Origin of the sequence: Citrobacter sp. NCU1 (assembly GCF_010231475.1) — a bacterium.
Taxonomy (GTDB): domain Bacteria; phylum Pseudomonadota; class Gammaproteobacteria; order Enterobacterales; family Enterobacteriaceae; genus Citrobacter_D.
Genome location: NZ_NRDO01000046.1, coordinates 1 through 115343, shown reverse-complemented (window position 1 = coordinate 115343; position 115343 = coordinate 1). Strand labels below are relative to the sequence as shown.

The 115343-nt window shown below is 51.0% G+C and carries 115 protein-coding genes, 1 tRNA gene, 4 pseudogenes and 1 other annotated feature (1 of these 121 running past the window's edge); of the genes and pseudogenes, 51 read left to right on the top strand and 69 right to left on the bottom strand.

The window, feature by feature from the left end:
* Together CJP72_RS16245 and rfaQ are read right to left on the bottom strand one after the other, a co-directional pair.
* Positions 1–682, bottom strand: partial view of a glycosyltransferase family 4 protein gene (locus tag CJP72_RS16245; RefSeq protein WP_162382383.1) — the 5' portion only. It extends 443 nt beyond the left edge of the window; the window shows 682 of its 1125 coding nt (coding positions 1–682); its start codon is at positions 680–682; its stop codon lies off the left edge, out of view.
* A complete protein-coding gene (rfaQ, locus tag CJP72_RS16240; protein WP_162382443.1) occupies positions 679–1749 on the bottom strand; it encodes a lipopolysaccharide core heptosyltransferase RfaQ in 1071 nt (356 codons plus the stop codon). The genes CJP72_RS16245 and rfaQ overlap by 4 nt, the downstream gene beginning before the upstream one ends.
* A gap of 402 nt (positions 1750–2151) precedes the next feature.
* On the opposite strand from rfaQ, the gene waaA reads away from it, so the two are divergent.
* Both waaA and coaD read left to right on the top strand, forming a co-directional pair.
* Positions 2152–3429 carry a lipid IV(A) 3-deoxy-D-manno-octulosonic acid transferase gene (gene waaA, locus CJP72_RS16235; RefSeq protein WP_162382382.1) on the top strand — a complete coding sequence of 426 codons (1278 nt, stop codon included), beginning with the start codon at positions 2152–2154 and terminating at the stop codon, positions 3427–3429.
* An 8-nt stretch (positions 3430–3437) separates the two neighbouring features.
* On the top strand, positions 3438–3917 hold the full coding sequence (gene coaD, locus CJP72_RS16230; RefSeq protein WP_162382381.1) for a pantetheine-phosphate adenylyltransferase: 480 nt from the start codon (positions 3438–3440) through the stop codon (positions 3915–3917).
* 56 nt (positions 3918–3973) lie between these two features.
* On the opposite strand, the gene mutM is transcribed toward coaD, so the two are convergent.
* The 4 genes from mutM to radC all read right to left on the bottom strand — a co-directional run bounded on the left by mutM (position 3974) and on the right by radC (position 6188).
* A complete protein-coding gene (gene mutM, locus CJP72_RS16225) occupies positions 3974–4783 on the bottom strand; it encodes a bifunctional DNA-formamidopyrimidine glycosylase/DNA-(apurinic or apyrimidinic site) lyase (RefSeq protein WP_162382380.1) in 810 nt (269 codons plus the stop codon).
* Positions 4784–4881: 98 nt separating this feature from the next.
* A complete protein-coding gene (gene rpmG / locus CJP72_RS16220) occupies positions 4882–5049 on the bottom strand; it encodes a 50S ribosomal protein L33 (protein WP_003024094.1) in 168 nt (55 codons plus the stop codon).
* 20 nt (positions 5050–5069) lie between these two features.
* Positions 5070–5306 (bottom strand): 50S ribosomal protein L28, encoded by a 237-nt coding sequence (gene rpmB, locus CJP72_RS16215; RefSeq protein WP_003024071.1) that lies wholly within the window; start codon positions 5304–5306, stop codon positions 5070–5072.
* 216 nt (positions 5307–5522) lie between these two features.
* Positions 5523–6188, bottom strand: coding sequence for a RadC family protein (gene radC / locus CJP72_RS16210; RefSeq protein WP_162382379.1), 666 nt, complete (start codon positions 6186–6188; stop codon positions 5523–5525).
* Positions 6189–6368: 180 nt separating this feature from the next.
* Between radC and coaBC the strand changes: the two genes are divergently transcribed.
* The 3 genes from coaBC to slmA all read left to right on the top strand — a co-directional run bounded on the left by coaBC (position 6369) and on the right by slmA (position 8737).
* A complete protein-coding gene (gene coaBC, locus CJP72_RS16205) occupies positions 6369–7589 on the top strand; it encodes a bifunctional phosphopantothenoylcysteine decarboxylase/phosphopantothenate--cysteine ligase CoaBC (RefSeq protein WP_162382442.1) in 1221 nt (406 codons plus the stop codon).
* Positions 7567–8025 carry a dUTP diphosphatase gene (dut, locus tag CJP72_RS16200; protein WP_162382378.1) on the top strand — a complete coding sequence of 153 codons (459 nt, stop codon included), beginning with the start codon at positions 7567–7569 and terminating at the stop codon, positions 8023–8025. Before coaBC ends, dut begins: the two co-directional genes overlap by 23 nt.
* Before the next feature lie 115 nt (positions 8026–8140).
* Entirely contained in the window at positions 8141–8737 is a 597-nt protein-coding gene (gene slmA / locus CJP72_RS16195; RefSeq protein ID WP_162382377.1) for a nucleoid occlusion factor SlmA, read from the top strand.
* Between the two features lie 47 nt (positions 8738–8784).
* Here slmA and pyrE read toward each other — a convergent pair whose 3' ends face one another.
* On the bottom strand, positions 8785–9426 hold the full coding sequence (pyrE, locus tag CJP72_RS16190) for an orotate phosphoribosyltransferase (protein ID WP_162382376.1): 642 nt from the start codon (positions 9424–9426) through the stop codon (positions 8785–8787).
* Between the two features lie 65 nt (positions 9427–9491).
* Positions 9492–10208 (bottom strand): ribonuclease PH, encoded by a 717-nt coding sequence (gene rph / locus CJP72_RS16185; RefSeq protein WP_162382375.1) that lies wholly within the window; start codon positions 10206–10208, stop codon positions 9492–9494.
* 125 nt (positions 10209–10333) lie between these two features.
* Here rph and CJP72_RS16180 point away from each other — a divergent pair, with 125 nt between their 5' ends.
* Together CJP72_RS16180 and CJP72_RS16175 are read left to right on the top strand one after the other, a co-directional pair.
* A complete protein-coding gene (locus CJP72_RS16180; protein ID WP_162382374.1) occupies positions 10334–11197 on the top strand; it encodes a YicC/YloC family endoribonuclease in 864 nt (287 codons plus the stop codon).
* Positions 11198–11391: 194 nt separating this feature from the next.
* Positions 11392–12654, top strand: coding sequence for a tyrosine-type recombinase/integrase (locus CJP72_RS16175; protein ID WP_162382373.1), 1263 nt, complete (start codon positions 11392–11394; stop codon positions 12652–12654).
* Positions 12655–12711: 57 nt separating this feature from the next.
* On the opposite strand, the gene CJP72_RS16170 is transcribed toward CJP72_RS16175, so the two are convergent.
* Entirely contained in the window at positions 12712–13065 is a 354-nt protein-coding gene (locus tag CJP72_RS16170; RefSeq protein ID WP_072185419.1) for a hypothetical protein, read from the bottom strand.
* A gap of 20 nt (positions 13066–13085) precedes the next feature.
* Positions 13086–13631 carry a hypothetical protein gene (locus CJP72_RS16165; protein WP_162382372.1) on the bottom strand — a complete coding sequence of 182 codons (546 nt, stop codon included), beginning with the start codon at positions 13629–13631 and terminating at the stop codon, positions 13086–13088.
* 241 nt (positions 13632–13872) lie between these two features.
* On the opposite strand from CJP72_RS16165, the gene CJP72_RS16160 reads away from it, so the two are divergent.
* From CJP72_RS16160 to CJP72_RS16150, 3 genes are all read left to right on the top strand, one after another.
* Positions 13873–14247, top strand: a complete 375-nt coding sequence (locus CJP72_RS16160; RefSeq protein WP_054177222.1) for a helix-turn-helix domain-containing protein — start codon at positions 13873–13875, stop codon at positions 14245–14247.
* A gap of 474 nt (positions 14248–14721) precedes the next feature.
* The gene (locus CJP72_RS16155; protein WP_072185420.1) at positions 14722–14916 is read left to right on the top strand and encodes a helix-turn-helix transcriptional regulator; all 195 of its coding nucleotides are present in this window, start codon (positions 14722–14724) and stop codon (positions 14914–14916) included.
* 154 nt (positions 14917–15070) lie between these two features.
* Positions 15071–16093 (top strand): hypothetical protein, encoded by a 1023-nt coding sequence (locus tag CJP72_RS16150; RefSeq protein WP_162382371.1) that lies wholly within the window; start codon positions 15071–15073, stop codon positions 16091–16093.
* A gap of 228 nt (positions 16094–16321) precedes the next feature.
* On the opposite strand, the gene CJP72_RS16145 is transcribed toward CJP72_RS16150, so the two are convergent.
* The 4 genes from CJP72_RS16145 to CJP72_RS25585 form a co-directional block, all read right to left on the bottom strand.
* The gene (locus tag CJP72_RS16145) at positions 16322–17896 is read right to left on the bottom strand and encodes an anti-phage dCTP deaminase (protein ID WP_054177224.1); all 1575 of its coding nucleotides are present in this window, start codon (positions 17894–17896) and stop codon (positions 16322–16324) included.
* An 8-nt stretch (positions 17897–17904) separates the two neighbouring features.
* Complete coding sequence (locus tag CJP72_RS16140; RefSeq protein WP_024906639.1) at positions 17905–18093, bottom strand: hypothetical protein; 189 nt, start codon at positions 18091–18093, stop codon at positions 17905–17907.
* Positions 18094–18792: 699 nt separating this feature from the next.
* Positions 18793–19920 carry a helix-turn-helix domain-containing protein gene (locus tag CJP72_RS16135; RefSeq protein WP_162382370.1) on the bottom strand — a complete coding sequence of 376 codons (1128 nt, stop codon included), beginning with the start codon at positions 19918–19920 and terminating at the stop codon, positions 18793–18795.
* 3 nt (positions 19921–19923) lie between these two features.
* Positions 19924–20538, bottom strand: coding sequence for a hypothetical protein (locus CJP72_RS25585; RefSeq protein ID WP_228467180.1), 615 nt, complete (start codon positions 20536–20538; stop codon positions 19924–19926).
* A gap of 504 nt (positions 20539–21042) precedes the next feature.
* Between CJP72_RS25585 and CJP72_RS16125 the strand changes: the two genes are divergently transcribed.
* Positions 21043–21660, top strand: a complete 618-nt coding sequence (locus CJP72_RS16125) for a trimeric intracellular cation channel family protein (RefSeq protein WP_162382369.1) — start codon at positions 21043–21045, stop codon at positions 21658–21660.
* Here CJP72_RS16125 and ligB read toward each other — a convergent pair.
* A complete protein-coding gene (gene ligB, locus CJP72_RS16120; protein WP_162382368.1) occupies positions 21657–23342 on the bottom strand; it encodes an NAD-dependent DNA ligase LigB in 1686 nt (561 codons plus the stop codon). The two genes, CJP72_RS16125 and ligB, sit on opposite strands and share 4 nt — an antisense overlap.
* Positions 23343–23598: 256 nt before the next feature.
* On the opposite strand from ligB, the gene gmk reads away from it, so the two are divergent.
* The 5 genes and pseudogenes from gmk (at position 23599) to recG (ending at position 29581) form a co-directional block, all read left to right on the top strand.
* On the top strand, positions 23599–24222 hold the full coding sequence (gene gmk / locus CJP72_RS16115; protein WP_162382367.1) for a guanylate kinase: 624 nt from the start codon (positions 23599–23601) through the stop codon (positions 24220–24222).
* Positions 24223–24276: 54 nt separating this feature from the next.
* Positions 24277–24552 carry a DNA-directed RNA polymerase subunit omega gene (gene rpoZ / locus CJP72_RS16110; RefSeq protein WP_000135058.1) on the top strand — a complete coding sequence of 92 codons (276 nt, stop codon included), beginning with the start codon at positions 24277–24279 and terminating at the stop codon, positions 24550–24552.
* An 18-nt stretch (positions 24553–24570) separates the two neighbouring features.
* Positions 24571–26682, top strand: coding sequence for a bifunctional GTP diphosphokinase/guanosine-3',5'-bis pyrophosphate 3'-pyrophosphohydrolase (gene spoT, locus CJP72_RS16105; protein ID WP_162382366.1), 2112 nt, complete (start codon positions 24571–24573; stop codon positions 26680–26682).
* Positions 26683–26686: 4 nt separating this feature from the next.
* A pseudogene (trmH, locus tag CJP72_RS16100) lies at positions 26687–27370 on the top strand (tRNA (guanosine(18)-2'-O)-methyltransferase TrmH); the annotation flags it as partial.
* A 129-nt stretch (positions 27371–27499) separates the two neighbouring features.
* Positions 27500–29581, top strand: a complete 2082-nt coding sequence (gene recG, locus CJP72_RS16095; RefSeq protein WP_162382365.1) for an ATP-dependent DNA helicase RecG — start codon at positions 27500–27502, stop codon at positions 29579–29581.
* 41 nt (positions 29582–29622) lie between these two features.
* On the opposite strand, the gene gltS is transcribed toward recG, so the two are convergent.
* Entirely contained in the window at positions 29623–30828 is a 1206-nt protein-coding gene (gltS, locus tag CJP72_RS16090; protein WP_162382364.1) for a sodium/glutamate symporter, read from the bottom strand.
* 226 nt (positions 30829–31054) lie between these two features.
* On the opposite strand from gltS, the gene xanP reads away from it, so the two are divergent.
* A complete protein-coding gene (xanP, locus tag CJP72_RS16085; RefSeq protein ID WP_162382363.1) occupies positions 31055–32446 on the top strand; it encodes a xanthine/proton symporter XanP in 1392 nt (463 codons plus the stop codon).
* A gap of 121 nt (positions 32447–32567) precedes the next feature.
* Complete coding sequence (locus CJP72_RS16080) at positions 32568–34292, top strand: AsmA family protein (RefSeq protein ID WP_162382362.1); 1725 nt, start codon at positions 32568–32570, stop codon at positions 34290–34292.
* A gap of 152 nt (positions 34293–34444) precedes the next feature.
* Here the strand turns inward: CJP72_RS16080 and yicI are convergent, their stop codons facing one another.
* Positions 34445–36763, bottom strand: a complete 2319-nt coding sequence (gene yicI / locus CJP72_RS16075; protein ID WP_162382361.1) for an alpha-xylosidase — start codon at positions 36761–36763, stop codon at positions 34445–34447.
* A gap of 12 nt (positions 36764–36775) precedes the next feature.
* Entirely contained in the window at positions 36776–38170 is a 1395-nt protein-coding gene (locus tag CJP72_RS16070; protein WP_162382360.1) for a glycoside-pentoside-hexuronide family transporter, read from the bottom strand.
* 278 nt (positions 38171–38448) lie between these two features.
* Here CJP72_RS16070 and CJP72_RS16065 point away from each other — a divergent pair.
* The 4 genes from CJP72_RS16065 to CJP72_RS16055 all read left to right on the top strand — a co-directional run bounded on the left by CJP72_RS16065 (position 38449) and on the right by CJP72_RS16055 (position 39866).
* Positions 38449–38543: transfer RNA gene (locus CJP72_RS16065), tRNA-Sec, on the top strand.
* Between the two features lie 88 nt (positions 38544–38631).
* Positions 38632–38754: a hypothetical protein gene (locus CJP72_RS25870; protein WP_255498351.1), complete on the top strand. Its 123-nt coding sequence runs from the start codon at positions 38632–38634 to the stop codon at positions 38752–38754.
* Positions 38747–39472: a hypothetical protein gene (locus CJP72_RS16060; protein ID WP_162382359.1), complete on the top strand. Its 726-nt coding sequence runs from the start codon at positions 38747–38749 to the stop codon at positions 39470–39472. Before CJP72_RS25870 ends, CJP72_RS16060 begins: the two co-directional genes overlap by 8 nt.
* Positions 39459–39866 carry a hypothetical protein gene (locus CJP72_RS16055; RefSeq protein WP_162382358.1) on the top strand — a complete coding sequence of 136 codons (408 nt, stop codon included), beginning with the start codon at positions 39459–39461 and terminating at the stop codon, positions 39864–39866. The genes CJP72_RS16060 and CJP72_RS16055 overlap by 14 nt, the downstream gene beginning before the upstream one ends.
* Positions 39867–39873: 7 nt before the next feature.
* On the opposite strand, the gene CJP72_RS16050 is transcribed toward CJP72_RS16055, so the two are convergent.
* Complete coding sequence (locus tag CJP72_RS16050) at positions 39874–40038, bottom strand: YlcI/YnfO family protein (RefSeq protein WP_162382357.1); 165 nt, start codon at positions 40036–40038, stop codon at positions 39874–39876.
* A gap of 128 nt (positions 40039–40166) precedes the next feature.
* Here CJP72_RS16050 and CJP72_RS16045 point away from each other — a divergent pair, with 128 nt between their 5' ends.
* Both CJP72_RS16045 and CJP72_RS16040 read left to right on the top strand, forming a co-directional pair.
* Positions 40167–40457 carry a SymE family type I addiction module toxin gene (locus CJP72_RS16045; protein WP_162382356.1) on the top strand — a complete coding sequence of 97 codons (291 nt, stop codon included), beginning with the start codon at positions 40167–40169 and terminating at the stop codon, positions 40455–40457.
* A gap of 270 nt (positions 40458–40727) precedes the next feature.
* Positions 40728–42434 (top strand): SulP family inorganic anion transporter, encoded by a 1707-nt coding sequence (locus tag CJP72_RS16040; protein ID WP_162382355.1) that lies wholly within the window; start codon positions 40728–40730, stop codon positions 42432–42434.
* 97 nt (positions 42435–42531) lie between these two features.
* Here the strand turns inward: CJP72_RS16040 and CJP72_RS16035 are convergent, their stop codons facing one another.
* Positions 42532–43440: a LysR family transcriptional regulator gene (locus CJP72_RS16035; RefSeq protein WP_162382354.1), complete on the bottom strand. Its 909-nt coding sequence runs from the start codon at positions 43438–43440 to the stop codon at positions 42532–42534.
* 175 nt (positions 43441–43615) lie between these two features.
* Here CJP72_RS16035 and CJP72_RS16030 point away from each other — a divergent pair, with 175 nt between their 5' ends.
* Positions 43616–44518: a carboxylate/amino acid/amine transporter gene (locus CJP72_RS16030; RefSeq protein WP_162382353.1), complete on the top strand. Its 903-nt coding sequence runs from the start codon at positions 43616–43618 to the stop codon at positions 44516–44518.
* 28 nt (positions 44519–44546) lie between these two features.
* On the opposite strand, the gene nlpA is transcribed toward CJP72_RS16030, so the two are convergent.
* Both nlpA and CJP72_RS16020 read right to left on the bottom strand, forming a co-directional pair.
* The gene (gene nlpA, locus CJP72_RS16025; protein WP_162382352.1) at positions 44547–45365 is read right to left on the bottom strand and encodes a lipoprotein NlpA; all 819 of its coding nucleotides are present in this window, start codon (positions 45363–45365) and stop codon (positions 44547–44549) included.
* 165 nt (positions 45366–45530) lie between these two features.
* Entirely contained in the window at positions 45531–45947 is a 417-nt protein-coding gene (locus CJP72_RS16020; protein WP_162382351.1) for a GNAT family N-acetyltransferase, read from the bottom strand.
* 128 nt (positions 45948–46075) lie between these two features.
* Here CJP72_RS16020 and CJP72_RS16015 point away from each other — a divergent pair, with 128 nt between their 5' ends.
* Both CJP72_RS16015 and CJP72_RS16010 read left to right on the top strand, forming a co-directional pair.
* Entirely contained in the window at positions 46076–46369 is a 294-nt protein-coding gene (locus CJP72_RS16015; RefSeq protein ID WP_162382350.1) for a YicS family protein, read from the top strand.
* A gap of 128 nt (positions 46370–46497) precedes the next feature.
* The gene (locus CJP72_RS16010; protein ID WP_162382349.1) at positions 46498–47880 is read left to right on the top strand and encodes a glycoside hydrolase family 1 protein; all 1383 of its coding nucleotides are present in this window, start codon (positions 46498–46500) and stop codon (positions 47878–47880) included.
* A gap of 33 nt (positions 47881–47913) precedes the next feature.
* Here CJP72_RS16010 and nepI read toward each other — a convergent pair whose 3' ends face one another.
* The 5 genes and pseudogenes from nepI to CJP72_RS15985 all read right to left on the bottom strand — a co-directional run bounded on the left by nepI (position 47914) and on the right by CJP72_RS15985 (position 50653).
* Entirely contained in the window at positions 47914–49110 is a 1197-nt protein-coding gene (nepI, locus tag CJP72_RS16005; protein WP_162382348.1) for a purine ribonucleoside efflux pump NepI, read from the bottom strand.
* Positions 49111–49231: 121 nt separating this feature from the next.
* Positions 49232–49531, bottom strand: coding sequence for a helix-turn-helix domain-containing protein (locus CJP72_RS16000; RefSeq protein ID WP_162382347.1), 300 nt, complete (start codon positions 49529–49531; stop codon positions 49232–49234).
* 9 nt (positions 49532–49540) lie between these two features.
* On the bottom strand, positions 49541–49882 hold the full coding sequence (locus CJP72_RS15995) for a type II toxin-antitoxin system RelE/ParE family toxin (protein WP_162382346.1): 342 nt from the start codon (positions 49880–49882) through the stop codon (positions 49541–49543).
* Between the two features lie 97 nt (positions 49883–49979).
* Positions 49980–50078: pseudogene (locus CJP72_RS15990) on the bottom strand (SRPBCC domain-containing protein); the annotation flags it as partial.
* Positions 50079–50200: 122 nt separating this feature from the next.
* A complete protein-coding gene (locus CJP72_RS15985; protein ID WP_162382345.1) occupies positions 50201–50653 on the bottom strand; it encodes a DUF1198 domain-containing protein in 453 nt (150 codons plus the stop codon).
* 191 nt (positions 50654–50844) lie between these two features.
* On the opposite strand from CJP72_RS15985, the pseudogene CJP72_RS15980 reads away from it, so the two are divergent.
* Positions 50845–51273: pseudogene (locus CJP72_RS15980) on the top strand (LysR substrate-binding domain-containing protein); the annotation flags it as partial.
* Between the two features lie 28 nt (positions 51274–51301).
* Here CJP72_RS15980 and uhpT read toward each other — a convergent pair.
* The 7 genes from uhpT to ivbL all read right to left on the bottom strand — a co-directional run bounded on the left by uhpT (position 51302) and on the right by ivbL (position 58606).
* Positions 51302–52693: a hexose-6-phosphate:phosphate antiporter gene (gene uhpT / locus CJP72_RS15975; RefSeq protein ID WP_162382344.1), complete on the bottom strand. Its 1392-nt coding sequence runs from the start codon at positions 52691–52693 to the stop codon at positions 51302–51304.
* Between the two features lie 143 nt (positions 52694–52836).
* A complete protein-coding gene (gene uhpC, locus CJP72_RS15970) occupies positions 52837–54165 on the bottom strand; it encodes an MFS transporter (protein ID WP_162382343.1) in 1329 nt (442 codons plus the stop codon).
* A 9-nt stretch (positions 54166–54174) separates the two neighbouring features.
* A complete protein-coding gene (gene uhpB, locus CJP72_RS15965; protein WP_162382342.1) occupies positions 54175–55677 on the bottom strand; it encodes a signal transduction histidine-protein kinase/phosphatase UhpB in 1503 nt (500 codons plus the stop codon).
* Positions 55677–56267, bottom strand: coding sequence for a transcriptional regulator UhpA (gene uhpA, locus CJP72_RS15960; protein ID WP_162382341.1), 591 nt, complete (start codon positions 56265–56267; stop codon positions 55677–55679). Before uhpA ends, uhpB begins: the two co-directional genes overlap by 1 nt.
* Before the next feature lie 73 nt (positions 56268–56340).
* On the bottom strand, positions 56341–56631 hold the full coding sequence (gene ilvN, locus CJP72_RS15955) for an acetolactate synthase small subunit (protein WP_162382340.1): 291 nt from the start codon (positions 56629–56631) through the stop codon (positions 56341–56343).
* A gap of 3 nt (positions 56632–56634) precedes the next feature.
* On the bottom strand, positions 56635–58323 hold the full coding sequence (gene ilvB, locus CJP72_RS15950) for an acetolactate synthase large subunit (protein ID WP_162382339.1): 1689 nt from the start codon (positions 58321–58323) through the stop codon (positions 56635–56637).
* Between the two features lie 184 nt (positions 58324–58507).
* Positions 58508–58606 carry an ilvB operon leader peptide IvbL gene (gene ivbL / locus CJP72_RS15945; protein WP_047460165.1) on the bottom strand — a complete coding sequence of 33 codons (99 nt, stop codon included), beginning with the start codon at positions 58604–58606 and terminating at the stop codon, positions 58508–58510.
* 451 nt (positions 58607–59057) lie between these two features.
* On the opposite strand from ivbL, the pseudogene CJP72_RS25250 reads away from it, so the two are divergent.
* The 4 genes and pseudogenes from CJP72_RS25250 to emrD all read left to right on the top strand — a co-directional run.
* Positions 59058–59168: pseudogene (locus CJP72_RS25250) on the top strand (hypothetical protein); the annotation flags it as partial.
* Positions 59165–59254: a type I toxin-antitoxin system toxin TisB gene (tisB, locus tag CJP72_RS15940; RefSeq protein ID WP_097734737.1), complete on the top strand. Its 90-nt coding sequence runs from the start codon at positions 59165–59167 to the stop codon at positions 59252–59254. The pseudogene CJP72_RS25250 and the gene tisB, both read left to right, overlap by 4 nt.
* Before the next feature lie 119 nt (positions 59255–59373).
* A complete protein-coding gene (locus CJP72_RS15935; protein WP_162382338.1) occupies positions 59374–60207 on the top strand; it encodes a DMT family transporter in 834 nt (277 codons plus the stop codon).
* 176 nt (positions 60208–60383) lie between these two features.
* Positions 60384–61568, top strand: a complete 1185-nt coding sequence (emrD, locus tag CJP72_RS15930) for a multidrug efflux MFS transporter EmrD (RefSeq protein WP_162382337.1) — start codon at positions 60384–60386, stop codon at positions 61566–61568.
* On the opposite strand, the gene CJP72_RS15925 is transcribed toward emrD, so the two are convergent.
* Complete coding sequence (locus CJP72_RS15925; RefSeq protein ID WP_162382336.1) at positions 61495–62556, bottom strand: cellulase family glycosylhydrolase; 1062 nt, start codon at positions 62554–62556, stop codon at positions 61495–61497. The genes emrD and CJP72_RS15925 overlap by 74 nt on opposite strands.
* Positions 62557–62643: 87 nt before the next feature.
* Positions 62644–63570, bottom strand: a complete 927-nt coding sequence (gene dsdC / locus CJP72_RS15920; RefSeq protein WP_162382335.1) for a DNA-binding transcriptional regulator DsdC — start codon at positions 63568–63570, stop codon at positions 62644–62646.
* Positions 63571–63798: 228 nt separating this feature from the next.
* On the opposite strand from dsdC, the gene dsdX reads away from it, so the two are divergent.
* Complete coding sequence (dsdX, locus tag CJP72_RS15915) at positions 63799–65136, top strand: D-serine transporter DsdX (RefSeq protein ID WP_162382334.1); 1338 nt, start codon at positions 63799–63801, stop codon at positions 65134–65136.
* A gap of 17 nt (positions 65137–65153) precedes the next feature.
* Positions 65154–66476 carry a D-serine ammonia-lyase gene (dsdA, locus tag CJP72_RS15910; protein ID WP_162382333.1) on the top strand — a complete coding sequence of 441 codons (1323 nt, stop codon included), beginning with the start codon at positions 65154–65156 and terminating at the stop codon, positions 66474–66476.
* Here dsdA and CJP72_RS15905 read toward each other — a convergent pair.
* The 3 genes from CJP72_RS15905 to CJP72_RS15895 are packed head-to-tail and all read right to left on the bottom strand — an operon-like array spanning position 66473 to position 67705.
* Positions 66473–67009, bottom strand: a complete 537-nt coding sequence (locus CJP72_RS15905; RefSeq protein WP_162382332.1) for a radical SAM protein — start codon at positions 67007–67009, stop codon at positions 66473–66475. The genes dsdA and CJP72_RS15905 overlap by 4 nt on opposite strands.
* Entirely contained in the window at positions 67006–67368 is a 363-nt protein-coding gene (locus tag CJP72_RS15900; RefSeq protein WP_162382331.1) for a DUF202 domain-containing protein, read from the bottom strand. Before CJP72_RS15900 ends, CJP72_RS15905 begins: the two co-directional genes overlap by 4 nt.
* A complete protein-coding gene (locus CJP72_RS15895; protein WP_162382330.1) occupies positions 67358–67705 on the bottom strand; it encodes a YidH family protein in 348 nt (115 codons plus the stop codon). The genes CJP72_RS15900 and CJP72_RS15895 overlap by 11 nt, the downstream gene beginning before the upstream one ends.
* Positions 67706–67811: 106 nt before the next feature.
* Here CJP72_RS15895 and CJP72_RS15890 point away from each other — a divergent pair, with 106 nt between their 5' ends.
* Positions 67812–68267, top strand: coding sequence for a hypothetical protein (locus tag CJP72_RS15890; RefSeq protein WP_162382329.1), 456 nt, complete (start codon positions 67812–67814; stop codon positions 68265–68267).
* Between the two features lie 63 nt (positions 68268–68330).
* On the opposite strand, the gene CJP72_RS15885 is transcribed toward CJP72_RS15890, so the two are convergent.
* From CJP72_RS15885 to ibpA, 3 genes are all read right to left on the bottom strand, one after another.
* Entirely contained in the window at positions 68331–69992 is a 1662-nt protein-coding gene (locus CJP72_RS15885; RefSeq protein WP_162382328.1) for a putative transporter, read from the bottom strand.
* A gap of 124 nt (positions 69993–70116) precedes the next feature.
* Positions 70117–70545: a small heat shock chaperone IbpB gene (gene ibpB / locus CJP72_RS15880; protein WP_162382440.1), complete on the bottom strand. Its 429-nt coding sequence runs from the start codon at positions 70543–70545 to the stop codon at positions 70117–70119.
* A 112-nt stretch (positions 70546–70657) separates the two neighbouring features.
* Positions 70658–71071 carry a small heat shock chaperone IbpA gene (gene ibpA / locus CJP72_RS15875; protein WP_040231504.1) on the bottom strand — a complete coding sequence of 138 codons (414 nt, stop codon included), beginning with the start codon at positions 71069–71071 and terminating at the stop codon, positions 70658–70660.
* Positions 71065–71137, bottom strand: a sequence feature (ROSE (Repression Of Heat Shock gene Expression) occurs in the 5'-region of heat shock genes and acts as an RNA thermometer to modulate expression.). Its footprint overlaps the gene before it by 7 nt.
* A 239-nt stretch (positions 71138–71376) precedes the next feature.
* Here ibpA and CJP72_RS15870 point away from each other — a divergent pair.
* A complete protein-coding gene (locus CJP72_RS15870; protein ID WP_162382327.1) occupies positions 71377–71709 on the top strand; it encodes a YceK/YidQ family lipoprotein in 333 nt (110 codons plus the stop codon).
* Between the two features lies 1 nt (position 71710).
* Here the strand turns inward: CJP72_RS15870 and CJP72_RS15865 are convergent, their stop codons facing one another.
* Complete coding sequence (locus CJP72_RS15865; protein WP_162382326.1) at positions 71711–72937, bottom strand: DUF3748 domain-containing protein; 1227 nt, start codon at positions 72935–72937, stop codon at positions 71711–71713.
* A gap of 101 nt (positions 72938–73038) precedes the next feature.
* Between CJP72_RS15865 and cbrA the strand changes: the two genes are divergently transcribed.
* Entirely contained in the window at positions 73039–74157 is a 1119-nt protein-coding gene (cbrA, locus tag CJP72_RS15860) for a colicin M resistance lipid reductase CbrA (RefSeq protein ID WP_162382325.1), read from the top strand.
* A gap of 68 nt (positions 74158–74225) precedes the next feature.
* Here the strand turns inward: cbrA and yidA are convergent, their stop codons facing one another.
* From yidA to dnaA, 5 genes are all read right to left on the bottom strand, one after another.
* Positions 74226–75038 (bottom strand): sugar-phosphatase, encoded by an 813-nt coding sequence (yidA, locus tag CJP72_RS15855; RefSeq protein ID WP_162382324.1) that lies wholly within the window; start codon positions 75036–75038, stop codon positions 74226–74228.
* Positions 75039–75250: 212 nt separating this feature from the next.
* Positions 75251–77665 (bottom strand): DNA topoisomerase (ATP-hydrolyzing) subunit B, encoded by a 2415-nt coding sequence (gyrB, locus tag CJP72_RS15850; RefSeq protein WP_162382323.1) that lies wholly within the window; start codon positions 77663–77665, stop codon positions 75251–75253.
* A 28-nt stretch (positions 77666–77693) separates the two neighbouring features.
* Entirely contained in the window at positions 77694–78767 is a 1074-nt protein-coding gene (gene recF, locus CJP72_RS15845; RefSeq protein WP_162382322.1) for a DNA replication/repair protein RecF, read from the bottom strand.
* 140 nt (positions 78768–78907) lie between these two features.
* Entirely contained in the window at positions 78908–80008 is a 1101-nt protein-coding gene (gene dnaN, locus CJP72_RS15840) for a DNA polymerase III subunit beta (RefSeq protein ID WP_162382321.1), read from the bottom strand.
* Positions 80009–80012: 4 nt separating this feature from the next.
* Positions 80013–81413, bottom strand: a complete 1401-nt coding sequence (gene dnaA / locus CJP72_RS15835; RefSeq protein WP_162382320.1) for a chromosomal replication initiator protein DnaA — start codon at positions 81411–81413, stop codon at positions 80013–80015.
* 273 nt (positions 81414–81686) lie between these two features.
* On the opposite strand from dnaA, the gene CJP72_RS26345 reads away from it, so the two are divergent.
* The 13 genes from CJP72_RS26345 to CJP72_RS15775 all read left to right on the top strand — a co-directional run bounded on the left by CJP72_RS26345 (position 81687) and on the right by CJP72_RS15775 (position 92970).
* On the top strand, positions 81687–81842 hold the full coding sequence (locus tag CJP72_RS26345; protein WP_446714974.1) for a hypothetical protein: 156 nt from the start codon (positions 81687–81689) through the stop codon (positions 81840–81842).
* Positions 81843–82071: 229 nt separating this feature from the next.
* Positions 82072–82212, top strand: coding sequence for a 50S ribosomal protein L34 (gene rpmH, locus CJP72_RS15830; RefSeq protein WP_003849659.1), 141 nt, complete (start codon positions 82072–82074; stop codon positions 82210–82212).
* Between the two features lie 16 nt (positions 82213–82228).
* Positions 82229–82588, top strand: a complete 360-nt coding sequence (gene rnpA / locus CJP72_RS15825; protein WP_042287256.1) for a ribonuclease P protein component — start codon at positions 82229–82231, stop codon at positions 82586–82588.
* Positions 82552–82809 (top strand): membrane protein insertion efficiency factor YidD, encoded by a 258-nt coding sequence (yidD, locus tag CJP72_RS15820; protein WP_162382319.1) that lies wholly within the window; start codon positions 82552–82554, stop codon positions 82807–82809. Before rnpA ends, yidD begins: the two co-directional genes overlap by 37 nt.
* Before the next feature lie 2 nt (positions 82810–82811).
* Positions 82812–84458 carry a membrane protein insertase YidC gene (gene yidC, locus CJP72_RS15815; RefSeq protein ID WP_162382318.1) on the top strand — a complete coding sequence of 549 codons (1647 nt, stop codon included), beginning with the start codon at positions 82812–82814 and terminating at the stop codon, positions 84456–84458.
* A gap of 70 nt (positions 84459–84528) precedes the next feature.
* Positions 84529–85893, top strand: coding sequence for a tRNA uridine-5-carboxymethylaminomethyl(34) synthesis GTPase MnmE (mnmE, locus tag CJP72_RS15810; RefSeq protein ID WP_162382317.1), 1365 nt, complete (start codon positions 84529–84531; stop codon positions 85891–85893).
* A 220-nt stretch (positions 85894–86113) separates the two neighbouring features.
* Entirely contained in the window at positions 86114–86188 is a 75-nt protein-coding gene (gene tnaC / locus CJP72_RS26340) for a tryptophanase leader peptide (RefSeq protein WP_162382439.1), read from the top strand.
* A gap of 262 nt (positions 86189–86450) precedes the next feature.
* Positions 86451–87866 carry a tryptophanase gene (gene tnaA / locus CJP72_RS15800; protein WP_162382316.1) on the top strand — a complete coding sequence of 472 codons (1416 nt, stop codon included), beginning with the start codon at positions 86451–86453 and terminating at the stop codon, positions 87864–87866.
* A 69-nt stretch (positions 87867–87935) separates the two neighbouring features.
* Positions 87936–89186: a low affinity tryptophan permease TnaB gene (gene tnaB, locus CJP72_RS15795; protein ID WP_162382315.1), complete on the top strand. Its 1251-nt coding sequence runs from the start codon at positions 87936–87938 to the stop codon at positions 89184–89186.
* A gap of 169 nt (positions 89187–89355) precedes the next feature.
* Positions 89356–90537 carry an MFS transporter gene (locus tag CJP72_RS15790; protein WP_162382314.1) on the top strand — a complete coding sequence of 394 codons (1182 nt, stop codon included), beginning with the start codon at positions 89356–89358 and terminating at the stop codon, positions 90535–90537.
* Positions 90506–91465 (top strand): HTH-type transcriptional regulator YidZ, encoded by a 960-nt coding sequence (yidZ, locus tag CJP72_RS15785; protein ID WP_162382313.1) that lies wholly within the window; start codon positions 90506–90508, stop codon positions 91463–91465. The genes CJP72_RS15790 and yidZ overlap by 32 nt, the downstream gene beginning before the upstream one ends.
* A 147-nt stretch (positions 91466–91612) precedes the next feature.
* Positions 91613–92362 (top strand): 4'-phosphopantetheinyl transferase family protein, encoded by a 750-nt coding sequence (locus tag CJP72_RS15780; protein WP_162382312.1) that lies wholly within the window; start codon positions 91613–91615, stop codon positions 92360–92362.
* A gap of 41 nt (positions 92363–92403) precedes the next feature.
* Positions 92404–92970 carry an NADPH-dependent FMN reductase gene (locus CJP72_RS15775; RefSeq protein WP_162382311.1) on the top strand — a complete coding sequence of 189 codons (567 nt, stop codon included), beginning with the start codon at positions 92404–92406 and terminating at the stop codon, positions 92968–92970.
* Positions 92971–93109: 139 nt separating this feature from the next.
* Here the strand turns inward: CJP72_RS15775 and adeP are convergent, their stop codons facing one another.
* Positions 93110–94447, bottom strand: a complete 1338-nt coding sequence (gene adeP, locus CJP72_RS15770) for an adenine permease AdeP (protein WP_162382310.1) — start codon at positions 94445–94447, stop codon at positions 93110–93112.
* 166 nt (positions 94448–94613) lie between these two features.
* On the opposite strand from adeP, the gene yieH reads away from it, so the two are divergent.
* Complete coding sequence (gene yieH, locus CJP72_RS15765; protein ID WP_162382309.1) at positions 94614–95279, top strand: 6-phosphogluconate phosphatase; 666 nt, start codon at positions 94614–94616, stop codon at positions 95277–95279.
* A gap of 62 nt (positions 95280–95341) precedes the next feature.
* On the opposite strand, the gene phoU is transcribed toward yieH, so the two are convergent.
* From phoU to asnC, 20 genes are all read right to left on the bottom strand, one after another.
* On the bottom strand, positions 95342–96067 hold the full coding sequence (gene phoU / locus CJP72_RS15760; RefSeq protein ID WP_162382308.1) for a phosphate signaling complex protein PhoU: 726 nt from the start codon (positions 96065–96067) through the stop codon (positions 95342–95344).
* A 14-nt stretch (positions 96068–96081) separates the two neighbouring features.
* On the bottom strand, positions 96082–96855 hold the full coding sequence (gene pstB, locus CJP72_RS15755; protein WP_162382307.1) for a phosphate ABC transporter ATP-binding protein PstB: 774 nt from the start codon (positions 96853–96855) through the stop codon (positions 96082–96084).
* A gap of 46 nt (positions 96856–96901) precedes the next feature.
* A complete protein-coding gene (gene pstA, locus CJP72_RS15750) occupies positions 96902–97792 on the bottom strand; it encodes a phosphate ABC transporter permease PstA (protein ID WP_162382306.1) in 891 nt (296 codons plus the stop codon).
* The gene (gene pstC, locus CJP72_RS15745) at positions 97792–98751 is read right to left on the bottom strand and encodes a phosphate ABC transporter permease PstC (protein ID WP_162382305.1); all 960 of its coding nucleotides are present in this window, start codon (positions 98749–98751) and stop codon (positions 97792–97794) included. The genes pstA and pstC overlap by 1 nt, the downstream gene beginning before the upstream one ends.
* Before the next feature lie 145 nt (positions 98752–98896).
* Positions 98897–99937 (bottom strand): phosphate ABC transporter substrate-binding protein PstS, encoded by a 1041-nt coding sequence (gene pstS / locus CJP72_RS15740; RefSeq protein WP_162382304.1) that lies wholly within the window; start codon positions 99935–99937, stop codon positions 98897–98899.
* A gap of 312 nt (positions 99938–100249) precedes the next feature.
* Entirely contained in the window at positions 100250–102079 is a 1830-nt protein-coding gene (gene glmS, locus CJP72_RS15735) for a glutamine--fructose-6-phosphate transaminase (isomerizing) (protein ID WP_162382303.1), read from the bottom strand.
* A 200-nt stretch (positions 102080–102279) separates the two neighbouring features.
* On the bottom strand, positions 102280–103650 hold the full coding sequence (gene glmU, locus CJP72_RS15730; RefSeq protein ID WP_162382302.1) for a bifunctional UDP-N-acetylglucosamine diphosphorylase/glucosamine-1-phosphate N-acetyltransferase GlmU: 1371 nt from the start codon (positions 103648–103650) through the stop codon (positions 102280–102282).
* Positions 103651–103974: 324 nt separating this feature from the next.
* Positions 103975–104394 carry a F0F1 ATP synthase subunit epsilon gene (locus tag CJP72_RS15725; protein ID WP_162382301.1) on the bottom strand — a complete coding sequence of 140 codons (420 nt, stop codon included), beginning with the start codon at positions 104392–104394 and terminating at the stop codon, positions 103975–103977.
* Between the two features lie 20 nt (positions 104395–104414).
* Positions 104415–105797: a F0F1 ATP synthase subunit beta gene (gene atpD, locus CJP72_RS15720; protein ID WP_162382300.1), complete on the bottom strand. Its 1383-nt coding sequence runs from the start codon at positions 105795–105797 to the stop codon at positions 104415–104417.
* Positions 105798–105823: 26 nt separating this feature from the next.
* The gene (gene atpG, locus CJP72_RS15715) at positions 105824–106687 is read right to left on the bottom strand and encodes a F0F1 ATP synthase subunit gamma (RefSeq protein WP_162382299.1); all 864 of its coding nucleotides are present in this window, start codon (positions 106685–106687) and stop codon (positions 105824–105826) included.
* A gap of 50 nt (positions 106688–106737) precedes the next feature.
* A complete protein-coding gene (gene atpA, locus CJP72_RS15710; RefSeq protein WP_162382298.1) occupies positions 106738–108279 on the bottom strand; it encodes a F0F1 ATP synthase subunit alpha in 1542 nt (513 codons plus the stop codon).
* Between the two features lie 12 nt (positions 108280–108291).
* Entirely contained in the window at positions 108292–108825 is a 534-nt protein-coding gene (atpH, locus tag CJP72_RS15705; RefSeq protein ID WP_162382297.1) for a F0F1 ATP synthase subunit delta, read from the bottom strand.
* 14 nt (positions 108826–108839) lie between these two features.
* A complete protein-coding gene (gene atpF, locus CJP72_RS15700) occupies positions 108840–109310 on the bottom strand; it encodes a F0F1 ATP synthase subunit B (protein WP_073511767.1) in 471 nt (156 codons plus the stop codon).
* Between the two features lie 59 nt (positions 109311–109369).
* On the bottom strand, positions 109370–109609 hold the full coding sequence (gene atpE, locus CJP72_RS15695; RefSeq protein ID WP_003023794.1) for a F0F1 ATP synthase subunit C: 240 nt from the start codon (positions 109607–109609) through the stop codon (positions 109370–109372).
* Positions 109610–109655: 46 nt separating this feature from the next.
* A complete protein-coding gene (gene atpB / locus CJP72_RS15690) occupies positions 109656–110471 on the bottom strand; it encodes a F0F1 ATP synthase subunit A (protein ID WP_162382296.1) in 816 nt (271 codons plus the stop codon).
* A gap of 8 nt (positions 110472–110479) precedes the next feature.
* Complete coding sequence (gene atpI / locus CJP72_RS15685) at positions 110480–110860, bottom strand: F0F1 ATP synthase subunit I (protein ID WP_162382295.1); 381 nt, start codon at positions 110858–110860, stop codon at positions 110480–110482.
* Positions 110861–111475: 615 nt separating this feature from the next.
* Positions 111476–112099 carry a 16S rRNA (guanine(527)-N(7))-methyltransferase RsmG gene (gene rsmG / locus CJP72_RS15680; protein ID WP_162382294.1) on the bottom strand — a complete coding sequence of 208 codons (624 nt, stop codon included), beginning with the start codon at positions 112097–112099 and terminating at the stop codon, positions 111476–111478.
* Between the two features lie 104 nt (positions 112100–112203).
* Entirely contained in the window at positions 112204–114093 is a 1890-nt protein-coding gene (mnmG, locus tag CJP72_RS15675; protein WP_162382293.1) for a tRNA uridine-5-carboxymethylaminomethyl(34) synthesis enzyme MnmG, read from the bottom strand.
* 373 nt (positions 114094–114466) lie between these two features.
* Positions 114467–114916, bottom strand: coding sequence for an FMN-binding protein MioC (mioC, locus tag CJP72_RS15670; protein ID WP_162382292.1), 450 nt, complete (start codon positions 114914–114916; stop codon positions 114467–114469).
* Positions 114917–115004: 88 nt separating this feature from the next.
* The coding region (asnC, locus tag CJP72_RS15665; protein ID WP_162382291.1) for a transcriptional regulator AsnC at positions 115005–115343 on the bottom strand (339 nt) is incomplete at its 5' end.

Genomic DNA, 115343 nt, shown 5'->3' with positions numbered 1-115343 from the left:
TTTGTCGTAGAGCCTCGGGTAATGAGGCAAGCGCCTTGAGTGATCGATCGACGCCTTTACGCGTGAAATCAGAACCGACCTGCAACAGTAAATTCTGTTGCTCTGTGATACCGTTCTTCCGACGGTAAATTTCCCGGCTATCTGGAATTTGCTGGCTGTATTTTCTGTCCGGGTAAATCCCCGGAGGGAGAATGTGAAAGCGATCGGTTTCAGTCTGATAATGTTTCTGAAAATCGGCTATCTGCTTATCCGTTAACATCAGCAATTTCGTTGGCTTACCTTGTTCAAAGGTTGCGCGTTCGAAGGCTGTATAATGGCGATACCGTGACGTCAGCCGGTAAAAAAAACCTTTTTCCTGTGCGACTTTCTCGGCATAACACACATCGGCAGCGTAGTAGACATCCAGTCCCGGCATTTTATTAAACCCGACGACCCGGTCAACCGGGTGTTCACGCATATGCGTCTGCACCCAAGAATAGTACTCAGCGTTACGACCATGATTAGTGCGCGATTTCACTGGAACCCGGATCAGTTCAAAAACATCAGGGCACTCGCCTTCCCAGGACTGGGTATAAACCCGAACATGATGACCACGTGAGGCAACGGTCTGCGCAATGCGCATAAAATCACGTTGTAAACCGCCGAAAGGAAAATATTTGTACAGGCAAAATGCGACGATCATAATGGCGCATCCATTTCGATAATTTGCGCGTTCTGCGGCAACATTTTTTCCGTTGCTGCAATCACATCCTCAGCGGGAATAACGGACATATATTTTTTGTCACGGTCCAGTTCAGACCGTTTAGGCATGGGCGTATAATCCCCTGCCCAGAACTGAATAATATTGTCAGTCCAGGGCCGCCAGAAGACGTGGTCTGTCGGGCCAAACAGACATATCACCGGCGTCTTGACCGCCGCAGCAATATGCCCAGGGGCTGAATCGACACCAATAAAAAGGGCGGCATGATCAATCAGCGCTCCTAATTCTGGGAATCGGGTTTTGCCTGCCAGCCCGGTGATTGGTTTGGTTTCGCACCCCAGCGCAATCTCTTCCACACAGGCTAAATCGTCAGCAGAAGGACCGGACGTCAACACCACTTGGTATCCACGACGTTCAAGAGCATCAATAACGTGGGAAAATTTGTCATTATCCCAGCACTTAAATAACTGCCTTGCCGTGGGTTGAATCACCACGTATTGATGCATCACGCCGAGTTGGCGCAGCTGCCGACGCATATTCTCCCAGTGTTCAGGCCGATAGCTCATGGTCGTTTCAGTAACAACATGCTCCAGCCCCAGAGGTTTGAGTGCAGACAGCGTGCGTTCGACAACATGCTCACCGGAATAAGAAACGAGATGGGTAAAACTCTGTTTCCAGAATGCAGACTGCCGGTTGGCGAAATCCTGGGATATTTTTACTCTTGCACGCAAAAAACGAACAATCAGCGCCACAATCCACTGATCGGTCAGGTTGATGACCAGATCATATTGGTTGTTGCGTAAGGTCTTAATCAGCGAAAGCGTATTTTGAATTTTCTCTGTCGCTCCCGCTCCCTTGTTACTGATGCCATAGAGGGCATTAATCTCGGGATTTTCAGACAAAATGGGCATTGTGTCCTGGTAAAGCAGCACATCTATTTTTGCATCAGGGTAATTCTGCTTTAGCGTACTAATAACAGGAGTAGTGAGTAACATATCTCCATGAAAACGCATCTTTACGACCAGGATTTTTCTAAATGGCTTATCCACAAGCGACTCTTTTGTTGTGATTTTCCGGTAAAGGTAAGCAGAAAAAAGCACGCTACCGCCCCAGGCTCAACAGCTACCTGAATACTGATACGCGCACCTACTTTGTGCATGTTAGTGTAACACTTCTTTCGCCGTGATCCGATATGAATAAATTTTAAGCGCGTCTCGTTTTTTTTCTTTTATAATCAGTGAAATAAAAAACAGCACACCGAGCTAATAAGGTCATTCAGGATTGCGCTATAGGGAGAATTCAATGAATCGCATAAAAATACAAAAAAACTGTGGCCTTCAGCGTTCTTTATACACGTTTCAGGCAATTTGATTCAAAAACAGGAAAAGTAATGGTAAAGCCTGTGCTAAATACTTAGAATCCCCAGCACATTCCAAAGTCAGCTATTTATTATGCTCGAATTGCTTTACACCGCCCTTCTCTACCTTATTCAGCCATTGATCTGGATACGGCTTTGGTTGCGCGGAAGTAAGGCGCCTGCCTATCGAAAACGTTGGGGTGAACGCTACGGATTTTACCGCCGTCCATTAAAACCTGGCGGGATCATGCTGCATTCCGTTTCCGTGGGTGAAACACTGGCCGCAATACCTTTAGTCCGCGCCCTGCGTCACCGTTATCCGGATCTTCCGATCACGGTGACCACCATGACGCCTACAGGTTCAGAGCGCGTGCAGTCCGCTTTTGGTAGCGATGTTCAGCACGTCTATCTGCCTTACGATTTGCCTGATGCACTCAATCGTTTCCTCAATAAAGTCGACCCCAAACTGGTGTTGATCATGGAAACTGAGCTGTGGCCAAACTTAATCGCTGCATTGCACAAACGCCATATTCCGTTAGTGATTGCCAACGCGCGCCTTTCTGCACGATCCGCAGCAGGTTACGCAAAGCTGGGCAAATTTGTCCGCAGGTTGCTGCGCCGTATTACGCTCATTGCGGCGCAAAATGGCGAAGATGGCGAACGCTTCGTAACACTGGGGGCGAGAAACAATCAAGTTACCGTCACTGGTAGCCTGAAGTTTGATATTTCTGTCACCCCACAGCTTGCCGCTAAAGCCGTCACCTTGCGTCGTCAGTGGGCGCCGCATCGTCCCGTGTGGATTGCCACCAGTACTCATGACGGCGAAGAAAGCGTGATTATCGCTGCGCATCAGGCATTGTTACACCAGTTCCCCAATCTGCTGCTGATTCTGGTTCCCCGACATCCTGAACGTTTTCCAGATGCGATTAACCTCGTACGTCAGGCTGGACTAAGCTTTACCACACGCTCCTCAGGAGAAGTGCCCTCTGCCAGCACTCAGGTGGTCATTGGCGACACCATGGGCGAGTTGATGTTGCTCTACGGTATTGCGGATCTCGCTTTCGTCGGCGGTTCACTGGTTGAACGGGGCGGACATAATCCGCTGGAAGCCGCTGCGCACGCGATTCCAGTTTTAATGGGACCACATACCTTTAATTTTAAAGATATTTGTGCCCGACTGGAGCAGGCAAGTGGTCTTATCACTGTCACTGATGACACAACACTGGCAAAAGAAGTCTCTTCTTTGCTGACCGATGCCGATTACCGTAATTTCTATGGTCGCCATGCTGTTGAAGTGCTGTATCAAAACCAGGGCGCGCTTCAGCGTCTGCTCCAACTGCTGGAACCCTACCTGCCACCTAAAACGCATTGAGGGCTGTCATGCCAAAACGGGCCATTTATCCGGGTACCTTCGATCCGATTACTAACGGTCATATCGATATCGTGACACGTGCGACACAGATGTTTGATCACGTGATTTTGGCCATTGCTGCCAGCCCCAGTAAAAAACCGATGTTCACGCTTGAAGAACGTGTAGCGCTGGCGCAACAGGCAACGGCACATCTCAGTAACATCGAAGTGATGGGGTTTAGCGACTTAATGGCGAACTTCGCTCGTGAGCAACAGGCGAGCATTCTGATTCGTGGCCTGCGTGCGGTCGCAGATTTTGAGTATGAAATGCAGTTGGCGCACATGAATCGCCATCTGATGCCAGAACTGGAAAGCGTCTTCCTGATGCCCTCCAAAGAGTGGTCATTTATCTCTTCTTCGTTGGTCAAAGAGGTAGCGCGTCATCAGGGCGATGTTACCCATTTCCTGCCAGACAACGTTCATCAGGCGCTGATGGATAAGCTGAAGTAACGACGATGCCGGATGGCGGTAGCGCTAATCCGGCCAGAAGCCGCTCGCCCCTTCATTCATTTCTGACACTGTCGACAATAAAACGTCGCTCGCTGAGCGTGTTTGGTGGCGATAATCGGTGTGCCGCAGACCCGACAAGGTTCACCTTTACGCCCGTATACCTGCAATTCCTGCGCAAAATATCCTGGTTTACCGTCGCTTTGCAGGAAATCCTTCAACGTTGTCCCACCCTGTTCGATAGAACGCTGTAAAACCGCCTTAATCACGCCTGCAAGCTGCGCATACTCATCCTGTGACAATGACGACGCCAGACGGTCAGGATGGATGCCTGCCGCAAACAGCGACTCGCTGGCGTAGATATTACCGACACCCACCACCAACCTGTTGTCCATCAACCATGGCTTTATGGCCGTTTTCTTCTTTGCACACTTCTGTTGCAGATACTCACCGTTAAAATCGTCGCTCAGCGGCTCCGGGCCAAGATGTGCCAGGACATTATGCCCTTCCAGCTCTTTCGTCCAAAGCCAGGCGCCAAAGCGGCGCGGATCAGTGTAGCGGAGAATTTTTCCGTTGCTCATCACCAAATCAACATGGTCGTGCTTTTCTGCGGGGAATTCTTCAGGGAGGATCCGTAAGCTGCCTGACATTCCCAAATGAATGATAATCCAGCCATCCGGTAACTCCAGCAGCAGATATTTGGCACGCCGTTGCACGCTCAGTACGGGTTTATCACTCAGGCGGTAGATTTCTTCTGACACAGGCCATCGTAAACGCCCATTGCGCACAATGGCGTGCAAAATAGTTGCCCCGACCAGATGGGGTTCGATCCCACGGCGACTGGTTTCTACTTCAGGTAATTCAGGCATAGCGTCTCCGGCACGGTTTCAGATGTTTTTATTATGGGGACAGCCAGAAAACAAAAAACCCCGCCGAGGCAGGGTTTTTCTTTACATCAAAACGAAAATTATTTGATTTTCGCTTCTTTGTATAAAACGTGCTGACGAACAACTGGATCGAACTTTTTCAGTTCCAGTTTTTCCGGCTTAGTACGTTTGTTCTTCGTTGTGGTATAGAAGTGACCAGTACCAGCAGAAGAAACCAGCTTGATTTTCTCACGAATACCTTTAGCCATGATTTATTTCCTCTTAGTACTTAGTACTTTTCGCCACGGGCACGCAGTTCAGACAGAACTGTTTCGATGCCTTTCTTATCAATTACACGCATACCTTTAGCAGATACACGCAGGGTGACAAAACGCTTCTCGCTCTCAACCCAGAAACGGTGAGAGTGCAGGTTAGGCAGGAAACGGCGTTTAGTCGCGTTCAGTGCGTGGGAACGGTTGTTACCGGTCACCGGACGCTTGCCAGTAACTTGGCAGACTCGGGACATGTCTATTCTCCAAAAATCAAATTAGCTCGAGCTTCGTATGGGGTATTGGCGCCTCGTCAGGCTTCTCAGCCCGGTTATCGCAGTTCTAAGCGAACTCTCGATTGCCAGGCCCAAATGCCAAACCCGAGATTCTCAAAGGTGGCGTAGTATACGCTGTGTAAGCGATGTGCTCAAGTCCCGAACAGACAAAGATCCCACTGGATCGCGCAAAGTGCGCTAAATCCAGCCACGTTCGGCAAAAGAAACGTACTCTCCGCGCCCAATCACGAGGTGATCAAGCACTCTGATATCCATGATCTGGCAGCATTTTACCACACGCTCGGTGATGAGTTTATCCGCTTTACTCGGCTCTGCACACCCCGAAGGGTGATTATGTGCAAGGATCACCGCCGACGCATTTAATTTTATCGCCTCGCGGATGATTTCACGCGGATGCACCTCAACATGGCTGAGCGTTCCGGCAAACAGACGGCTGTGGGTAATGACACGATGCTGGGCATCAAGAAAGATCACCAGAAAGATCTCCCGTTCCTCTTCCATGAGCTGACTTTGCAAAAACTCCCGTGTCATTTGCGGACTCAGCAGCGAGTTTTCCTCCATCATCCGCACGTTGTAGTAACGCCGGGCCAGTTCTGCAATCCCTTTTAACTGCGCATATTTAGCAATACCTACCCCAGAAATGGAGCGGAACTGTATAAAATCAGCCGTCAGCAGGCCGTAGAGAGAACCGAAATGGCAGAGCATCTCTCCCGCCAGTGTCATCACATCTTTTCCCGGCGTTCCCGTGCGCAAAAAGAGGGCCAGAAGCTCCACATCGCTGAGGGAACCAATTCCTGACTGCAGCATTTTTTCCCGAGGCATCAAACTTTCTGCGGTATCCATACGCCCTCTCCCCTTAGTCACGCCATATGTTGGCACAGCCTCTCAGGGGATTCGACGCCCTGTTATCACTCCTGCGTACTGCTTCGCAAAGTGAATAGCGGGCAAAAACACGACGCACTACGGATTGTGATAAAATATCCGCCTTCTGGTGAAACCCAACACCCAACAGGAAAGATCATGATGAGCCTGGCCGGTAAAAAAATCGTTCTCGGTGTCAGCGGCGGCATTGCGGCCTATAAAACCCCGGAACTGGTACGTCGTTTGCGCGAACGCGGCGCCGATGTCCGCGTAGCAATGACTGAAGCGGCAAAAGCCTTTATTACCCCTCTGAGTTTACAGGCGGTTTCGGGTTATCCCGTTTCCGACAGCCTGCTGGATCCCGCAGCCGAAGCGGCAATGGGTCATATTGAGCTGGGGAAATGGGCCGATCTGGTTATCCTCGCGCCAGCGACGGCCGACCTGATTGCCCGCATCGCTGCCGGTATGGCGAATGATCTGGTTTCGACGATTTGTCTGGCCACACCGTCACCTGTTGCCGTGCTCCCGGCGATGAACCAGCAAATGTACCGCGCCACAGCAACACAGCATAATTTGAGCATTCTCGCCTCCCGTGGTTTGCTGATTTGGGGCCCGGACAGCGGAAGCCAGGCTTGCGGAGACGTGGGGCCAGGCCGAATGCTCGACCCATTAACGATTGTGGAGATGGCCGCAGCACATTTTTCGCCTGTCAACGATTTGCAACACCTCAACATCATGATTACGGCGGGTCCAACGCGCGAACCGCTCGACCCGGTGCGCTATATCTCTAACCATAGCTCCGGTAAAATGGGATTCGCGATTGCCGCCGCAGCCGCACGGCGCGGTGCTAACGTGACGCTGGTTTCCGGGCCGGTTTCACTGCCGACGCCTCCTTTTGTTCAGCGTGTTGATGTGATGACTGCGCTGGAAATGGAAGCGGCTGTCCAGGCAGCAGTGCAACAGCAGCATATTTTTATCGGTTGTGCCGCAGTGGCTGACTATCGGGCTGCCTCTGTCGCGAATGAAAAAATCAAGAAACAAGCCACTCAGGGTGATGAATTAACAATAAAAATGGTCAAAAACCCTGATATTGTCGCCGGGGTCGCCGCACTTGATGCTAATCGCCCCTTTGTCGTTGGGTTTGCCGCCGAAACGAATAATGTGGAAGAATATGCCCGGCAAAAACGTATCCGCAAAAACCTTGATATGATCTGTGCGAATGATGTTTCGATTACAACTCAAGGCTTTAATAGCGACAGCAACGCTTTGCACCTTTTCTGGCAGGATGGAGATAAAGTCTTACCGCTTGAGCGTAAAGAACTCCTCGGCCAATTATTACTCGACGAGATCGTGACCCGTTATGATGAAAAAAATCGACGTTAAGATTCTGGACCCGCGCGTTGGACAGCAGTTCCCGCTTCCGACATATGCCACCTCCGGTTCCGCCGGACTTGACCTGCGAGCCTGTCTCGACGCCGCCGTCGAACTGGCGCCCGGCGCGACGACGTTACTGCCGACAGGATTGGCTATTCATATCGCCGATTCCTCTCTGGCAGCCGTTATTCTGCCGCGCTCCGGCCTGGGTCACAAACATGGTATCGTGCTGGGCAACCTGGTCGGTTTGATCGACTCAGATTACCAGGGCCAGTTGATGGTTTCTGTCTGGAACCGTGGTCAGGACAGCTTCACCATTGAACCTGGCGAGCGTATCGCACAGATGGTTTTTGTTCCTGTTGTGCAGGCCGAATTTAATCTGGTGGAAGATTTTGATACCACCGATCGTGGTGAAGGCGGCTTCGGCCATTCAGGACGTAAGTAATACGTCACGTATCCCACTACGCAATAACGTCATAACATCACCGCAAACCCTGAGTTTGCGGTCGTAGTGTGGGTGCCAGCCTGGCAAGTGCTTATTTTCAGGGGTATTTTGTAACATGGCAGAAAAACAAACTGCGAAACGGAATCGTCGCGAAGAAATACTTCAGTCTCTGGCGCTGATGCTGGAATCCAGCGATGGGAGCCAGCGTATCACAACGGCAAAACTGGCTGCTTCCGTCGGCGTTTCTGAAGCCGCACTATATCGCCATTTTCCCAGCAAGACGCGCATGTTCGATAGCCTGATCGAGTTTATCGAAGATAGTCTGATTACCCGTATCAATTTAATTTTGAAAGATGAGAAAGACACTGGCACACGCTTGCGTTTGATTGTGTTGCTGATTTTGGGATTTGGCGAACGCAATCCCGGTCTGACGCGTATTCTCACCGGGCATGCGTTAATGTTTGAGCAAGACCGCTTGCAAGGGCGAATCAACCAGCTCTTCGAACGTATCGAAGCGCAGTTGCGTCAGGTTTTGCGGGAAAAGAGAATGCGTGAAGGCGAAGGTTACGCCACGGAAGAAACGCTGCTGGCGAGCCAGATTCTGGCGTTCTGTGAAGGCATGCTGTCGCGTTTTGTTCGCAGCGAATTCAAATACCGACCGACGGACGATTTCGACGCACGCTGGCCGCTGGTTGCCGCACAGTTACAGTAAATTTTATTGCCCGGTAAGCGAAATGCTACCGGGCATTTCAGGTGAAATTACACCCCAAATTCTTCCTGGTACGCACGAACAGAAGCCAGATGCTCAGCCATCTCTGGTTTCTCTCCCAGGTACTCAATCAGGTCTTTCAGCGTAATAATAGAGATAACCTGACAGCGATAGTCACGCTCCACTTCCTGAATCGCTGAAATCTCTCCGCGTCCGCGTTCCTGGCGATCCAATGAAATCAGCACCCCCGCAAGTGTTGCCCCATTCGCCTGAATAATCTCCATCGATTCGCGGATAGCGGTACCGGCAGTAATCACGTCGTCTACCAGCATCACACGTCCCTGAAGCGCACTCCCCACCAGATTGCCACCTTCGCCATGGTCTTTGGCTTCTTTACGGTTAAAGCAGTATGGAAGGTCTTTGTCGTGATGTTCCGCCAGCGCAACGGCCGTTGTGGTGGCAATCGGAATCCCTTTGTATGCGGGACCGAACAACAGATCGAAATCAATGCCGGAATCCACCAGCGCTTCAGCATAGAAACGACCTAACAGAGCCAGGTCGCGCCCGGTATTAAACAGTCCGGCATTGAAGAAATAGGGGCTCTTGCGCCCGGATTTCAGCGTAAATTCGCCAAACTTTAGTACCTGCTTGTTAAGCGCAAACTCAATAAACTGGCGCTGATACGGTTTCATGAATTCGTTCCTCATCTCACTTTATTTCAGACAAAAAAAAGGCGACTTCTCAGTCGCCTTAAAAATCAATTTTCTAACGCCGCCTTCTGCGTCGCTACAATAGATTCGATTCCCCCTCGGGCTAGCGCCAGCAAGGAGAGAAGTTCTTCGTGGCTGAACGGTTCGCCTTCTGCCGTGCCCTGAACTTCAATGATGCGGCCATCCTCAGTCATCACCACATTCATATCCGTTTCTGCAGCAGAGTCTTCAACATACTCTAAATCACACAGCGCTTCGCCATTTACGATACCAACGGATACCGCAGCAACCATTCCTTTCATCGGGTTGGTTTTCAACTTACCGTTCTCGACCAGCTTTTTCAGCGCATCGGCCAAAGCAACACAAGCACCGGTGATAGACGCCGTACGGGTACCACCGTCAGCCTGAATAACGTCGCAGTCCAGCGTGATAGTAAATTCACCCAGCGTCTTGAGATCAACCGCGGCACGCAGTGCACGCGCGATCAGACGCTGAATTTCCATGGTACGGCCGCCCTGCTTGCCTTTCGCCGCTTCACGCGCATTACGAGTATGCGTAGCGCGTGGCAGCATACCGTATTCAGCAGTAATCCAACCCTGCCCTTGCCCTTTCAGAAAACGCGGTACGCCTTCTTCAATAGAGGCAGTACACAGCACTTTGGTATCTCCAAATTCGACCAGCACCGAGCCTTCAGCATGTTTTGTATAATTACGGGTCAGGGTTACGGGACGCACCTGATTAGCGCTACGGCCTGCTGGACGCATATTGAGATCTCCGGCTTGAAACGAATGTGGCTGCGCATTATACGGACTTCCGTCTGTTATTCCTATCCTGATAGGGCATGCATAGCTATAATCCCCCCATCTCTCCTTTAAAAACAGGAACGTCTATGATCCGCAGTATGACCGCCTACGCCCGGCGTGAAATCAAGGGTGAATGGGGTAGCGCTACCTGGGAAATGCGCTCGGTAAACCAGCGTTATCTGGAAACTTATTTTCGTCTGCCGGAACAGTTCCGTAGTCTCGAGCCTGTTGTTCGCGAACGCATTCGCACACGTCTGACGCGCGGTAAAGTCGAATGTACGCTGCGTTTTGAACCCGATGCCAGCGCACAAGGTGAACTCATTCTGAATGAGAAGCTCGCAAAACAACTCGTCACCGCCGCTAACTGGGTCAAAATGCAGAGTGATGAAGGGGAAATCAATCCGGTTGATATTCTGCGCTGGCCGGGAGTCATGGCCGCTCAGGAGCAAGATCTGGACGCCATTGCGGCTGAAATCCTGAACGCCCTTGACGGTACGCTGGACGACTTCATCATCGCCCGCGAAACTGAAGGCCAGGCCCTGAAAGCCCTGATTGAGCAACGTCTTGAAGGCGTCAGCGCTGAAGTCATCAAAGTACGCGCGCACATGCCGGAGATCTTACAATGGCAACGCGAACGCCTGGTCGCCAAGCTGGAAGATGCACAGGTTCAACTGGAAAATAACCGCCTGGAACAAGAACTGGTGCTGATGGCGCAACGCATCGACGTCGCAGAAGAGCTGGATCGTCTGGAAGCGCACGTGAAAGAAACCTACAACATCCTGAAGAAAAAAGAGGCGGTTGGTCGTCGTCTGGACTTCATGATGCAGGAATTCAACCGTGAGTCGAACACGCTGGCGTCTAAGTCTATCAATGCAGAAGTCACTAATTCCGCCATTGAACTGAAAGTATTGATCGAGCAAATGCGCGAACAAATTCAGAACATTGAGTAATATCTCAGACGATCTCACTTTGTCTCACCCAAGTTAAAACCTCCTCTAAGAGCCCGTATTAAAGGGCTCTTTCTTTATCACCTTGTCTCATGGTGTATCACTACAGCGCATGTTTAGCGTGTACTTATCTATGTACATAATGACTTTTATGGCATCATGAATATGTACACACAGCACATAAGCAAGAGTCATACATGGCAAAAATGACAGACATACAAATCAAGGCATGGATCAGAGCTGACGAACGCTTCGAAGCAAAGTCGGATGGTAACGGCTTATATCTTTGTTTTCCGAAGAAGTATGCAGCTCCATTCTGGCGCTTTCGCTATCGTTTCTCTGGAAAACAGCGGGTAATGGGTATCGGTTCCTATGCTGAACTCTCACTAGCAAGGGCGCGAGAGACCGCCAAAGAGCTCTCAGCACGTGTAGCATTGGGTTATGACGTAGCCGGAGAGAAGCAAGAGCGCAAAGCTGATGCTCTCAAAAAAATCGAGTCTGAAAAACACGCACTGAGGGTTTCCCAATTAGCCAGCGAATATTTTGAACGCCAGATACTTAAACGCTGGAAGCACCCCGACATACTGCGCCGACGAATCGAAAAAGATATAAATCCTAATTTAGGCAATCTACGAATAGAAGACGTTCGCCCATATCATATTGATGATATGTTGCAAAAGATCCTTCTACGAGGAGCCCCTACCGTTGCCAATGACGTCCTGAGGTGGACTCGACGGATCTTTGATTATGGAATCAAGCGGCACATGCTAGCTTCGAATCCAGCAAGTGCATTTGATATATCTGATGCAGGAGGACAAGAACAAAGCCGCGAGCGCTGGTTAAGTCGGGATGAACTGGTACAGCTCTTTCAGGTAATGCCTTTAACCAAAGGTTTTTCTCGTCAGAATGAACTAACAATGAAACTCATTTTAGCCCTCTGCTGTCGAAAGATGGAATTGTGTGGTGCCAGGTGGTCAGAAATTGATCTGGACGAAGGCGTCTGGCATTTGCCAGCTGAGCGCGTTAAAAATGGCGATGGTATCGATATCCCACTAGCGGCACCCGTTGTTGGCTGGTTTAAAGAATTACAAACCATGTCCGGCAACAGTGAATGGGTTCTCCCGGCAAGAAAAATGCAGCACCGCATGATTCCTCATATTCAGGAAAGTACCTTGCCCGTCGCGCTAGCTAAAATAAGGTCAAATATGCCAGATGTGCCAAATTTCACAATACATGATTTTCGGCGAACTGCCCGCTCCCATTTAGCTGCACTGGGGGTAGATCCGGTGATAGCAGAACGCTGTTTAAATCATAAAATCAAAGGTGTTGAAGGTATATATAATCGCTATCAATATTTTGAAGAACGTAAGCAAGCTCTAACTATATGGGCTGAGCTACTTACAACATTGGAAAAAGGTAATAATTACAACGTTGAACCAATAAGAAAAGAAATAGCGTAACATTGCACACTATTAACATTTACTTTAGCCTGAAAACAATCAGGCTAAAGTAATCATTCATTTATTATATGTGCCGTCTATAGAACCTATAGATGTTACACCACAATGTTGATCACAATCCTTAGAAATAACCTGCATGGCACCATTTTCTAATTCACTTATCAACACGACACACATGCTTGACTGGTCACTATAAATCCAACGGTTACGTTGCCCTTTACGAGCGTCAATAGGTGTTAATTCACCTCCTATCTCGCATACTCCCGATGTAGTTCCATATGAAGAATTAATACCGAAATGGGTGTGGTTTTCGCTCTGATACAAAGAGAGTATTCCATTTGTTTTTTTAAAATCACTCGCTTGAACTGAAAAACATAAAATCATCAATGGTAGGGTAGTCAAATATTTCATATCTATACCTATATATAAAGTTAATATTTAACACCATTCTTATTAAATACGACAAAAGCAACTGAATAATATGAGTTAAATACCAAGCCTTCTTCTTCGATATTCTCAGCAGCAATGAGTCCTTTATCATTTATAACACCCTTCAAGAAATATTCATTATCCTCTTGATAGAGTGCAAATCCTGTTGCAGGACGCCCAGCAAGTTTTACTTTGAAACCTATATAATTATTATACTTAACAAGTTTAACTGACTGAAGGTTTGGAAGGTCGAAAAAAACAGAGAGAAACTGTTTCAGATTTGAGAAAAATACAAAGTTATCATTCAAACTTGCACGAACATAAATATTAGAATTGAGTTGCTCCTCTGTAAGTCCTAAACTTGATATTTCATTACTATATTTTTCAGACAAATATTTTAATACATCTTCGTTTGTCACTCCATCTTGCTGAGTTGACGTTGAGCTTACTGTTTCTTGTAAATGGATATTATTCGGAGATGAATAAACAACATTACAAGAAAAAAACAACGAGATACTTAATATTTTAGCGATAGATGAATTTTTCATATTTCACTCATTTGCGATTGGTATTAGGAAAAAATATTACTTGCTAGTCTAATAAAGTAAGAACAAATTTAAGTTAAGTCATTTTATGACGGTTTAAAGTTAGAAAAATGGACTTTTTTGAAGCCAAATCATCCATAAAGGAGTAAAAATTAATTTATAATCCATTATCGATGTTCATGCAAGAGTAAAACACCCGCAAAATGTCTTTTATAGACATATACGTTGGAAACAAGGCGGGGAAATGGCGAAGCTTGCATCCGAAGTCACTGATAAGATGGTTGGTCAGCGTATCCAGATGCGCAGAAAAGAACTTGGTATGACTGCACAGCAATTAGCCGAGTATGCGGATATTTCCCAGCAACAACTTTCACGTTATGAAAGAGGAGCCAATAAAATTAATGTCGCACATCTTGTAAATATTGCCATAAAAATGAATACGCCAATTGGTTGGTTTTTCATTGATTGCTTTGATGAGAACTCCTCTGATAAGAACGAACAACCAGAATTTGTTCCAGTGAAAGATGTAGATCTAAAGAACAGATTTGAACAAATTTGGCCTCGTTTAACACATGAACAACGCAGGGTATTAATCATTTTCCTAGATGAATACACATAATTAAGCTATCTTTCAACAAGCTTTTTAGACATAAATATGTCTATGCCATGAAAGCTCCTTATTTTAATTGCATGATATCTATATCATTTCGAGTTAATTGATTAAAAATCCCTCCTTAAAATCCAATCTAATGTCGTAATACTAGTCATTTTTTTATCTTAGTATTCGTTAAAAGCAGCAAAAAAAGGCTGCTCTCAAGATCTACCAAACTCACCTTTTTCGCTCAGTAGGCGCGAAACTTTTCACATAGAAAACCTGAAATTTTCCGCCGCTGAACTTTTTTTGAAACCCAGAAATTCTAGAATTTTCGGCGTTCGAAACTTTCGAAACTTTCAAATGACTCGAAAACACATACCATTGAAAATAAATAAAAACCATTAAATTCAACATGTTACAAGCTTTTCGCTCATTCAATCTGCAAAACTGTAAATCGTAGAGGTATCAATCCGATGCGCTTTATTGTGGATTCAAACAATGCCGAATCAACGTCTAATCAAGGTGAAAACGGTCCTGGAACTATGCGCAATTTCTCGTGCAACGCTCTATCGACAAATCGAAGCAGGTGCGTTTCCTCGACAAGTTAGCCTAACCGGAGCACGCGCAGTTGCATGGCGAGAAGAGGAGGTTTTGGAATGGATAGCAAGTCGTCAGTTAGTAGAAGCAATATGAACTAATCCTTACAGAGTTCTCTTAGCTTTATCTAGTTCCCTCTAATAGCACGCTATATACCACCTATATCCCACCTATATAAAATCCTATGTATAGAGGTGCACTCAAATTCACGATCCATTTATAAATGGAAAGGCATTGTACGGAAAATTATATGCTTTTAAACATGAAAAACATTGAAACAAGGCTTTCTATTAGTGCAGGAAAGAGTTTTCACAATCATGAATTAAAGATAAGAATAGACAAAGCCACTCTTGTAAGTAGTTTTTCTACTGAGGATGAAAAAATTAAAATATACTCTGCACTCAAAAACTGCAATAAACTCCCAAACGATAAATACGCCATAACTCACACAAAACTAAAGGAAGGTCATCCATATAAGAAAGCAATCAACATATTTAGTAGAGAAGAGATTCCAAGTTTGATATTGCACATCGCATATGTTCCTGTAAATAATAACACTGGAAGTATAAGATTTGATTTTCGGCCACAACATGTTAGTGATAATGAATTTAAAGAATTTATAAAATTGATGAAATCACAATTCGGAAAGGCCATTATTAAAACCATACGCAGATCTTGGATTACACAAATAGATGTGGCATTGGACATTTATGATTGTAAACTTAAAGACTATTTATGGTCATTAAAAAATTCAGGTACATCTCAATACTTTCATCACAAAAATGGATTGCCCGGATTAAGGTTAGGAAGTACAAGGTCAAAAATAAGTATACTTTGTTATGAAAAAATATACATGCAAAGGAATCTTTTTAATTCCTTTAAAACAGAAAGTGAGTATTTGGAGCTTAACAAGGATTACAGAAATCTATTAAGAATTGAAGCTCGCGTCAAACCAAAGAAAAAATTAAGAAGTAAAAAAGAAAAAGCACTTTTTCTAAAAGAAATATCATCTATGGAGAACCCATTCTTACGATTAATGATTTATAACAATCAGATGCAAGAAGAACTCATAAAAAAGAACTATCTTAAATATAAATTGAAGACTCAAAATGTAACTATCATTAAAAATAAAATGAAAAAAAGCGTAAAACTTTCTCGCCATTGTCTCGCAGTGATTGAGAAAAACGCAATTGACTTGATCGATCGAGATAAGTTATGGGAAAAATGGCTATTATGTATCAGCAAATTAAAATATATCATAAATAAAAAATAACGTATATCAACTTACTTTTGGCCTGCGGGACTTATTAGCTTTATTATAATCACAATTTACAATGTGGTTTGAACGTTAAGATCATACTTGCCTCAAAAGGATTATTTAAAAACTCTAATTTTCAATCTTTATTAAAAAGAAAAACTAATAGTAGTTCTTTCTGGATACATCCAGAAAGAACTACTTTATAGTATATCCTGATAATAATATATCTTCTAGCTGCAAAACTTAAGGTGTAGCATCTTGTTTCGCGACCTCTGATAAGAATTTCTTAGCGACCATATCTTCATATTTCCTATGGCTATCAAGGTATTGTACATCAATATGATTTTTATATTTAGTATTAAACTTAAATGCTTCACCAGTGATTTCATCTTTTCTTTCATCTGTAGGCATGAAGAATTTATTATATCTTCTTGGGGCAACACCTTCGAAGTCTGAAAAAATTACTTTCGAGTGATCCTCAGATTTTGTAATCGAGTCATCGTGAAGATCTAATGCAAGACTTTTATCGAATGGTTCGATATATATAACTTTCTTAATACCAGAAGATACAATATGCCTTGCACAGTTATGACAAGGATAAGTTGTGGTAAAAAGAATTTTACCTTTTGCCCCTTCGGTCGACTTTCTTGCCATTGTTGTAATGACATCCATCTCTGCATGGATAGATCTTGAATACTCCATAATGGATGAAATGTTACTACCTTTATAAATGGCCTCAGTAATATTAGGTGTTATGGCCTCTAACCTTCTCAAGATTAGCTCCATTGATGGATCTGAGCCTAATGAGGACTTAATTTCCTTTAGAAGGATATCATGTATTTTATTTTTAATTTTTAACTTGCTTGATACGTTATAACACTTTCCACTTTTATGCACACAACGATGATCTTTTTCACCATCATCACTGACATAAAGCCCACCGCCAGCTTTGGGAACGTCATTTTTGCCTATGGCGAGAAGGTTTCCTTCATCATCAAAGAGAGCGGCTCCGACTTGCCTTGATAAACATGCTGATTGTAAAGATGCTGAAAATGCTGCGTACATACCCTTTTCATTTATAGTCGGGGTCAGACCATTTTTTCCGTGTATAAGTCCAAAAAATCTATCAATTTTATTTTCAAGGCCTTTTTTCTGACTTTGGTTGTTTTTAACAAAAAAATCAGAGGTAAGTATTGCCTGACTTGTCCTTTGCCCATAATCATCATCTGACTTATCATCAACATTCATGATTAAAGGAATGTCATTTTTCGTGACACCATCTTCTCTTAAGTTTCTAATCCTATGCTCTTGATCTCTTAAAATTCCCATTAAATAGAAATTATGTTGATAAATAACCCTGAATAACTCAATCTCCTCAGGCCGCTTCAATTGATCAATAATATATAAAGTAGCTTCAGAAGTGCTGGATGATTTGTTTTTATCAGCATTTATAGCAGCGATTGCCGCTTCAGATAAAAGCTCATTTCTCTTGAAATTTCTTCTTAATCCATTAGCTAATTTTTGCATAGCTAAATGCCGAACAATGCTATTATCAAGATGTTGCTCAATTAAGATCTTTTCGAAGTAAAGGGGATCTTGCATTAAATCGCTAATCCTAATGTGGACAACACTATACCCCCAAGTTTCGGCTACCTCTTTTATCACATCGACAACAGTTTTGATTCCACATCCTGCAAATCCGCACAAACCTAAAAAAATGTCAGTAGATTGACGACCTTCAATAGTTTTCATTGAAGATGTATTATCATTAGCATCAATAGCTTTATTTATTTTTAATTTTCTTGCTGTGCTAGTCATATAATTACCTAATCAAAAATAATTTCTTTAGTGAGAATTTTTTTGAAAGCTTCAAGAGTCTCTCTTTTATCTAATTCCATCCGTAAATCATAAATATTGTCGTTATGTCTACTGACATAAGCGATCTCCACACAAGTCTGGTCGTTAGTAGCCTCTCTATCTTCACACCCTTCTACTATCAAATTTTTGTATGACATTGATAAACCTCACCTTTCTTAACTCAACAACATCAATCCATAAATTTTAGCACAACTTTTTCTTGTGCATCACTCAGAAATCAGGTTTTGTGAGTTGATTTACAATGATTAATGTTAATAACTTCACTCACTATAAGTAACTGATCATTGATAGCCGAGATAGTATGTTATATTTTTATCAATATCTTCATTAAAGATATTTATCAACCATCATTGGAAAAATAAAAACGTTATTTTTTATAGATAAATAACTTGGTACCATCTTATTATATAATTAATAGACTTAGCTACTCATAGATATTGCTTATTCTAGCTTCCCACGTTAATTAGTGTAATAATCTTGTGCAAACTACTCCCATTGTCACAACCATTTAAGCCAAAGCATTTACGCGAAATGCTGAATATGTTTAGATATATTAATCAATAATAGAGGGAGATATCGGAAATTACTGTTAATGGTTATTTAAACTGATTGCTTTTAACTTAGGTGATAAGTTCTACATCTTGTTCAAAGAAAGCATACTGCAAGCTTAATATTTTTAAATTGTATTGCTGACAATTTATCAATACAGTGACGTCTATTTTTGGTACAGGATGCCGACTAGAAGAGTTATGATTCTGCACATAGCTGTTTCAGGCCAAATCACATTAATGATTGTTTCATACAACTAAAAAAAGCCCCATCTTAAGGGGCATTTATCAAAACCTGAATGGAACAACCACATCATCATAAATATCAGAGGCAGTTTCCTTATACTCCATCCCTGTTACACTCGCCAACAATACAGGTTTTACACCTAATTTATCGGCCATCATTTTAAATGTAACACCTAAGTGCTCTTTCATAACAATGATGCTTTCTTTCAGTATATGAGGCTCTTCCATTTCAAGAATATCATCAAGCTTCTCTTGTCGTGACTGCCTAGTTTGGCTGAACCAGACATTAGCACTTCTGTACTGCTGTGCATTTATAAATCCTAAAAAGTGAGCTCTAAAGATTATTGCCTTTGCACTCACCTTCCATCTAACTTTTAGATCGTATATTTTTTTCCAATTAAAAGAACCATCAAAATTTAAACAGGCTGGAAATTCACTTGCAAATGACTTCCTCGGGAATAGAAATGCACTAGCAAACGCATCTGCCTCCCTTTCCGTTTGTTTACAACCTGTTTCAATGCCATCGTGCATAACTAAATGGCCACATTCGTGGGCCAAATCAAATCTCATTCTGCAAACACTTTCCTTTGCAGTATTCCTTATTATTATTGGATATTTTCTGTTTACAGATAGAGCATCGACTTTTTCAGAAACACCATCGAAACAAGTAACAATAGCCCCTTGATTTTCCAGCACGTTAACCATATTGTCGATCGGAGCATCAGCAGATAAATTCCATCTGACACGGGCCCCCTCAGCAATTTTTTCAATAATGGGGGGAGTCAGTTCAGTAATCTTTGTATTATCGATTAAGTTAAATCCATTTTGAGGCATATCCAAATGCTCATGCAACTCAACTACTAGTTGCTCAAGCACCGTGCTATATGCTTGCACACGCTCTTTTACTCCTACTGGAGTTGTTTGTCTCTTCCGGAAATGACATTGCTCCGGTTTTACATCTCCAGACATAGGCATACCAAAAAAGCCAGGAGATACATTAAGGTACTCTGCCAAAGCGTTTCTGACATCCATTGAAGGAGCCCTTGCATCGCTTTCATATTGGTGTATACCCTGTCTGGAAACAGATACTGCATCACCAAGCTCTTGAAGAGTTACCCCTTTGAGTAAACGAGCCAGCCTTAATCTTTCACCATAGAAATCTAAATACATACCTTACTGACCATTATCTTCGCCATCATTCTCTGCTTTTTTGTCTTTCTTTTTGACAGAGACTGACGCTTTCTTCGTTTCAACTGGCTGAGGCAATTCACTCATGGCAGGGCCAAAAGCAACAACCCGCTCGTCAAGAGGAATTTCCCAACACGAAATCTGCTGACCTTCAAGGAAACCGACAAATGTTACGCGCTCAACGTATCGCATTTCATCCAATTCGATAGCAAAAAACCAGAGTACAGCAGCAACATCACCGACTTCTGGCTCAAGGCATGACATTTGCCTTAACGCTTCAATTGAAGGAATTAATCTTCTTTCTTCTGGACAACTCGGTTTACCCCTGTATAGCCTCACAGGAACTGATTGAATCGAAAAGGTAAATCGTCCGTCAGGTTTCACAATTCCTAACCAAGGCCAATTTTTTCCATCCTTTACCGCACGAATGATACGTGAACGCGAACACTCGTATGCCCTCATACCAGTACTACGGGCAGTATCACCAATCTCGTCATCATGCCGATCAATCACATCATCCCTGACATCTCTTATTAGAGATGCTAGCTGTTTTAATCGATCAGCGGTGAGTACGGAGTTAAGTTCCCAAGGTTGCATCATCAGAAAAGGTTCCTCTTTTACAGAGCAGGTATATAGGGTTGAGGCAAGAAGATGTGACAAGCAAATAATCTTGCACTTATGGTGATTTGTCAAGCAACGACAAAAAAGTAAAACCAATAGTGAATTGTCAATATCAACTCATAACCTCTCACCCCCAACATCTGTGTACTTATGAGTGTACTTAATCACCCACATCAATTCATAAATAACATATAAATCATAATATTAATGATACATTCAACATTCAGATTCATTCACCACGTAGCCCGTAAAAACGAAACGGTGCTACGTGTTTTTCTTTTATTTCAAACCACCCACCTCTTTTCCTATTAGTTTTTTTCATCATATTATTTCAATTACAGAACCTTAAAAGGCGTTAAATATGATAAAAAATATAATATTGCATAAGTAAAAGTTATTGAAACGACCTCACCTTAGAAAATCTCAATCGTGATACTGCGCACAAATCGCTAACCTTTCTCCCCAGTAAATCAGGGGGAAGGCATGCTGTTACACGTTTTGTACTTAATTGGCATTACCGCAGAAGCCATGACGGGCGCTCTTGCTGCAGGTCGTCGTCGCATGGATACCTTCGGCGTCATCATCATTGCAACCGCGACAGCCATTGGCGGCGGCTCTGTTCGCGACATTCTGCTTGGGCATTATCCGCTCGGTTGGGTGAAGCATCCTGAATATGTCATTATCGTGACGACGGCTGCGGTGCTGACGACCATTGTCGCCCCCGTCATGCCTTATTTGCGCAAATTATTCCTTTTGCTTGATGCGCTGGGCTTAGTGGTCTTTTCCATCATCGGTGCTCAGGTTGCACTGGATATGGGTCATGGCCCGATCATTGCCGTGGTCGCCGCAGTGACCACTGGCGTGTTTGGCGGCATACTGCGTGACATGTTCTGTAAACGCATTCCCCTGGTCTTCCAGAAAGAGCTGTATGCCGGCGTGTCGTTTGCTTCTGCAGTGCTTTACATAGCACTTCAGCACTATGTCTCCAGCCATGATGTGGTCGTTATCTCCACGCTGATCTTTGGCTTCACCGCGCGATTGCTGGCGCTACGTCTCAAACTCGGTTTACCCGTTTTTTATTATCATCACGAAGGTCATTAAGGCATAAATCCCGTAATACGCTGAGCAGATAACCACTGGCTCAGCGTTTTTATCTCTGGGTTCTCTCTCCACTGTATCATTTGCCTGGCGCGGCGCTCGCCCGTTGACGGCAGCGTTCGCCAATACTGCTCTGTCTGTGCCAGCAATGGCCCCCACGAACGAATATCGCAGGCCTTAAGCGCGGCCTGGGTTAGCGGTATATCCATCGCCATAACCCAGCGGATAAAGGGCTGGCGGCGCGCCATATTGAACTGATGCCACAATTGCGCACCTTTCCCTTTGCCTACCCCAGGTGTGTTCTGTAATTGCTCCTCGGTTAACGCAAGCCAGGAAAATATATGCTCAAAGCGATGCACCTGATGAAGCGCACGCCATCCTGCCTCTCCCACACCATCCAGATTCAATACCGATTTCTCCCCCAACCAAACCAGTCTCGCAATGAATTGTTCCCGGCATTCGGATGAAGCATAAAAACAGGTCAGTGGCCCCAAACGCCCTCCGGGAGGTTTTGGTTTAGTCCGCTGCGTACTACGCCAGACAACATCGTCGATACGTGGAATACCTTGCCCGGCCAGACTGACCAGGATGCGATCGCCAGGCACGATATCCCACTCTTCCCAACGTCTGACGGAACCCAGATTGACACGCTGAACCTTTTTATCGTCCAGCATGACAGGAACCAGCGATGCGACCACCGCGGTTTTCCCACTCTTTCCTGTGGTGAAGAGAATTTCCGCCACTTCTGCGACCTGCGCCACCGGGGTATATTTCCAGGCAACCAGCCAATCTCCTTCACCAGGAAGCCAGCTTCGGGCTTCCGGCTCTTTAGCCATCCGCACCACGATGCCATCGGTTGCAAACGGTAGACTCGTTGTCCACCATCTCTCTCGCGCTTTTTCAACATCATCAACGCTATTCACGGGCTGGGTATAGCGCTGGGTTAAACTAAATCCCGCGTCAGTCAGTTTTTGCAATCGTTCAGGCATCGACTGCGGACCATCAGGCCACGCCCAGATAAAAATGCCTAATGAGTTTAGCAAGGAGGAATGTTCTGCGCGCAGCATCATCCCTGCAACTTTTGAACGGGCGTTCATTCCCCCCATTCGCTGCTGGATATGGTTTTCCTGAAGCAGGAAGATTTCGCCCTGCAGAATGCTATTGGCAAGTGCTCCTTTTGTGGTGCGCGGCACAGACGGAATATGACGAACCTTTTGCGTCCAGTCTTCGCCTTCCAGTCCATCCCCCCGGCTAATCGCCCTGATGAGATTGCCATCCCGGTACACTAACGTTACTGCTACGCCATCCACCTTCGGTTGAACCCACAGATCGCTTCGACGAAGCATCCATTGCTGCATCGCCTGTTTATCCGCAAGCTTGTGCACGCCAGTGTGGGCAACAGGATGCAACATTGAGCCATTTTTTGGCGGCGCCGCCGGGTCTGTAGGAACCTCCTCGCCAAAACAGCGTCGCCATTGTGTAAGTTGCGTACTGAGCTGGTCGTAAACCGTATCATCGACTGCGCTAATGCCCTGCTTCCAGTAAATGTCATTCCACTGCGCGATTTGCCGCGTTAAACGAGTTATTTCCTCTTCCGCCCTGGCCGCCGTCCAGGCGGGGCAAACCGCGCCAACCGATGAATGACACAGCAATACACTGATTGCGATACTCTTCCATAACGTCATTTGCACCTCCATCGCACGTTGTCCGGCAGGTATAGCGCAGAATGATTTCGGCACCGAGCGGTAAACGCGAAGCCTGCGAGCAGGATTCCTGTCATTTTCACTCATTGCAGTAATTGCACGGTAAATCAGGAAAAAGGTACGCAAAACGCAATAATCAGAGGCAAAAAGTGTGACAAGGACTACGTCATATAGCGGCGACGTGTATAATAAGCTCGTATGTAGGCTCTCTTTCGACAATCACATACATAAGATACTCATGGCTCAAGGCACGCTTTATATTGTTTCTGCCCCCAGTGGCGCGGGTAAATCCAGCCTGATTCAGGCTTTATTGAAAACCCAACCGTTGTATGACACCCAGGTTTCTGTTTCACACACCACACGCGCTCCGCGTCCGGGTGAAGTGCATGGCGAACATTATTTCTTTGTGGATCATGATGAGTTCAAAACCATGATTGGCAGAGACGCGTTTCTCGAGCATGCCGAAGTGTTCGGTAATTATTACGGCACATCTCGCGAAGCCATTGAGCAAGTGCTTGCTTCCGGTGTGGATGTTTTTCTTGATATTGACTGGCAGGGTGCCCAGCAAATTCGTGAAAAAATGCCGCAGGCACGCAGTATCTTTATTTTACCGCCGTCCAAAATTGAGCTGGATCGCCGTCTTCGCGGTCGCGGTCAGGATAGCGAGGAAGTCATTGCAAAACGTATGGCGCAAGCTGTTGCAGAAATGAGCCATTACGCCGAATATGATTACCTCATTGTGAATGATGATTTTGATACCGCCCTGGGCGATTTGAAAACCATCATTCGCGCCGAACGTCTGCGCATGAGCCGCCAAAAGCAGCGTCATGACGCTTTAATCAGCAAACTGTTGGCAGACTGAACCCACATTCAGTATCATGCCCAGTCATTTCTTCACCTGTGGAGCATTTTAAGTATGGCACGCGTAACTGTTCAGGACGCTGTAGAGAAAATTGGTAACCGTTTTGACCTGGTACTGGTCGCCGCGCGTCGCGCTCGTCAGATGCAGGTAGGCGGAAAGGATCCGCTCGTACCGGAAGAAAACGATAAAACTACCGTAATCGCGCTGCGCGAAATCGAAGAAGGTCTGATCAACAACCAGATCCTCGACGTGCGTGAACGCCAGGAACAGCAAGAGCAGGAAGCCGCTGAATTACAAGCCGTTACCGCTATTGCTGAAGGTCGTCGTTAATTACTCATCGGGTCGCCCTTGTATCTGTTTGAAAGCCTGAATCAACTGATTCAACACTACCTGCCGGAAGACCAAATTAAGCGTCTGCGGCAGGCGTATCTCGTTGCACGTGACGCTCACGAGGGTCAGACACGTTCAAGCGGTGAACCCTATATCACCCATCCAGTCGCCGTTGCCTGCATTCTGGCCGAGATGAAACTCGACTATGAAACGCTAATGGCGGCGCTGCTGCATGATGTGATTGAAGACACTCCTGCCACCTATCAGGACATGGAACAGCTTTTTGGTAAAAGCGTTGCTGAACTGGTAGAAGGGGTGTCGAAACTTGATAAGCTCAAGTTCCGCGATAAGAAAGAGGCGCAGGCCGAAAACTTTCGCAAGATGATTATGGCGATGGTGCAGGATATCCGCGTCATTCTCATCAAGCTTGCTGACCGAACCCATAACATGCGCACGCTGGGCTCATTGCGCCCGGACAAACGTCGCCGCATCGCCCGTGAAACCCTCGAAATTTACAGCCCGCTGGCACACCGTTTAGGTATCCATCACATTAAAACCGAGCTCGAAGAGTTGGGTTTTGAAGCGTTATACCCGAACCGTTATCGCGTTATTAAAGAAGTGGTGAAAGCTGCGCGCGGCAACCGTAAAGAGATGATCCAAAAAATCCTCTCAGAGATTGAAGGGCGTTTGCAGGAAGCGGGAATTCCGTGTCGCGTTAGCGGTCGCGAAAAACATCTGTACTCTATCTACTGCAAAATGGTGCTCAAAGAGCAGCGTTTTCACTCGATCATGGACATCTACGCGTTCCGCGTTATCGTTCATGATGCCGACACCTGCTATCGCGTGCTCGGCCAGATGCACAGCCTGTATAAGCCGCGTCCGGGGCGCGTGAAAGACTATATTGCCATTCCAAAAGCGAACGGCTATCAGTCTTTACACACTTCGATGATCGGCCCACATGGTGTTCCGGTTGAAGTACAAATCCGTACCGAAGACATGGACCAGATGGCGGAAATGGGGGTTGCGGCACACTGGGCTTATAAAGAGCACGGTGAGACCAGTACCACTGCGCAAATCCGCGCCCAGCGCTGGATGCAGAGCCTGCTGGAGCTGCAACAGAGCGCCGGTAGCTCGTTTGAATTTATCGAGAGCGTTAAATCCGATCTCTTCCCGGATGAGATTTACGTTTTCACACCGGAAGGGCGCATTGTCGAGCTGCCAGCCGGTGCCACACCTGTCGACTTCGCGTACGCGGTACACACCGATATCGGACATGCCTGCGTCGGCGCGCGTGTTGACAGACAGCCTTACCCGCTTTCACAACCACTCTCCAGTGGCCAGACGGTTGAGATCATTACCGCACCGGGCGCCCGTCCGAATGCCGCATGGCTTAACTTTGTCGTTAGCTCGAAAGCGCGTGCCAAAATTCGTCAGTTGCTGAAGAATCTCAAACGTGACGACTCCGTGAGCCTTGGTCGTCGCTTGCTGAATCATGCTTTAGGCGGCAGCCGTAAACTGGCTGAAATTCCACAGGAAAGCGTCCAGCGTGAAATTGAGCGTATGAAGCTCGCGACGCTGGAAGATCTGCTGGCGGAAATCGGTCTGGGTAACGCCATGAGCGTTGTGGTGGCGAAGAATCTGCAGCAAGGTGAAGCATCGACAACCGCACCAGCGCAGTCCAGCCACGGACATCTGCCGATCAAAGGCGCAGATGGCGTGCTGATCACCTTCGCCAAATGCTGCCGCCCGATCCCCGGCGACCCGATTATCGCTCATGTCAGCCCCGGAAAAGGTCTGGTTATTCACCATGAATCCTGCCGTAACATCCGTGGCTACCAGAAAGAGCCAGAGAAGTTTATGGCTGTCGAATGGGATAAAGAGACGGAGCAGGAGTTCATCACTGAGATCAAGGTGGACATGTTTAACCACCAGGGTGCGCTGGCGAACCTGACGGCGGCAATCAACACCACCACCTCCAATATTCAAAGTTTGAATACTGAAGAGAAAGATGGTCGCGTCTATAGCGCCTTTATTCGTCTCACCGCACGTGATCGTGTGCATCTGGCGAATATCATGCGCAAAATCCGTGTGATGCCGGACGTGATAAAAGTCACCCGTAACCGAAACTAGCCTTATGAATGCACAGCGTTATGCGCGTATCTGCGAGATGCTCGCCAGGCGTCAGCCTGATCTGACCGTCTGCATGGAGCAGGTCCACAAACCTCATAACGTTTCTGCGATTATCCGTACCGCAGATGCCGTTGGCGTTCATGAAGTCCACGCCGTTTGGCCGGGTAGCCGTATGCGCACCATGGCCTCTTCGGCGGCGGGAAGCAACAGCTGGGTGCAGGTGAAGACTCACCGCACCATCAGCGATGCCGTCATCCATCTGAAAAGCCAGGGCATGCAGATTCTGGCCACTCACCTTTCGGACAAAGCCGTCGATTTTCGCGAAATTGATTACACCCGCCCGACCTGTATTCTGATGGGACAAGAGAAAACCGGCATCACGCAAGAGGCATTAAACCTTGCGGATCAGGACATTATCATCCCGATGATTGGCATGGTGCAGTCACTCAACGTCTCCGTCGCTTCGGCACTGATTCTCTACGAAGCGCAGCGTCAGCGACAAAACGCTGGCATGTACCGGCGCGAGAACAGCATGTTGCCGGAAGATGAACAGCAGCGTCTGCTGTTTGAAGGCGGTTATCCGGTACTGGCAAACGTCGCTAAACGCAAAGGTCTGCCTTACCCCCATGTGAATGCACAAGGCGAAATTGAAGCCGATGCCGCATGGTGGGCCACTATGCAGGCTTCCAATATTACGCAAAATCATTCACGTTGCATCGCGGCGGCAAATGAACGAATCTCCGGGAGCAGAGAAAACGATGTGACCGGAGTGAGTGAATGCAGCCAACAAAGAGGCGGCGGGAAGGATGAAGCGTAAATGAAAGGGCGCCTGTTAGATGCTGTACCGCTCAGTTCACTAACGGGCGTTGGCGCAGCGCAAAGCAGTAAACTGGCAAAAATTGGCCTGCATACCGTACAGGAGCTCCTCCTGCACCTTCCACTGCGTTACGAAGATCGTACTCATCTCTATCCGATAGGCGAACTGTTACCGGGCGTTTACGCCACCGTCGAAGGGGAAGTGCTGAACTGCAACATCACATTTGGTGGTCGCCGGATGATGACCTGCCAGATCAGTGACGGTACCGGTATCCTCACCCTGCGTTTTTTCAATTTCAGTGCGGCAATGAAAAACAGCCTGGCAACGGGTCGCCGCGTACTGGCCTACGGAGAAGCAAAACGGGGAAAATACGGGGCAGAAATGTTCCACCCGGAATACCGCGTTCAGGGCGAACTCAGCACGCCGGAGTTGCAGGAGACGCTTACCCCCGTTTATCCGACCACCGAAGGGATAAAACAGGCCACGCTGCGTAAACTCACCGATCAGGCGCTGGATTTACTGGATACCTGCGCCATTACCGAACTGTTACCGCCAGAGCTTCTGCAGGGCATGATGAGTCTGCCGGAGGCATTACGCACCCTGCACCGCCCACCGCCGTCGCTCCAGCTCAGCGACCTGGAAACCGGGAAACATCCGGCGCAGCGGCGGCTGATTCTGGAAGAGTTACTGGCGCATAACCTGAGCATGCTGGCGCTACGTGCTGGTGCGCAACGATTTCACGCTCTGTCGCTCAGTGCGCAGGGCGAACTCAAAAATCGTTTTCTTAATTCACTGCCCTTCAAACCAACCGGTGCGCAAACTCGTGTGGTGGCGGAAATCGAACGCGACATGACGCTGGATGTACCGATGATGCGTCTTGTGCAAGGTGATGTTGGCTCCGGTAAAACGCTGGTTGCAGCACTTGCTGCGCTGCGGGCAATTGCCCACGGCAAACAGGTGGCGATGATGGCGCCGACCGAACTGCTTGCTGAACAACACGCCAATAACTTCCGTCAGTGGTTTGCCCCGCTCGGTATTGATGTCGGCTGGCTGGCCGGTAAACAAAAAGGTAAGGCGCGTCTTGCGCAGCAGGAGGCCATCGCCAGCGGCCAGGTACAAATGGTGGTGGGTACCCATGCGATTTTCCAGGAACAGGTACAGTTTAACGAACTGGCTCTGGTGATCATCGATGAACAACACCGTTTTGGTGTGCATCAGCGGCTGGCGTTATGGGAAAAAGGCCAACAGCAGGGATTCCACCCACATCAGCTGATCATGACCGCAACCCCGATTCCACGCACCCTGGCGATGACAGCGTATGCCGATCTCGACACTTCGGTTATCGACGAACTGCCGCCAGGCCGTACGCCGGTCACCACCGTCGCCATTCCTGACACCCGCCGCAGCGATATTATTGACCGGGTGCGTAACGCCTGTACTCACGAAGGACGCCAGGCTTACTGGGTCTGTACACTGATTGAAGAGTCGGATCTGTTAGAGGCACAGGCGGCGGAAGCCACAAGTGAAGAACTGAAACTTGCGCTACCTGAGCTGAACATTGGTCTGGTCCACGGGAGAATGAAACCCGCCGAGAAGCAGGCGGTGATGGCGGCCTTTAAGCAGGGTGAGCTTCATCTTCTGGTTGCGACCACAGTCATTGAAGTGGGGGTGGATGTTCCCAACGCCAGCCTGATGATTATTGAAAACCCGGAGCGTTTGGGTCTTGCGCAATTACACCAGTTGCGCGGACGCGTAGGTCGCGGCGCAGTGGCCTCGCACTGCGTACTGCTCTACAAATCTCCCCTGTCAAAAACGGCGCAGACACGCCTGCAGGTTCTACGCGACAGCAACGACGGTTTTGTCATTGCGCAAAAAGACCTGGAGATCCGTGGACCTGGCGAATTGTTGGGGACACGTCAGACGGGCAGCGCTGAATTTAAAGTGGCGGATTTACTGCGCGATCAGGCCATTATTCCGGAAGTTCAGCGCATTGCGCGCCATATTCACGAACGTTACCCACAACAGGCCACGGCGTTGATAGAACGCTGGATGCCGGAAACCGAACGCTACTCCAACGCCTGAGGCTCACACAATGCGGCGGTTTTCACACCGCCGCATTGTCCTTATTGCGCAAAAATCGGCAACAGCAGATACAGCTTAATCACCAGCGCATTGACGATGTCGATAAAGAATGCCCCCACCATCGGCACCACCAGAAACGCCATGTGCGACGGGCCAAAACGCTCGGTAATCGCCTGCATATTGGCGATTGCCGTCGGCGTCGCGCCAAGACCAAAACCGCAGTGCCCGGCAGCCAGAACAGCAGCATCGTAGTTTTTACCCATCATGCGCCAGGTCACAAACACGGCGTACAGCGCCATGAAGATCGACTGCACCACAAGAATCGCCAGCATCGGCAACGCCAGTGAGGCCAGCTCCCACAGCTTCAGACTCATCAGCGCCATCGCCAGGAACAGTGAGAGACTCACGTTGCCCAGCACCGATACCGCTCGCTCAAACACGCGATAAAAGCCCACTAACGCCAGACCGTTGCTGAGGATCACGCCGATGAACAGTACGCAGACGAATGTCGGCAGTTCCAGCACGGTTCCCACCAACATCTGGGCCACGATTTTGCCTACGGTCAGACAGATCGCGATAAGCGCAATGGTTTCGATCAGCACCAGAGAGGTGATCATGCGGCCAACGTCCGGTTTCTCAAACGCGGTCGGTACAGCCTGATCGTCCGGCATACCATCTGGCGTGGTGGAGTGCTTCACCAGGTAACGCGCCACCGGACCGCCGATCAGTCCGCCCAGCACCAGACCGAAGGTTGCGCACGCCATTGCCACTTCCGTCGCATTGGTAAAGCCATAGCGTTCGATGAACAACTTGCTCCATGCCGCACCGGTTCCGTGCCCACCCGAAAGCGTAATTGAACCCGCGATCAGTCCCATTAATGGATCCAACCCCAGCAGGCTCGCCATACCGATGCCGATGGCGTTTTGCATCACCAGTAAACCCACCACCACGATCAGGAAGATGCCAACGACACGGCCGCCTGCACGCAGGCTGGCAATGTTCGCGTTCAGACCAATGGTGGCAAAGAACGCCAGCATCAGCGGGTCTTTCAGACTCATATCAAAATCCACTTCCCAGCCCATGCTCTTTTTCAGCACCAGCAGGGCGATTGCCACCAGTAGTCCACCAGCAACCGGTTCAGGAATAGTGTATTTCTTCAGAAAGGAGACTGACTGGACCAGCTTGCGTCCCAGCAGCAACGTCAGTGTTGCGGCAACAAGTGTCGATAAAGTATCGAGATGAAACATATTAAGCTCCTTTAAGTCCCCATCGCTCATCACGAACGATGCATTCCTCGGTCATTTTTCAGCTCTTAACGAGTAATCGGCATGGATTTTAATCAGAAAAGGTACAAAAGTTATATAAAAAGGTGATTTTATCTGTTTTAAATATTAAGAATATCGACTAGCAAACGTTTGCTTTTGCACCCTGGTCGGATAAAATGCCCGCTTTTACACCACGGGATTGCCTCTGATGTCTGTTAACACTGTCGAGTCAGAAAATGCGCAACCGATTGCGCAGACTCAAAACAGCGAACTGATTTACCGTCTTGAAGATTGTCCGCCGCTTCCTCAAACTCTTTTTGCCGCGTGTCAGCACCTGCTGGCAATGTTCGTCGCAGTCATCACGCCCGCGCTGTTAATCTGCCAGGCGCTTGGTTTACCGGCTCAGGACACTCAACACATTATCAGCATGTCACTGTTCGCCTCCGGTGTGGCCTCCATTATTCAAATTAAAGCATGGGGTCCGGTAGGCTCGGGGTTGCTCTCCATTCAGGGAACAAGCTTTAACTTCGTTGCCCCGCTGATTATGGGCGGTACGGCGCTGAAAACCGGTGGAGCCGACGTTCCCACCATGATGGCAGCGCTGTTCGGCACACTGATGCTGGCGAGCTGCACCGAAATGGTTCTCTCCCGCGTACTGCATCTGGCGCGTCGAATCATCACCCCACTGGTTTCCGGCGTGGTGGTCATGATTATCGGCCTGTCGCTGATCCAGGTTGGCCTGACGTCCATCGGCGGTGGTTATGCTGCGATGAACGACAACACCTTCGGCTCACCGAAAAACCTGCTGCTGGCAGGCGTCGTACTGGCATTAATCATTCTGCTTAACCGTCAGCGTAACCCCTACCTGCGGGTTGCTTCGCTGGTGATCGCGATGGCCGCAGGCTACGCGCTGGCATGGTTTATGGGCATGTTGCCGGAAAATACCGCACCGACCACGCAGGATTTCATCATGGTGCCAACGCCGCTGTATTACGGGTTAGGCATTGACTGGAATCTGCTGTTGCCGCTGATGTTGGTCTTTATGATCACCTCACTGGAAACTATTGGCGATATTACCGCTACCTCCGATGTTTCTGAGCAGCCGGTTTCCGGGCCTCTGTATATGAAACGACTGAAAGGCGGGGTGCTGGCTAACGGCCTGAATTCGTTTGTCTCTGCGGTGTTTAACACCTTCCCGAACTCCTGCTTCGGTCAAAACAACGGTGTTATCCAATTGACGGGCGTTGCCAGCCGCTATGTTGGCTTTGTTGTCGCGTTGATGCTGATTGTACTGGGCTTGTTCCCAGCGGTGAGCGGCTTTGTGCAACACATTCCTGAACCGGTGCTCGGCGGTGCGACTCTCGTGATGTTCGGCACCATCGCGGCCTCCGGGGTGCGTATCGTGTCGCGTGAGCCGTTAAACCGTCGTGCTATCCTGATTATCGCCCTGTCACTGGCCGTCGGACTGGGCGTTTCCCAACAGCCGCTGATCCTGCAATTTGCGCCGGACTGGGTGAAAAACCTGCTCTCCTCCGGGATTGCTGCGGGCGGCATCACCGCTATCGTTCTGAACCTGATTTTCCCACCCGAAAAGCCGTAAGCGGAATGTGGCGGCGATCGACAATCACCGCCACTGAAACGCTCTTTCACTATTCCCGCCTTGAGGATTACGCCTAAATCGTGCATAACTCAGTTATGTGCACTTCGCGGGATGGAAGACCATGAAAATTATTGGAAAGCTGCTTATCTACGTGCTGATCGCCTTTTTGGTGGTGATTCTCGCCTTCTATTTTCTGCTGCAAACCCGCTGGGGAGCAGAACGCGTCAGCAACTGGATCTCTGAAAATAGCGGCTACCACGTAGCTTTCGATACGATGGATCACCGTTTTTCCTCCCCTTCCCACATCCTGCTGGAGAACGTCACCTTTGGCCGGGATGGTCAACCTGCCACACTCGTCGCAAAAACCGTGGATATTGGGCTCAGTACCCGCCAACTGACCGATCCCCAGCATGTTGACACCATCCTGCTTAAAGACGGGACGCTGAATATCTCCTCGCAAACGGCGCCGCTTCCTTTCCGGGCCGATCGCTTAGAATTGCACGAGATGGCGTTCAACAGTCCCGGCAGCGAATGGAACCTGAGCGCACAACGCGTGGACGGTGGCGTGATCCCCTGGAATCCTGAAGCAGGCCGGGTGCTCGGCAGCAAGGCACAGATCCAACTCAGTGCCGGTTCGCTGACGCTGAACGACGTTCCCGCCACTAACGTGCTGATTGAAGGCAATATCGACAAAGAACAGGTGACACTGAGCAACATTGGCGCAGACGTCGCACGTGGCGCATTAACCGCCGTGGCGCGACGAAATGCGGACGGCAGTTGGATCGTAGATAGCCTTCGTCTGAACGACATCCGCTTACAAAGCGACAAAGTGCTGGCGGAATTCTTTTCGCCGCTCACCCACATTCCTTCTCTGCAAATTGGCCGCCTTGAGGTGACAGACGCGCGTCTGCAAGGTCCTGACTGGGCAGTGACCGATCTTGACCTCAGCTTGCGCAACCTGACCTTCAGCAAAGATGACTGGCAGACACAGGAGGGCAAATTGTCGATGAATGCCAGCGAGTTCATCTACGGTTCGCTGCATTTCTTCGACCCCATCTTAAACGCGGAATTCTCTTCGCAAGGCATCGCGCTACGTCAGTTCACCACCCGCTGGGAAGGCGGCATGATTCGTACATCCGGTCATTGGCTGCGTTCCGGTAAAGCACTGATTCTCGACGATACTGCCATTGCCGGGCTGGAATACACACTGCCGACAAACTGGAAACAGCTGTGGATGAAACCCTTGCCCGGCTGGCTCAACAGCCTGACGCTGAAGAAATTCAGCGCCAGCCGCAATCTGGTGATCGATGTTGACCCCACTTTCCCGTGGCAACTGACCGCGCTGGACAGCTACGGAGCGAACCTGGGGCTGATACAGGACCATCAGTGGGGGGTGTGGAGCGGGAACGCCACACTCAACGCCGCAGTGGGTACGTTTAATCGTGTTGATGTGCGCCGACCCTCTCTGGCGCTGACGGCAAACAGCAGTACGATTAACATCAGCGAACTGAGTGGCTACACCGAGAGAGGATTGCTGGAAGCCACCGCCAGCATTTCTCAACTGCCGCAACGCCAGACCCAGGTAAGCCTGAACGGACGAGGGGTTCCGGTGAACATCCTGCAGCCGTGGGGCTGGCCAGCCTTACCGATTTCTGGCGACGGCAATATCCAGCTCACCGCCAGCGGGACGGTTCAGGCCGATACGCCGCTGAAACCCACGGTGAATGGCCAGTTGCACGCGCTGAACGCAGAGAAACAGCAGGTAGAGCAGACGATGGCGGGGGGAGTGGTGTCGACAGTTTCGGCTGTGGTCCCCGCTGCGACACCCACCTCCCCTCAACGTTGAAACGTAGGCCCGGCAAGCGCAGCGCCTCCGGGCAATTTTAGGCTCAGGTGCCAACAAAAACGCCGGGTGGCGGCTTCGCCTTACCCGGCCTACACATCAAACTCCGCCACCATACACATCCCCCTCGCTCCTTTGGGGAGAGGAGAACAGCATCACAGATGAATCACCAGCTCATTTCCGGTCACTTTCACCACAACACCCCGCTCGCTGCTGGCATGTGAACCGCCTTTCACGTCAGCGATCTGCGGGATGTTACGCAGGCACAACGTCCAGTCGCGCGCGTCGCCTTCGCCCGTCACCGTGAGCGTATTGCGGGTACGCTGCGCTTTTAACGTGAAGATCACCGAACCGTCTGCGGCAGGGACTTCGCAGAACGCTTCGTGTCCCTCTTCCAGATGGAACAGGTGGAAAGCGGTGCTTTCATGCCAGGCGTAATCCGGCCTCTGGCTGTTGTTGCCGAGCGCCAGCAGGGTGTTGTCACGCACATAAACCGGGAGGCTCTGAAAATCGTGCTGCTGTTTGTGCCAGCGGCTACCGTTCAGTTCATCGTTGTGCCACAGGTGCGTCCAGCGGCCTTCCGGCAGATAAAACTGCACGTCGCCCGCCTCGCTGAACACCGGCGCCACCATCACCGCATCCCCCAGCATGTACTGGCGGTCGAGGTAATCGCACGCCGGATCGTCCGGGAACTCCAGCATCATGGCGCGCAGCATCGGCGTACCCTGTTCACGGGCCAGCGCCGCCTGGCGATACAGATACGGCATCATCTGGCACTTCAGCTGTGTGAAATGGCGCACCACGTCGCAGGACTCGTCATCGTACGCCCACGGCACGCGGTAAGATTTGCTGCCGTGCAGGCGGCTGTGGCTGGAGAGCAGCCCGAAAGCGCACCAGCGTTTGTAGACGTGCGCCGGGGCAGTATTTTCAAACCCGCCGATGTCGTGGCTCCAGAAACCAAAACCGGACAGGCCAATGGACAACCCACCGCGCAGGCTTTCCGCCATCGATTCATAGTTGGCGTAGCAGTCGCCGCCCCAGTGAACCGGGAATTTTTGCGCGCCCACCGAAGCCGAACGGGCAAACAGCACCGCCTCTTCTTCGCCCACCGTCTCTTTGAGCACGTTCCACACCAGTTCGTTGTAGATGTAGGCGTAATGGTTATGCATTCTCTGCGGATCGGCACCGTCAAACCACTGCACGTCAGTCGGGATGCGCTCGCCGAAATCGGTTTTGAAGCAATCCACGCCGATATCGACCAGACCTTTCAGCTTATCGGCGTACCATTTACAGGCTTCTGGGTTGGTGAAATCGTAAATCGCCAGCCCCGGCTGCCATTTGTCCCACTGCCACAGGGAGCCGTCCGGGCGTTTCAGCAGGTAGCCTTTCTCTTTCAGCTCTTTGAATACCGGCGATTTCTGGCCGATGTACGGGTTTATCCACACACAGACTTTCAGCCCTTTGTCTTTCAGGCGGCGGATCATCCCTTCCGGGTCCGGGAAGGTCACCGGGTCCCATTCGAAATCGCACCACTGGAAGGCCTTCATCCAGAAGCAGTCGAAATGGAAGACGTGCAGCGGCAGGTCGCGCTCTGCCATGCCGTCGATGAAACGGTTGACCGTCGCTTCGTCGTAATTGGTGGTGAACGAGGTGGTGAGCCACAGGCCGAATGACCACGCGGGCGGCAGCGCCGGGCGACCGGTAAACTGCGTGTAGCGGTTGAGCACCTCTTTTGGCGTTGGGCCGTCGATCACGAAATATTCCAGATATTCGCCTTCAACGCTGAACTGCACTTTAGAGACTTTCTCGGAGCCGACTTCAAAAGAGACGTTTTCCGGATGATTCACCAGCACGCCGTAGCCGCGGTTGGTCAGGTAGAACGGAATGTTTTTGTAGGATTGCTCGGTACTGGTGCCGCCGTCGCGGTTCCAGGTTTCCACCGTCTGGCCGTTGCGCACCAGCGCGGTAAAGCGCTCGCCCAGGCCGTATACCGCTTCACCCACGCCCAAATCCAGACGCTCGAACATATAATTGCGCTCGGTGTTGCCATCCTGCACGTAGCCGTTGTTTTTCAGTTGGCTGCCGGTGATGCGCTGCCCGTCGCGCAGGAAATCCAGCGCCCAGAACTCACCTTTGGTGACGCGCACGCTCAGGTTGCCGCTTGTGAGTTCGGCATAGTCGGCGTTGTTTTCAATCGTGACCTTCACGTCTTGCAGAACGTTAAGCGGATAGTGTGGGCCGTTATCTAACGCCCCCTGGAAATGCTCGATGCGCACGCCAACAATCCCTTCCTGCGGCGAGAACAGGCGAACCGTGAACATCAGCGTGTCCAGTTGCCAAGTGCGTTCACGCACGTCGCGCGGCGCAACGTACACCACCAGGTCGTTGCCCTGCTGCTCCACATCGAAGACCTGAACCGGATACGTCACGTTCAGACCTGGCTGGATCAGCCAGTTTCCGTCACTGATTTTCATACTCTTATCCTCTTAGTTCCGTAATTCTTTGCTGATCGGCAGGTCCTCAAACGCCTGCTGGTTGCGACGCGCGCCCTGCGCCAGCTCGCCCATAATTTTGGTCAGGAACGGCGTTTTCAGCGTGTAATAGCGTTTGGCGATAATCGCGCTCAGCACGTAGCACACCGCCGGAGCCAGAGTGAACAGGCCAATGATGATGCTGAGGGTGGCGCTGTTCTGGGTTTTGGCGGCGGCATCGTAACCGCCGCCTGCCAGCATCCAGCCGATGAGCGCGCCGCCCAGCGCCAGGCCCAGCTTCAGCACGAACAGCGTGCCCGCAAAGCTGATGCCCGTCAGGCGTTTGCCGTTGGTCCATTCACCATAATCGACGGTGTCGGACATCATCACCCACTGAATCGGCGTGACCAGTTGGTGCAGCACGCCAATCACGAAGATAAAGGCGAACATCATGATTGTGGCCTGCATCGGCACGAAGAACATCGCCACGCTCACCACCGCCAGTGCGGCGTTGGTCCACCAGAAGATGCTGACTTTGCATTTCCAGTCGGTGAGCGGTTTGGCGAGTGCGGAGCCGATCAGGTTGCCGACGCAGTAGGTGGTGAGGAACGCGACGAACACTTCCGGCGAGCCCATGATCCAGGTGCAGTAGTACATCATCGCGCCGCCGCGCACGCAGACGGCAAGGATATTAAGAATGGTGAGCACGCCGACGATGCGCCACTGGTCGTTTTGCCAGATATCGCGCAGGTCTTCACGCATGGAGGTGGTGCTTGGCGGCACCTGGATGCGCTCTTTGGTGGTGAAGAAGCAAAATGCCAGCATCAGGAACGCCACCACGGAGAGCACCGCGATCCCGCCCTGGAAGCCAAAGGCTTTGTCGTCGCCGCCAATCAGTTTCACCAGCGGCATCATCAGCACCGTGGAGAGCATGCCGCCCGCCGTCGCCAGCACAAAGCGCCAGGACTGCAACGAGATACGCTGCGTCGGGTCGTTGGTGATCACGCCGCCCAGCGCGCAATACGGGATGTTGACCACGGTATAGAGCAGGGTCAGCAGCGTGTAGGTAACGGCGGCGTACACCATTTTACCGTTCAGGCTGAGATCCGGCGTGGTGTAGGCCAACACGCAGACGAGGCCAAACGGAATGGCGCCGAACAAAATCCACGGACGGAATTTGCCCCAGCGGCTGCGGGTGCGGTCGGCAATCAGCCCCATGCACGGGTCGGAAATGGCATCCAGCGCGCGCGCCAGCAGGAACATGGTGCCAACAAACCCGGCGGGAATACCGAAAATATCGGTATAGAAAAACATCATGTACAACATAACGTTATCGAAAATAATATGGCTGGCGGCGTCACCCATGCCATAGCCAATCTTCTCTTTGACGGATAACACTTCACTCTTCATCTGCTTATCCTTGGTGCTATGAGACCGGTTACAGACGTTGTAAATCATACTTCTGGGCGCGAGTATTCCGTTATTTTGTTATTAACTTACGATTCTTGTTTTCTGTGATCGGTGTAACGCTGCAGGAGAGGTGAAGTTGTAACTAGTGGATTTTATAAGGATTTATATGAAACCGATCATAGTAAGACGAAACGGTACGGAAAAAAGTGTGATTAGTGATGTGGAAACGCCAGGAAGTAGCTATAATGCGCCCCGCCTCCATGTAGCAATCGAGGCGCGGAAGATCGTCATCTCCGGTGAGGTGGCTGGACTTCAAATCCAGTTGGGGCCGCCAGCGGTCCCGGGCAGGTTCGACTCCTGTGATCTTCCGCCAAAATCTTCATTTTTTCTATATTTTATCTAGACAATTATATTTATGCTCATATCATAAAATTGCTCGCTATTTAATTTTAGGGTTGAACATGGAAAGTCAAATCAGCATAAAAATTGATTATAATTCTGATAGAAAAAATCCAGAAGATATTTTTTCGGCTATGGCATTATATATATCAGCGCAAAAAAAAATATGGAAACTTATTGGCTGATAGTTTAGACCTTGACGTTAAATACGAATTGATATTGTCAGATATTGAGAGGGGTTCAATAAAATCAATTCTAAACTCCATTGCAAATGGTTTAGGACAATTCATTAATAATCAATCAATGAGTTTAATAAATGATCTTATCGATGTAGATGAACTTGATTCTACGGAAAAAATAGAAAAACTAATAGAATCTCAAGAATCAAAAATAACAGAAGAATACAATAAAATCTCACCTCATTTAGACAGGATTAAATTCACAGAGATTATTTCAGATATATCATCAGCTAACCAATTGCTAGAAAAAGGAGAGGAGGTTGTAATATGTCACAAAACTTGTGAAGATGATAATGTTTACTATCTTAATACTAAAATGAGAGTTTCAGTCGCACCTGAAGAAATGCTAATAAAAGGTGAACATATAATAAACACAACGAAAGATTATTTGGATATTATAAAACCAGTTAATTTTGGTGATTCTCAATGGCTTGTTCGAAGTCGTACAACAGGAAAGCAATATCTTGCATTCATGGAAAATAAGACTTGGTTGAATCGATATCAAACAGGGAAACTTCCTGTAATAACAGCAAAGTATTGCATGATCGCAATTGTAAAGATTGAGGCATATAAGACCAAAAGAAAAACAGAAATAAAAAGAGCTGAAATTTTAAAAGTGATAAGTGTAATTTCAAGTGATGAGGCACAGAATGAGTTATTCTAAGCATTTGAAAAGTCTTTTAGCTGCCTATGCATTTGTCATTGTTCCATTTTCACTTATGATTATAGTAAAGGCATCGGAAAAAAAGTGGCAAGAGATAATTTTAGCCAGTGACTGGTCGATTGCGAGTTTTATCATATTTGGACAATCTTTAACTTTTTTATCTTCAGCGTTGATTTCTTCCTCAAAAAATAAAAAAAGGGAAGGTTGGGAATGGTATATTGCAAAGGTTTTCCTAACAGGAATAGGTCCCAGTCTTGTCTTTTATACATTACTTTTAGTAAGACCATCTCTTATTATTGGAATTGGGCAAATTGTGCTATTTATTTACGCATCATATAGGTTTTTCGTTGACGGATTGGCTGCCAAGAAACTAGAACAAGATAGTTCCTCCTGAATTTCCATTAACTATCTTTTTTCAATCGCTCTAAACATGCTTCTTTTACCCACTTACTAAAATTCCCTTTCCCCGCAGCTTTCTCAATCTGTTCCAAAAGCTCATCTTCAAACCGGATGTTCTTCATCGTGCTTTTGGTACGGTCAAAATTGGGTTTCTTTTTCTCTTGCATGGTAGGTACCACTTCGGTTAGTTTATCTGCATGTGGTACCTACCACATGGATTCGTAATTTTGACAACGCCCCGCAGTGTTGGAGCACTAAAGGGCGTCTAACCTCACCAACTATCAAGGAGTTGATTATGGCTGATCCGCATTCTACCCCAGACACCCCGATTGCAAAAACCGATCGCACGCTCATTGTGGGATATCGCCCGCAGGGCACGAATAAAAGCACACCCAGCCTGACGCTTTCAGGGAAGTGGTTACGAGAAGCAGGATTTGATACCGGGCAACAGGTGACGGTCAAAGTCGCGGGGGGATGTCTTGTTCTGATGACCGGGAGCGAACAAGAACAAACGCTGCTTGCGGAGTTGAAAACGGCGCAACGAAAGCTGAAAGAGATTGAAGGGGCGATGTCGTTCGCGCACTGATTGCAGTCGGTCAACGGGTCACCTGGTCGCTGCGCCCTGAGGTGACCCTCGCTCCCCCCGCCACGCCATAGCACCTATTCCCCATTGCGAGCCTACTCAGCGTTCTGCCGCTTCTGATACAATGCCTCCCGCCGGATTTTGGTTAGTAACGCTCCCGCTGGAGCGTGACGTCGCTGGCATCCATACTCATTCAGCGACGCGTAGCATTTCACATTGCATGATATGTCCGCCCGATGCCGTAGAGCAGTTAACCCGTATCCGGAGAGTACTATGCTCAAATATATTCTTTTAAATTACATGCCAGGCTTAAAGAATTTATTAGATTACGAAAAAAGCTGGCTAAAACAGGATATTCGAGCTGGATTATCCGTCGCGGCGGTGGCGCTTCCCGTTGCCATTGCATATGCCGAGCTGGCCGGCGTGGGGGCTGTCGTCGGGCTGTATTCCTGTATTTTACCGATGATTGCCTATGCGCTGTTTGGTTCTTCCCGACAGCTGATTGTCGGCCCCGATGCCACCACCTGCGCCGTGATCGCGGCCGTCGTCATTCCTCTGGCCGCCGGAAACCCCGAGCTGCACTGGCAACTGACAATTGTCATGACACTGATGATGGGGGGATGGTGTATTCTTGCCAGCCAGTTTCGGCTTGGCGCCATTGCCGACCTGCTGTCACACCCGATCCTGACCGGTTTACTTAACGGTGTTGCCATCACCATTATCGTGGGGCAACTGGGAAAAGTGATGGGGATTACGCTCAACCAGTCGCAGGTGATTGAGAAAATTATTGCCTTACCGGGCCGGATCCCGGACAGCCATTTATTAACCACCGCGATTTCACTCTTAACGTTAGCCATCCTCCTCATCATCAAGAAGTTTCGCAGTCAATGGCCTGCCCCTTTGATTGCCATTATCATCATGACACTACTGATGTGGTGTACCCCGGCACAGCAGTATGGTGTTGCCACCATTGGCGGCGATAACTTTCAGTCAGGTCTGCCTGTTGTCCACTGGGGAACGTTCAAACCCGGTTTAATGCGTGATTTGGTGATCCCGGCGCTGAACCTGGCGTTAATCAGTTTTGTCAGCCTGATGCTGACAGCACGCAGCTTTGCGGCCAAAAACGGCTATGGGATTAACGCCGATGTTGAATTCCGGGCCCTCGGTATTGCGAACATCATGTCCGGCTTATCGCAGGGATTTGCAATAAGCGGCGCAGACTCCCGCACCGCAGTGAATGACGCCAACGGCGGTAAAAGCCAGTTGGTGTCTATTATCGCCGCGCTGGTGATTGCGATTATCGTCTTCTTTTTCACCGAACCCTTAAAATACATCCCGGTCTCCGCCCTCGGTGTGGTGTTAATTTATGCGTCATGGTCGCTGATCGATTTACGTGGGCTGTGGGGACTGAGAAAAAGAAATAAACCGGCCTTTCGTCTGGCCTGCTTTACGTTTGTTTGTGTGTTGCTGATTGGGGTGCTCCAGGGAATCGGGCTTGCTGTATTACTGGGGTTGCTGCAATTTTTGCGTACTGTATTTCGTCCTACTGAGCAACTGCTCGGGACAGATGAAAATGGGATGATCCACTCCTTAGGTAATACAAACGATATCAAAATGGTTCCAGGGGTCATGATGTATCGCTTTAATTCCCCCCTGACCTATTTTAATGCCGCCTATTTTAAACGGCGGATACTGAATCTGGTTGATGGCGCAGCGTTTGAACCCAAATGGGTGGTGATTGATGCCGTCGCCTGTTTTACCCATCCGGATATCAGCGTGTTAGCCACCATTGATGAATTAATTAATGAACTCCAGACCCGCAAGATTATGTTAGTGCTGGCAGGCAGGAAAACGGAGTTAACCCGCTGGTTTACTGAACACCGACCGATGATGGACGAGAGTAATATTATCTTTACTCCCGACCTTTATCTGGCGCTCAGGCTGATTCAAAGTAAAGACAGTATGGAGAAAGACGCGTAACTTACGGCGTTCACAGGCTGTATCAAAAGCATATCCTTGAACCGGACGTTCTTAATGGCGCGTTTGGTACAGCCAGCATTTCGCGGCATTTTCGTTTTCAGGGAAGTGACGACGCCAGCGCGTCGCAGCGCGCTTTTACCGCTTCATGCAGTAAGCGCACCGCAGTGGAGAGTTGTTTGCGATGCGGGCAGATCATGTTTAATGGCGCGCTCTCTCCTTGATATTCCGGCATCAGCACCTGTAACTTTCCGTCTCGCACATCGTCACTGACGTCCAGCCAGGACTTGTACGCAATCCCTTCCCCGGCAATCGCCAGCCGCCGGATGACTTCAGCATCATCGCTCATCATGACGCCATTCACCTGCACGCTGCTGACTTCGCCATTGCGGATGAACGTCCAACGGTCATGAAGGCGTCCACGCAGCACGAATGTCAGTGCATTGCACTGCGTCAAATCCTCCGGGCTGCGCGGTTCGCCCTGTTGCGCAATCCAGTCTGGCGAAGCCACCAGCACGCGGCGATTACCGGGTGCAACAGGTAGCGCGATATATGAGGCGTCTTCGGAGTGCCCATAACGAAACGCGACATCCACCGGATCTTTGAATACATCCGCAATCTGATCAGAGAAAAATATCCGCAGCCGTAGCGCAGGATGGCGACGGCGGAAGGACTGAAAAACAGGCAGCAACAGGTTTCGCCCAAGATCAGACGGCACGGCTATTTGCAGCGTCCCGGAAATCTCATCGTCCGGCGTCTGGATCTTTTGCAACCCGGCGTACATCGCCTCCAGCATCTGGCGGGCGTAGGGCAGCCAGATCTCGCCTTCTGGCGTCAAACGCAGACTGCGGGTCGAGCGGGCGAATAATCGAATGTTTAACACGGACTCCAGCCGCTTGATGGCTGAACTGACCTGAGCAGGTTGCACGCCCACTTCTCGCGCGGCATCACTAAAACTGTTTAACGCCGCAGCGCGGACAAACAACGTGAGATCTTCAAGGCGGAACATGTGCACTCCCCGGGTATAAATCCTGTCGCCGTCAGGCCATTTTTCCCGTTCTACTGCCAGTTTGCCATCGAATTATTCAGACCGTTTTTCCACGCGGTTACCGGTGACGCCATGCCCGCCATCTCTGCTATGATGCCTGCACATAAAAAAGACAAAACAACACGCAGAGGAAAAAATGAGTTCCACCAGAAGAGGGATGATGAACGTCCTGATCGCCGCCGTATTGTGGGGCAGTTCAGGGGTGTGCGCGCAGTACATCATGGAGCAAAGCCAGATGTCGTCGCAGTTTCTGACAATGACGCGTCTGATATTCGCCGGACTGATTTTGCTGATGCTCTCTTTCGTGCATGGCGATAAGGTGTTTTCCCTCTTCAGGAATCGCAAAGACGCCCTGAGCCTGCTTGTCTTTTCCATCGCCGGGGCGCTCACCGTACAGCTGACCTTCCTGCTCACTATCGAGAAATCCAACGCCGCTACCGCCACGGTGCTGCAATTTTTGTCACCGACGATTATCGTGGCGTGGTTCGCGCTGGTGCGTAAAGCGCGGCCTGGCATGTTGGTACTGACCGCCATTCTCACCTCTCTTATCGGCACTTTTTTACTGGTGACTCACGGCAACCCGACGTCGCTGTCTATTTCAGCTTCCGCGCTATTCTGGGGGATCGCCTCGGCCTTTGCCGCCGCGTTTTATACGACATACCCCTCTACGCTGATTGCACGCTACGGCACGTTACCGATTGTCGGCTGGAGTATGTTAATCGGCGGGGCGCTCCTGTTGCCGTTTTACGCCACAGAGGGCACCCACTTCGTGGTCAATGGCAGTCTGATTCTGGCGTTTTTCTATCTGGTGGTGATTGGCACGTCGCTGACGTTTAGCCTGCACCTGAAAGGCGCTCAGATGATTGGCGGGCCGAGAGCCAGTATTCTGAGCTGCGCAGAGCCATTGAGCAGCGCGTTGCTCTCATTGCTGTTACTGGGGATCACGTTCACCCTGCCGGACTGGCTGGGTACGCTGTTGATCCTCTCCTCGGTGGTGCTGATTTCAATGGACTCCCGCCGCCGCGCCAGACCGGCATAACGCTCTGCGGCGCGGCAACGGGCAAGCATCACCAGCCCGGCACCGCGCCGCCGTTAAAAATTTTCTCCGCCGCTTTGGCAACGTCAGGCGACTGATAAGACTGAAGAAATTCTTTCACGTTTTCGGCGTCTTTATTGTCTTCCCGAGCCACCAGAATGTTCACATACGGCGAGTTTTTATCTTCAATAAACACGCTGTCATGCACCGGAGACAACCCGGTTTGCTGAATGTAGGTGGTGCTGATGATCGCCACATCGACTTTGGCATCGTCCAGGACACGCGGCAGCTGCGCGCCTTCCAGTTCCATAATGTTCAGATGACGCGGATTGTCTGTAATATCCAGCGCGGTTGGCAGCAGCCCTTTCCCCTCTTTCAGCGTGATCAGCTTTTCTTTTTGCAGCAATAAAAGCGCGCGACCAAGGTTGGTTGGGTCATTTGGGATCGCCACCGTTGCGCCCTCTTTCAGTTGATCAACAGTTTTAATTTTTTTCGAATAGCCCGCCATCGGGAAGACAAACGTATTGCCCACCGCTACCAGCGTGTAGTGGTGCGCCTTGTTATCCTGCTCGAGGAACGGACGGTGCTGGAAGACGTTGGCATCCAGTTCGCCATGATTGGTGGCGTCGTTGGGCAGCAGCGAACCGCTAAAGCCAACCAGTTCGACCTCCAGGCCGTACTTCTCTTTTGCCACTTTTTTGGCAACCTCCGCCACATCCTGCTCGGCGCCGTTAATCACGCCCACCTTGATGTGTTTTGCATCACTGCTTTGCTGATCGCAGCCTGCCAGCAGCAATCCCGCCAGCAGCACTGCCGTGCCTGTCCAGACATGAGGTATCGTCAATTTCACGTTTTTATCCTTTTAAAATAACCGCCAGAGGGTAATGAAATGACTATAACGGGAAGGGGACGGCGGATTAAAAATCGAAAAAGCATCAGCAAGAAGAAAAAGGCATAACGGGAAAAGACCGGGTGGCAGAAATCCTGGTATTCTTCTGGCTCCGCCATCCGGTCATCAAAATGTTTTCGATAAATAGTGGCGGAAAATGCCTTTTTCCGGAAAATCCGGCAAGGTCATTTGCTGTGTATAGCCATGCTTCTGGTAAAACGGCAGCGCCTGGAAGCTGAAGGTATCGACCATCGCATGCAGACAGCCCCGCGCCTGCGCAGTTTGCTCCACCGCCTGCATCAGCTTGCTGCCGTAACCCGCTTTACGTAAGGATTCATTCACCCACAAATACTCAATGCACAACCAGTCACCTTTGATTTTCGCAATTAATCCCCCCTGCATCTCACCTTGCGAATCCCACCAGTAGACAGCAAGTTCGCCGAAATTCGTCGTTTTAATATACTGTGCGTTATAGGCTCGCAGCCCTTTAAAGAGCGCATTCTGGTCGTCTTCGGTCACCGTATCGGTTATCTGTATCTGCATTTTATCCCTCTGAAAAACTACAACTTATGGCTGAACCCATTATTGAAGGTAGCACAGGCTGATGAGAGAGCACTGAACTGTCTACACTTACTCTAGTGATGATGCGCATTGATAAAAGGATGATGACCATGAAACGAATCGTGTTACCGCTCGTGACCGCCCTGCTCGTCTTACCAGGGATTGCGCAGGCCAACTCGGCTTACGGCGGGCTCCAGACTGCGAATGAAAAGACAACGGTGCTGAACGACTTACGTAAAATCTGTACACCGCAGGCCTCAATGTCAGATCAGGCATGGGAAAAAAGCATCATGTCTGGTGAAACTAATCAGCAACATATCCGTGAAGCGATCATTGCCATCGAGCGAAATAACCAGAACAACTACTGGGAAGCGCTGGGCAAGGTTGAATGCCCTGATATGTAGCACAGGCCACCGCGTCGTTTATCTCGACCGTGATACCGTGAAAACGGGCGCTGTAACCGGTTTCTTTTTGCAAAATTAACCTATTCTCTTTGGAACAGACATTTGTTGCTGACCAAGGAGAAAAAACAATGCGTTACCGTTTTCCTGAAAACTTTTGGTGGGGCAGTGCCTGCTCGGCGCTGCAAACCGAAGGCGACAGCCTGAACGGCGGCAAAAGCCAGACCACATGGGATGTGTGGTTCGCGCGCCAGCCAGGTCGTTTCCATCAAGGGATTGGTCCAGAAAATACCTCTGGATTTTACCAACACTGGAAACAGGACATCGCACTGCTAAAACAGCTGAAACATAACAGTTTCCGTACTTCGCTAAGCTGGTCGCGCCTGATTCCCGACGGTACCGGCGAAGTCAATCCTGAAGCCGTTGAGTTCTACAATCATATAATCGATGAGTTACTGGCGCAGGGCATCACGCCGTTTATTACACTGTTCCACTTTGATATGCCGATGGTGATGCAGGAGAAAGGCGGGTGGGAAAACCGGGACGTGGTGGCGGCTTTTGGTCGCTATGCGCAAATCTGTTTCGATCTGTTTGGCAACCGGGTTAAGCACTGGTTTACCTTCAACGAGCCGATTGTTCCAGTCGAAGGGGGTTATTTATATGACTTCCATTACCCCAACGTGGTGGATTTCAAACGCGCGGCTACCGTGGCGTACCATACGGTGCTGGCGCATTCGGTCGCGGTTCGCGCGTATCGTGCCGCAAACCACGACGGTGAAATTGGCGTGGTGATCAACTTAACGCCCTCTTACCCGCGCTCGGCGCATCCGGCAGACGTTAAAGCAGCCCATCATGCGGATCTGCTGTTTAACCGCAGCTTCCTGGATCCGGTGCTGAAAGGGGAATATCCCGCCGACCTGATCGCCTTGTTGCAAGAGTACGATCAACTCCCCGCGTGTCAGCCCGGCGACAAAGAACTGATTGCCGACGGCAAGATTGACCTGCTGGGGATCAATTACTATCAGCCACGCCGCGTGAAGTGTCGGGATAATGCGGTGAACCCTGACGCTCCCTTTATGCCGGAAGCATTATTTGATTACTACGACATGCCGGGCCGGAAAATGAATCCCTACCGCGGCTGGGAAATTTATGAACCGGGTATTTACGATATTATTACCAACCTGCGCGATCATTACGGTAACCCGCGTTGCTTTATTTCTGAAAACGGTATGGGGGTCGAGAACGAGCAGCGCTTTCTCCATGATGGTCACATTAACGACCATTACCGCATTGAATTTGTCAGTGAACATCTGAAGTGGCTGCACAAAGGGATTAGCGAAGGCTGCAATTGCCTTGGCTACCATATGTGGACCTTTATTGATAACTGGTCATGGTTGAACGGCTATAAAAACCGCTACGGTTTTGTGCAGTTAGATTTAGAAACTCAACAGCGCACCATCAAACAGAGCGGCAAATGGTTTGCCGAAACGGCTGAGAATAACGGCTTTAATTAAGCAACAGGGTGACCTGCGGGTCACCCTTCCCGTTTACGGATGGACGCTTTTTATGCGCACTTTCGAGGCGACCAACAGCGCCGTCAGCAGCATCAAACTACCGGAAAGCACCAACGGTGACAGCAAACCCAGATTGTCGATTGCATAACCCCCTGCCGCTGCGCCACAGGTGTTCGCCAGCTGGATCACCGCGACCTGAATAGATCCGGCTTTTTCCGCCTGATCGGCAAGCGTGCGCGTGATCCACGTTGACCACCCTACCGGCACCAGCGCAAACGCCAGTCCCCAGAGGATGGCGATCCCTGCCGCCACCGCTTTTTCGCTCCCCCATAATGTCAGCACCAATGCGCTCACGGCCAGCACCAGCGGTGCGCCCGCCAGCGCCAGTTTGACCGAACGTTTGAGGATAACGGAAGAGATCGAAGTACCGACAAAGCTGGCAATACCAAAACTCAACAGCACCAGCGTCAGACCATCAACGTCAAAGCCCGCCAGATTCATATACAGCGGGCGGATGTAGGTAAAAAACGCGAACTGACCGGCAAAAGACAGGAAAATGGCAATCATCCCGGCCATCACGCCAGGACGTTGCAACAGGCTCAGCATGTTTTGCTTTTGGTGCGACGGTTCGCCAGGCAGAGAAGGTAAGGTTTTCATCACCCAGAGAATGCACAGCACCCCCATCACCGCCGCCGCATTAAAGACGTTACGCCAGCCGATAATACCGCCTAAAAAACTGCCCAATGGCGCAGCGATCACCAGTGCAATAGAGACCGCGCCGAAAATCACCGACAGCGCTTTCGGCACCGTACGTGCCGGAACCAGCCGCATAGTGAGTGACGCAGACATCGCCCAGAAGCCGCCAAGCGCCAGTCCGAGACATGCACGCCCCATCAGCAGCAATGTAAAGGAGTTGGCAAACGAAACCAGCAAGCACGAAAGCGTCAGCAGAACAGTAAACAAAATCACCACATAGCGACGGTCGGTCGCCTGGATAATTTGGGTAACAAACAGGCTGGCAAACATGGCGACAAACGCGGTTACGGTTACTGACTGACCGGCAACACCCTCAGAGATCCCCAGATCCTGCGCCATTGGCGTCAGCAGGCTGACAGGCAGAAATTCCACGGTGATCAGACAGGCGACGCAGAACGCCACAGCAAATACCGCAGACCAGTTGGGTCGGGTCATTTCTTCAGCGCGGGATTTTTCAGCTATACATTCACTCATTTTGTTACCTGCGTCGATTTTTTTGTGGAAAAGTTACGCAGTGTAACATTTTAAATGTGACACACTTAACGTTTTAGCAACTAAAACGCCTTACACCGAAAGAATACGTCATCCAGGCGCATTAAATATGGAACGCCACTCTCTTACCTGTAGGCAACTTAACATCAATACTTAGCTCGCCACCCAGCGCTGCTACATAACGTTTCAACGTAGAGAGGCGAGGATCATTGTCAGCCTGTTCCATTTTTGCAATGGTTGGCTGCTTAACGCCCATTGCTGCGGCCAGTTCTGCCTGCGACAGGTTAAGTTCTTCCCTTAACATATTTAACGCGATAGCCTGGTGCATCTCCTCAACTTTCTCAGCAATACGCGCCTGACTTTCCGGGGTTTGTTTAGCCATCAACTCTTTAAGGGTAGCCATAATTTTTCCTTACTTATTAAGGTGTTTCCTGTACTCAGCATCTGCTAACTTGATCATATCCTTATAGAATTTCTTCTCGTTTAGCCCCGTTTTATCTCCAGCGCACAACACTATGCCATGACGAGAAGGATCAAACACGAAGAACGCCCGGATTGGGTTACCTTGATGCTGAATGCGTAGCTCTTTCATATTCGAAAAAGCGGAGTCGTTCACCGTATCCGCAAACGGTCTTCCCAATTGGGGGCCATACTCGGACAAAATAATCATAGCGGCGAGCATGTCCTCCTTGAGTGCTTCAGTCTGTTCATCAAACCACCTGTCGAAAACATCCGTTGTCTCAACATCCCACATGAGCGATCCCTCATAGCCAATAAGCTATAGGTAAATTATAGCCTATTGGCTATAAAATCAATCTGTCTCGTTACGCTATTTACACGCTTGCCAATCCAGCGTCACGCGCGGTCCGACCATCAACGGACGGCACATATTCCGTAATTTGCGCCTCAATCGGAAAACCAAAAGTGGTAAAGCGGAAGCGGGCGTTGAGTTTGGTTAAGTGGCTTGTTTCATGATGAACCTCGTCGTAAGAGTTAACGAGGGACATCATGCGCGAGGATAAGATATAAATATAATTGCGATTCAGGATAATCATCATCATGAATATTGATATCAGTGCAACCAGTGTACGCCATCTTCAGGCTGAAAGAACGCGTTGTAGCGCATCTGAAAAGCGTTAATCTCCTGCATATCAGGCTCCATTTCGCGCAGAAAACCCAGCGCTAGGCGCACCTGTGCGTCGGTGATCGGTGCCGCCAGACGGGCTTTTTGCAACAAACGATGCCACTGCTGCAGGCTCTGATCGTTACCGTCCACAATCACGTTCTGCCAGATCAGCAGTACCTGCGCGGCATTTTGCAAATGCGATTCATCGGGGCGATGCAGATACTGTAAAAACGCCTCGCCTTGCGTTTTGCCCATTTGATCGATCATCGATTCTACTGGCACTACATCAATACCAAGGCGCTCGCTCAGACGGCGAATCGCCCGTCGGGACCCGGAAGTGAGCACCCGAAAACCGATAACAAACACCACTGCCAGTGTGGCCAGCATTATCCAGACCATGAGTTCTCCTGCTTTATCAGCGCTCATGATATCTGGAAACTGTCTGCGAATACTAATCCACCAAAATGATTTTCAACGCAAAAAGCACCGCAACCTGAACGTGCTGACGCTGCTGATCAATAAGATGAACTGCCGCAAAGCCGTTTATCCAGAGGACATTTCTCTCTTTACCGGTCATCCCCGCATTAAAGCTCACCAGTCAGGGGCTTTATGACGAAGCGTACGTCTGCATCCTGCGCGCCGACCATCCTGCTGCCCATAAAACCTTAACCCTGGACCGTTTCTGCACACTGGAACACGCGCTGGTGTCTTACGAAGGTGAAAGCTTCTGGGGCGTGACCGACGATGCGCTGGCAGAGGTCGGGCGCAAACGGCAGATTGGATTATCGGTGAGCAGTTTTCTGGTATTGCCGGACGTACTCGCCATCAGCGATATGATTGCCGTGGTTCCGGCAAGGCTGGCGTATGCCGACGCCCGAATGCAGGTTTTGCCGCCGCCGCTACCGATTAAAGGTTTCACCAAGAGTATGGCCTGGCACGAGCGAACGCATCGTGACCCGGCGCATCAGTGGCTGCGTAATGTGGTGTATGACATCAGCCAGAAAAAAGCCCAGCATTGAGCTGGGCAAAGCGTTACTTAATACACACTTAAGCGACTTTCAATTCCCGAATTTTCTTTTCACGGCGAATTTTACGTTCTTCAAATACGGCCACAATGGCCATCAGGCAGATACAGCCGATGGCGGCCGTGTCCAGCGCGGCGAAGGTGCCCGCCCAGCCGGTCAGACCGAAGACTGGCGTACCATCAGCAATCATCCCCAGTCCCAGCTTGGCGAAGCTGTCGCCAATCAGATAAGCAAAGGTGCCTTTGATACCATCGGCGGCGCCGATCGCTTTTTTCGGTACAAAGCCGACGGCAGCTACGCCGATTAACAATTGCGGACCAAAGACCAGGAAACCAAGCGCAAACAGGGAAGCCAGATAAACGTACTGGTTGCTGGCATGCTGGTAGACGCCCAGCGTGGCAATGATTAGCGCCAGCGCGACGCAGGCGACCAGCGCGCGACGTCCGTTCGCCAGGTCAGAAAGCCAGCCCCACAGCAGCGTACCGACCAGCGCACCCACTTCAAACAAGGTAAAGCCCTGAATCGCCACCTCTTTGGAGAGTTTCAGCTCCTGGAAGGCATACACGGTGGACCACTGGTCGATACCGATGCGCACCACGTACAGGAAGATGTTGGAGAAGCACAGCAGCCAGATCACTTTGTTTTTCAGCACATACTCAACAAAGATCTGCCATTTAGTCATCTCGTTGTCTTCAGTCTCCTTGTCCTCTTCGCTGATCTCTTCGCCAAACAGCTCTTCCGCTTTGCCAAGACCGTAAGATTCCGGGGAGTCGCTACCAAAACGCAGACCGATAAAACCGACAATCAACGCGATGATTGACGGGAAGATAAACATGCCGATCACATGACCGTCGAACAGGTAGTTTGCGCCGAACAGCGCCACACCCGCCGCGCCCGCGCCGCCCAGGTTGTGAGAGATGTTCCACAAACCCAGGAAGGTGCCGCGCTTACGGCGAGGCGTCCATTTGGTAATGGTGGAGTAGCTGCACGAACCGCCAGTACTCTGGAAGAAACCGCTCAGGGCATAAAACGCGATCATCAGGAACAGGCTGGTAGAGCCGGTCCCCATGCTGGCGCTGAAGCCGAGCATACAGATAGCAGAGAGGATCAGCATAAACGGCAGGAATTGCTTGGTGTTTTTGCCGTCAGCGTAATAGGAGACCAGCGTTTTGCCCACGCCGTAGGTGATCGAAAAACCCAGCCCAATCATCCCCAGTTGCGTCATGCTCAACCCGTAGGTAGAGATCATATCGTTCTGCGCAATGTTGAAGTTTTTGCGGATCAAATACATGGTCAGGTAGCCGATGAAGACCACCAGATAGGACTGCATGAACGGTTTGAACCACAGTTTGCGCCGTTCATCGAGCGGTAGATCGAGGGTCGGTTTACGCACCTGGTTTAGGAAGGCCAGCATGGGATGGGTATCTCCTGATTTTTATACCTGCTTGATGGCAGTCATTGTAAAAATCAGCAGCCAGCCTGGCCTGAGACAGCGTCCAGGCGGAACCGGGAAAATTTCTTAGTTTTGCCCGACTCGGCGTAAAAAGGTGAGGTGCATCACGCTTCATTGACCTCGCGCGGCGCCTGAGCATTCAAAAACGGCAACAGCAGGAGAGCGGATATCCCGGCGGCAATGGCGATCACCACAAAGAATCCGGTCCAGTGCCAGGTTTCCATCACCTGCGCCAACGGCCAGCCGGAAAGCGATGCGCCAAGATAGGCGAATAATCCGACAAACCCGGTGGCCGCCCCTGCCGCCTCTTTATGCGAACATTCGGCCGCCGCCATACCGATCAGCATCTGCGGCCCAAAGACGAAGAAGCCGGTGGTGAAGAAGCAGGCGGCCTGCATCACGTAACTGGCAAACGGCATCAGCCACAGCGAACCAACGGAAAGCAAAATGCCTGCGGCGAAAATCAGATTCATTGGCCCACGATTGCCATTGAACAGTTTGTCCGAGCCCCAGCCCGCCACCAGCGCGCCAATAAACCCGCCCAGCTCAAACATCGTCACCGCCGTGTTGGCGGTCACCAGGTCAACCCCCAGCGTCTCCGACATGTACAGATTGCCCCAGTCGTTGATCGCCGCGCGCACCACATACACCAGCACATAACAGAGCGAAAGTAGCCAGATGTAAGGGTTCAGCAAGACATATTTGGTGAGGATCTCTTTGCGGGTCAGTCCCGCCCCTTCCTGCTGCTGGGCGATTTCCAGCGCGTCGTGCCGCCAGTCTCCCACCGGCGGTAAACCGATGGCCTGCGGCCTGTCGCGCAGTCGCCAGCAGAGAAAAATACCCACCGCAATCGCCAGTAGTCCGGCAATCATCATCCCGGCACGCCAGCCATAATGCAGGGCGGCAGCGGCCATTACGATAGGAATAAGCGCGCCACCAACGTTGTGTGCGGTGTTCCACAACGCCCACCAGCCGCCGCGTTCAGTGCGCGAGTACCACGCCGTCAGCAAACGGGCACACACCGGCGAACCCCAGCCCTGGAAGAAGGCATTCAGCGCCCACAGCAGGGCAAACGCCCACAGCGAGGTGGAGAAGCCGAACAAAATGTTCACCACCCCGGTGGCGATAAGTCCTATCCCCATAAAGTAGCGGGCGTTGGAGCGGTCGCTGACGATGCCGGAGACAAATTTCGACAGCCCGTAAGTGATGTAAAACAGCGTGGCCAGCAGACCAATATCGCTGCGAGTCAATACGCCGCTGGCGAGGATTTCCGGTACTGCGGCGTTAAAACTTTTACGGGTGAAGTAGAACAGTGCATAACCGAGCCAGATGGTGGTCAGAATATGCCGCCGCCAGTAGCGGTAACGGGCATCGATTTCGTGTTTATCGTGAATTAACGGCGCATTTACCGGGGCTTTCAGAAACGTCAGCATGACCTCTCCTTACACATAACGCAGTGGCAATGAGACGCTCACGCGCGTGCCGTGGGTGCAGGAAATCGCCAGCATTCCCCCCAGCGCCGTCACTCGTTCACGCATGCCGGTCAGGCCAAAACCCAACTGACCCGATCCTGGCGGTAGCCCGCAACCGTCGTCCTCAATCACCAGCATCAGTCGTTCGTCCTGCTGCCAGCCCTGTAGCGTCACCGCGCTGGCGCTGGCATGCTTAACAATATTGTTCAACCCCTCCTGGCACACCCGAAACAGCGTCACTCGCAGGCCTTCACTGAGCGCTGACTCGTCTATTGTCCAGTCGAGATGGCTGACAATGCCACGGCTTTCCAGCTCCATTTCACGCATCAGCGAACGAATGGCCTGCTCCAGCGTCAGATCGTCCAGTTGGCGGGGGCGTAAGCGCCCTAACAAGCGGCGTACCGCGTCATACACGCCCAACGACAACTGTTCAATAAGCTGCCCACTCTGCTTTACGCCACCGTTGTCCGCGGCCAGTCGCTGCACAATACCGGCCTGGGTGCGGATCGCGGTGATGGTCTGGCCGATATCGTCGTGTAATTCCCGCGCGACGTCGCGACGTACGCTCTCTTCGGTTTCCAGAAGACGTTCCGCCAGGCGGTGGTTGCGCGCCAGCTCGTTTTGCAGCGACTGGTTAAGTTCGCGCAGGCGTTGGATCCCCGCGCCGAGGAGTAGCCCGGTGAGGCTCTGCGCCAGTAATGAGAGCAATAAATCAACCGGGTGATCGTGCCAGGTCTGGCTGGCAATCAACGCGATGGCGTTCATCAGGGTCGCGATCAGCGCCCCCTGCCAGCCATAGTGCCAGGCCAGTGCGATAATCGGCAGCGCCAGACAAAACGGCGTAAAACGGGAAAGTTCGTCCGGCAATCCAAGTTGTAGCCACAGACTGACGGTGAACAGCAGTAAATACCAGACCAGATGGCGACCGCGCCAGTTGACCGGCTGCGAAACCAGTGCCGGACCGAGCGGCAGCCAGGTGGTGCTGGTGAGGTAATGCCAGAACACCAGGCAAATGGGGGCCAGCGTCAGTCCGCCGGTGAGCGTCAACAGCAGCGCAGTAAAGGCCACTTCGCTTTGCCCCACCCACGGTAATGACTGTAGTAATGCCGCCGCCGTGAGCGCCGCGCTTTGCAACAGCAACGTGCGCCAGTCGCGTTGATGGCGATAGCGGGAGATTAACGCCACCGGAAGTAGCGTCAGTACACTTCCGATCATCAAAAGGGGGAGGTGAGCGAGCGCCACTTCCTGCGCCAGCCAGTAGGCTAGTAGCCATTCGGCCCCCAGCAACACTGGCCAGTAGCCGCGCGGACATTGCAGCATAAGCCCCAGACGCAGACCAAATGGAAACAGCAGCGCCGCCATTTCCGGTCGCTCAACCAGATGCAGGCTGATGCTCCACAGGCAAAACCACGCGGCGGAGAAGATAAAAAAACAGGCGATAACGGTAATTAACCGGGAGATAAAGGTGCTCATCACCAGCCATCAAACATACGGCGAGCCAGTTCAACGTCGTTGCTGACGCCCAGTTTTTCCATCAGATTGGCGCGATGCACATGCACCGTTTTCGGCGACAGCCCCAGTTCAGCGGCAATCTCTTTGACCGCCATTCCCTGCGCCAGTTTTTCCGCCACCTGACGTTCGCGTTTGGTCAGCGGATCCTGACGCCCCGCCGCCAGCTTTACCGCGATATCCGGCGTCAAATAACAGCCGCCTGTCGCCACCGTACGTACCGCAGAAATCAGTTCATCAGGGCTACAGCGTTTGGAGAGGAAACCACGGGCGCCTGCGTTCAACGCCTGCTCCACCAGTGCCGGACTGTCGTGAACAGAGAGCATGATGGTCGCCATCCCTTTTGGCAGTTGGCTTAACAACTCCAGCCCGGAAATATCCGGCATGGAAATGTCGCAAATGCAGACTTGCACGCCGCGCCCCGGCAGTCCCGCCAGCGCCTCACGTCCCGATCCGAACTCGGCGACAACCTGTAAATCAGGTTCGAGCCCCAGCAACTGTGCAAAGCCGGAGCGGACGATCAGGTGATCGTCAATAAGGGCAACGGTGATCATGGTTCTGTCCTGGCGGGTAAAAAAAACGCGCTTACCTTAACGATAAGCGCGTTGCTGTTCAAGCCTTGAGCTGTTATTCGAAAAAGACGGCAATCTTATTAAACATGGTTGGATCTGACTGGTTACGAATGACTTTCACCACATCCTCCAGTTTGTCTATCTGGCTTATCATCTGTTCAAGGCGTTGATCGTCATTGACCAGTAGCCAGATACGGCTGTGGTCGCTGTTCTGGATCGGCAAACAGAGGATGCCCTCCACGTTAAAGGCGCGACGGGCGAACAGGCCGCAGACATGGGTCATTACCCCCGGATGGTTACGCACGGTGAGCTCGAGAATGACGTTTTCATGTGACTGTTTCTGCATGGCTTATTCCCCCACCATCTCTGTATTTGCCGCGCCCGGCGGCACCATCGGATACACTTTTTGTTCCGCATCAATGCGCACATGAATCAGCGCCGGTCCCGGACGGCGGATAATCGCCTGCAATGCCGCCTGCGGGTCAGCTTCGTTATTCAAATCACAGGTTTCCAGACCAAATCCGGCGGCAATCTGCATAAAATTGATCATCCCAGGATAGGTGGCGGCAAAGACGCCCTGCTTGTAAAACAGACTCTGCTGCTGATGGACCAGACCCAGCGCTTCGTTGTTCATCAGAATGATTTTCACATCCAGTTGGTTTTCACTGGCGGTCGCCATCTCCTGAATATTCATCATCAGACTGCCGTCGCCGGAAAAACATAATACTTTACGGTCAGGGTTCGCCAGCGCAGCGCCAATCGCTGCCGGCAGGCCAAAGCCCATGGTGCCCAGTCCACCGGAGGTCAGCCACTGACGAGGACGGTTGAGCGGATACGCCTGCGCCGTCCACATCTGATGCTGCCCCACATCGGTGGTGACAATCGCGCTGTCGTCCACGCAGGCCGCCACGGCATTGATCAGCCCATAATGGCTGAGCGGATCGCGCTCTTGCGGGATTGCACTCGGAAACTCACGCTGCAAATCCGCCACCGTCTGGTGCCACGCTTCACGCGGCTGCACGTCAATATAGGGGATCAACTGAGCCAGAACATCATCCACATCGGCCTGAATCGCCACGTGCGCCTGCTTAATTTTCCCCAGCTCCGCACGGTCGATATCGACATGAATAATTTTGGCGTTCGGGCAGAACTGCTCCGTTTTACCAATCGCCCGGTCATCAAAACGCGCACCCAGAACAATCAGTAAATCCGCCTCTTGCAGGATAAAGTTGGTGCTGCGCGCGCCATGCATACCCAGCATGCCTAACGACAGCGGGTGCGCTTTTGGCAGCATACCCAGCGCCATTAAGGTCATGGTCGTCGGTAACTGCGCTTTTTCCGCCAGTTCACGCACGCGGGCAGGGGCATTGATGACACCACCGCCGAGATACAACACCGGACGTTTTGCCGCATTAATCATCGCGGCGGCGTCACGGATACTTTCCGTGCTGAACTCCGGCGAGGGTGATTTCTCTGCCGCTGGCGGCAGCTCTTCCAGTTCAATCGTCGCGGTCTGAACATCCTTAGGAATGTCTATCCACACCGGCCCCGGGCGTCCTGACTGGGCAATGCGAAAAGCATCACTCATCACCTGCGGCAATTCGTGAATATCTCTGACCAGATAGTTGTGTTTGGTGATGGGGATAGAAATGCCGTAGGTGTCCACTTCCTGGAAGGCGTCGGTGCCGATCATGGAGGCCGGAACCTGACCGGTGATACACACCAACGGAATAGAGTCGAGACGCGCATCAGCAATGGCCGTCACCAGGTTTGTTGCTCCCGGCCCGCTACAGGCCATACAAACCGCGGGTTTACCGTCAGTTCGCGCCATACCCTGCGCAATAAACCCCGCGCCTTGTTCGTGGCGCGCCAGGATATGACGGATTTGCGTGCTTTGGCTTAAGGCGTCGTAGACGGGGAGAATCGAACCGCCCGGGATCCCGGTCACCACGGTGATGCCCTGGCGCTCCAGTAAATGAACGATCAATTCTGCGCCCGTAAAGCGCTTAGGTGTGGATGTTGTGCCCGAACTTGCCATGCTCCAGTCCTTTTATTCTGGGCCGACTTTACGCTAAGTCATTCACGTTGCAGATGCGTTGGCTGCGTTCACTCACTTGCCGCCTTCCTGCAACCCGAACCACTTCGCGTTCCGGGGAGGGTCTTAAACGAAAAACCCCGCCCGGTTTGCGCCGGCGGGGTTTTGGAATCGTGTGTTCCGGACCCTACGGCGCATTGCCGACGACCACCACCACACGCACGACGACCACTGCGGCAGGTTGCGCAGTTTTTAGTAGGGTCGCAGTTAGCATGGAAGGGTTCATTAGGGACCTTGTCTGTTTATTGATTAACAGGATTTATACAAGCACAGCTTTTTAGATGTGACAATGGAAATAAATTCATCTGTGCAAAAATGAGTCAATGATCACATTACCACTGAGAACAGTGCAAAAACAAAAAAACCCCGCCGAAGCGAGGTTTTTATCAGCGTTATGCGGCTGGTAACCGCAAAGCACACTGTGTTATGTCAACACAAGAAGTATACGCATTCCACGAAGAACACGCAATTTCGGCACGAATTTTGACGCATTTGAGTATGGTGCAGAGATGCCGTCTTGTCTACAAATTACTGTTTATTTATACAGTAAATCATCTATAATATCACTGTACGCAATGTGTTATGCGGGGCCGCATCGTAAACCGGCGCAACAAAGCCCTGGCTGAAACGGGTGGTGCCGTCAGCGCCTAAACCCCGAGTGAGCACACTGTGTTACGTCAACAAGCACAACATTTCTCGCCGAGAGATCGCGTGCGCAACAGCTGGCAACAGGCAGCGGAAAGGTACGTCAGCTGACAGTGCTCCTTCACCACAGGAGACGCGTATGAGCCTCGTGGATATCACTATTCTTATCCTGAAACTCATTGTTGCTGCACTGCAACTGCTTGATGCTGTTCTGAAATACCTCAAGTAATTCAGATTCAAGCCGCACCAAAGGGGAGCGGGCAACTGCTCCCCTTTCCCCCTTTGCCAGGTGCGTGTACCTCAAGGATATGTTACATTTTTATTACATCCATTAAGGCACCCGTCGCCATGACCCTTTCCGTTTTCTGCATTTTGCTGTTCGCCGCGCTGCTGCATGCCAGCTGGAACGCCATTGTGAAAGCAGGAAACGACAAACTCTACTCGGCGATTGGCGTCAGCGGTTCTGCCGCATTAATGGCGCTGGTATGTTTACCCTTCGCCCCGCAGCCTGTTGTTGCCAGTATCCCATTCTTAGCCGCCTCTACCGCACTCCAGGTGGTCTATACCGTTCTGGTCGCCAAAACCTATCAGGTTTCGGATATGAGCCAAACGTATCCCTTAATGCGTGGCTCCGCTCCGCTACTGGTCGCGATAATCAGCGTACTATTTCTCGGCGACAGCCTCTCCGCGCTGGCCTGGGTCGGTATCGTGGTGATCTGTATTGCCATCCTCGGTATGGCCTGCAACGGTCACGCCAGTTCCCGGCAGGGAGTGGTTCTGGCCTTGATTAACGCCTGTTTTATAGCCGGATATACTCTGGTGGACGGAACGGGCGTGCGACTGTCAGAAACCGCGCTGGGATACACATTGTGGACCTTCTTTCTCAATGGCTCCTGCTTATTGGGTTGGGCGATGATTGCCCGACGCCAGGAGGCCGCACGCTACCTGGTGCAGCACTGGAAGAAAGGGATTTTTGGCGGTATCGGCACGATGGGCTCGTACGGGCTGGCTCTGTGGGCGATGACCCAGGCCCCCCTGGCGGTGGTCGCCGCGCTGCGCGAGACGTCTATTTTGTTCGGCGCGCTTATCGCGTGGCTATTGCTCAAAGAGCGGGTGATTGGGTTGCGTCTCGTCGCTGCTGGCGGTATTGCCGCGGGTGCCATGTTACTTCGTCTGGCATGATGCAATCCGGCAACATTTGTTGCCGGATTTTGTTTACATATCCTGCCGTCTGCTGAAAGACCATTCCAGTCTTCTATCTGGCCTTCTTTTTTATGTGTGGTAGATTTCACCCGCATTTATGGGAATCCATAGCCACTTATTCTTATTTTTTCTCTTTTTAAAAAGTAATCAGCGAAATGAAAAGGCAGAGAAACGTCAATTTGTTGTTGATGTTGGTATTACTTGTCGCAGTGGGTCAGATGGCGCAAACCATCTATATCCCGGCAATTGCCGATATGGCGCGTGAACTGAATGTCCGCGAAGGGGCCGTCCAAAGCGTGATGGCTGCCTACCTGTTGACCTACGGTTTGTCACAGTTGGTTTACGGCCCGCTTTCCGACCGTGTCGGGCGTCGCCCGGTGATCCTCGTTGGCATGTCCATCTTTATGCTGGCCACGCTGATTGCCATCACTACCCACAGCCTGACGGTGCTGATTGCCGCCAGTGCGATGCAGGGCATGGGGACCGGCGTTGGCGGCGTGATGGCGCGGACGTTACCGCGCGATCTGTATGAAGGCACACAACTGCGCCACGCCAATAGCTTGTTGAATATGGGGATTTTGGTCAGCCCGTTGATGGCTCCGCTGATCGGCGGTCTGCTGGATACCCTGTGGAACTGGCGTGCCTGTTACATCTTTCTGCTGATCCTCTGCGCAGGCGTTACCTTTAGCATGGCGCGCTGGATGCCGGAGACCCGTCCGACGGGCGCGCCGCGCACACGGCTTATCACCAACTACAAAACCCTGTTCGGTAACGGCGCGTTTACCTGTTATTTACTGATGCTGATTGGCGGCCTGGCCGGGATTGCCGTCTTCGAGGCCTGTTCCGGTGTGCTGATGGGGGCCGTATTAGGTTTAAGCAGCATGGTGGTGAGCGTCTTGTTTATTCTGCCGATCCCGGCGGCGTTTTTCGGCGCATGGTTTGCTGGTCGCCCCAATAAACGCTTCTCCACGTTGATGTGGCAATCGGTGGTCAGTTGCCTGCTGGCTGGCGTAATGATGTGGGTGCCTGGCTGGTTCGGCGTGATGAACGTCTGGACGCTGTTGATCCCGGCAGCGCTGTTCTTCTTTGGCGCCGGCATGCTGTTCCCGCTGGCAACCAGCGGGGCGATGGAACCTTTCCCGTTCCTGGCCGGAACAGCGGGTGCGTTGGTAGGTGGCTTGCAAAACATCGGTTCAGGCGTGCTGGCATGGCTCTCTGCGATGATGCCGCAAACCGGACAAGCCAGCCTTGGTATGTTGATGACCTTTATGGGGCTGTTGATTTTACTGTGCTGGCTCCCGCTGGCGTCTCGTGTGTCCCACCAGGAGCAGGCGGTTTAAGCTGATGATGGCCCGGCTTATCGCCGGGCTTTTCACACATCGGCGATACCATCGCGTTCAACAGCGGTTCCAGTGCGGGCCGCCACGTCCCCTCTTCCCCATCATAAAACTGCGTATCTGCGTTGATAGCATACGGGATTTTCGCTTTCTTCAGCTCACAGGCCATAAAACGGGCAAAGGCGAGCTGTGACGGCGATGGGGCATTTTTGAGGGTTTCTCCTGCCGCCCAACCCCCTACCCAACTGACATGACCGGTTTTCTGTTGCCAATGTATGACGGCGTTTATTCGCGCGCGGATAGCGGCTTTTTCCGCCAATGTGCCGGAGGTCCAGGGGAATTTCCCCTTATTCTTTAACGGCCCCCACGGAAAGATATGCCACTGTGCCAGCACATAGTTTTGACTTCCAGGTGGCAGTTTAAGATCCGACAACGCCTCCGGCGCGGCGCGCATGCGTGGAGCAATAAAGATCATACGCTGTGGGTCGATGGCATGGATCGTGCGGAGGGTTTTGTCATAGACCCGATTGAGTGAAGCCTGATTGTGATTGAGTTTCTCCGCCGGTTCATCAATCAGGTCAAAACCCAGCAGCGGCGAGCTTTGCGCAAAATAGTGCGCCACGGCAATCCACCAGTTTTCGACCTCTTTTTCGTTTCCGACGCTGGGATCGTTTTTATACTCCTCGGCCTGATACGCAATAATGGGGATCACGCCATACTGGTTACAGGCTTCAACCAGTTTACGCAGGTGAATTAACCGCGCTTCCGTTGGCTCGCCCGCAACCCGAATGCGCACGTGGGTTAATCCCTTAGCCTTGAAATCACGGACCACCAGCGGATCAAATTCCCGGATGCCCCTTTCGGTGCGCGCCCAGTCGACATCCATTCCTGGCCCCAGCAACTGCGCATAATGCGCAGCCGTTAACGGCGGCTCGGTCGCGCAAACGGCGGCGCTGGCGAGCAGCAGGAGAGAGATGAGCGGTTTTAACACGGTTGTCCTCAGTCATTCACCGGGAGGGATATCACGTATTTAGCATAATCTCCGACATCTGGTGTAGGGTGAAAACGTAATAAATCATCATGACACCTGCTCTTGCAGCCAGCCGATAAAGGCCTCAATTTTCGGCCACTGCCTGCCAGGCAGCGTGGTCATGTAGTAGTGCTGATGGCATTTAAGCGCCATCTCACCGAAAGGCGCGACAAGCTCCCCGCTGTCGATGCGTTTTTGCACCAGCCGCTTACGCCCCATCGCGACGCCAATATGGTTCATTGCGGCAATCACCGCCAAATCAGAACGATCGAAACCAATCCCCGATGATAGCGGCAGATCCACCCCAAAATGTTGCGCCCAGCTGTGCCATTCATCCGTTCCTGAATCGTTGCTCCACGCCTGACGATCATGCAGCAATGTGCAGTGACGCAGGTTAACCAACGTGTCCTGCAGGTCAAAACGGCGGGCATAGTCCGGACTGCATACGGGCAGGATCGCTTCATCCATCAGGAAATGGTGCGTCAATTGCGCGGAGGGTGCGTCGTCAAAGTAGATCGCCAAGTCTATACCCGCACGCTGGAGGTTCACGTTGTCGTTACCGGTCAAAATGGTCAGTGAAATAGACGGGTAGCGGCGCGTGAAATCACCTAATGCGGGCACCAGCCAGCACTGGGCGATGGAAGGCCGCGAATAAACCGTGAGCGTACCGGAGAGCTCCTGGTTTTTGATGTCGAGGATCTCCTGGTTCAGCGTGTCCAGCGACGATTTCAGCGCCCAGAACACCCGTTTTCCTTCGTGAGTTAACTCCACTTTCCGGTGTGAGCGAACAAATAACTGAATGCCCAGCTCTTCTTCAAGCTGGTTAATACGGTGGCTGACGGCGCTGGGGCTTAATGACAACTCGTCTGCCGCCAGCGCAAAAGACTGATGCCTTGCCGCCACTTCAAAGGTGTAGAGCTTTGATAACTGCCAGCCGTTGAGTAGACGATTTCCGACTTCGCGAAGGGGATCCATAACCACCTCTGTAACCTCTCTTGATTATTCGCAGTGTAAAAAATCACGCTGTAAAAATCAGCACAAAGATGAACCAGAGTGAAGCATATCGCATAAAACAGCCATTTTTAGACGTATATCACCCACTTGATGCAATCTGGCTCATGTGAAGAGGAAATTATATCGTTTGTCAGCCTACGCCGTTTTTTTGTTCAATAGCCTGAGTTTAATCACAGGGCAAGGTGAGATATGCACTCTCAAATCTGGGTTGTGAGCACACTGCTGATAAGCATCGTGTTAATCGTTTTGACCATCGTGAAGTTCAAATTCCACCCGTTTCTGGCATTGCTGTTAGCCAGTTTCTTTGTGGGCACGATGATGGATATGGGCCCGCTGGAGATGGTTAACGCCATTGAGAGTGGTATCGGCGGAACGCTGGGTTTCCTCGCCGCCGTTATCGGTCTGGGGACCATTCTTGGCAAAATGATGGAAGTTTCCGGTGCGGCAGAACGCATTGGCCTAACGCTCCAGCGCTGTCGCTGGCTCTCCGCCGACGTCATTATGGTACTGGTGGGGCTTATCTGCGGTATCACGCTGTTTGTCGAAGTGGGCGTGGTGTTGTTAATTCCGCTGGCGTTCTCCATCGCCAAAAAAACCAATACCTCATTGCTGAAACTGGCTATCCCGTTATGTACCGCCCTGATGGCCGTACACTGCGTAGTGCCGCCGCATCCGGCTGCGCTATTCGTGGCAAATAAACTGGGTGCCGATCTCGGTTCCGTTATCGTCTATGGCTTGCTGGTAGGGCTGATGGCTTCGCTTATCGGCGGACCGCTGTTCCTGAAGTTGCTCGGCAACCGTCTGCCGTATAAAGCCGTACCCGCTGAATTTTCTGACCTTAAAGTCCGTGACGAAAATACGTTGCCGTCACTGAGCGCAACCCTGTTTACCGTCTTGCTGCCGATTGGTCTGATGCTGGCAAAAACCATCGCTGAACTGAACATGACGAAAGGCAGTACGTTGTACACCCTGCTGGAGTTTATCGGCAACCCGATTACTGCCATGTTTATCGCGGTTTTCGTGGCTTACTACATTCTCGGTTTGCGCCAGCATATCGGCATGGGTACGCTGCTCACCCATACCGAAAACGGTTTTGGTTCAATTGCTAACATTCTGCTGATTATCGGTGCGGGCGGCGCGTTCAACGCCATTCTGAAGAGTAGCGGCCTGGCGGATACCCTTGCGGTGCTCCTCTCCAATATGCATATGCACCCCATCCTGCTGGCCTGGCTGGTGGCGCTGATCCTGCATGCTGCAGTCGGTTCGGCAACCGTCGCGATGATGGGCGCAACGGCAATTGTCGCGCCGATGCTGCCGCTCTATCCCAACGTAAGCCCGGAGATCATCGCTATTGCTATCGGTTCCGGCGCAATTGGCTGCACGATCGTCACAGATTCCCTCTTCTGGCTGGTGAAGCAATACTGCGGCGCCACGTTGAATGAGACGTTTAAATACTATACGACTGCGACATTTATCGCGTCGGTTATTGCACTGGCTTGCACATTCCTGCTTTCCTTTATTATCTAAGCGCAAAGAGACGTACTATGGAAAACATTCAAAATCTCATCGCCCAGTATCCTTTGGTGGAGGATCTGGTCGCTCTCAAAGAAACGACCTGGTTTAACCCGGCCACAACCTCGCTGGCAGAAGGTTTACCGTATGTCGGCCTGACGGAACAGGATGTTCAGGACGCCCACGCTCGCCTGGCCCGCTTTGCGCCGTATCTGGCGAAAGCCTTCCCGGAAACCGCCGCTACCGGCGGGATTATTGAATCCGAACTGGCGGCCATTCCTGCGATGCAGAAACGGCTGGAAAAAGAGTACGGACAGTCTATCTGCGGTGAAATTCTGCTGAAAAAAGACAGCCATCTGCCTATTTCCGGCTCGATTAAGGCCCGTGGCGGGATTTATGAAGTACTGACCCACGCAGAGAAACTGGCGCTGGAGGCTGGGCTGCTCACCACTGAAGATGATTACAGCGTGCTGCTCTCGCCTGAATTCAAAAAATTCTTCAGCCAGTACAGCATCGCGGTAGGTTCGACCGGTAACCTGGGGCTGTCGATCGGCATCATGAGTGCCTGTATCGGCTTTAAGGTTACCGTGCATATGTCTGCCGATGCCCGTGCGTGGAAAAAAGCCAAACTGCGCAGCCACGGTGTGACGGTGGTCGAGTACGAAGAAGATTACGGCGTGGCAGTGGAACAAGGGCGTAAGGCGGCGGAGTCCGATCCAAACTGTTTCTTTATTGATGATGAAAACTCCCGCACGTTGTTCTTAGGTTACGCAGTCGCCGGGCAGCGCCTGAAAGCACAGTTCGCGCAGCAGGGGCGCGTGGTGGATGCCGATCATCCGCTGTTTGTCTATCTGCCATGCGGCGTCGGCGGCGGTCCTGGTGGTGTGGCTTTTGGCCTGAAACTGGCGTTTGGCGATAACGTTCACTGCTTCTTCGCCGAACCGACCCACTCTCCTTGCATGTTGCTCGGCGTTTACACTGGCCTGCACGACGCCATTTCCGTTCAGGAGATTGGCATCGATAACCTGACAGCAGCGGACGGGCTGGCGGTGGGGCGAGCATCAGGTTTTGTGGGTCGGGCGATGGAGCGTTTTCTGGACGGGCTGTATACCCTTGACGATCAAACCATGTATGACATGTTGGGCTGGCTGGCGCAGGAAGAAGGCATTCGCCTGGAACCGTCTGCTCTGGCTGGGATGAGCGGACCTCAGCGCGTATGCGGTTCAGCGGCATACCAACAGATGCACGGGTTCACGGCTGAGCAGTTAAGCCACGCCACCCATCTGGTGTGGGCAACCGGCGGCGGAATGGTACCGGAAGCCGAAATGGCGCAGTACCTGGCAAAAGGCCGCTAACGTTGACGCAGCATCGCCATCAGTTCCATCGGTGAGCGATGCTGCTTAATGAGGTCGCGCATAACGCGCATGTACGGCGAAGAGTCGCTAATAAAGGCTTTATAACCGGCACAAAGCACGCTTTTTCCGCTGCTATCACGATGTTTCAGACATTCACCAGCACAGAAGCGCAATACGGAACAGCCCGGACAATCTGCGCCGACAGGCGAAATATCCTGTAAATTCACCGCATCAGCGCGACCGCACCACTGCGTTAAGATCTTATCAAAAAGCTGAATGGATATCCGGTTAACATCTTCCCGAACCCAGATAGCAAATACCGCATTTAAAAACCGCCTCCACCCTTCTGCGGTTACCGACTCTGCGGTTAAATGACCATGCTTATCAAACTCGATATGGGGGATAAACCGCACAACCCTGATGCCAGGCTGCTGTAAGTTCCGATACAGTTCTTGCGCTTGCTGACTATTCTCGCGGTTGACAACGATTTGGTACGCCTCCTCACTGACATCCTTGTTTTCATTTCCCGTCATACACTATCCCCGATAAACGCGATAAGTTGGCGAACATGTGTTACAGCAAACAGTATTGCGAGGGATAACACCGCGAGGGAGATCATAAATTTGTCACGCACCACGCGAGATTGAGAAAAATCATAATGGGCGACGTCCATCAGGTGACGACTGCGGGTATAACGCCAGAGTATGATTGCCACGATTGCCAGCACGCCAATAGAAACCCAGAACAAGAATCCCGCCTGGTGCCAGTGATGTTTCAACGCCAGCGCCATTAGCGCGCCATAGCCCAGCAAGGTGCGAAACCAGGCCAGCGACGTGCGCTCCGGCTGAAGCCCCGGATCGGCAATGCGACGCGCTTTACGGCTATCCGCCATACAGTACCAACACCATAACGATTGCCGCGACGACCATCAGAATCAGACTGATAATCAACAAACTGCGGGTGTACGGCAGGTCCTCTTTCAGACGCATCGCCTTTTCATTACGCACCCATCGCAGGTAGCCGTAAATCGCCAGGCCACCAGAAAACAAGCACAGTAGCAACGCCAATAGCTCGCGAATCACTGGCGTGGCAAAATCCGGCGCCAACTGGTCAAGACCAACACCCGCCGCCAGAAAACCCAGCGCGGTGCGGATCCACGCCAGAAAAGTACGCTCGTTTGCCAGCGAGAAGCGGTAATCCGGCGCTTCCCCAGGGAGAGAAATCTTCATCAGGGCTCCTTTTAATGCTGCGTTTTACTGTTATTCCTGCTCACTTTCAGAATGGCGAACGCCGTATTACTGCTATGCTCTGTGTCGTTCAGCACTGGGAGGTCAGATGGACATCATATCGCAAAACAAATGTAGCTTACCGGGAATGCTGTTCGGCGCCATTGCGTTGATTCTCAGTATTTTCCATTTCTCTTTTGGCCCCTTTTCCGCGCCGCCGCCCACACTGGAGAGCGTGGTTGCAACGCAGGTCTCCGCCGTCAAAAAAGGCATTATTGCCGGCCTGAGAGGCGAGTCCCCCTCTCCCTCTGTCGCCGAGGGAAAAGGCGCGGTCAATATCGATAAGATCCTGGATAACAGCGGTATTGCACTCGCTGTCATCGCGTTGGTTTGTGCTTTTATCGGCGGTATGCGTAAAGAAAATAGCTGGAGTATTCGTGGCGCGCTGATCTTTGGAGGAGGAACACTCGCTTTTCACGCCCTGCTCTTTGGCATTGGAGTGGTATGCGGCATCGTTCTGTTAATCCTGATATTTTCTGTACTGACGGGGAATTCGCCGGTTTAGCCTGTTTGCCGGACACCCCGGCAAACGCGCCACGAACGAATTCCCCCTGATGCAGATGCCTGCCTAGCCTAGCCCCCAGAAAATCACCGCCAGCAGCTGCGGAGTGATAATACGCAGGAACATTACAAGCGGGTATACCGTCGCATACGAGAGCGCCGCCGCCCCACTGGTGGCGTGCAGATTATTGGCAAACGCCAGCGCAGGCGGATCTGTCATCGACCCGGCCAACATCCCACACAACGTCAGATAGTTCATTTTAGCGAAGATACGCGCCAACAGACCTACCGTGATGAGCGGAATTGCGGTGATAAAGATGCCATAACCAATCCAGCTTAAACCCTCGCCTTGCGTCAGGGTATCGACAAAATCACCGCCAGACTTCAGCCCCACCACAGCAAGAAACAGCACAATACCCAGCTCGCGCAACGCCAGGTTAGCGCTCGGTGGCATAAACCAGTACAGCTTACCAATGCTGCCAATACGCCCCAGAATTAGCGCCATGATCAGCGGCCCGCCCGCCAGCCCCAGCTTTAACGCCACCGGGAACCCCGGTATAAACAGCGGGATTGACCCAAGCAGCACGCCCAGCCCGATACCAATAAACACCGGTAACATCTGTACCTGTTGCAGCTTTTGTTGGGCGTTGCCCACGACATTGGCTACTGCTTCAATTGAAGAAGGCCGTCCGACCAGGTTGAGAATATCGCCAAACTGTAGACTCATCTCACCGCTTGCCACCAGCTCAATACCCGCGCGGTTAAGCCGCGAGATCACCACGTTATAGTTCTCTTTTAGGCGCAAATCGCGAATGCGCTTTCCGAGTACTTTTTCATTGGTGACGACCACTCGTTCAACACGCAACGCCGTGCCATGTGTCGATAGTGAGGTTTCCACCTCCTGGCCAATCACCAGCTGCGCATTGTGCAGATCCCCTGGCTGCCCTACCAGATGTAGCAGATCGCCCACCTGAATAATCGTCCCTGGTGAGGGCACCATCAGCGTTTCATCACGTTTAAGTCGCGAACAGATGATTTTGTCGCTATTGAGGATTGGCACATCCTGAATCGCCATATTGTTGAGATTCGGGTTCTCAACACGGATGTTCATGGTCTGGATCAGAGAGTGCCCACGGGTAAGCGTGGATTCATGCTGTTGCGCTTCCTCCTCGACGTTGACGCGAAAAATCATACGCATCAGCCACATCGTGAGTAAGATGCCGCAAATACCGAAAGGATACGCCATCGCATAGCTCATCCCCATCTGATCCACCACCTCTACAGGTGTGCCCAGATCGCGCAGAATTTGCTGACCCGCCCCCAATGCCGGGGTATTGGTCACCGCACCAGAGAATATTCCCAATACGACCGGTAACGGAATCGCAAACAGTTTATGCAGAATAGCGGTGATCAAACCGCCGAGAATAACGATGAGCACAGCAAAGAGATTCAGACGTAAACCTGAAACGCGCAATGACGCAAAAAAACCAGGACCGACCTGAATACCAATGGTGTAGACGAAGAGAATCAGGCCAAATTCCTGAATAAAATGCAGCATCTCGCCACTTAGGGAAATACCCAGCAGGTCAGCATAATGTCCGACAAGAATCCCGCCGAACAGCACGCCGCCAATGCCCAACCCTACCCCACGGATCCTGATGTTGCCGATCCATAATCCAACCACCGCCGCCAACGCCAGAACGCTAACCGTTAATGCTATCTCACTCATCTTTAGATCCCTGTGAATAACATTATTATTTTAACCAGATTTTCGCAGAGAACAGGCGGTATGTATGGGTGGTAAAGCACAAAAAAGCCCCGTCATTTCTGGCGGGGCGAGGACAAACAGCAAATTAGCTATCTAACGCAGGGCGTTCCTGGATCTCGATACGCTGCGGCGCAAGGGATTCTGGCACATTGCGCGTTAAATCAATGTGCAGTAATCCGTTGGTGAATGTTGCACCAGAGACTTCCATATGTTCAGCCAGCGTAAAGCTCAAACTGAACGGCTGAATGACCAGCCCCTGATGTAACCATTTGGTCTCTTTTTCCGGTTGCTCCGGGCTACCTTTCACCGTCAGGCGTGTGCCTTCCAGTTGAATATCCAGATCTTCCTGACAGAAACCGGCCAACGCAAGGGTAATGCGATAGTGGTTATCGTCGCTTTTTTCGATGTTATAGGGTGGAAAGCTCTGACTTTCACTGGTGTTTTGCAAGGCGTTGGCCAGTTTGTCAAAACCGATCCATTGACGCAGCAGCGGGGATAAATCGTAGTTACGCATCATCATTTCTCCTTCTAAGAAGCGAGTAAGTACCTGCAAATCCGCAGATTTGCATATGCTCCCTGACGGCGAGCATGGGGGATAACAGGCCGCACAACGCGGCCCGACAGAATTAATTAATTTCGATACGGCGCGGTTTATTCGCTTCAGGAATCACGCGCTCAAGTTCGATATACAACAGACCGTTCACCAGGTTTGCACCTCGAACATGAATGTTCTCTGCTAACTGGAACTTGCGTTCAAAGTTGCGCTCGGCAATACCCTGATAAAGGTAAGTACGTTCTTTTTGCTCATCAGCATGAGCGCCTTTCACCACCAGCAGATTATCCTGGGCGGTAATCTCCAGCTCGCTTTCCGCAAACCCTGCTACAGCAATCGCAATGCGGTAATGGTTTTCATCCACCAGCTCAACGTTATACGGAGGGTAGCCGCCATTACTCTGGCCCTGATTGTTTTCAAGCAGGTTAAACAGACGATCAAAACCAATAGCGGAACGGTACAGCGGGGATAAATCAAAATTACGCATAATCAATAGCTCCTGAAATCAGCGAGAATATGAGACCTTCCATCATGGACAGGTCTGGTGGACAGAACACCCCTCAGGCATGCTCTTCGTTGTCCTTACCCTAAAAATGGGTCCTGATATGAACTTTTCAAGCGCTTAAAAGAGACTTTTTTTGCAGTTTGCTGTCTATGGCATAGACTGGGGGGGAAGCACAGATCGTTAAAGTGCGATAAGCACCACAGTGCGACATGCTGATGGTATTTTTCCGGGCAATGGAACGCTATAACCCATCATGCAAACACCGTTGATCAACAGATGAATGAATCATGATAAAAAATGTGTTGTTACCGCTGGTGATGTGCGGCGGAATGGTTTTACTGGGTGGTTGCTCAAGCGTAATGTCACATACTGGCGGTAAGGAAGGGACTTATCCTGGCACTCGCGCCAGCGCTACGATGATCAGTGAGAGTGATACAAACTGGGGAACAAAGTCTCTGGCAATACTCGACATGCCGTTCACCGCCGTGATGGACACCCTGCTTCTGCCGTGGGATCTTTTCCGCAAAGATAACTCGGTCAGATCACGCGTCGAAAGAAGCGAGGAGAAAACGCAGATAATGAACTCCGTTATCCCCCCGGCAGAAATGTCCACGCCCTGATTTAACGCCCGGTTTCTGTCACCCACAGCTGACGGAAACCCTGTACGTCTTCCATCCACGCGATGTGTCGCCCATCCGGTGAGAAAACAACGGCATCAGCAGAAGGCGGATTGCCATGCTCCGGCGTCAGGAAACAGACATCTCCGCTGCGCGCGTCGCAGCAGGCAATTCGATTTTCCAGCACATACCCCAGCCATTTTCCCGACGGATGCCAGTTAAACGCCGACTGAATATCCGTTGCATGATGGGTCAGCTGACGCGGTGCCCCCCCTTGCGCAGAGATCAACCACAGCTGAACAACACCACGCTCATCGCGCATCAAAAACGCAATCTCTGTGGCCTGCGGATTGCTACGCACCCAGTGACGCGGCACATTCACCAGTCCGGGATAAGCATTCTCATGAGTAAACGTCAGACGACGCTGAGTCACCCCAACTGGCGGCGCAGGCATCAATGATTCGGTTCCTGCCAGAGGCGTCTCTCCCGCCTGTTTCCAGCCGCTTTCTTCACGCGGCAGATCGACGAGAAACAACTCCGGCACCTTTTCACCCTTCACCGACAACGTATCTCCGATAAAGGCCAGTGTATGGTCCCCGACCCAGCCCTCTTCATAGGCACGATTAATCTCATCGCTGCCAGGGCTCGGGGTGGGTGTCGTTTGACTGACCAGCACACACCAGTGGCTACCGCTGTACTCACGAAGATGCTGCCCCGACACCGTGACCGGCCCCCACGGCGCGGCAACGCCGACGTTGCGCAGATCCCGCGCAGGGTCCCGTTCATGCAGGACGTGATCGTTATAGGTGAAACTGACAAACTCGCCGTTCGGGCTGAAGACATGTACATGGCTACCACCGCGCAGTGCGCCGGGCGTGTACGGGGCGGTAATATCCATCGCATCCAGGTTAGCAACGCTTCCCTGATACGCAATGACTCCCCGACGATGGTGAAAATCGTAATGCCACGCGGCATCAGGATTCTCAGGCCCATGAATAAAAACATATTTATCCTCTTGTGGATGAACGGTCACCACACCCACATGCGCCCCCTGCGTGGCGCGATAAATCACCTCGACGGCCCCGGTCTCAACGTTTACCCGCTCTATGGTTTCCCCGGTAAAAGAAGCGCCAGACGGGCGTACATCAAACACCAGCCACTGGCTATCCGGAGTCCAGGTATTGATATTGGTAAGCTGATGATGACGTGGCGCAAAGGTGATTTGTTTCATTGCAAGAACCCTGATGCGAGACAATTCCGGCCATCATACTTCACAAGGACTTCACTTTCAGGTTTTACCATCCCTCCATCTCAATGACTGCGGGGAAAGAGATGGAACACTTTGACGTGGCAATTATCGGTTTAGGTCCGGCAGGATCAGCGCTGGCGCGGCATTTGAGCGGAAAGAAGCGAGTCATTGCGCTGGATAAAAAGCGCCAGTGCGGAACAGATGGCTTCACAAAACCCTGCGGCGGCCTGCTGGCGCCGGATGCCCAGCGTTCGTTTATTCGTGATGGCATTACATTACCGGTCGATGTGATCGCAAACCCGCAGATTTTCAGCGTTAAAACGGTGGATGTCGCGGCAGAACTGACGCGTAACTATCAACGCAGTTACATCAATATCAACCGCCACGCATTTGATTTATGGATGAAATCACTTATCCCTGATGAGGTCGCGGTTTACCACGACAGTCTGTGCCGGAAAATTTGGCGAGAAGATGACAAGTGGCACGTTATCTTTCGCGCCGATGGCTGGGAGCAACATATTACCGCTCGCTATCTGGTGGGTGCCGACGGCGCAAATTCGCTGGTTCGCCGCCATCTGTATCCTGAGCATCAGATCCGTAAATACGTCGCGCTTCAGCAATGGTTCGCTGAAAAACACCCCGAACCATTTTACGCCTGCATTTTTGATAACGACGTCACGGACTGTTACTCATGGAGTATCAGCAAAGACGGTTATTTTATCTTCGGCGGCGCCTATCCGATGAAAGACGGGCAGGCACGCTTTGATGCGCTAAAAGCAAAAATGGAAAACTTCCATTTTCAGTTTGGCAAACCGCTAAAAAGCGAAAAATGTACCGTGCTGTTCCCCTCGCGCTGGGCAGATTTTGTCTGCGGAAAAGACAATGCGTTTCTGATTGGTGAAGCAGCGGGGTTCATCAGCGCCAGTTCTCTGGAGGGGATTAGCTACGCGCTGGACAGCGCTGAAATATTGAAATCCGTATTTATGCAGGATACTCAGAATTTGAATGACGCCTATCGAAGCGCCACCCGAAAACTGCGAATAAAGCTCTACGGTAAGATTATCAAGAGTCGAATGTTAACTTCGGCATTGAGCAGAAAATGGATTATGCAAAGCGGCGTCGCGCATATCCCGCAGAATCAGGATCAACAGACCGCCAGAAATCCGTGCAAGCAGACAGCCAATACAGCAGCGGAGATGTGACCCGCGCCCAGGATAAAAAAACCCGCAGCAGATGCGGGTCAGAAAAGCGTTTATTGTCGGAAGGTGGATTAATTCAGCACAAACTTCTCAATGGCGTACGCCACGCCATCGTCCAGGTTGGATTTGGTGACGAAGTTGGCAACCTCTTTTACTGACGAAATCGCGTTGTCCATCGCCACGCCCATGCCAGCGAACTCGATCATCGCAATGTCGTTTTCCTGATCGCCAATGGCCATGATTTCATCGCGTTTAATTCCAAGAGCATCGGCCAGCGATTTCACGCCGGTGCCTTTATTCACGCGTTTATCCAGAATTTCGAGGAAGTACGGCGCACTTTTCAGCACCGTGTATTTCTCTTTTACCTCTGCCGGAATGCGGGCGATGGCTTTATCGAGGATGGCGGGTTCATCAATCATCATCACTTTCAGGAACTGCGTTGCCGGATCCATTTTCTCCGCTTCACAGAACACCAGTGGGATGGTCGCGATAAAAGATTCATGAACCGTGTAATAGCTAATGTCGCGGTTTGCCGTATACAGCGTGTTGCGATCCAGCGCATGGAAGTGGGAACCGACATCACGGGAGAGTTGCTCAAGATAGCGATAGTCGTCATAGCTTAACGCGGTTTGCGCAACGGTACTGCCATCACTCGCTTTCTGCACCAGCGCACCGTTATAGGTAATACAGTAATCACCGGGTTGTTCCATGTGAAGCTCTTTCAGATAGCTGTGGACACCCGCAAACGGGCGCCCAGTGGTCAGCACCACGTTAACACCGCGTGCGCGTGCAGCGGCAATTGCCGTTTTAACCGCAGGTGAAATGGTGTGATCGGGCAGCAGAAGTGTGCCATCCATATCGATAGCAATAAGTTTGATAGCCATGAGTTCCCCGGATTAAATGAGTCTGTCCTCATGCTAACGCGATTTAGCTCAAAAAACAGCAACGAAAAGGGGGATGGAAAGGGGAATCGGGATTCCCCTTTTGCAGATCGGTTGTAGGCCAGATAAGGCCTAAGCCGCCATCCGGCAAACGTTGACGAAATGCCTGATGGCGCTTCGCTTATCAGGCCTACAGGAGTAGACCTGGGTACACGTTAGATATCGATGTTCGCCGCTTTCAGGGCGTTTTCTTCGATAAACGCACGACGCGGTTCAACGGCGTCGCCCATCAGCGTAGTGAACAACTGGTCAGCGGCAATCGCATCTTTTACTGTAACACGCAGCATACGACGGCTTTCTGGATCCATCGTGGTTTCCCACAGCTGTTCCGGGTTCATTTCGCCCAGACCTTTATAACGCTGAATAGACAGACCACGACGGGACTCTTTCACCAGCCAGTCCAGCGCCTGCTCGAAGCTGGCAACAGGCTGACGGCGCTCGCCACGTTCGATAAACGCGTCGTCTTCAATCAGACCACGCAGTTTTTCGCCAAGCGTACAAATACGACGGTATTCACCACCGGTCACAAACTCGTGATCCAGCGGATAGTCGGTATCAACGCCGTGGGTGCGCACGCGAATGATCGGTTCGAACAGGTTCAGCTCAGCGTCTTTACGCACAAGGCTATTCCAGGTACTGCCGTGCATTTCATTTTCATTCAGCACGTTAACCAACTGAGCAACCCAGGCCGTGACTTTCGCTTCATCAGCCAGATCGGCTTCGGCCAGCGTCGGTTGGTAAACCAGTTCTTTCAGCAGTGAGCGTGGGTAGCGGCGCTCCATACGACCAATCATTTTCTGCGTGGCGTTGTACTCAGAGACCAGTTTTTCCAGTGCTTCACCGGCCAGCGCCGGAGCGTGAGCGTTAGTGTGCAACGTCGCACCATCCAGAGCGATAGAGATCTGGTACTGATCCATTGCTTCATCGTCTTTAATGTACTGTTCCTGCTTGCCTTTCTTCACTTTGTACAGCGGTGGCTGTGCAATGTAGACGTGGCCGCGTTCAACGATTTCCGGCATCTGACGGTAGAAGAACGTCAGCAGCAGCGTACGGATGTGCGAACCATCGACGTCCGCATCCGTCATGATGATGATGCTGTGATAGCGCAGTTTATCCGGGTTGTACTCGTCGCGACCAATACCGCAACCAAGCGCGGTGATCAGCGTCGCCACTTCCTGAGAAGAGAGCATCTTGTCGAAACGCGCTTTCTCAACGTTAAGGATTTTACCCTTCAGCGGCAGAATCGCCTGGTTCTTACGGTTACGCCCCTGCTTCGCAGAGCCGCCCGCCGAGTCCCCTTCCACCAGGTACAGTTCAGAATGGGCTGGATCGCGCTCCTGGCAGTCCGCCAGTTTGCCCGGCAGGCCAGCTAAGTCCAGCGCGCCTTTACGACGGGTCATTTCACGGGCGCGACGTGCCGCTTCACGCGCACGGGCTGCATCGATAATCTTGCCAACCACAATTTTGGCGTCGGAAGGGTTTTCCAGCAGATATTCGGCCAACAGTTCGTTCATCTGCTGTTCAACCGCCGATTTCACCTCAGAAGAGACCAGCTTGTCTTTGGTCTGTGAGGAGAATTTCGGATCCGGTACTTTCACAGAAACGACAGCAATCAGACCTTCACGGGCATCGTCGCCGGTGGCGCTGACTTTCGCTTTCTTGCTGTAACCTTCTTTGTCCATGTAGGCGTTCAGGGTACGGGTCATCGCCGCACGGAAGCCTGCAAGGTGAGTACCGCCATCACGCTGCGGAATGTTGTTGGTGAAGCAGTAGATGTTTTCCTGGAAGCCATCGTTCCACTGCAGCGCGACTTCAACGCCGATACCGTCTTTTTCGGTGGAGAAATAGAAGATATTCGGGTGGATCGGCGTTTTGTTTTTGTTGAGATACTCAACAAACGCCTTGATGCCGCCTTCATAGTAGAAATGGTCTTCTTTACCGTCACGCTTATCACGCAGACGAATAGAAACGCCGGAGTTCAGGAAGGAGAGCTCACGCAGACGCTTCGCCAGAATGTCGTATTCAAATTCAACAACGTTGGTAAAGGTTTCATGGCTTGGCCAGAAGCGCACCTGGGTTCCGGTTACTTCAGTCTCACCGGTCACCGCCAGCGGTGCTTGCGGTACACCGTGCACGTAAGTTTGCTGATGAATTTTACCTTCACGGCGAATCACCAGTTCCAGTTTCTGAGACAGGGCGTTAACGACAGAAACACCCACGCCGTGCAGACCGCCGGACACTTTATACGAGTTATCATCGAATTTACCGCCTGCGTGCAGAACGGTCATGATAACTTCCGCTGCCGAAACGCCCTCTTCCGGGTGAATGCCGGTCGGGATACCACGGCCATCATCAGTAACGGACACGGAGTTGTCAGCGTGAATCGTCACCACGATATCTTTACAGTGACCCGCGAGCGCTTCGTCGATAGCGTTATCTACCACCTCGAATACCATGTGGTGCAAACCGGTGCCGTCATCCGTGTCGCCGATATACATACCCGGGCGCTTACGCACCGCATCCAGCCCTTTCAGGACTTTGATACTGGAGGAGTCATAAGAATTCGACATCAACGTTTCTCGCTCATTTTATCTTGGGTTAATCCGTTATTTTACCCTTTTCCACGGTGAACATCTTCGAATTTTTGTCCGACATGTCAAGAACGTGGTCAGCGCTGATCGCGCTAACAAAAACCTGAGATTGCGTCGCTTTTAAGCGGCTGGCCAGCAGCCCACGACGCGCATCATCAAGTTCAGAGGCAAAATCATCTATCAGGTAGAGGCAGCGCCGCCCGCTTTCACGGGTCAGAAACTCCCCTTGCGCCAGACGTAAGGCACACATCAGCAACTTTAGCTGCCCACGCGATAAGGTATCTTCAACCGGCGCACCGTCGGCGCGAATACGGAAGTCCGCTTTATGCGGCCCGTGCGCGGTATAGGTCAACATGCGGTCGCGTTCGAAGCCCCGCTCCAGCACCTCGGCATAATCCGTCTCTTTTTCCCAGCCTCGCTGAAAAGAGAAAGAGAGAGAAAACTCGGGTAAAAATTGCTGGCAGGTATCCGCCATATCGGCAGCGATACCGGCGCTATACTGCGCGCGCCAGGTACTGATTTGTTCCGCCAGCGGGATCAGCTCTTTATCCCACGGGCGTAATTGTTCATATCGACTCACCTGACGCAACGCGGCATTGCGTTGTTTAAGCAAACGCTTGAGATTGCTCCAGGCGGTAAAGAATCCGGTCTCATTATGAAAGCAACCCCAGTCGAGGAACGCTCTTCTGTATTTGGGACCGCCGTTGAGTAAAGTAAAGCCCTCGGGCGTAATCAACTGCATCGGCATCAGGTGCGCCAGTTCAGCGACCTTGTGGCCGTCGGTGCCGTCAATGCGGACTTTGCTGTCGCCCTGTTTGTCTTTGGTCAGGCCGATGGAGGTCTCACGCTCTTCACCCTGCAAACGACCATGAAGAACAAACGATTCCTGCTCGTGGCGAATCACGCGACCAATCTGCAAACTGCGAAACGCCCGACCATGACCGAGCGTATAGATGGCTTCCAGGACACTGGTTTTGCCACTGCCGTTCGCGCCTACCAGAAAGTTAAAGCCGGGAGATAAAGCGAGATCCGCGCTTTCGATGTTGCGGAAATCTTTGATGAGTAAGCGCGTCAGTGACATGATCAGCTCATAACCAGGGCGTTATCGTCGCAGTTAGTCTGGTTACGGCCAGCGCGCAGCAACCTGAGCGTACTGGAGTACGTGAGGGTTGCGAGCACTGCCCGGAGCCGGAATAACAAGTAAGATAGCCCGATACTTTTCTATAAACGCATTGGCATAACGACGTAAGCCGCGCTCTGGCTGGCTGCATCTTCAATTTGTACACTGGAAACAGAGTCGGTCAGCATGATGCGTACGTTTTCGCACTTCAGCGCATTAAGCACATCCAGCACATAGCTGACGTTAAAGCCGATCTCCATTTCAGTTCCCGGATAAGTAACATCCAGAATCTCTTCCGCTTCTTCCTGTTCCGGGTTATTGGCGGTGATTTTGAGCTGGTTTTCGCTCACATACAGACGCACGCCACGGAATTTCTCATTCGAGAGGATCGCCGCACGGGCAAAGGCCTGTTTGAGAATATCGCAACCGGCTTCCAGATGTTTGTCGGGATTCTTCGGCAATACGCGGCGATAATCAGGGAAACGGCCATCAACCAGCTTAGACGTAAAGATAAAATCGCCGACGTGCGCGCGAATGTTGTTGCTGCCGATTTGCACACGAAGCGGGTTATCGCCGCCATCAAGCATACGCATCAGCTCAATCACGCCTTTACGCGGCACGATCACCGAATGGTTCGGCAGCGGTTGTCCGACCGGCATGGAGCAGACCGCCAGACGGTGACCATCGGTCGCCACGGTGCGCAGCTCTTCGCCTTCGGTTTCGAACAGCATACCGTTTAAGTAATAGCGAACGTCCTGATGCGCCATTGAAAACTGAGTGGCTTCAATCAGACGTTTCATCGTCGCCTGTGGCAAAGTGAATTCAACTTCGCTCTGCCAGTCATCCAGATTCGGGAAGTCAGCAGCAGGCAACGTGGAAAGCGAGAAACGGCTGCGGCCAGAGCGCACCAGCATCCGATCGCCTTCCAGCTGGACGGCAATTTCAGCGCCTTCCGGCAAACCACGGCAGATATCAAAGAATTTCCGCGCCGGGACAGTGGTTGCGCCTGCTTCATGAGGCTGAATTAACGCAACGCGCGCCACCATTTCCATTTCAAGGTCGGTGCCGGTCAGAGAAAGCGTACCGTCTGCAACCTGCAGCAACAGGTTACCGAGAATTGGCAGCGTAGGACGACCACCCAGCGGGCCGCTGACCTGCTGAAGCGGTTTTAATAAATGTTCACGTTCAACGGTAAATTTCATAGCGTCACGAAGATAATGTTCTGATTAAATTGGAGAAATCTTCTTTAATATCATGGCTTTCTTCACGCAACTGCTCAATCTTGCGGCAGGCATGAAGAACGGTAGTGTGGTCACGCCCACCAAACGCGTCGCCAATTTCCGGCAGACTGTGGTTAGTAAGCTCTTTTGCCAGCGCCATAGCCATCTGACGCGGACGCGCTACCGAGCGAGATCGACGCTTAGAAAGCAGATCCGCGATTTTGATTTTGTAATACTCCGCCACCGTCTTCTGAATATTGTCGATGGTGACCAGTTTTTCCTGCAACGCCAGCAGATCGCGCAGCGCTTCCCGCACAAAATCGATGGTGATAGCGCGACCGGTAAAATTCGCGTTGGCGATAACCCGGTTCAGCGCGCCTTCCAGTTCACGTACGTTAGAGCGTAGACGCTTGGCGATAAAGAACGCTACTTCACCTGGCAAACGAATGTCGTTTTCGTCCGCTTTTTTCATCAGGATCGCGACGCGAGTTTCCAGTTCCGGCGGTTCGATCGCGACCGTCAACCCCCAACCGAAGCGGGATTTCAGACGATCTTCAACGCCATTGATCTCTTTTGGATAACGATCCGACGTCAAAATGATCTGCTGATTACCTTCCAGCAAGGCGTTAAAGGTGTGGAAAAACTCTTCCTGGGATCGTTCTTTATTGGCGAAGAATTGAATATCGTCAATCAGCAACGCGTCAACGGAGCGGTAGTAGCGTTTAAACTCTTCGATCGCATTGTTTTGCAGGGCTTTTACCATGTCCTGTACAAAACGCTCGGAGTGCATATACACCACTTTGGCATTAGGTTTGCGCGCCATAATGCCGTTACCCACTGCATGCAACAGGTGCGTTTTACCTAAACCGGTACCGCCATAAAGGAATAACGGGTTATAGGCACCGCCTGGGTTGTCCGCAACCTGGCGTGCCGCCGCGCGCGCCAGCTGGTTGGATTTACCTTCGACGAAGTTATCAAAAGTATGTTTAACGTTGACGTTGGAGCGATAGGTTGGCTCCGCCGGGGCCGGTACGTTGTCCCAACCCGGGCGCGCCGCAGGCGCTGCGCGTTGTGGTTGCACTTGCGCAACATGCGCTGGCGCAACAACATGATTAACAGGCGTTTTTAGCGTCTGAGTGACGGGTTTAGTTCCCACTTCAAAACGCAGTTGCGGGGCATCTGCGCCGCAAAAATTATTCAACAATCCATTGATGTTATTGAGGTATTTATCCCTTACCCAGTCGAGCACAAAACGGTTTGGCGCATACAAAGCCAGCGTGTTATCGCTCAGTTCCGCCTGCAACGGGCGTATCCACATACTGAACTCTGTGGCTGGTAACTCATCCTGCAATCGGGCAAGACACTGCTGCCAAAGCGAAAGTGACACGGCGGACTCCACTCGAACAAAAGTCGATAATGACAAAGGCTGAAACATTCATGATTGTTGGCGCACGTCGAAAAGACCCTGCATGGAGGGTGACGTACGAACCGCTGTATGCGGTTATACACGGGATCCTAAAGGTGACACCATGGCACACCTGAAGAATGTCGTGTTAATGCCTGACCAGGATCCGTTGAAACGATCAGGACCGCGGATCATAGCCTAAACTGCGCGAGAGATCTTCTGTTTCTCACAGATTCTTCCCGATTTATCCACAGGATGATCCAGAACCGGGTAAGTGTAAACGATCCTGGGGAAGTGCTGCAGGATTTCGCACGCATATTGGAAAAATTAATGAGTAAAGCCACTTTACTGCTTAAACGATCTAATAAAGATCCCGCTCGATCCTTGCGCTTTGCCCGGCAGCCTTTATAATCTTCCCCCCGGCGCGTAATGCCCGTCATTACGGCGTTAACGCTGCTCATTTTCCACGCGAAAACGTGCGAAAAACGAAGGGATTTAAGGAAAGAGAATTGACTCCGGAGTGTACAATTATTACAATCCGGCCTCTTTAATCACCCATGGCTTCGACGTCCGTCGTTCGATGTTTGTTCGGATATCTGTAAAAGCCATTGAATTTATTCAAGTTTAGGTAGAAATCGCCATGAAACGCACTTTTCAACCGTCTGTACTGAAGCGCAACCGTTCTCACGGCTTCCGTGCTCGTATGGCTACTAAAAATGGTCGTCAGGTTCTGGCACGTCGTCGTGCTAAAGGCCGCTCTCGTCTGACCGTTTCCAAGTAATAAAGCTAACCCCTGAGTGGTTAAGCTCGCATTTCCCAGGGAGTTACGTTTGTTAACTCCCAATCATTTCACATTCGTCTTCCAGCAGCCACAACGGGCTGGCACGCCGCAAATCACCATTCTCGGCCGCCTGAATTCGCTGGGGCATCCCCGCATCGGTCTTACCGTCGCCAAGAAAAACGTTCGACGCGCCCATGAACGCAATCGGATTAAACGTCTGACGCGTGAAAGCTTCCGTCTGCGTCAGCACGAGCTTCCTGCAATGGATTTCGTGGTCGTGGCGAAAAAAGGGGTTGCTGACCTCGATAACCGTGCTCTCTCGGAAGCGTTGGAAAAATTATGGCGCCGCCACTGTCGCCTGGCTCGCGGCTCCTGATAGGCCTTATTCGGGTCTATCAACGCCTGATCAGTCCGCTGCTTGGGCCGCATTGTCGTTTCACGCCAACCTGTTCAAGCTACGGAATTGAGGCATTGCGCAGGTTTGGAGTGATAAAAGGCAGTTGGTTGACGGTGAAACGCGTATTAAAATGCCACCCTTTACACCCTGGTGGTGACGATCCCGTCCCGCCCGGACCATTTGATACCAGAGAACACTAACGATGGATTCGCAACGCAATCTTTTAGTCATCGCTTTGCTGTTCGTGTCTTTCATGATCTGGCAAGCCTGGGAGCAGGATAAAAATCCGCAACCTCAAGCTCAACAGACCACGCAGACAACGACCACCGCAGCGGGTAGCGCCGCAGACCAGGGCGTACCGGCCAGTGGCCAGGGGAAACTGATTACGGTTAAAACCGACGTGCTTGATCTGACCATCAACACCCGTGGTGGTGATGTTGAGCAGGCCCAACTGCCGGCTTACCCGAAAGAGCTCGGTTCTAAAGGGCCGTTCCAGTTACTGGAAACAACTCCGCAGTTCATTTATCAGGCACAAAGCGGCCTGACAGGTCGTGACGGTCCGGATAACCCGGCTAACGGCCCACGTCCACTGTACAACGTCGAAAAAGACGCCTTTGTACTGGCGGATGGTCAGAACGAACTGCAGATCCCGATGACCTATACTGACGCTGCTGGCAACACGTTTACTAAAACGTTTGTTCTGAAGCGCGGTGAGTATGCTGTCAATGTGAACTACAGCGTGCAGAACGCCAGCGAGAAACCGCTGGAGATCTCCACCTTTGGTCAGCTGAAGCAATCCATCAATCTGCCGTCTCATCGCGACACCGGTAGCAGCAACTTTGCGCTGCATACTTTCCGTGGCGCAGCGTACTCCACGCCTGATGAGAAGTATGAGAAATACAAATTCGAGACCATTGCCGAAAACGAAAACCTGAACGTCAGCGCACACGGCGGCTGGGTGTCAATGCTGCAACAGTATTTCGCAACGGCATGGGTTCCGCGTAATGACGGCACCAACAACTTCTATACCGCTAATCTGGGTAACGGCATTGCTGCCATCGGCTACAAATCTCAGCCGGTACTGGTACAGCCTGGCCAGACTGGCGCGATGACCAGCACCCTGTGGGTCGGCCCGGAAATTCAGGATAAAATGGCGGCCGTTGCACCGCACCTGGATCTGACCGTGGATTACGGCTGGTTGTGGTTCATCTCTCAGCCGCTGTTTAAACTGCTGAAATGGATCCATAGCTTCCTGGGTAACTGGGGCTTCTCCATCATCGTTATTACCTTTATCGTTCGTGGCATCATGTACCCGCTGACCAAAGCGCAGTACACCTCCATGGCGAAGATGCGTATGCTGCAGCCGAAGATTGCAGCTATGCGTGAGCGTTTGGGCGATGACAAACAGCGTCAGAGCCAGGAAATGATGGCACTGTACAAAGCTGAGAAGGTTAACCCACTGGGCGGCTGCTTCCCGCTGATAATCCAGATGCCAATCTTCCTTGCGCTGTACTACATGCTGATGGGCTCCATTGAACTGCGTCATGCGCCGTTCGCTCTGTGGATCCACGACTTGTCTGCACAGGACCCGTACTACATTCTGCCGATCCTGATGGGCGTGACGATGTTCTTCATCCAGAAGATGTCTCCGACCACGGTGACCGACCCGATGCAGCAGAAGATCATGACCTTCATGCCGGTCATCTTCACCGTGTTCTTCCTGTGGTTCCCGTCAGGTCTGGTGCTGTACTATATCGTCAGCAACCTGGTGACCATTATCCAGCAGCAACTGATTTACCGTGGTCTGGAGAAACGTGGCCTGCATAGCCGCGAGAAGAAAAGCTCCTGACAGTAAGTCATAGCTCTACGGAAGGCGGTCAAATGACCGCCTTTTTTATTTGTATTCAACGAGACATATCATGAGCCATAACGACACTATCGTCGCCCAGGCTACCCCACCGGGACGCGGTGGCGTCGGTATCCTGCGAATCTCAGGCCTCAAGGCGCGTGAGGTTGCCGAAGTTGTACTGGGCAAGCTGCCAAAACCGCGTTATGCCGACTATCTGCCGTTTAAGGATACCGATGGTACCGCGCTGGATCAGGGGATCGCGCTGTGGTTTCCCGGTCCGAACTCGTTCACGGGTGAAGACGTGCTGGAACTGCAAGGGCACGGCGGCCCGGTAATTCTCGACCTGCTGTTAAAACGCATTCTGGCGATCCCTGGTCTGCGCATTGCAAAGCCCGGTGAATTCTCCGAACGGGCGTTCCTCAACGATAAGCTCGATCTGGCTCAGGCCGAGGCGATTGCCGACCTGATTGACGCCAGCTCAGAACAAGCCGCGCGTTCAGCGTTGAACTCTCTGCAAGGGGCATTCTCCGCGCGCGTAAATCATCTTGTGGAAGCACTCACTCACCTGCGCATCTACGTGGAAGCGGCCATTGACTTTCCTGACGAGGAGATCGATTTCCTTTCAGACGGCAAAATTGAAGCGCAGCTAAACGGCGTCATCGCCGATCTCGACGCCGTGCGTGCTGAAGCTCGCCAGGGGAGCCTGCTGCGTGAAGGGATGAAAGTGGTCATTGCTGGCCGCCCTAACGCGGGTAAATCGAGCCTGCTGAATGCGCTGGCAGGGCGTGAAGCCGCGATTGTGACAGACATTGCCGGAACAACGCGCGACGTGCTACGCGAACATATTCACATTGACGGTATGCCGCTGCATATCATCGATACCGCCGGCCTGCGCGATGCTAACGATGAGGTCGAACGTATCGGCATTGAGCGTGCGTGGCAGGAGATTGAACAGGCCGACCGCGTGCTATTTATGGTTGATGGCACAACGACTGAAGCGACTGACCCGGCAGAGATCTGGCCAGACTTTATCGCTCGTCTACCTGCTAAGTTGCCAATAACCGTGGTGCGCAACAAAGCGGATATTACTGGCGAGACGCTGGGTATCAGCGAGGTGAACAGTCACTCACTGGTTCGCCTCTCCGCACGTACAGGTGAAGGTGTAGACGTGCTGCGTAACCATCTCAAGCAAAGCATGGGCTTTGATACCAACATGGAAGGCGGCTTCCTGGCGCGTCGTCGCCATTTGCAGGCGCTGGCAGAAGCCGCTGAGCATCTCCAGCAGGGTAAAGCACAACTGTTAGGTGCATGGGCAGGCGAACTGCTGGCAGAGGAATTGCGCCTGGCGCAGCAGGCGTTGAGTGAGATCACGGGAGAGTTTACTTCTGATGATCTTCTGGGTCGGATCTTCTCCAGCTTCTGTATCGGTAAATAATATCAAATAATATATCCCCCCTCACCGCATTAACATTTGTTAATGCGGTACCGCCTTTAATGATTCATCTATACTATTTCGTGATAAATATCTCATATATAACGATTATGCTCTACATTCTATTTTACTGTGATTACAATCACAACTGCTTAAAGTAACGGTGGACAAATAATCCCATTGCAATAATGTATTGTCGTATCTAAATGAGGATAAGCATATCATGATTATCTTAAATTCATACATCACCTCAAAATGGTTTAACATCGACAATAAGATTGTCGAGGACCGTCCTTAACGCATCTCACCTCTCTCTCCATATAATCAAAAATTAGATTCCGAATGATCTGATTTTTTGGTATGCCTTAAATAATTCAAGCTTCATGACTGGCTGCAACAGCAACCCGGTATTCTTGTATCTATCCGGAATATGGGTAAATGAACGTCGCCTGTAGGCATGTAACCTGAAGCAGAACAGGTATACCAGTTAAACAATAATGGCTGTTTTCAATAAACAGTCACAGGGAACGTTGTACCTAAATTAATTGAAGGGTTATATCATGGAAAATTTCAAACATTTACCAGAACCGTTCCGTATCAGAGTTATTGAACCCGTAAAACGTACGACCAGAGAACACCGTGAAAAAGCGATTATAGCCTCCGGAATGAACCCATTTCTTCTGGATAGTGAAGATGTTTTTATTGATTTACTGACAGACAGTGGTACTGGGGCTGTGACTCAGAATATGCAAGCAGCAATGTTGCGTGGCGATGAAGCCTATAGCGGTAGCCGTAGCTATTATGCGCTAGCTGATGCTGTAAAAAATATTTTTGGTTATCAACATACAATCCCAACCCACCAGGGACGTGGTGCAGAACAAATTTATATTCCTGTATTAATAAAAAAACGCGAACAAGAAAAAGGTTTAGATAAAACCAGGATGGTCGCGTTCTCAAACTATTTTTTTGATACTACCCAGGGCCATAGCCAGATAAATGGCTGTACGGTTCGTAACGTCTATATCAAAGAAGCATTTGATACCGGCGTTCGTTATGACTTCAAAGGCAACTTTGATCTGCAAGGGCTGGAAAGAGGTATTGAAGAGGTCGGCCCCAATAATGTGCCATACATTGTCGCAACCATTACCAGTAACTCAGCAGGTGGACAACCTGTCTCATTGGCTAATTTAAAAGCCATGTACAGCATTGCTAAAAAGTACGATATTCCCGTCGTTATGGACTCCGCACGCTTTGCTGAGAATGCGTATTTTATCAAACAGCGCGAAGCTGAATATAAAGACTGGAGTGTTGAAGAGATCACCCGCGAAACTTACAAATACGCAGATATGTTAGCTATGTCAGCGAAAAAAGATGCCATGGTTCCGATGGGAGGATTACTGTGTATCAAAGATGACACCTATTTTGATGTTTATACCGAGTGCCGTACAATTTGTGTCGTTCAGGAAGGTTTCCCCACCTACGGCGGCCTGGAAGGCGGGGCCATGGAGCGACTGGCGGTTGGCCTCTATGACGGTATGAACAATGACTGGCTGGCGTACCGTATTGCGCAGGTTCAATACTTAGTTGACGGCCTGGAAGAAATCGGCGTCGTATGCCAGCAAGCAGGTGGCCACGCGGCGTTTGTTGATGCGGGTAAATTATTACCCCACATCCCGGCAGAGCAGTTCCCGGCGCAAGCACTCGCCTGTGAGTTGTATAAAGTCGCAGGGATTAGAGCGGTTGAAATTGGTTCATTTTTATTAGGTAGGGATCCGAAAACAGGCAAACAACTGCCTTGTCCTGCCGAGTTACTTCGGTTAACCATCCCTCGTGCAACCTACACCCAATCCCATATGGATTTTATTATTGAAGCATTTAAGCATGTTAAAGAAAATGCTGTAAACATAAAAGGATTAACATTCACATACGAACCTAAAGTATTACGCCACTTCACGGCAAAACTCAAAGAAGTCTAATAACAAAATTAGAATGGCTATGGAAACATAGCCATTTCATTAATTGGCCTCCTGGTTTAAGGATGCATAATGGACGACAACTCAAACGCGAAACATTCTTCCTTTTGGGGAATAATGGTCATTGCAGGTACAGTAATTGGTGGAGGGATGTTTGCTTTACCTGTAGATCTCGCTGGCTCCTGGTTTTTCTGGGGTGCTTTTATATTAATAATCGCCTGGTTTTCAATGTTACACTCCGGATTATTATTGTTAGAAGCTAACTTAAACTACCCTGTAGGATCCAGTTTCAACACAATTACAAAAGATTTGATTGGAAATAAATGGAACATCGTAAGCGGTATCACGGTAGCATTTGTTCTATATATTCTTACGTATGCTTACATATCAGCAAATGGTGCAATAATAAGTGAAACCATTGCGATGAATTCAGGGCATCATGTCAACCCACGTATTATTGGGATTAGCACCGCAGTTTTTGTTGCTTGTGTTTTATGGTTTAGTTCGTTAGCTGCCAGTAGGATCACATCATTATTCTTAGGTTTAAAAATAATTGCATTTGTGGTTGTTTTTGGTTCTTTATTCTTCCAGGTTGATTACTCTATATTACGCGACATCAGTGTTACTACGAACAATGAAGTGTCGTACTACCCCTATGTATTAATGGCAATGCCTGTCTGTCTGGCTTCTTTTGGTTTTCATGGCAACATACCCAGCCTCATCATTTGCTATGGAAAAAGAAAAGATAAATTAATAAAAAGCATTGTCTTTGGTTCTCTGCTCGCACTCTTTGTTTATCTGTTCTGGCTGTATTGTACTATGGGTAATATCCCACGCGAGAGCTTTAAAGAGATTATTTCTTCAGGAGGGAATGTTGACTCGCTGGTAAAATCCTTTCTTGGCACAAAACAGCATGGCATCATTGAATTTTGTCTTCTTGTTTTCTCAAACTTAGCGGTTGCCAGCTCCTTCTTTGGTGTCACCTTAGGGCTTTTTGATTACCTTGCAGATCTTTTTAAAATTGACAATTCACACTCAGGTCGTTTTAAAACGGTACTGTTAACCTTTATTCCACCTGCGGTTCTGTACTTAGTTTTTCCTAACGGATTCATTTACGGGATAGGCGGCGCAGGGCTTTGTGCCACGATATGGGCGGTCATCATTCCTGCCGTTCTGGCCATGAAGTCCAGAAAGAAATTTCCAAACCAAATGCTGACAGTCTGGGGCGGTCTCGCGATCCCTTCTGTCGTCATTATTTTTGGTGTCGTGGTTATTTTTTGCTGGTTTGGAAATGTATTTAATATCTTGCCCAAATTTGGTTGAGTACGTTTAGTTTGTCATGAAACATGCGCTAACAGAGAGATCGAATGCTCTGTTGGCCTATGTTTTTCTCTTTCACTTTCCTTGTGGGAAATCACCGTTGTCCAAATGGCAACTCGTCTCACAGAACACCACCCCGTATGCTTAGCGCCACGCTTATCGTGAGGACGCTATGACCCGCTTTCTAATTTGCAGTTTTGCCCTTGTTCTACTCTATCCCACCGGTATTGATATGTATTTGGTGGGTTTACCGCGAATTGCCGCCGATCTGAATGCCAGTGAAGCGCAGTTGCATATTGCGTTTTCCGTCTATCTGGCCGGGATGGCAACCGCCATGTTATTCGCCGGAAAAGTGGCTGACCGCTCTGGTCGTAAACCTGTCGCGATTGTCGGTGCGGTGATATTCATTTTTGCCTCTACGCTCTGTTCGCTCGCGCAGGACGGTTCGCTGTTTTTAACCGGACGTTTTATTCAGGGCATTGGCGCAGGTAGTTGCTACGTGGTGGCTTTTGCCATCTTGCGCGATACGCTCGACGATCGCCGCCGGGCGAAAGTGCTGTCGCTGCTTAACGGGATCACCTGTATTGTCCCGGTACTGGCACCGGTTCTGGGACATCTGATCATGCTTCGATTCCCGTGGCAAAGCCTGTTTTACACCATGATTGCGATGGGCATCGCGGTATGTCTGCTGTCGCTGTTACTCCTGCGGGAAACGCGCCCGACTACCCGCTCATCCTCTTCATGTTCGCCACAGAGCGCGGAATCACTGATCAATCGTTTTTTCCTCAGCCGTCTGGCGATCACCACGCTTAGCGTCTCCGTGATCCTCACCTTTGTGAATACTTCACCGGTTCTGCTGATGGAAGTGATGGGTTTTGATCGCGGTGAATATGCCACCATCATGGCACTGACCGCAGGTGTCAGCATGGTCGTTTCGTTCTCTACGCCATTTGCGTTAGGCGTGTTTAAGCCACGTACATTAATGATGACTTCGCAGGGACTGTTTCTGGCCGCAGGCGTAGTGCTCAGCCTCGCCACCAGCAACACGGTAACACTGTTTGGCCTGACACTTATCTGCGCGGGTTTCTCGGTTGGCTTTGGCGTAGCAATGAGCCAGGCGCTGGGACCTTTTTCTTTGCGGGCAGGCGTCGCCAGTTCCGCACTGGGGATTGCGCAGGTCTGTGGTTCGTCGCTGTGGATTTGGCTGGCAGCGATTGTCGGCATCAATGCGCTGAATATGCTGATCGGGATTCTGATTGGTTGTAGCATAGTCAGCCTCTTGCTGATTATGTTCGTCGCATCCAACAGGTCTGCACCCGACCATGAAGAAATCCATCACCAGTCTCGATCTTAATTTGTTGTTATGCCTGCAGCTTCTGATGCAGGAGCGCAGCGTAACCAAAGCGGCGAAACGGATGAGCGTCACCCCTTCGGCAGTGAGCAAATCGCTGTCGAAGTTGCGGGCATGGTTCGACGACCCGCTGTTCGTGAATACGCCGCTCGGACTGATGCCAACGCCGCTGATGCTGAGTATGGAGCAGAATCTGGCGGACTGGATGCAGATGGGCAATCAGCTGCTGGATAAGCCACATAACGAGACGCCACGAGGGCTGAAGTTTGATCTGGTCGCTGAGTCCACGTTGATGATGATCATGTTCAATACGTTGTCGCAGCAGATCTATCAGCGCTATCCGCAGGCCTCCATTAAAGTACGCAACTGGGATTACGACTCACTGGACGCCATTACGCGCGGCGAGGTCGATATTGGTTTTGCTGGTCGTGAAAGTCATCCTCGCTCGCGAGAGTTGCTGAGTCTGCTGCCTTTATCGATCGATTTTGAAGTGCTGTTCACTGATTCACCGTGGGTATGGTTACGGGAAGATCATCCGGCGCTGCGGGAGGAGTGGAATCTTGAGACCTTCCTGCGCTATCCGCATATCAGCATCTGCTGGGAGCAAAGTGATACCTGGGCGCTCGATGACGTGCTGCAGGAGATGGGGCGTAAACGCAACATCGTCTTAAGTCTGCCAGGATTTGAGCAATCACTGTTTATGGCGGCGCAACCCGGCCACTCACTTCTGGCAACAGCACCGCTTTATTGCCAGCAATATAACCAGCGCCACCAGCTCCCGTTAGTTGCGCGCCCCTTGCCTTTTGACGCCGCACAGCGGGAAAAATTCATGGTGCCGTTCACCCTACTCTGGCATAAACGCAACAGCCATAACCCGAAAATTGTCTGGTTAAGAAAAACGCTTAAAGCCCTCTACAGTCCCCTGTCCTGACGCTAAATTCACCACTTAGGTAAGGGAAATGTAAATGTCACGTAAGGTACCCTGATTCAGGCGAACTTTTGGGCGGTTAGGTCTGTCCATAATTCATGTAAATGTTACTCTCGTAATAATCACAGACCATTAATCACGGAGCGAAAAATGGCGACACATTTTGCCAGAGGGATTCTTACGGAGGGGCATCTGGTTTCAGTCCGACTCCCCTCTCAATACCATATTGAAGCCACAAATCTTCCCACTCATCGCCGCACGCGGTTCCTTGCCTCCCGGGCCTTACTCGCTGAACTGATGTTTATGCTTTACGGCATCAGCGAACTACCGGACATCACCATCGAGGCGAAAGGCAAACCCTCTTTTCGCGATCGCAACCTACCCGGTTTCTCCATCGCGTACGCCGGAAATATGGTCGGCGTTGCGCTGACAACCGAAGGCGAGTGCGGTCTGGACATGGAGTTACAACGCGCAACCCGCGGCTTTCACAACCCACTTTCAGCAGAAAGCCCGTTTTTCTCCAGCAATGAAACTTTGTGGATCAACAATCAAAACGATCCTAATGAAGCGCGTGCACAGCTCATCACCTTGCGCCAGAGCGTACTGAAACTCACAGGCGATGTCCTCAACGATGACCCGCGAGAACTCCAGTTGATACCCGTTGCAGGTCGTCTGAAGTGTGCCCATGTTGCGCAGGTAGAAGCCATCTGCGATGCGGAGGATGTGCTGGTCTGGTCGGTTGCCGTTTCACCCGTCATTGAAAAGCTGAAGGTTTGGGAGTTTGATAGTCAACTGGAGTGGAAAAGCCTGCCCGATATCCAGACTCGCGCCAATGCCCCTACCGGTCGCCTGATGCGATTCGCCCAATTATCCACCGTTAAATCGTGTACACATAACTGACCCGGCCACATCCCGGCCATCATGATGAAAAAGGAGTAATCATGTCCGAAACGTTGAAGGTTGTTACGTTACTGGGGAGCCTGCGCAAAGGCTCATTTAATGGGATGGTTGCCCGTACCCTACCCAAAATTGCCCCGACAGGCATGGAAGTCAACGCATTGCCGTCCATTGGCAACATCCCACTGTATGATGCTGATCTACAGCAAGAGGAGGGGTTTCCACAGAGCGTGGAAGCGTTGGCGGATCAAATTCGTAAAGCGGATGGCGTGGTCATTGTGACGCCGGAATATAACTACTCCGTGCCGGGTGGCCTGAAAAACGCCATCGACTGGCTTTCCCGCCTGCCCGACCAACCGCTGTCCGGAAAGCCGGTACTCATTCAGACCAGTTCAATGGGGGCTATCGGCGGCGCGCGCTGTCAATATCATCTGCGTCAGATTTTGGTCTTCCTCGATGCCATGGTAATGAATAAACCTGAATTTATGGGCGGTGTGATTCAGAACAAAGTGGACCCGCAAAACGGCGAAGTGATTGACCAAAGCACGCTGGATCATCTGACCGGTCAACTGACCGCGTTTGGCGATTACATCCAGCGCGTGAAAGCCTAAAACAAAAAGCCCGGCACTCTACCGGGCTTTGATTTGAAATGATTAATGTGGTTATGCCTGATGGCGCTTCGCTTATCAGGCCTACGTTCTTCTGTAGGTCAGGTAAGCGTTAGCGCCACCTGACACCACAAGTCGCACCTTAGTGTGCGTCGATAAACACAATTTTCAGTATGAACAGCAGCGCCACAACGATCACGCAAGGGCTGAGATCGCGCAAACGACCGGTACCGATTTTCATCACGCAGTATGAGATAAAGCCCAGCGCGATACCTTCAGTGATCGAGAAGCTAAACGGCATCATCACGGCAGTGATAAAGGCGGGAACAGACTCCGTCAAATCGTCCCACTTCACGCGTGCCAGGCTGGAGGTCATCAATACACCCACATAAATCAGCGCACCCGCGGCCGCATAACCCGGCACCATTCCCGCCAGCGGCGACAGGAAGATAACCAGCAGGAACAGCAGACCCACGACAACCGCCGTCAGACCAGTACGCCCGCCAACAGAAACACCGGAAGAAGATTCAATATACGCCGTCACAGATGAGGTGCCGATAAACGCCCCCGTCACCGATGATACGCTGTCGACAAACAGCGCCTGCTTCATGCGCGGGAATTTCCCTTTCTCATCGGCCAGGCCCGCTTTGTCAGTTACGCCAATCAGCGTGCCGGAGGAGTCAAACAGGTTAACCAGCATGAAAGAGAAAATGACACCGGCCAGACCCAGATTCAACGAACCAGCCAGATCCACATGACCAATCACAGAAGTGACGCTTGGCGGAGCAGAGACAATACCGTTGTAGTGCACATCACCCAACATCCAGCCCAGCAAGGTTGTTACCACGATAGACACCAGCACCGCGGCGTGGATGTTGCGTGATGCCAGAATAGCGATGATAAAGAAACCCAGTACGCCCAGCAGCACGCTGTGTGATGTCAAATTTCCAATCGCCACCAGCGTGTCTTTATTCGCAACAATGACACCGGCGTTTTTCAGCCCCATCATGCCGATGAACAAGCCGATGCCGCTGGTGATACCTACGCGCAGACTGACCGGAATATTGGCGATCATCCAGTAACGCACACGGAAAATGGTCAGCAGCAGCAGGCCAACGGCGCCCCAGAAAATGGCGCCCATCCCCACTTGCCACGGCAGGCCCATTGCCTGAACCACCACAAATGCGAAGAAGGCGTTGAGACCCATTGCCGGTGCCAGCGCGACCGGCAGGTTGGCGAACAGGCCCATCAGAATGCTACCAAACGCAGCAATTAAACAGGTAGTAACGAAGACAGCGCTGGTATCCATGCCAGCAACGCCAAGAATTTGCGGGTTAACAAAAACGATATAGACCATCGTCAGGAAGGTCGTGAAACCGGCGATCACTTCGGTGCGTGCCGTCGTGCCATGTTCGCGCAGTTTAAACACGCGTTCCAGCATCCCCTGACCAGAAGTCTGGGTTGTGTGTTGTTGACTCATTATCAATTTCCGAACAAGGAGGGAAAATTCGTCGCTATCCTATACCAAAATGCGACAATAGGGGCGGTTGCGAGATACTTTTTTTCATTGATTTTGCTTATACGGCAACGATTGCGTCTCTCAATTCTGCATTACGTAAACGTTAAACTTGTAAAAAAGGAAAGGCATGTCCCAGATTGAAGCGGTATTTTTTGACTGCGACGGTACGCTGGTCGACAGCGAAGTGATCTGTTCCCGCGCGTATGTCGCCATGTTCCAGGAATTTGGCATAAAGCTCGATCTTGAAGAGGTGTTTAAACGCTTTAAGGGCGTAAAACTCTACGAGATTATCGACATCATCAACGAAGAACATCATGTTGAGTTGGCGAAAACCGAGCTGGAACCCGTCTACCGCGCCGAGGTCGCACGCCTGTTCGACACAGAACTTGAGGTGATCGCGGGTGCAAACGCATTGCTGGAGAGCATGGCGGTGCCCATGTGCGTAGTCTCTAACGGGCCAGTCAGCAAAATGCAACATTCACTGGGAAAACTGGGCATGTTGCACCATTTCCCGGAAAAACTGTTCAGCGGCTACGATATTCAACGCTGGAAGCCCGATCCGGCGCTGATGTTCCACGCCGCGAAAGCGATGAACGTCAATGTGGAGAACTGCATTCTGGTGGATGATTCTTCAGCTGGCGCGCAGTCAGGAATTGATGCGGGGATGGAGGTGTTTTACTTTTGCGCCGATCCGCACAACAAACCGATCGTTCATCCAAAAGTAACCACCTTTACCGATCTGGCGCAGTTGCCAGAATTGTGGAAGGCGCGCGGCTGGGATATTACGCGTTAGTGACGTCGGAATGGTTAATGCCCGGTGGCGCAAGCTTACCGGGCCTGGAGAAAGCACAAACATCACTCTTTTGGGTCTTTACCCGCCAGCAGTTTATCCAGCTCATCCCCTCCGACATGACGGAAATCCTGTCCTTTCACGAAGTAGAAGATGTACTCACAAATGTTCTGGCAGCGGTCGCCGATACGTTCTATCGATCGTGCGCAGAACAGTGCCGTCAGCACGCTCGGAATGGTGCGCGGATCTTCCATCATGTACGTCATTAACTGACGCACAATGCCTTCATACTCCTGGTCGACTTTTTTGTCTTCACGGTAGATACGTACCGCTTCGTCGAGATCCATACGCGCAAACGCATCCAGAACGTCATGCAGCATCTGTACGGTGTGGCGACCTAACGATTCCAGGCTCACCAACAGCGGCTGATGCTGAGAAGAGAACTTCTCCAGCGCGGTACGACAGATTTTATCTGCTACGTCGCCAATGCGTTCCAGCTCCGCGATGGTTTTGATGATAGCCATCACCAGACGCAAGTCGCTGGCCGTCGGCTGACGTTTGGCGATAATGCGCACGCAGGCTTCATCGATGGCGACTTCCATCATGTTGACCTGTTTGTCGCCTTCAATCACGCGCTTTGCCAGCTCACCGTCCTGGTTGTGCATGGCGGTAATGGCGTCAGACAGTTGCTGTTCCACCATTCCGCCCATGGTCATCACCTGAGTGCGAATGCTCTCCAGCTCAGCATTGAACTGGCCGGAAATGTGTTTATTGAGATTGAGGTTATCCATGTAGCACTCCTGAATCAGCCGTAGCGACCGGTGATGTAGTCTTCTGTTTGCTTTTTAGCGGGCTTGGTGAACAGATCGTCCGTGTTGCTGAACTCAATCAACTCGCCCAGATACATAAACGCTGTGTGGTCGGAACAACGCGCCGCCTGTTGCATGTTGTGCGTCACGATAACCACGGTGTAATCCTGCTTCAGCTCAGTGATCAGCTCTTCAATACGCCCTGTGGAAATAGGGTCCAGCGCTGAACATGGCTCATCCAGCAGCAACACTTCCGGACGAATAGCGATACCGCGCGCAATGCACAGACGCTGTTGCTGACCACCGGAGAGAGAGTACCCACTCTGGTGCAATTTATCTTTGGTTTCGTTCCATAATGCGGCCTTGGTCAAAGCCCACTGAACGCGCTCATCCATATCGGCACGGGAGAGCTTCTCAAACAGGCGTACGCCAAACGCAATGTTGTCGTAAATGGACATCGGGAACGGCGTCGGCTTCTGAAACACCATCCCCACTTTAGCGCGCAACAGCGCGATATCCTGGGTGTTGGTGAGGATATTGTCGCCATCCAGCAGAATTTCGCCTTCCGCACGTTGATCGGGGTACAGCGAATACATTTTGTTAAAGGTGCGCAGCAGCGTGGATTTACCACAGCCAGATGGACCGATAAATGCCGTGACCTGGTTCTTCGCGATATCCAGGTTGATGTTCTTCAGGGCATGGAATTTGCCATAGTAGAAGTTCAAATCACGAACCTGAATCTTACCTGGGGCAGTCTCAACCATACTCATTTCAATCTCTTCCTCATTCGACGCCGCATTCGCCGCGCCGCAAAAATTAACCGTGTTTATTCTTCGCAAAAATGACGCGCGCCAGAATGTTCAGCAGCAGAACGCACAGGGTGATTAACAACACCCCAGCCCAGGCCAGTTGCTGCCATTCAGCAAACGGGCTCATCGCAAATTTAAAGATGGTCACTGGCAAGTTGGCGATCGGCTGCATCATGTCAGAGCTCCAGAACTGATTCGAGAGCGCAGTAAACAGCAGCGGGGCGGTTTCACCAGCGATACGGGCAATCGCCAGCAGAATACCGGTCATGATGCCGGAGACTGACGCCTTCAACGTAATCGCAGAGATCATCTTCCACTTTGGCGTTCCCAGCGCATAAGCCGCTTCACGCAGGCTATCCGGCACCAGTTTCAACATGTTTTCGGTGGTTCGAATGACGATTGGCACTTGCAGCAGCGCCAGCGCAATCACGCCTGCCCAGCCGGAGAAGTGCTCCATCTGCGCGACAACAATGGTGTAGACGAACAGACCAACCACAATCGACGGTGCAGAAAGCAGAATGTCGTTGATGAAACGAATAACTTCAGCCAGCCAGGATTTGCGGCCGTATTCCGCCAGATAAATCCCCGCCATAATGCCCAGTGGCGTCCCAAATACGGTCGCCCACAGAATGAGTAAACCACTACCGGCCAGGGCATTTGCCAGACCACCACCCGCCGTATTGGGCGGCGGCGTCATTTCGGTGAACAGCGCCAGCGACATTCCGTCGATACCGCGTACAACGGTAGAGAACAGGATCCAAATGAGCCAGAACAGCCCGAAAGCCATTGTCGCCATGGAGAGCGTCAGCGCGATGCGGTTTTTCATGCGACGACGCGCCTGCATTTTGCGGCGGGATTCCGCCAGTGCGGCGGTAGATTGCATCTCGATCGTAGCCATTAACGTGCCCCCTCGTTCTTAGCAAGGCGCATGATCATAAATTTGGACGCAGACAGGACGATAAAGGTGATGACGAACAGGATCAGCCCCAGTTCCATCAGTGCGGCAACGTGCAGACCCGATTCCGCTTCGGCAAACTCGTTCGCCAGCGCAGAAGTAATACTGTTGCCCGGCATATACAACGAGGCGCTGTCGAGTTGGTAGGTGTTACCGATGATAAAGGTGACCGCCATCGTTTCGCCAAGCGCACGACCTAAGCCCAGCATAATGCCGCCAATCACCCCATTTTTGGTATATGGCAGAACAATACGCCAGATGACTTCCCACGTAGTGCAGCCAATACCGTAGGCCGACTCTTTCATCATCACCGGGGTCTGTTCGAACACATCACGCATTACCGCAGCAATGTACGGGATGATCATGATGGCGAGGATCACGCCAGCGGCTAAGATACCGATACCAAAAGCCGGCCCCGAGAACAGCGCGCCAACAAACGGAATGTTGGAAAGGACGTTCCCAACCGGTTCCTGGAACCAGGTCGCAAACAGCGGGGCGAAAATGAACAAGCCCCACATGCCATACACGATACTCGGAATTGCGGCCAGCAGTTCAATCGCGATCCCCAGCGGACGTCTCAGCCAGTTTGGCGCCAGTTCCGTTAAAAATAAGGCAATACCGAAGCTCACCGGAACGGCGATCAGCAATGCGATAAAAGAGGTCACCAGCGTGCCATAAATGGGAACCAGCGCACCGTAGATATCGTTTGGCGCGTCCCAATCTTTGGTCCACAGGAACGAAAAACCAAACTTCTGGATACTTGGCCAGGAGGAGATGATCAGAGAGACAATAATGCCACCCAGCATCAATAGCACAAGCAGCGCAGCCAGTTTTACCAGCGCGCTGAATATCATGTCACCCTTTTTACCCGGTGGGTTAAAAGCAGGCTTAGTTGCAGCCATAAATTACTCTTTCCGTTGAACGCGTTTTACGAAGTTGCCCTGGCCGGATGGCGCTACGCTTATCCGGCCGACCTATCGGGCCTACAGTCTGAACCGTAGGGCGGATAAGCGTAGCGCCATCCGCCAATTCGTCAAAGATATTCTGTTAATACAGCGCTTTACCGTTGCTGTCTTTCACGTTGGTTTTCCATGCAGCACGAACCTGCTCAACCACGCTGTCTGGCAGACTGGCATAATCCAGGTCGTTAGCCTGCTTGCCGCCATTTTTGTATGCCCAATCGAAGAATTTCAGCACTTCAGCGCCCTGCTCAGGTTTTTTCTGCACTTTATGCACGAGGATGAAGGTTGTGGAGGTAATTGGCCACGCGTCTTCACCTTTCTGGTTCGTCAGGTCCTGAGCGAATGACTTGCTCCAGTCAGCGCCTTTTGCCGCGTTAGCAAAGTTCTCTTCCGTCGGGCTTACCGGCTTACCGTCAGCGGAGATTAATTTGGTGTAGGCCAGGCTGTTCTGTTTGGCATACGCATATTCAACGTAGCCGATAGCACCCGGCAGACGCTGTACGAACGCTGCGATGCCGTCGTTACCTTTACCCCCCAGACCGGTCGGCCAGTTCACTGTCGAGCCTGAACCTACTTTCGATTTCCACTCTTCGTTCACTTTCGCCAGATAGCTGGTAAAGACGAAGGAAGTCCCGGAGCCATCAGCACGGCGTACAACAGCAATATTCTGGGAAGGCAGTTTCAGACCAGGGTTCAGTTTGGTGATGGCTTCATCATCCCACTTTTTGATTTTGCCGAGGTAAATGTCACCCAGTGTTTTACCATCCAACACCAGCTCACCAGACTTCAGACCTGGGATATTCACCGCCAGCACCACACCACCGATCACGGTCGGGAACTGGAACAGATCTTCCTGAGCCAGTTTTTCCTCAGATAGCGGGGCATCGGAGGCACCGAAATCAACAGTGTTTGCCGTAATTTGTTTTACACCACCGGAGGAGCCGATACCCTGGTAATTAACTTTATTACCCGTTTCTTTCTGATAGGTATCTGCCCATTTGGCATACACTGGCGCAGGGAAAGTTGCACCTGCACCTGTCAGGCTTGCCGCTGCGTTTACAGCGAAAGCGCTCATGGATAAGGTCGCGGCGACAACAGTTGCGACAGTGGTACGCATAACTTTCATAATGTCTCCTGCAAGATTCGTAAATCATTGTTAAGTGGCTACGATAAGCAAAATAGGACAAACAGGTGACAGTTAAATGTACGAAATATGACAGTTTTATGACAGTGAAGATAATGGCATTCACTCTCTAAAAAACATCATAAATAAACAATGCGTTACGTGTTTTTATGGCACTAATATTTCGCGAAAATTTTCTTTTTATGACACTGAAACAGTAGCTGAATATGACGCTTTGTCACATAAAAACGGAGGAGGAATTGTTCAAAAAAACGGGGGAAAAAAATGCCCCGCTTTCGCAGGGCATTACACAGATTATTCAACCGTAACTGATTTCGCCAGGTTACGTGGCTGATCCACGTCGGTGCCTTTGATAAGCGCAACGTGATACGCCAGCAATTGCAGCGGTACGGTGTAGAAGATCGGGGCAATGGCGTCTTCTACATGCGGCATTTCTATAATGTGCATGTTATCGCTACTGGTGAATCCAGCATCCTGATCGGCGAAGACATACAGCTGACCACCGCGCGCGCGAACTTCCTCAATGTTGGATTTCAGTTTTTCCAACAGTTCGTTGTTCGGAGCCACCACAATAACCGGCATGTCTGCATCAATCAGCGCCAGCGGGCCATGCTTCAGTTCACCTGCGGCATAGGCTTCTGCGTGAATATAAGAGATCTCTTTCAGTTTCAGCGCGCCTTCCAGCGCAATCGGATACTGATCGCCACGACCCAGGAACAGAGCGTGGTGTTTGTCAGAGAAATCTTCAGCAAGCGCTTCAATGCGTTTGTCCTGAGACAGCATCTGCTCAATGCGGCTTGGCAATGCCTGCAGACCATGAACGATGTCGTGCTCAATAGAGGCATCCAGACCTTTCAGACGCGCCAGCTTCGCCACCAGCATCAGCAGAACGGTCAACTGAGTGGTAAAGGCTTTCGTGGAGGCTACGCCGATTTCGGTACCGGCATTGGTCATCATCGCCAGGTCTGATTCACGAACCAGGGAAGAACCCGGAACGTTACAAATCGCCAGGGAACCCAGATAACCCAACTCTTTCGATAAGCGCAGCCCGGCCAGCGTATCTGCCGTTTCGCCAGATTGCGAAAGGGTGATCATCAGGCTGTTGCGACGCACGGCTGATTTGCGATAGCGGAATTCAGACGCGATTTCCACGTCACACGGAATTCCTGCGAGAGATTCAAACCAATAGCGGGATACCATACCGGAGTTGTATGACGTACCGCAGGCGATGATCTGAATGTGCTCAACCTGAGACAAAAGTTCGTTCGCCTTCGGACCCAGCTCGCTCAAATCCACTTCACCGTGAGTAATACGTCCAGTCAGCGTGTTTTTAATCGCGTTTGGCTGCTCGTAGATCTCTTTCTGCATGTAGTGGCGATAAATACCTTTATCGCCCGCGTCGTACTGCAGGTTGGATTCGATATCCTGACGTTTCACTTCCGCGCCAGTTTTATTGAAAATAGAGACGGTGCGACGGGTCACTTCCGCAATATCGCCCTCTTCCAGGAAGATGAAGCGACGGGTGACTGGCAGCAGCGCCAGCTGATCGGAAGCAATAAAGTTCTCACCCATACCCAGACCAATCACCAGCGGGCTACCAGAGCGAGCCGCCAGCAGCGTATCCGGTTTGCGGGTATCCATGATCACGGTACCGTACGCGCCGCGCAGTTGCGGAATAGCACGTAGCACCGCTTCACGCAGAGTGCCGCCTTGTTCCAGTTCCCAATGCACCAGGTGAGCAATCACTTCGGTGTCAGTTTCTGAAACAAACGTATAACCACGCGCTTTCAGTTCTTCACGCAGCGGTTCATGGTTTTCGATGATGCCGTTATGCACCACCACAATGTGTTCAGAAACATGCGGATGCGCGTTTGCTTCTGAAGGTTCGCCGTGGGTTGCCCAACGAGTATGAGCAATACCCGTACCGCCGTGCAACGGCTGCTCTTCCGCAGCCTGTGCCAGCATCTGCACTTTACCCAGGCGACGCAGACGGGTCATGTGCCCTTCGTTGTCGACCACAGCCAGCCCCGCAGAGTCATAGCCACGGTATTCCAGACGACGTAAACCTTCGAGAAGAATTTCTTCTACATCACGTTGCGCAATAGCGCCAACAATTCCACACATATTTTTTTAATTCCGATTTTGGCGATATGCCAGTCGTTGTCGGTCAACCTGTATGCCCGTATTTTCGGGCGCCCCGAGCCTTTGTAGAGAGTGGGGTTATTTTTATGGTACTGCTTTTTGGGCGGGGGATTATGTTATCCCCTCATCCCTGTTTACCGGATGGCAGCGTAAACGCGTTATCCGGTAAACAAAAATTGAATTTACTTTTTCTTCACCGGACGCTTCCAGCCCTGCTTATGGACCTGCGGTACACGGCTTATCACCAGTTCGTTATCGGCAACATCACGGGTAACGGTGGTCCCCGCCGCAATTGTCACACCATTACCCACCGTCACTGGTGCCACCAGTTGGGTATCGGAGCCAACAAACACATCATCGCCAATAATGGTTTTAAACTTGTTCGCGCCATCGTAGTTACAGGTGATCGTTCCTGCACCGATGTTCACGTTATCGCCAATTTCAGCATCACCCAGGTAGGTCAGATGACCGGCTTTCGAGCCTTTGCCCAGACGCGCTTTTTTCATCTCGACAAAGTTACCTACGTGCGCGCCTTCCAGCAGTTCTGCACCAGGGCGCAAGCGGGCAAACGGGCCAATAGTACACGCCGTTGCCAGATGTGCATCTTCTACTACGCTGTACGGACTGATTTCACAATCGTCGCCAATCACACTGTTTTTGATAACGCAGCCCGCGCCAATCTTCACGCGATGACCAAGCGTTACGTTGCCTTCGATGATAACGTTAGTATCAATTTCGACATCTCGCCCGTGCGTTAATGTTCCGCGCAGGTCAAATCGAGAAGGATCACGCAGCATAACGCCTGCCAGCAGCAGCTTTTCAGCCTGCTCAGACTGGTAAACGCGTTCCAGACGAGAGAGTTGCAGGCGATTGTTCACACCTTCCACTTCGCTGAGTCTGTCAGGGTGAACGGCAGCGATTTCGCGACCTTCCTGATATGCCAGCGCAATAATGTCAGTGATGTAATACTCGCCCTGAGCATTGTTATTGGTCAGTTTTGACAGCCAACGCTTCATGTCTGCGCCGTTAGCAATCAGAATGCCGGTATTAATTTCCTGGATCTGACGTTGCTCGTCGCTTGCATCTTTGTGCTCAACGATTCCGGTGACCTTACCGTTTTCACGCGTAATACGACCATAGCCGCTTGGATCATCCAGCTTTACCGTCAGCAATCCAATGCCGCCCTGCGGTTTTGCATCACGCAGACGCTGCAATGTGTCGCTCGAAATCAGCGGTACGTCGCCATAGAGCATTAAAATGTCTTCATCGTCGCCAAAGAATGGCGCAGCCTGCTGCATCGCATGACCTGTACCCAACTGCTCGGCCTGCAAAACCCAATTCAGGTTGTCTTCTTTCAGTGTCTGCTTAAGCAGATCGCCACCGTGGCCATAGACCAGATGAACGTGAGATGCGCCAATGTCATTAGCAGCATCAATAACATGCTGAACCATCGCTTTTCCCGCAAGGGTGTGCAGCACTTTAGGAAGATCGGAATACATGCGCGTGCCTTTACCTGCGGCAAGGATCACTACGCTCATAGCACTATTCAACATACGCATCCTGACTTTGATGAGATAACGAATTTATACCGTTTCATTTTGAAAATTCCACATTTTTTTCACCGTGAAATGGGGTGTAGATAAAATGCTCATCAGGGGGTTATCTCTACTTGATACTGTGGCATTTTCGTCCATCGTCACGCCTTTTGTCTTCTGAAAAGTAAGACTTACCACTTATTAAGGCGTTAGGTTAATGTTTTTGCTATTTTTTTAACCCATAAATAAAGGATAAACAAGGGCTTAAAAAGAGGAAATCCAGAGAAAAGGCAAAAAAAAACCAGCCTGAATTCAGACTGGTTTTATGCTTTCAAGCCGGTGTTACATCGCTTTTTTGGTCAACTCGATAACGCGCAGTTTCGCGATCGCTTTGGCCAGTTCCGCAGATGCCTGAGCATAGTCCACGTCACCATGAGAGCTCTTAATGTGCTCTTCAGCCTTACGTTTCGCTTCCAGGGCTCTCGCTTCATCGAGATCCTGCCCGCGAATCGCGGTATCAGCCAGAACGGTCACGTTGCCAGGCTGCACTTCAAGAATGCCGCCGGACAGGTAGATAAATTCTTCATGACCGAACTGTTTAACGATGCGGATCATACCAGGCTTAATGGCGGTGAGCAGCGGCGCGTGCCCCGGGTAAATACCCAGTTCACCTTCGCTACCCGTTACCTGGATTTTTTCGACCAGACCAGAGAACATTTGTTGCTCTGCGCTGACGACGTCCAGGTGGTAAGTCATTGCCATATCACCCTCCGATTAAGGCGTTAAAGTTTTTTGGCTTTCTCGACAGCTTCTTCGATGGTGCCAACCATATAGAACGCCTGCTCTGGCAGGTGATCGTATTCGCCATCCATGATGCCTTTAAAGCCACGGATAGTATCTTTCAGCGATACGAATTTACCTGGAGAGCCGGTAAAGACTTCTGCTACGAAGAATGGCTGGGACAGGAAGCGCTGAATTTTACGCGCACGTGCTACCACCAGTTTGTCTTCTTCGGACAGTTCGTCCATACCCAGGATCGCGATGATGTCTTTCAGTTCCTGGTAACGTTGCAGGATGGACTGAACGCCACGCGCGGTGTCGTAGTGCTCCTGACCAACCACCAGCGGATCCAACTGACGGCTGGTGGAGTCCAGCGGGTCAACGGCCGGGTAGATACCGAGAGACGCGATCTGACGGCTCAGTACCACGGTTGCATCTAAGTGAGCAAAGGTGGTGGCTGGCGACGGGTCAGTCAAGTCATCCGCAGGTACGTATACCGCCTGAACGGAGGTGATAGAACCGGTTTTGGTGGAGGTGATACGTTCCTGCAGAACACCCATCTCTTCCGCCAGCGTCGGCTGATAACCTACCGCTGAAGGCATACGGCCCAGCAGTGCGGATACTTCAGTACCGGCCAGGGTATAACGATAGATGTTATCAACGAACAGCAGAACGTCACGACCTTCGTCACGGAACTTCTCAGCCATAGTCAGGCCGGTCAGTGCAACGCGCAGACGGTTTCCTGGCGGCTCGTTCATCTGGCCATAAACCAGGGATACTTTATCCAGAACGTTGGAGTCGGTCATTTCGTGGTAGAAGTCGTTACCCTCACGAGTACGTTCACCCACGCCCGCAAACACGGAATAACCGGAGTGCTCGATCGCGATGTTACGGATCAGCTCCATCATGTTTACGGTTTTACCTACACCCGCACCACCGAACAGGCCGACTTTACCGCCTTTCGCAAACGGACAAATCAGGTCCATAACTTTGATACCGGTTTCCAGCAATTCCTGAGAGCTGGACAGCTCTTCATAAGAAGGTGCTGCACGGTGAATCGCCCAACGTTCTTCTTCGCCGATGTCGCCTTTCATGTCGATCGGCTGACCCAGGACGTTCATGATACGACCCAGAGTTGCTTTACCTACCGGAACTTCGATCGGGTGCTCGAGGTCTTTAACTTCCAGACCACGACGCAGACCGTCGGAAGAACCCATGGCGATGGTACGTACGATACCACCACCGAGCTGCTGCTGAACTTCCAGCACCAGACTCTCATTACCATTCATAACCTCAAGAGCATCGTACACGCGCGGTACGGCATCCTGAGGGAATTCGACGTCAACCACGGCGCCGATTACCTGGACAATTTTTCCAGTAGCCATCTTGAATCCTCTACGAATTAACCTGGTTATACCGCGGATGCACCACCGACGATTTCGGTGAGTTCCTGAGTAATGCTGGCCTGACGAGCTTTGTTGTATACCAACTGCAGCTCTTTGATCAGGCTGCCGCCATTGTCGGTCGCGGCTTTCATCGCCACCATACGTGCGGCCTGCTCGCTGGCCAGGTTTTCTACCACACCCTGATAAACCTGAGATTCAACGTAACGACGCAGCAGGGTATCCAGCAGCGGTTTCGGGTCGGGTTCATACAGGTAATCCCAGGCTTTTTGTTTTAACTCTTCATCTTCTGATGCCGGTAAAGGCAGCAGCTGAGTGAGAGTTGGAACCTGAGACATGGTGTTAATAAATTTGTTGCTGACAACGTACAGTCTGTCCAGACGGCCTTCATCATAGGCCTGCAGCATCACTTTAACCGGACCGATCAGTTCGGACAGGGAAGGGTTATCCCCCATACCAGTTACCTGAGCAACCACATTACCGCCAACGGAGCTAAAGAAAGACACGCCCTTAGAGCCGATCATTGCGAGTTCGCACTGAACGCCTTTTTCGGACCATGCTTTCATCTCTGCCAGCAGTTTCTTGAACAGGTTAGTGTTCAAGCCGCCACACAGACCACGATCGGTCGACACCACCAGGTAGCCCACACGTTTAACGTCGCGTTCTTCCAGGTAAGGGTGCTTATATTCCAGATTACCATTCGCAAGGTGACCAATCACTTTGCGCATGGTCTCTGCATAAGGACGGCTGGCCGCCATGCGCTCCTGCGATTTACGCATTTTGGAAGCGGCGACCATCTCCATCGCTTTAGTGATCTTCTGCGTGTTCTGGACGCTTGCGATCTTACTACGTATCTCTTTTGCGCCGGCCATGAGCTTCTCCTCAATGCCTTGCGGCCTGCCCTAAGACAGACCGCCAGACGTTACCAGGACTGGGTTGCTTTGAAGGAATCGAGGATAGCTTTCAGCTTGCCTTCGATTTCATCGTTATAGCTACCGGACTGGTTAATCTCTTGCATCAGCGGAGCGTGGTCACGGTCGACATAAGCCAGCAGAGCAGCTTCGAAACTACCGATTTTCGCCAGTTCCACATCTTCGAGGTAACCGCGCTCAGCCGCAAACAGCACCACACCCTGTTGTGCAACAGACATTGGTGCATACTGTTTCTGCTTCAGCAGTTCAGTTACTTTCTGACCGTGGCTCAGCTGCTTACGCGTAGCGTCATCGAGGTCGGAAGCGAACTGAGAAAACGCCGCCAGTTCACGATACTGTGCCAGCGCGGTACGAATACCACCGGACAGTTTCTTGATGATCTTGGTCTGTGCTGCGCCACCTACACGAGATACGGAGATACCCGGGTTAACCGCCGGACGAATACCGGAGTTAAACAGGTTGGTTTCCAGGAAGATCTGACCATCGGTAATGGAAATTACGTTGGTCGGAACGAACGCAGAAACGTCACCCGCCTGGGTTTCGATAATCGGCAGAGCGGTCAGGGAGCCGGTTTTACCTTTAACTTCACCTTTGGTGAATTTCTCAACGTATTCCGCGTTAACGCGGGATGCGCGTTCCAGCAGACGGGAGTGGAGGTAAAATACGTCGCCCGGGAATGCTTCACGTCCTGGCGGACGACGGAGCAACAGGGAAACCTGACGATAAGCAACAGCCTGTTTGGACAGGTCATCATAAACGATCAGAGCATCTTCACCGCGGTCACGGAAATATTCGCCCATTGCGCAACCAGCGTATGGCGCCAGGTATTGCAGTGCGGCGGATTCAGACGCAGTCGCCACAACAACAATGGTGTTAGACAGAGCATTATGCTCTTCCAGTTTACGCACCACGTTAGAAATGGTGGACGCTTTCTGGCCAATAGCCACGTACACACATTTGATGCCGGAATCACGCTGGTTGATGATCGCATCGACGGCCATCGCGGTTTTACCGGTCTGACGGTCACCGATGATCAATTCACGCTGACCACGACCGATTGGGATCATGGCATCAACGGATTTATAACCGGTCTGAACTGGCTGATCGACGGACTGACGTTCGATTACGCCCGGTGCGATAACTTCGATTGGCGAGAAGCCATCGTTATCAACCGGACCTTTACCATCGATAGGGGAACCCAGAGTGTTCACCACACGACCCAGCAGGCCACGGCCAACCGGAACTTCCAGAATACGACCAGTACACTTAACCTTCATGCCTTCGGCAAGGTCAGCGTACGGGCCCATAACGACCGCACCTACGGAGTCGCGCTCCAGGTTCAGTGCGATAGCGTAACGGTTACCCGGCAGGGAAATCATCTCACCCTGCATACAATCGGCAAGGCCGTGGATGCGGATAACACCGTCACTTACAGAAACAATAGTACCTTCGTTGTGAGCTTCACTCACAACATTGAACTGAGCAATGCGCTGCTTGATCAGTTCGCTGATTTCGGTGGAATTCAGTTGCATGCTCCAGTCCCCTTAAGACTGCAAGACGTCTGCAAGGCGTTCAAGACGGCCGCGTACGCTACCATCAATGACCATATCACCCGCACGGATGATAACGCCTGCCATTACAGACTTATCGATTTTGCAATTCAGCTTAACTTTGCGTGACAGACGTTTTTCCATCGCAGCGCTGATCTTCGCAAGCTGTGCTTCACTTAGCGTGGTCGCAGAAGTGACTTCTACCTCAGAGGTAGACTCACTGGCTGCACGCAGATGAATATACTGCTCCAGAACATCCGGGAGCGCGTTCAGACGATTATTTTCAGCCATCACCTTAATCAGGTTCTGGCCGTTTTCGTCCAACTGCTCACCGCAGACTGCGATAAACGACTCAGCGAGCGTTTCCGGCGCCAGCGCGCCAGAGAGAAGCTCTGCCATTTGTTCGTTCTTGGTTACCTCGGCGGCAAACGCCAGCATGTCCTGCCAACGTTCTACACTTTGGTGTTCGACGGCAAAGTCAAAAGCTGCTTTGGCGTAGGGGCGAGCTACCGTAATAAATTCAGACATCAGCCCCTCCCTCCTTACAGTTCAGCGACAAGTTTATCCACGATGTCGCTGTTAGCAGCTTCATCCACGGAACGTTCGATGATCTTCTCGGCGCCAGCAACAGCCAGGATAGCAACTTGCTTACGCAGCTCTTCACGGGCACGTTTACGCTCGGCTTCAATTTCCGCCTGCGCCTGTGCCACGATTTTAGTACGTTCCTGCTCTGCTTCAGTTTTGGCTTCGTCCAGGATCTGAGAGCGGCGTTTGTTCGCCTGCTCAATGATAACCTGAGCTTCCGCCTTCGCTTTTTTCAGCTGGTCGGTCGCGCTGGCCTTTGCAAGGTCAAGGTCCTTATGTGCTCGTTCTGCGGAAGCAAGACCGTCAGCAATTTCTTTTTGACGTTTTTCGATGGCAGCCATTAACGGCGGCCATACGTACTTCATGCAGAACAGAACGAACAGGACAAACGCGATGGCCTGGCCGAGGATTGTTGCGTTAAGATTCACAGCACAATGCCTCTATCTAGTTAACGTTCTGATATTGCTCTTAATTCAAGCAACGCTTACTACGCGACAGCGAACATCACGTACAGACCCAGACCTACAGCGATCATCGGGATAGCATCCACCAGACCCATAACGATAAAGAACTGAGTACGCAGCAGAGGAATCAAATCAGGCTGACGCGCTGCGCCTTCCAGGAATTTACCCCCGAGGATGCCGATACCGATCGCAGCACCGATCGCCGCCAGACCCATCATCACAGCGGCAGCGATGTACAGCAGATCCATATTCAGGTTTTCCATGACAGTCTCCAGTTTGTTTCAGTTAAAACGTAGTAGTGTTGGTAAATTAATGCTCTTCAGACGCCATCGACAGATAGACAATCGTCAGAACCATGAAGATGAAGGCTTGCAACGTAATAATCAGTATGTGGAAAATGGCCCAGGGCACATTCAGGATCCACTGTGACCACCACGGCAACAGGCCAGCAATCAGAATGAAAATCAGCTCACCGGCATACATGTTGCCGAACAGTCGCAGACCGAGAGAAATCGGTTTGGACAGCAGACTTACCCCTTCAAGGATTAAGTTGACAGGGATGAATGCCCAGTGATTGAACGGCTGCAGCGTCAACTCTTTCGCGAAGCCGCCAAGGCCTTTCATTTTGATGCTGTAGAACAAAATGAGGATAAATACGCCCAGTGCCATAGACAGGGTGATGTTCACGTCAGCAGACGGAACCACACGCAGAGCCGGCAGACCAAAGATATGCTCGCCAATGTACGGCAGCAGGTCGATAGGCAGTAAGTCCATCAGGTTCATCAGGAACACCCAGACGAAAATCGTCAGGGCCAGCGGTGCGATCAGCTTGCTTTTACCATGGTACATGTCTTTCACGCTACCATGCACAAAGCCGATCACCAGCTCAATCGCGGTCTGAAATTTACCTGGTACGCCGCTGGTTGCCTTTTTCGCAACGCTACGGAACATAAGCAGGAACAACAGACCCAGCACCACCGAGAAAAAAATGGAGTCAATATTGAGCGTCCAGAAGGTGGCTGGGGGGTTATGCGGATCCACCAGCGAGAATGTACGCAGGTCCAACTGAAGGTTATTCAGATGGTGTCCTATGTAATCCTGCGGCGTCATATTTTCAGAAGCCATGATGCCTTTTACCCTTTGTTGTTAATTACAGCCGGTGCCAGTATCTGAACCACCAGCACCAAAACCCACGTAACGATCAGCGGTAAAAATACCGCCTTCAAAACCGCCAGCGCCACCACCAGTAAAACCAGCATCGCTAACACCTTCAACGCTTCGCCGAAGGCGAACGACCAGGCAACCCGGCCTTTTGCTGGTATCTGCGCCTGGTGACGCCAGGCAAATATCATAAACAACATATTAGGCAGAAACACTGCCATCCCTCCACATATTGCGGAGATGCCCCAGAAGGGGTCTTTGAAACTAAACAGAAATCCACTTGCCATCACAGCCAGTAGCTGAATGAACAGAAGCTTACGAGCAACGTTTCGACTCAAGAGCGACACAGACATCACGTTTTTACTCCTGCTCTCATCGAGGTATGTCGCGTGTCGTATAAAACGTTCTTTAAGACCTGGAGTCAAGCATCAAAAAGCGGTCAAATTATACGGTGCGTCCTCGTGATTTCAAACAATAAGTAGCTAAAAGGTGAATAAATGTTTAAATATTTTTCCCTACCCCGCATTTTTAACTTTTAGCCAAACTATGAGCGATCGGGTAAAACTGCAAATAGCGCGAAAACACTGGTGATAAAGCGTGCTTCAGATCACATATTGAGCATATTCGCCCTGGCGGTATTTATTTACTTGGCAAATGATGCCTTTTCAACTTTCTGATATTTAAGCGTAAAGTCACTCACCATTTTAAAAACATCGATCTACAACGCAAAAACAACCCATTGACTTTTTTAATAAACATTTAACATAAAAGAGTGATTTGCAAAGCCGATTTTTAGCAGACTGATATTTTCAATGTTGACTACTTTTGTCATTACTAAAAAAAGGGTCGTTGTCGAGATGAAAACAAAGAGTGACGCCAACGTTAAGTGTAACCAGTTATAACGGCACGATACCCCACGATTTTTAACACGTGAGATACCGTTTTTTTTCTATTTTTTTTGACGAATATTAAATTTTGTTTGCCTTAACGATCACCAGGTGACGTTCACCTTCCAACTGTGGAACCCGCAGTTTAACAACCAATTCTGCACTAAATTCAACAGGCAACGAAGCGATTTCATCCTCTGGCAACTGCCCTTTCAGCGCATAAAATCGACCGTTCTCGCCTGGCAGATGGTGGCACCAACTGACCATGTCATTGAGTGAAGCGAACGCGCGGCTGATCACACCATCAAACGGTGGTTCGGAAGGAAACTCCTCAACACGACTCTGAACGGGCGTGATGTTATCCAGTTTAAGCTCATGTTGAACCTGGCGCAGAAAACGCACGCGCTTACCCAAGCTGTCCAGCAGGGTGAAATGCGACTCAGGACGTACAATTGACAATGGAATTCCCGGCAGACCCGGTCCCGTACCAACATCAATAAAACGTTGCCCTTGCAGATACGGCGCGACAACAATGCTGTCCAGAATATGGCGAACCAGCATCTCACCGGGATCTCTGACAGAGGTCAGATTATAGGCCTTATTCCACTTGTTCAGCATATCAACATACGCGACCAACTGATTTTTCTGGTGATCGGTGAGCGAAATACCTGCTTGATCCAGCAGACGAGAGAGTTTGTTGAGCACGGTGATTACCTGTCTATAAAATTTGCCCGGTCGCGCTAGCGCGTACCGGGCCTTACGAACCTGTAAAACGGGTAAGCGAAGCGCCACCCGCCAAAACGGTGCATTTACGCACTACGGCGCAGCATGCCTTGTTTTTTCAGCCAGACCAGCAGAATGGATATCGCCGCAGGTGTAACGCCGGAGATGCGCGATGCCTGACCAATTGAGACCGGTTTATGATCGTTCAACTTGGCGATAACTTCATTCGACAAACCAGAAACCTGACGGTAATCCAGCGTTGTGGGCAGAATAGTATTTTCGTTACGCTGCTGTTTTTCGATCTCATCCTGTTGACGGGCGATGTACCCTTCGTACTTCACCTGAATTTCGACCTGCTCTGCTGCCTGAACATCGTCCAGAGACGGAGCAAACGGCGTCAGCGCGGTCAGTTGTTCATAGGTCATTTCCGGACGGCGTAGCAGATCTTCACCACTCGCTTCACGCGAGAGCGGCGCACTTAGGTGAGCATTCACTTCGCCCGCAGATTCGGAGGATGGGGCCACCCAGGTGGATTTCAGACGCTGACGTTCACGTTCAATGTTCTCCAGTTTCTCATTAAAGCGAGCCCAACGCTCATCATCCACCAGACCCAGCTCACGACCCATTTCGGTCAGGCGGAGATCGGCGTTATCTTCACGCAGCATCAGACGATATTCAGCGCGGGAGGTAAACATGCGGTACGGTTCTTTGGTGCCCAGGGTGCACAAATCGTCTACCAACACTCCCAGATACGCCTGGGAACGCGCGGGTGCCCAGCCCTCTTTGTCCGCAGACAGTCGCGCAGCATTCAGACCGGCCAGCAGCCCCTGCGCAGCCGCTTCTTCGTAACCGGTCGTGCCATTGATTTGTCCGGCAAAGAACAAACCGTGGATAAATTTGCTTTCCAGCGTTGGTTTCAGGTCACGCGGATCGAAGAAGTCATACTCGATAGCATAACCAGGACGAACGATCTTCGCGTTTTCCATTCCCTGCATGGAGCGGACGATCTGCATCTGCACATCAAACGGCAGGCTGGTGGAAATACCGTTCGGGTAAATTTCGTTAGACGTCAGCCCTTCCGGCTCCAGGAAGATCTGGTGCTGGTTTCTGTCGGCAAAGCGCATCACTTTGTCTTCAATCGATGGGCAGTAACGCGGACCGATCCCTTCGATCACCCCGGCATACATCGGGCTACGATCGAGGTTATTACGGATCACGTCATGGGTTTTCTCATTGGTGTGGGTGACGTAGCACGGCATCTGGCGTGGATGCTGAGAGGCGTTGCCCAGGAATGAGAAGACCGGCAGTGGATTGTCGCTATTTTGCTGACCCAGCACGCTGAAATCGATGGTGCGGGCATCGATACGTGGCGGTGTACCGGTTTTCAGACGGCTCACACGCAGCGGCAGTTCACGCAAACGACGAGACAGAGGGATGGACGGCGGATCGCCGGCACGGCCACCGCTGTAGTTATCCAGCCCAATGTGAATTTTGCCATCAAGAAAAGTCCCGACGGTTAGAACAACGGCTTTTGCGCGGAACTTGAGACCCATCTGGGTCACTGCGCCGACAACACGATCGTTCTCAACAATCAGATCCTCAACCGCCTGCTGGAAGATCATCAGATTCGGTTGGTTTTCCAGTGCGGTTCGTACCGCCTGGCGATAGAGCACGCGATCCGCCTGCGCCCGGGTTGCGCGAACGGCAGGACCTTTGCTTGCGTTTAGTATCCTAAACTGAATGCCTGCATGGTCGATTGCTTTGGCCATCAGCCCACCGAGCGCATCCACTTCTTTTACCAGGTGTCCCTTCCCAATACCGCCAATAGCTGGATTGCAGCTCATTTGCCCCAGTGTGTCGATATTGTGTGTCAAAAGCAGGGTTTGTTGACCCATACGCGCTGCGGCCATAGCGGCCTCAGTGCCTGCATGACCCCCGCCAATGATGATGACGTCAAAAGGATCCGGATAAAACATGGTAATTGCCTCGCATTACGGCGGTGTGAAAATGGATTGAAGCCCGGGCCGTGGATTCTACTCAACTTTGTCGGCTTGAGAAAGACCTGGGATCCTGGGTATTAAAAAGAAGATCTTTTTATTTAGAGATCTGTTCTATTGTGATCTCTTATTAGGATCGCCAGTATCTGTGGATAACCAGGATCCGGTTATTAAGATCAACAGGTTGCTGAGGATCATTAGCTGTGAATGATCGGTGATCCTGGTCCGTATAAGCTGGGATCAGAATGAAGGGTTATACACAACTCAAAAACTGAACAACGGTTATTCTTTGGATAACTACGGGTTGATCCAAGCTTTTCACCAGACTTACCCACAGTTGATCGCACGATCTTTACACTATTTTGAGTAAATTAATCCAGGATCCCAGCCAAACCTCTGCCGGATCTTCCGGAATATCGTGTTCAAGGATGTTGATCTTGAGTGTCTCGCCTCTCTGTTTTGCTCCTGAACTCTTCAGTTCTGCCTCTATTTTATCGATAGCACCACAGAAAGTGTCGTATTCGCGACTACCGATGCCAATTGCACCGAAACACACCTGTGACAGATCGGTTTTTTGAGACTGGAGATCTTCATAGAAAGGAAGAAGGTTGTCTGGAATGTCTCCCGCGCCGTGCGTGGAACTTATCACCAGCCAGATCCCGGAGGTGGGGAGATCTTCTAGCAGCGGACCGTGTAGGGTTTCTGTTGAAAAACCCGCATCTTCCAGCTTTTCAGCCAGATGTTCTGCAACGTATTCGGCACCGCCAAGGGTGCTGCCGCTAATAAGAGTTATGTCCGCCATACGAGCCCATCCTGATCAAGATGGGCTATTGTACGCTGTGAGCGAGTTGGGATCTACCTGTGGAAAAGCAGGGGATTTAAAAAAATGGTTATGGGCGGATAGTCCGCATGATCGGGTTCTGCAAAGAGATCAGCGTTTCAGTGGACTGAATTTCATCAATTGTTTGGATCTTGTTGATAAGTACCTGCTGCAGTGCGTCGATCGAGCGGCACATGACTTTAATAAAGATACTGTAGTGACCAGTGGTGTAATACGCTTCCGTCACTTCATCCAGACTTTCCAGTTTGGCTAATGCCGAAGGATAATCTTTCGCACTTTTTAAAATTATGCCGATAAAGCAGCAGACGTCGTATCCCAGTTGTTTTGGGCTAACGTCAATACGCGCTCCGGTAATGATCCCCGCTTGTTTCATTTTCTCTACGCGAAC

What these genes read in the sequence shown, in the direction of transcription:
- yidA (WP_162382324.1), bottom strand. Translation starts at nt 75,038, where the DNA reads ATGGCTATCAAACTTATTGCTATCGATATGGATGGCACACTTCTGCTG.
- tnaA (WP_162382316.1), top strand. Translation starts at nt 86,451, where the DNA reads ATGGAAAATTTCAAACATTTACCAGAACCGTTCCGTATCAGAGTTATT.
- rpoZ (WP_000135058.1), top strand. Translation starts at nt 24,277, where the DNA reads ATGGCACGCGTAACTGTTCAGGACGCTGTAGAGAAAATTGGTAACCGT.
- CJP72_RS16145 (WP_054177224.1), bottom strand. Translation starts at nt 17,896, where the DNA reads ATGACTAGCACAGCAAGAAAATTAAAAATAAATAAAGCTATTGATGCT.
- CJP72_RS16035 (WP_162382354.1), bottom strand. Translation starts at nt 43,440, where the DNA reads ATGTTCCGCCTTGAAGATCTCACGTTGTTTGTCCGCGCTGCGGCGTTA.
- ivbL (WP_047460165.1), bottom strand. Translation starts at nt 58,606, where the DNA reads ATGAACCCTTCCATGCTAACTGCGACCCTACTAAAAACTGCGCAACCT.
- phoU (WP_162382308.1), bottom strand. Translation starts at nt 96,067, where the DNA reads ATGGATAACCTCAATCTCAATAAACACATTTCCGGCCAGTTCAATGCT.
- coaBC (WP_162382442.1), top strand. Translation starts at nt 6,369, where the DNA reads ATGAGCCTGGCCGGTAAAAAAATCGTTCTCGGTGTCAGCGGCGGCATT.
- dnaN (WP_162382321.1), bottom strand. Translation starts at nt 80,008, where the DNA reads ATGAAATTTACCGTTGAACGTGAACATTTATTAAAACCGCTTCAGCAG.
- gmk (WP_162382367.1), top strand. Translation starts at nt 23,599, where the DNA reads ATGGCTCAAGGCACGCTTTATATTGTTTCTGCCCCCAGTGGCGCGGGT.
- mioC (WP_162382292.1), bottom strand. Translation starts at nt 114,916, where the DNA reads ATGGCGGACATAACTCTTATTAGCGGCAGCACCCTTGGCGGTGCCGAA.
- recF (WP_162382322.1), bottom strand. Translation starts at nt 78,767, where the DNA reads ATGTCACTGACGCGCTTACTCATCAAAGATTTCCGCAACATCGAAAGC.
- rpmH (WP_003849659.1), top strand. Translation starts at nt 82,072, where the DNA reads ATGAAACGCACTTTTCAACCGTCTGTACTGAAGCGCAACCGTTCTCAC.
- CJP72_RS15780 (WP_162382312.1), top strand. Translation starts at nt 91,613, where the DNA reads ATGGCGACACATTTTGCCAGAGGGATTCTTACGGAGGGGCATCTGGTT.
- rpmB (WP_003024071.1), bottom strand. Translation starts at nt 5,306, where the DNA reads ATGTCCCGAGTCTGCCAAGTTACTGGCAAGCGTCCGGTGACCGGTAAC.
- CJP72_RS16070 (WP_162382360.1), bottom strand. Translation starts at nt 38,170, where the DNA reads ATGAAGAGTGAAGTGTTATCCGTCAAAGAGAAGATTGGCTATGGCATG.
- CJP72_RS16030 (WP_162382353.1), top strand. Translation starts at nt 43,616, where the DNA reads ATGAGTTCCACCAGAAGAGGGATGATGAACGTCCTGATCGCCGCCGTA.
- rpmG (WP_003024094.1), bottom strand. Translation starts at nt 5,049, where the DNA reads ATGGCTAAAGGTATTCGTGAGAAAATCAAGCTGGTTTCTTCTGCTGGT.
- glmU (WP_162382302.1), bottom strand. Translation starts at nt 103,650, where the DNA reads ATGTTGAATAGTGCTATGAGCGTAGTGATCCTTGCCGCAGGTAAAGGC.
- tnaB (WP_162382315.1), top strand. Translation starts at nt 87,936, where the DNA reads ATGGACGACAACTCAAACGCGAAACATTCTTCCTTTTGGGGAATAATG.
- rph (WP_162382375.1), bottom strand. Translation starts at nt 10,208, where the DNA reads ATGCGTCCAGCAGGCCGTAGCGCTAATCAGGTGCGTCCCGTAACCCTG.
- cbrA (WP_162382325.1), top strand. Translation starts at nt 73,039, where the DNA reads ATGGAACACTTTGACGTGGCAATTATCGGTTTAGGTCCGGCAGGATCA.
- CJP72_RS15935 (WP_162382338.1), top strand. Translation starts at nt 59,374, where the DNA reads ATGACCCTTTCCGTTTTCTGCATTTTGCTGTTCGCCGCGCTGCTGCAT.
- emrD (WP_162382337.1), top strand. Translation starts at nt 60,384, where the DNA reads ATGAAAAGGCAGAGAAACGTCAATTTGTTGTTGATGTTGGTATTACTT.
- CJP72_RS15790 (WP_162382314.1), top strand. Translation starts at nt 89,356, where the DNA reads ATGACCCGCTTTCTAATTTGCAGTTTTGCCCTTGTTCTACTCTATCCC.
- CJP72_RS16165 (WP_162382372.1), bottom strand. Translation starts at nt 13,631, where the DNA reads ATGAAAAATTCATCTATCGCTAAAATATTAAGTATCTCGTTGTTTTTT.
- pstA (WP_162382306.1), bottom strand. Translation starts at nt 97,792, where the DNA reads ATGGCTACGATCGAGATGCAATCTACCGCCGCACTGGCGGAATCCCGC.
- tisB (WP_097734737.1), top strand. Translation starts at nt 59,165, where the DNA reads ATGAGCCTCGTGGATATCACTATTCTTATCCTGAAACTCATTGTTGCT.
- yicI (WP_162382361.1), bottom strand. Translation starts at nt 36,763, where the DNA reads ATGAAAATCAGTGACGGAAACTGGCTGATCCAGCCAGGTCTGAACGTG.
- CJP72_RS26345 (WP_446714974.1), top strand. Translation starts at nt 81,687, where the DNA reads ATGATCCAGAACCGGGTAAGTGTAAACGATCCTGGGGAAGTGCTGCAG.
- pstS (WP_162382304.1), bottom strand. Translation starts at nt 99,937, where the DNA reads ATGAAAGTTATGCGTACCACTGTCGCAACTGTTGTCGCCGCGACCTTA.
- CJP72_RS15900 (WP_162382331.1), bottom strand. Translation starts at nt 67,368, where the DNA reads ATGGCGGATAGCCGTAAAGCGCGTCGCATTGCCGATCCGGGGCTTCAG.
- atpA (WP_162382298.1), bottom strand. Translation starts at nt 108,279, where the DNA reads ATGCAACTGAATTCCACCGAAATCAGCGAACTGATCAAGCAGCGCATT.
- mnmE (WP_162382317.1), top strand. Translation starts at nt 84,529, where the DNA reads ATGAGCCATAACGACACTATCGTCGCCCAGGCTACCCCACCGGGACGC.
- dut (WP_162382378.1), top strand. Translation starts at nt 7,567, where the DNA reads ATGATGAAAAAAATCGACGTTAAGATTCTGGACCCGCGCGTTGGACAG.
- radC (WP_162382379.1), bottom strand. Translation starts at nt 6,188, where the DNA reads ATGGATACCGCAGAAAGTTTGATGCCTCGGGAAAAAATGCTGCAGTCA.
- CJP72_RS16050 (WP_162382357.1), bottom strand. Translation starts at nt 40,038, where the DNA reads ATGCAAGAGAAAAAGAAACCCAATTTTGACCGTACCAAAAGCACGATG.
- CJP72_RS16020 (WP_162382351.1), bottom strand. Translation starts at nt 45,947, where the DNA reads ATGCAGATACAGATAACCGATACGGTGACCGAAGACGACCAGAATGCG.
- CJP72_RS15865 (WP_162382326.1), bottom strand. Translation starts at nt 72,937, where the DNA reads ATGAAACAAATCACCTTTGCGCCACGTCATCATCAGCTTACCAATATC.
- CJP72_RS16010 (WP_162382349.1), top strand. Translation starts at nt 46,498, where the DNA reads ATGCGTTACCGTTTTCCTGAAAACTTTTGGTGGGGCAGTGCCTGCTCG.
- ibpA (WP_040231504.1), bottom strand. Translation starts at nt 71,071, where the DNA reads ATGCGTAATTTTGATTTATCCCCGCTGTACCGTTCCGCTATTGGTTTT.
- CJP72_RS16150 (WP_162382371.1), top strand. Translation starts at nt 15,071, where the DNA reads ATGCTTTTAAACATGAAAAACATTGAAACAAGGCTTTCTATTAGTGCA.
- yidC (WP_162382318.1), top strand. Translation starts at nt 82,812, where the DNA reads ATGGATTCGCAACGCAATCTTTTAGTCATCGCTTTGCTGTTCGTGTCT.
- atpE (WP_003023794.1), bottom strand. Translation starts at nt 109,609, where the DNA reads ATGGAAAACCTGAATATGGATCTGCTGTACATCGCTGCCGCTGTGATG.
- CJP72_RS15905 (WP_162382332.1), bottom strand. Translation starts at nt 67,009, where the DNA reads ATGACGGGAAATGAAAACAAGGATGTCAGTGAGGAGGCGTACCAAATC.
- atpB (WP_162382296.1), bottom strand. Translation starts at nt 110,471, where the DNA reads ATGGCTTCTGAAAATATGACGCCGCAGGATTACATAGGACACCATCTG.
- uhpC (WP_162382343.1), bottom strand. Translation starts at nt 54,165, where the DNA reads ATGCTGACGTTTCTGAAAGCCCCGGTAAATGCGCCGTTAATTCACGAT.
- CJP72_RS16015 (WP_162382350.1), top strand. Translation starts at nt 46,076, where the DNA reads ATGAAACGAATCGTGTTACCGCTCGTGACCGCCCTGCTCGTCTTACCA.
- waaA (WP_162382382.1), top strand. Translation starts at nt 2,152, where the DNA reads ATGCTCGAATTGCTTTACACCGCCCTTCTCTACCTTATTCAGCCATTG.
- CJP72_RS16125 (WP_162382369.1), top strand. Translation starts at nt 21,043, where the DNA reads ATGCTGTTACACGTTTTGTACTTAATTGGCATTACCGCAGAAGCCATG.
- CJP72_RS25585 (WP_228467180.1), bottom strand. Translation starts at nt 20,538, where the DNA reads ATGATGCAACCTTGGGAACTTAACTCCGTACTCACCGCTGATCGATTA.
- coaD (WP_162382381.1), top strand. Translation starts at nt 3,438, where the DNA reads ATGCCAAAACGGGCCATTTATCCGGGTACCTTCGATCCGATTACTAAC.
- CJP72_RS16175 (WP_162382373.1), top strand. Translation starts at nt 11,392, where the DNA reads ATGGCAAAAATGACAGACATACAAATCAAGGCATGGATCAGAGCTGAC.
- adeP (WP_162382310.1), bottom strand. Translation starts at nt 94,447, where the DNA reads ATGAGTCAACAACACACAACCCAGACTTCTGGTCAGGGGATGCTGGAA.
- ibpB (WP_162382440.1), bottom strand. Translation starts at nt 70,545, where the DNA reads ATGCGTAACTACGATTTATCCCCGCTGCTGCGTCAATGGATCGGTTTT.
- yidZ (WP_162382313.1), top strand. Translation starts at nt 90,506, where the DNA reads ATGAAGAAATCCATCACCAGTCTCGATCTTAATTTGTTGTTATGCCTG.
- glmS (WP_162382303.1), bottom strand. Translation starts at nt 102,079, where the DNA reads ATGTGTGGAATTGTTGGCGCTATTGCGCAACGTGATGTAGAAGAAATT.
- slmA (WP_162382377.1), top strand. Translation starts at nt 8,141, where the DNA reads ATGGCAGAAAAACAAACTGCGAAACGGAATCGTCGCGAAGAAATACTT.
- CJP72_RS16000 (WP_162382347.1), bottom strand. Translation starts at nt 49,531, where the DNA reads ATGGCTACCCTTAAAGAGTTGATGGCTAAACAAACCCCGGAAAGTCAG.
- CJP72_RS15775 (WP_162382311.1), top strand. Translation starts at nt 92,404, where the DNA reads ATGTCCGAAACGTTGAAGGTTGTTACGTTACTGGGGAGCCTGCGCAAA.
- CJP72_RS16080 (WP_162382362.1), top strand. Translation starts at nt 32,568, where the DNA reads ATGAAAATTATTGGAAAGCTGCTTATCTACGTGCTGATCGCCTTTTTG.
- mnmG (WP_162382293.1), bottom strand. Translation starts at nt 114,093, where the DNA reads ATGTTTTATCCGGATCCTTTTGACGTCATCATCATTGGCGGGGGTCAT.
- dsdX (WP_162382334.1), top strand. Translation starts at nt 63,799, where the DNA reads ATGCACTCTCAAATCTGGGTTGTGAGCACACTGCTGATAAGCATCGTG.
- CJP72_RS16040 (WP_162382355.1), top strand. Translation starts at nt 40,728, where the DNA reads ATGCTCAAATATATTCTTTTAAATTACATGCCAGGCTTAAAGAATTTA.
- CJP72_RS16180 (WP_162382374.1), top strand. Translation starts at nt 10,334, where the DNA reads ATGATCCGCAGTATGACCGCCTACGCCCGGCGTGAAATCAAGGGTGAA.
- CJP72_RS15870 (WP_162382327.1), top strand. Translation starts at nt 71,377, where the DNA reads ATGATAAAAAATGTGTTGTTACCGCTGGTGATGTGCGGCGGAATGGTT.
- CJP72_RS15725 (WP_162382301.1), bottom strand. Translation starts at nt 104,394, where the DNA reads ATGGCAATGACTTACCACCTGGACGTCGTCAGCGCAGAGCAACAAATG.
- CJP72_RS16055 (WP_162382358.1), top strand. Translation starts at nt 39,459, where the DNA reads ATGAGTTATTCTAAGCATTTGAAAAGTCTTTTAGCTGCCTATGCATTT.
- CJP72_RS16140 (WP_024906639.1), bottom strand. Translation starts at nt 18,093, where the DNA reads ATGTCATACAAAAATTTGATAGTAGAAGGGTGTGAAGATAGAGAGGCT.
- dsdA (WP_162382333.1), top strand. Translation starts at nt 65,154, where the DNA reads ATGGAAAACATTCAAAATCTCATCGCCCAGTATCCTTTGGTGGAGGAT.
- CJP72_RS25870 (WP_255498351.1), top strand. Translation starts at nt 38,632, where the DNA reads ATGGAAAGTCAAATCAGCATAAAAATTGATTATAATTCTGATAGAAAA.
- pstB (WP_162382307.1), bottom strand. Translation starts at nt 96,855, where the DNA reads ATGAGTATGGTTGAGACTGCCCCAGGTAAGATTCAGGTTCGTGATTTG.
- atpH (WP_162382297.1), bottom strand. Translation starts at nt 108,825, where the DNA reads ATGTCTGAATTTATTACGGTAGCTCGCCCCTACGCCAAAGCAGCTTTT.
- CJP72_RS15995 (WP_162382346.1), bottom strand. Translation starts at nt 49,882, where the DNA reads ATGTGGGATGTTGAGACAACGGATGTTTTCGACAGGTGGTTTGATGAA.
- pyrE (WP_162382376.1), bottom strand. Translation starts at nt 9,426, where the DNA reads ATGAAACCGTATCAGCGCCAGTTTATTGAGTTTGCGCTTAACAAGCAG.
- uhpA (WP_162382341.1), bottom strand. Translation starts at nt 56,267, where the DNA reads ATGATCACCGTTGCCCTTATTGACGATCACCTGATCGTCCGCTCCGGC.
- atpI (WP_162382295.1), bottom strand. Translation starts at nt 110,860, where the DNA reads ATGTCTGTGTCGCTCTTGAGTCGAAACGTTGCTCGTAAGCTTCTGTTC.
- CJP72_RS16135 (WP_162382370.1), bottom strand. Translation starts at nt 19,920, where the DNA reads ATGTATTTAGATTTCTATGGTGAAAGATTAAGGCTGGCTCGTTTACTC.
- mutM (WP_162382380.1), bottom strand. Translation starts at nt 4,783, where the DNA reads ATGCCTGAATTACCTGAAGTAGAAACCAGTCGCCGTGGGATCGAACCC.
- CJP72_RS16155 (WP_072185420.1), top strand. Translation starts at nt 14,722, where the DNA reads ATGCCGAATCAACGTCTAATCAAGGTGAAAACGGTCCTGGAACTATGC.
- pstC (WP_162382305.1), bottom strand. Translation starts at nt 98,751, where the DNA reads ATGGCTGCAACTAAGCCTGCTTTTAACCCACCGGGTAAAAAGGGTGAC.
- CJP72_RS16045 (WP_162382356.1), top strand. Translation starts at nt 40,167, where the DNA reads ATGGCTGATCCGCATTCTACCCCAGACACCCCGATTGCAAAAACCGAT.
- ilvN (WP_162382340.1), bottom strand. Translation starts at nt 56,631, where the DNA reads ATGCAGAAACAGTCACATGAAAACGTCATTCTCGAGCTCACCGTGCGT.
- CJP72_RS15985 (WP_162382345.1), bottom strand. Translation starts at nt 50,653, where the DNA reads ATGGTCTGGATAATGCTGGCCACACTGGCAGTGGTGTTTGTTATCGGT.
- ligB (WP_162382368.1), bottom strand. Translation starts at nt 23,342, where the DNA reads ATGACGTTATGGAAGAGTATCGCAATCAGTGTATTGCTGTGTCATTCA.
- yidD (WP_162382319.1), top strand. Translation starts at nt 82,552, where the DNA reads ATGGCGCCGCCACTGTCGCCTGGCTCGCGGCTCCTGATAGGCCTTATT.
- ilvB (WP_162382339.1), bottom strand. Translation starts at nt 58,323, where the DNA reads ATGGCAAGTTCGGGCACAACATCCACACCTAAGCGCTTTACGGGCGCA.
- CJP72_RS15890 (WP_162382329.1), top strand. Translation starts at nt 67,812, where the DNA reads ATGGACATCATATCGCAAAACAAATGTAGCTTACCGGGAATGCTGTTC.
- atpG (WP_162382299.1), bottom strand. Translation starts at nt 106,687, where the DNA reads ATGGCCGGCGCAAAAGAGATACGTAGTAAGATCGCAAGCGTCCAGAAC.
- gltS (WP_162382364.1), bottom strand. Translation starts at nt 30,828, where the DNA reads ATGTTTCATCTCGATACTTTATCGACACTTGTTGCCGCAACACTGACG.
- gyrB (WP_162382323.1), bottom strand. Translation starts at nt 77,665, where the DNA reads ATGTCGAATTCTTATGACTCCTCCAGTATCAAAGTCCTGAAAGGGCTG.
- CJP72_RS16160 (WP_054177222.1), top strand. Translation starts at nt 13,873, where the DNA reads ATGGCGAAGCTTGCATCCGAAGTCACTGATAAGATGGTTGGTCAGCGT.
- CJP72_RS16170 (WP_072185419.1), bottom strand. Translation starts at nt 13,065, where the DNA reads ATGAAATATTTGACTACCCTACCATTGATGATTTTATGTTTTTCAGTT.
- CJP72_RS15885 (WP_162382328.1), bottom strand. Translation starts at nt 69,992, where the DNA reads ATGAGTGAGATAGCATTAACGGTTAGCGTTCTGGCGTTGGCGGCGGTG.
- CJP72_RS15895 (WP_162382330.1), bottom strand. Translation starts at nt 67,705, where the DNA reads ATGAAGATTTCTCTCCCTGGGGAAGCGCCGGATTACCGCTTCTCGCTG.
- dsdC (WP_162382335.1), bottom strand. Translation starts at nt 63,570, where the DNA reads ATGGATCCCCTTCGCGAAGTCGGAAATCGTCTACTCAACGGCTGGCAG.
- uhpT (WP_162382344.1), bottom strand. Translation starts at nt 52,693, where the DNA reads ATGCTGGCCTTCCTAAACCAGGTGCGTAAACCGACCCTCGATCTACCG.
- uhpB (WP_162382342.1), bottom strand. Translation starts at nt 55,677, where the DNA reads ATGAGCACCTTTATCTCCCGGTTAATTACCGTTATCGCCTGTTTTTTT.
- xanP (WP_162382363.1), top strand. Translation starts at nt 31,055, where the DNA reads ATGTCTGTTAACACTGTCGAGTCAGAAAATGCGCAACCGATTGCGCAG.
- recG (WP_162382365.1), top strand. Translation starts at nt 27,500, where the DNA reads ATGAAAGGGCGCCTGTTAGATGCTGTACCGCTCAGTTCACTAACGGGC.
- nepI (WP_162382348.1), bottom strand. Translation starts at nt 49,110, where the DNA reads ATGAGTGAATGTATAGCTGAAAAATCCCGCGCTGAAGAAATGACCCGA.
- yieH (WP_162382309.1), top strand. Translation starts at nt 94,614, where the DNA reads ATGTCCCAGATTGAAGCGGTATTTTTTGACTGCGACGGTACGCTGGTC.
- atpD (WP_162382300.1), bottom strand. Translation starts at nt 105,797, where the DNA reads ATGGCTACTGGAAAAATTGTCCAGGTAATCGGCGCCGTGGTTGACGTC.